Annotated in this window: 107 protein-coding genes (2 of these 107 only partly in view); 67 read left to right on the top strand and 40 right to left on the bottom strand. The window is 69.7% G+C overall.

The window, feature by feature from the left end; translation table 11 throughout:
- Positions 1-158: the beginning of an SDR family oxidoreductase gene (locus AC4FS1_RS06990; protein ID WP_491153654.1), read on the bottom strand. It extends 625 nt beyond the left edge of the window; only the first 158 of its 783 coding nucleotides appear in the window; it begins with the start codon at positions 156-158; the stop codon falls past the left edge of the window.
- A 66-nt stretch (positions 159-224) separates the two neighbouring features.
- Positions 225-971, bottom strand: coding sequence for an alpha/beta fold hydrolase (locus AC4FS1_RS06985; RefSeq protein ID WP_491153652.1), 747 nt, complete (start codon positions 969-971; stop codon positions 225-227).
- Positions 972-1,213: 242 nt separating this feature from the next.
- Between AC4FS1_RS06985 and AC4FS1_RS06980 the strand changes: the two genes are divergently transcribed.
- The 4 genes from AC4FS1_RS06980 (at position 1,214) to AC4FS1_RS06965 (ending at position 4,112) form a co-directional block, all read left to right on the top strand.
- The gene (locus AC4FS1_RS06980) at positions 1,214-2,107 is read left to right on the top strand and encodes an RNA polymerase sigma-70 factor (RefSeq protein ID WP_491153650.1); all 894 of its coding nucleotides are present in this window, start codon (positions 1,214-1,216) and stop codon (positions 2,105-2,107) included.
- A complete protein-coding gene (locus AC4FS1_RS06975; RefSeq protein WP_491153647.1) occupies positions 2,104-2,523 on the top strand; it encodes a sigma-70 family RNA polymerase sigma factor family protein in 420 nt (139 codons plus the stop codon). The genes AC4FS1_RS06980 and AC4FS1_RS06975 overlap by 4 nt, the downstream gene beginning before the upstream one ends.
- A 79-nt stretch (positions 2,524-2,602) precedes the next feature.
- Positions 2,603-3,364 carry an SDR family oxidoreductase gene (locus AC4FS1_RS06970; protein ID WP_491153645.1) on the top strand — a complete coding sequence of 254 codons (762 nt, stop codon included), beginning with the start codon at positions 2,603-2,605 and terminating at the stop codon, positions 3,362-3,364.
- Positions 3,365-3,407: 43 nt separating this feature from the next.
- Entirely contained in the window at positions 3,408-4,112 is a 705-nt protein-coding gene (locus AC4FS1_RS06965; RefSeq protein WP_491153643.1) for an SDR family NAD(P)-dependent oxidoreductase, read from the top strand.
- 317 nt (positions 4,113-4,429) lie between these two features.
- On the opposite strand, the gene AC4FS1_RS06960 is transcribed toward AC4FS1_RS06965, so the two are convergent.
- The 5 genes from AC4FS1_RS06960 to AC4FS1_RS06940 all read right to left on the bottom strand — a co-directional run bounded on the left by AC4FS1_RS06960 (position 4,430) and on the right by AC4FS1_RS06940 (position 7,774).
- Positions 4,430-5,197, bottom strand: coding sequence for an SDR family oxidoreductase (locus AC4FS1_RS06960; protein WP_491153641.1), 768 nt, complete (start codon positions 5,195-5,197; stop codon positions 4,430-4,432).
- A 101-nt stretch (positions 5,198-5,298) separates the two neighbouring features.
- The gene (locus tag AC4FS1_RS06955; protein ID WP_491153639.1) at positions 5,299-6,033 is read right to left on the bottom strand and encodes an alpha/beta fold hydrolase; all 735 of its coding nucleotides are present in this window, start codon (positions 6,031-6,033) and stop codon (positions 5,299-5,301) included.
- 168 nt (positions 6,034-6,201) lie between these two features.
- A complete protein-coding gene (locus AC4FS1_RS06950; RefSeq protein ID WP_491153637.1) occupies positions 6,202-6,396 on the bottom strand; it encodes a hypothetical protein in 195 nt (64 codons plus the stop codon).
- Between the two features lie 142 nt (positions 6,397-6,538).
- Positions 6,539-7,477: a DUF1990 family protein gene (locus AC4FS1_RS06945; protein WP_491153635.1), complete on the bottom strand. Its 939-nt coding sequence runs from the start codon at positions 7,475-7,477 to the stop codon at positions 6,539-6,541.
- A gap of 114 nt (positions 7,478-7,591) precedes the next feature.
- Positions 7,592-7,774, bottom strand: coding sequence for a hypothetical protein (locus AC4FS1_RS06940; RefSeq protein ID WP_491153634.1), 183 nt, complete (start codon positions 7,772-7,774; stop codon positions 7,592-7,594).
- A 210-nt stretch (positions 7,775-7,984) separates the two neighbouring features.
- Between AC4FS1_RS06940 and AC4FS1_RS06935 the strand changes: the two genes are divergently transcribed.
- The 4 genes from AC4FS1_RS06935 to AC4FS1_RS06920 all read left to right on the top strand — a co-directional run bounded on the left by AC4FS1_RS06935 (position 7,985) and on the right by AC4FS1_RS06920 (position 13,425).
- Positions 7,985-9,031 (top strand): YihY/virulence factor BrkB family protein, encoded by a 1,047-nt coding sequence (locus tag AC4FS1_RS06935; protein WP_491153632.1) that lies wholly within the window; start codon positions 7,985-7,987, stop codon positions 9,029-9,031.
- A gap of 101 nt (positions 9,032-9,132) precedes the next feature.
- Positions 9,133-9,303 carry a CsbD family protein gene (locus tag AC4FS1_RS06930; protein WP_484509786.1) on the top strand — a complete coding sequence of 57 codons (171 nt, stop codon included), beginning with the start codon at positions 9,133-9,135 and terminating at the stop codon, positions 9,301-9,303.
- A 136-nt stretch (positions 9,304-9,439) separates the two neighbouring features.
- The gene (locus tag AC4FS1_RS06925) at positions 9,440-12,199 is read left to right on the top strand and encodes a cation-translocating P-type ATPase (protein ID WP_491153630.1); all 2,760 of its coding nucleotides are present in this window, start codon (positions 9,440-9,442) and stop codon (positions 12,197-12,199) included.
- A 17-nt stretch (positions 12,200-12,216) separates the two neighbouring features.
- On the top strand, positions 12,217-13,425 hold the full coding sequence (locus AC4FS1_RS06920) for a Fic family protein (protein WP_491153628.1): 1,209 nt from the start codon (positions 12,217-12,219) through the stop codon (positions 13,423-13,425).
- A gap of 33 nt (positions 13,426-13,458) precedes the next feature.
- On the opposite strand, the gene AC4FS1_RS06915 is transcribed toward AC4FS1_RS06920, so the two are convergent.
- The 4 genes from AC4FS1_RS06915 to AC4FS1_RS06900 form a co-directional block, all read right to left on the bottom strand.
- Entirely contained in the window at positions 13,459-13,866 is a 408-nt protein-coding gene (locus tag AC4FS1_RS06915; protein WP_491153626.1) for an HIRAN domain-containing protein, read from the bottom strand.
- A 68-nt stretch (positions 13,867-13,934) separates the two neighbouring features.
- A complete protein-coding gene (locus tag AC4FS1_RS06910; protein WP_491153624.1) occupies positions 13,935-14,762 on the bottom strand; it encodes a universal stress protein in 828 nt (275 codons plus the stop codon).
- Between the two features lie 106 nt (positions 14,763-14,868).
- On the bottom strand, positions 14,869-16,368 hold the full coding sequence (locus AC4FS1_RS06905) for a thioester domain-containing protein (RefSeq protein ID WP_491153623.1): 1,500 nt from the start codon (positions 16,366-16,368) through the stop codon (positions 14,869-14,871).
- The gene (locus tag AC4FS1_RS06900; RefSeq protein ID WP_491153621.1) at positions 16,365-17,897 is read right to left on the bottom strand and encodes a thioester domain-containing protein; all 1,533 of its coding nucleotides are present in this window, start codon (positions 17,895-17,897) and stop codon (positions 16,365-16,367) included. The genes AC4FS1_RS06905 and AC4FS1_RS06900 overlap by 4 nt, the downstream gene beginning before the upstream one ends.
- Before the next feature lie 221 nt (positions 17,898-18,118).
- Between AC4FS1_RS06900 and AC4FS1_RS06895 the strand changes: the two genes are divergently transcribed.
- Positions 18,119-18,877: a LuxR C-terminal-related transcriptional regulator gene (locus AC4FS1_RS06895; RefSeq protein ID WP_491153620.1), complete on the top strand. Its 759-nt coding sequence runs from the start codon at positions 18,119-18,121 to the stop codon at positions 18,875-18,877.
- A 45-nt stretch (positions 18,878-18,922) separates the two neighbouring features.
- Here the strand turns inward: AC4FS1_RS06895 and AC4FS1_RS06890 are convergent, their stop codons facing one another.
- Complete coding sequence (locus tag AC4FS1_RS06890; RefSeq protein ID WP_491153618.1) at positions 18,923-19,762, bottom strand: SDR family oxidoreductase; 840 nt, start codon at positions 19,760-19,762, stop codon at positions 18,923-18,925.
- Positions 19,763-19,924: 162 nt separating this feature from the next.
- Here AC4FS1_RS06890 and AC4FS1_RS06885 point away from each other — a divergent pair, with 162 nt between their 5' ends.
- Positions 19,925-20,263: a sugar ABC transporter ATPase gene (locus tag AC4FS1_RS06885; protein WP_491153617.1), complete on the top strand. Its 339-nt coding sequence runs from the start codon at positions 19,925-19,927 to the stop codon at positions 20,261-20,263.
- 56 nt (positions 20,264-20,319) lie between these two features.
- Here the strand turns inward: AC4FS1_RS06885 and AC4FS1_RS06880 are convergent, their stop codons facing one another.
- Positions 20,320-20,496 carry a DUF2188 domain-containing protein gene (locus AC4FS1_RS06880; protein WP_491153615.1) on the bottom strand — a complete coding sequence of 59 codons (177 nt, stop codon included), beginning with the start codon at positions 20,494-20,496 and terminating at the stop codon, positions 20,320-20,322.
- 153 nt (positions 20,497-20,649) lie between these two features.
- Here AC4FS1_RS06880 and AC4FS1_RS06875 point away from each other — a divergent pair, with 153 nt between their 5' ends.
- Positions 20,650-21,732 (top strand): DNA glycosylase AlkZ-like family protein, encoded by a 1,083-nt coding sequence (locus tag AC4FS1_RS06875; protein WP_491153613.1) that lies wholly within the window; start codon positions 20,650-20,652, stop codon positions 21,730-21,732.
- On the opposite strand, the gene AC4FS1_RS06870 is transcribed toward AC4FS1_RS06875, so the two are convergent.
- The 3 genes from AC4FS1_RS06870 to AC4FS1_RS06860 form a co-directional block, all read right to left on the bottom strand.
- The gene (locus AC4FS1_RS06870) at positions 21,729-22,487 is read right to left on the bottom strand and encodes a DUF1275 family protein (RefSeq protein WP_491153611.1); all 759 of its coding nucleotides are present in this window, start codon (positions 22,485-22,487) and stop codon (positions 21,729-21,731) included. The genes AC4FS1_RS06875 and AC4FS1_RS06870 overlap by 4 nt on opposite strands.
- Positions 22,488-22,499: 12 nt before the next feature.
- On the bottom strand, positions 22,500-22,829 hold the full coding sequence (locus AC4FS1_RS06865; RefSeq protein ID WP_491153610.1) for a hypothetical protein: 330 nt from the start codon (positions 22,827-22,829) through the stop codon (positions 22,500-22,502).
- A 104-nt stretch (positions 22,830-22,933) separates the two neighbouring features.
- Positions 22,934-23,128 (bottom strand): hypothetical protein, encoded by a 195-nt coding sequence (locus AC4FS1_RS06860; RefSeq protein ID WP_491153608.1) that lies wholly within the window; start codon positions 23,126-23,128, stop codon positions 22,934-22,936.
- Between the two features lie 156 nt (positions 23,129-23,284).
- On the opposite strand from AC4FS1_RS06860, the gene AC4FS1_RS06855 reads away from it, so the two are divergent.
- Genes AC4FS1_RS06855 through AC4FS1_RS06845 form a run of 3 tightly spaced genes read left to right on the top strand, consistent with a single transcriptional unit; the run spans position 23,285 to position 24,341 of the window.
- Entirely contained in the window at positions 23,285-23,443 is a 159-nt protein-coding gene (locus AC4FS1_RS06855; RefSeq protein WP_491153606.1) for a hypothetical protein, read from the top strand.
- Between the two features lie 37 nt (positions 23,444-23,480).
- Positions 23,481-23,927, top strand: coding sequence for a helix-turn-helix transcriptional regulator (locus tag AC4FS1_RS06850; protein WP_491153605.1), 447 nt, complete (start codon positions 23,481-23,483; stop codon positions 23,925-23,927).
- Between the two features lie 3 nt (positions 23,928-23,930).
- Entirely contained in the window at positions 23,931-24,341 is a 411-nt protein-coding gene (locus tag AC4FS1_RS06845; RefSeq protein ID WP_491153604.1) for a VOC family protein, read from the top strand.
- Between the two features lie 9 nt (positions 24,342-24,350).
- Here the strand turns inward: AC4FS1_RS06845 and AC4FS1_RS06840 are convergent, their stop codons facing one another.
- A complete protein-coding gene (locus AC4FS1_RS06840) occupies positions 24,351-25,178 on the bottom strand; it encodes an SGNH/GDSL hydrolase family protein (protein WP_491153603.1) in 828 nt (275 codons plus the stop codon).
- 146 nt (positions 25,179-25,324) lie between these two features.
- Between AC4FS1_RS06840 and AC4FS1_RS06835 the strand changes: the two genes are divergently transcribed.
- The 9 genes from AC4FS1_RS06835 to prfA all read left to right on the top strand — a co-directional run bounded on the left by AC4FS1_RS06835 (position 25,325) and on the right by prfA (position 37,481).
- The gene (locus tag AC4FS1_RS06835; protein ID WP_491153601.1) at positions 25,325-26,137 is read left to right on the top strand and encodes a transglutaminase-like domain-containing protein; all 813 of its coding nucleotides are present in this window, start codon (positions 25,325-25,327) and stop codon (positions 26,135-26,137) included.
- A gap of 252 nt (positions 26,138-26,389) precedes the next feature.
- Positions 26,390-28,072 (top strand): arginine--tRNA ligase, encoded by a 1,683-nt coding sequence (locus tag AC4FS1_RS06830; protein WP_491153599.1) that lies wholly within the window; start codon positions 26,390-26,392, stop codon positions 28,070-28,072.
- A gap of 2 nt (positions 28,073-28,074) precedes the next feature.
- A complete protein-coding gene (locus AC4FS1_RS06825; RefSeq protein WP_491153598.1) occupies positions 28,075-28,881 on the top strand; it encodes an LmeA family phospholipid-binding protein in 807 nt (268 codons plus the stop codon).
- Positions 28,882-29,065: 184 nt separating this feature from the next.
- The gene (gene lysA, locus AC4FS1_RS06820) at positions 29,066-30,511 is read left to right on the top strand and encodes a diaminopimelate decarboxylase (protein ID WP_491153597.1); all 1,446 of its coding nucleotides are present in this window, start codon (positions 29,066-29,068) and stop codon (positions 30,509-30,511) included.
- Positions 30,508-31,893: a homoserine dehydrogenase gene (locus tag AC4FS1_RS06815; RefSeq protein WP_491153595.1), complete on the top strand. Its 1,386-nt coding sequence runs from the start codon at positions 30,508-30,510 to the stop codon at positions 31,891-31,893. Before lysA ends, AC4FS1_RS06815 begins: the two co-directional genes overlap by 4 nt.
- 1 nt (position 31,894) lies before the next feature.
- A complete protein-coding gene (thrC, locus tag AC4FS1_RS06810; RefSeq protein ID WP_491153593.1) occupies positions 31,895-32,980 on the top strand; it encodes a threonine synthase in 1,086 nt (361 codons plus the stop codon).
- Positions 32,977-33,888 carry a homoserine kinase gene (thrB, locus tag AC4FS1_RS06805; RefSeq protein WP_491153591.1) on the top strand — a complete coding sequence of 304 codons (912 nt, stop codon included), beginning with the start codon at positions 32,977-32,979 and terminating at the stop codon, positions 33,886-33,888. The genes thrC and thrB overlap by 4 nt, the downstream gene beginning before the upstream one ends.
- 191 nt (positions 33,889-34,079) lie before the next feature.
- Positions 34,080-36,386, top strand: coding sequence for a transcription termination factor Rho (rho, locus tag AC4FS1_RS06800; RefSeq protein ID WP_491153589.1), 2,307 nt, complete (start codon positions 34,080-34,082; stop codon positions 36,384-36,386).
- 18 nt (positions 36,387-36,404) lie between these two features.
- Positions 36,405-37,481 carry a peptide chain release factor 1 gene (gene prfA, locus AC4FS1_RS06795; RefSeq protein WP_491155668.1) on the top strand — a complete coding sequence of 359 codons (1,077 nt, stop codon included), beginning with the start codon at positions 36,405-36,407 and terminating at the stop codon, positions 37,479-37,481.
- A gap of 114 nt (positions 37,482-37,595) precedes the next feature.
- Here prfA and AC4FS1_RS06790 read toward each other — a convergent pair whose 3' ends face one another.
- From AC4FS1_RS06790 to cysK, 3 genes are all read right to left on the bottom strand, one after another.
- Positions 37,596-38,987 (bottom strand): amidase, encoded by a 1,392-nt coding sequence (locus AC4FS1_RS06790; protein ID WP_491153587.1) that lies wholly within the window; start codon positions 38,985-38,987, stop codon positions 37,596-37,598.
- A 130-nt stretch (positions 38,988-39,117) separates the two neighbouring features.
- Positions 39,118-39,687, bottom strand: a complete 570-nt coding sequence (gene epsC, locus AC4FS1_RS06785) for a serine O-acetyltransferase EpsC (RefSeq protein ID WP_491153585.1) — start codon at positions 39,685-39,687, stop codon at positions 39,118-39,120.
- Positions 39,688-40,626, bottom strand: coding sequence for a cysteine synthase A (cysK, locus tag AC4FS1_RS06780; protein WP_491153583.1), 939 nt, complete (start codon positions 40,624-40,626; stop codon positions 39,688-39,690).
- A 98-nt stretch (positions 40,627-40,724) separates the two neighbouring features.
- On the opposite strand from cysK, the gene prmC reads away from it, so the two are divergent.
- From prmC to AC4FS1_RS06685, 19 genes are all read left to right on the top strand, one after another.
- Positions 40,725-41,618 carry a peptide chain release factor N(5)-glutamine methyltransferase gene (prmC, locus tag AC4FS1_RS06775; protein WP_491153582.1) on the top strand — a complete coding sequence of 298 codons (894 nt, stop codon included), beginning with the start codon at positions 40,725-40,727 and terminating at the stop codon, positions 41,616-41,618.
- Positions 41,619-41,759: 141 nt separating this feature from the next.
- Positions 41,760-42,476: an L-threonylcarbamoyladenylate synthase gene (locus tag AC4FS1_RS06770; RefSeq protein WP_491153580.1), complete on the top strand. Its 717-nt coding sequence runs from the start codon at positions 41,760-41,762 to the stop codon at positions 42,474-42,476.
- Positions 42,473-43,630 (top strand): MraY family glycosyltransferase, encoded by a 1,158-nt coding sequence (locus AC4FS1_RS06765; RefSeq protein ID WP_491153578.1) that lies wholly within the window; start codon positions 42,473-42,475, stop codon positions 43,628-43,630. Before AC4FS1_RS06770 ends, AC4FS1_RS06765 begins: the two co-directional genes overlap by 4 nt.
- A complete protein-coding gene (locus tag AC4FS1_RS06760) occupies positions 43,627-44,097 on the top strand; it encodes a Cg1360 family ATP-synthase-associated protein (protein WP_491153576.1) in 471 nt (156 codons plus the stop codon). Before AC4FS1_RS06765 ends, AC4FS1_RS06760 begins: the two co-directional genes overlap by 4 nt.
- A 130-nt stretch (positions 44,098-44,227) precedes the next feature.
- Positions 44,228-45,040, top strand: a complete 813-nt coding sequence (atpB, locus tag AC4FS1_RS06755) for a F0F1 ATP synthase subunit A (RefSeq protein ID WP_491155666.1) — start codon at positions 44,228-44,230, stop codon at positions 45,038-45,040.
- Positions 45,041-45,086: 46 nt separating this feature from the next.
- Positions 45,087-45,335 (top strand): F0F1 ATP synthase subunit C, encoded by a 249-nt coding sequence (gene atpE / locus AC4FS1_RS06750; protein ID WP_491153574.1) that lies wholly within the window; start codon positions 45,087-45,089, stop codon positions 45,333-45,335.
- 28 nt (positions 45,336-45,363) lie between these two features.
- Positions 45,364-45,930, top strand: coding sequence for a F0F1 ATP synthase subunit B (locus AC4FS1_RS06745; protein WP_491153573.1), 567 nt, complete (start codon positions 45,364-45,366; stop codon positions 45,928-45,930).
- Complete coding sequence (locus AC4FS1_RS06740) at positions 45,930-46,721, top strand: F0F1 ATP synthase subunit delta (RefSeq protein ID WP_491153571.1); 792 nt, start codon at positions 45,930-45,932, stop codon at positions 46,719-46,721. The genes AC4FS1_RS06745 and AC4FS1_RS06740 overlap by 1 nt, the downstream gene beginning before the upstream one ends.
- A 71-nt stretch (positions 46,722-46,792) precedes the next feature.
- The gene (gene atpA / locus AC4FS1_RS06735) at positions 46,793-48,430 is read left to right on the top strand and encodes a F0F1 ATP synthase subunit alpha (protein ID WP_491153570.1); all 1,638 of its coding nucleotides are present in this window, start codon (positions 46,793-46,795) and stop codon (positions 48,428-48,430) included.
- A gap of 20 nt (positions 48,431-48,450) precedes the next feature.
- The gene (locus AC4FS1_RS06730; protein WP_491153568.1) at positions 48,451-49,347 is read left to right on the top strand and encodes a F0F1 ATP synthase subunit gamma; all 897 of its coding nucleotides are present in this window, start codon (positions 48,451-48,453) and stop codon (positions 49,345-49,347) included.
- A 23-nt stretch (positions 49,348-49,370) separates the two neighbouring features.
- Complete coding sequence (atpD, locus tag AC4FS1_RS06725; protein WP_491153567.1) at positions 49,371-50,813, top strand: F0F1 ATP synthase subunit beta; 1,443 nt, start codon at positions 49,371-49,373, stop codon at positions 50,811-50,813.
- Position 50,814: 1 nt separating this feature from the next.
- Positions 50,815-51,075, top strand: a complete 261-nt coding sequence (locus AC4FS1_RS06720) for a F0F1 ATP synthase subunit epsilon (protein ID WP_491153566.1) — start codon at positions 50,815-50,817, stop codon at positions 51,073-51,075.
- A 97-nt stretch (positions 51,076-51,172) separates the two neighbouring features.
- The gene (locus AC4FS1_RS06715) at positions 51,173-51,922 is read left to right on the top strand and encodes a YaaA family protein (RefSeq protein ID WP_491153564.1); all 750 of its coding nucleotides are present in this window, start codon (positions 51,173-51,175) and stop codon (positions 51,920-51,922) included.
- 114 nt (positions 51,923-52,036) lie between these two features.
- A complete protein-coding gene (locus tag AC4FS1_RS06710; RefSeq protein WP_491153562.1) occupies positions 52,037-52,849 on the top strand; it encodes a large exoprotein in 813 nt (270 codons plus the stop codon).
- A gap of 71 nt (positions 52,850-52,920) precedes the next feature.
- On the top strand, positions 52,921-53,898 hold the full coding sequence (locus tag AC4FS1_RS06705) for an aldo/keto reductase (RefSeq protein ID WP_491155665.1): 978 nt from the start codon (positions 52,921-52,923) through the stop codon (positions 53,896-53,898).
- A gap of 103 nt (positions 53,899-54,001) precedes the next feature.
- Positions 54,002-54,775, top strand: a complete 774-nt coding sequence (locus tag AC4FS1_RS06700) for a PP2C family protein-serine/threonine phosphatase (protein WP_491153561.1) — start codon at positions 54,002-54,004, stop codon at positions 54,773-54,775.
- Positions 54,776-54,866: 91 nt separating this feature from the next.
- Positions 54,867-57,653: an FtsK/SpoIIIE domain-containing protein gene (locus AC4FS1_RS06695; RefSeq protein ID WP_491153559.1), complete on the top strand. Its 2,787-nt coding sequence runs from the start codon at positions 54,867-54,869 to the stop codon at positions 57,651-57,653.
- 32 nt (positions 57,654-57,685) lie between these two features.
- A complete protein-coding gene (locus AC4FS1_RS06690; RefSeq protein ID WP_491153557.1) occupies positions 57,686-59,224 on the top strand; it encodes an APC family permease in 1,539 nt (512 codons plus the stop codon).
- A 9-nt stretch (positions 59,225-59,233) separates the two neighbouring features.
- The gene (locus AC4FS1_RS06685) at positions 59,234-60,454 is read left to right on the top strand and encodes a saccharopine dehydrogenase family protein (RefSeq protein WP_491153555.1); all 1,221 of its coding nucleotides are present in this window, start codon (positions 59,234-59,236) and stop codon (positions 60,452-60,454) included.
- A gap of 141 nt (positions 60,455-60,595) precedes the next feature.
- Here AC4FS1_RS06685 and AC4FS1_RS06680 read toward each other — a convergent pair whose 3' ends face one another.
- The 3 genes from AC4FS1_RS06680 to AC4FS1_RS06670 all read right to left on the bottom strand — a co-directional run bounded on the left by AC4FS1_RS06680 (position 60,596) and on the right by AC4FS1_RS06670 (position 64,174).
- Positions 60,596-61,444, bottom strand: a complete 849-nt coding sequence (locus AC4FS1_RS06680) for an endonuclease domain-containing protein (protein WP_491153553.1) — start codon at positions 61,442-61,444, stop codon at positions 60,596-60,598.
- Positions 61,445-62,039: 595 nt separating this feature from the next.
- Entirely contained in the window at positions 62,040-63,155 is a 1,116-nt protein-coding gene (gene ald / locus AC4FS1_RS06675) for an alanine dehydrogenase (RefSeq protein WP_491153552.1), read from the bottom strand.
- Positions 63,156-63,190: 35 nt separating this feature from the next.
- Positions 63,191-64,174, bottom strand: a complete 984-nt coding sequence (locus AC4FS1_RS06670; protein ID WP_491153550.1) for an asparaginase — start codon at positions 64,172-64,174, stop codon at positions 63,191-63,193.
- Positions 64,175-64,239: 65 nt separating this feature from the next.
- Between AC4FS1_RS06670 and AC4FS1_RS06665 the strand changes: the two genes are divergently transcribed.
- Positions 64,240-64,707: an OsmC family protein gene (locus tag AC4FS1_RS06665; protein ID WP_491153548.1), complete on the top strand. Its 468-nt coding sequence runs from the start codon at positions 64,240-64,242 to the stop codon at positions 64,705-64,707.
- Between the two features lie 81 nt (positions 64,708-64,788).
- On the opposite strand, the gene glpK is transcribed toward AC4FS1_RS06665, so the two are convergent.
- The 3 genes from glpK to AC4FS1_RS06650 form a co-directional block, all read right to left on the bottom strand.
- Positions 64,789-66,303, bottom strand: a complete 1,515-nt coding sequence (glpK, locus tag AC4FS1_RS06660; protein WP_491153546.1) for a glycerol kinase GlpK — start codon at positions 66,301-66,303, stop codon at positions 64,789-64,791.
- A gap of 74 nt (positions 66,304-66,377) precedes the next feature.
- A complete protein-coding gene (locus AC4FS1_RS06655; RefSeq protein ID WP_491153544.1) occupies positions 66,378-67,133 on the bottom strand; it encodes an MIP/aquaporin family protein in 756 nt (251 codons plus the stop codon).
- Between the two features lie 115 nt (positions 67,134-67,248).
- The gene (locus AC4FS1_RS06650; RefSeq protein ID WP_491153542.1) at positions 67,249-68,973 is read right to left on the bottom strand and encodes a glycerol-3-phosphate dehydrogenase/oxidase; all 1,725 of its coding nucleotides are present in this window, start codon (positions 68,971-68,973) and stop codon (positions 67,249-67,251) included.
- A gap of 110 nt (positions 68,974-69,083) precedes the next feature.
- Between AC4FS1_RS06650 and AC4FS1_RS06645 the strand changes: the two genes are divergently transcribed.
- A complete protein-coding gene (locus AC4FS1_RS06645; protein WP_491153540.1) occupies positions 69,084-70,055 on the top strand; it encodes a sugar-binding transcriptional regulator in 972 nt (323 codons plus the stop codon).
- A 6-nt stretch (positions 70,056-70,061) separates the two neighbouring features.
- Here AC4FS1_RS06645 and dhaM read toward each other — a convergent pair whose 3' ends face one another.
- The 4 genes from dhaM to AC4FS1_RS06625 form a co-directional block, all read right to left on the bottom strand.
- Positions 70,062-70,823, bottom strand: coding sequence for a dihydroxyacetone kinase phosphoryl donor subunit DhaM (dhaM, locus tag AC4FS1_RS06640; RefSeq protein ID WP_491153538.1), 762 nt, complete (start codon positions 70,821-70,823; stop codon positions 70,062-70,064).
- Positions 70,820-71,458: a dihydroxyacetone kinase subunit DhaL gene (gene dhaL, locus AC4FS1_RS06635; protein ID WP_491153536.1), complete on the bottom strand. Its 639-nt coding sequence runs from the start codon at positions 71,456-71,458 to the stop codon at positions 70,820-70,822. The genes dhaM and dhaL overlap by 4 nt, the downstream gene beginning before the upstream one ends.
- Positions 71,459-71,465: 7 nt before the next feature.
- On the bottom strand, positions 71,466-72,458 hold the full coding sequence (gene dhaK, locus AC4FS1_RS06630; protein WP_491153534.1) for a dihydroxyacetone kinase subunit DhaK: 993 nt from the start codon (positions 72,456-72,458) through the stop codon (positions 71,466-71,468).
- Positions 72,459-72,543: 85 nt separating this feature from the next.
- Positions 72,544-73,305, bottom strand: a complete 762-nt coding sequence (locus tag AC4FS1_RS06625; protein WP_491153533.1) for a lysophospholipid acyltransferase family protein — start codon at positions 73,303-73,305, stop codon at positions 72,544-72,546.
- A gap of 113 nt (positions 73,306-73,418) precedes the next feature.
- Between AC4FS1_RS06625 and AC4FS1_RS06620 the strand changes: the two genes are divergently transcribed.
- Both AC4FS1_RS06620 and dxr read left to right on the top strand, forming a co-directional pair.
- Positions 73,419-74,372, top strand: a complete 954-nt coding sequence (locus AC4FS1_RS06620) for an FKBP-type peptidyl-prolyl cis-trans isomerase (protein WP_491153531.1) — start codon at positions 73,419-73,421, stop codon at positions 74,370-74,372.
- A 29-nt stretch (positions 74,373-74,401) separates the two neighbouring features.
- Positions 74,402-75,487 carry a 1-deoxy-D-xylulose-5-phosphate reductoisomerase gene (gene dxr, locus AC4FS1_RS06615; protein ID WP_491153529.1) on the top strand — a complete coding sequence of 362 codons (1,086 nt, stop codon included), beginning with the start codon at positions 74,402-74,404 and terminating at the stop codon, positions 75,485-75,487.
- 108 nt (positions 75,488-75,595) lie between these two features.
- Here dxr and AC4FS1_RS06610 read toward each other — a convergent pair whose 3' ends face one another.
- The 3 genes from AC4FS1_RS06610 to AC4FS1_RS06600 form a co-directional block, all read right to left on the bottom strand.
- A complete protein-coding gene (locus tag AC4FS1_RS06610; RefSeq protein ID WP_491153527.1) occupies positions 75,596-77,257 on the bottom strand; it encodes a Mur ligase family protein in 1,662 nt (553 codons plus the stop codon).
- A gap of 74 nt (positions 77,258-77,331) precedes the next feature.
- Complete coding sequence (locus tag AC4FS1_RS06605) at positions 77,332-78,027, bottom strand: DUF1775 domain-containing protein (RefSeq protein ID WP_491153526.1); 696 nt, start codon at positions 78,025-78,027, stop codon at positions 77,332-77,334.
- Positions 78,028-78,126: 99 nt separating this feature from the next.
- Positions 78,127-78,732, bottom strand: a complete 606-nt coding sequence (locus AC4FS1_RS06600) for a hypothetical protein (protein ID WP_491153525.1) — start codon at positions 78,730-78,732, stop codon at positions 78,127-78,129.
- 72 nt (positions 78,733-78,804) lie between these two features.
- Between AC4FS1_RS06600 and AC4FS1_RS06595 the strand changes: the two genes are divergently transcribed.
- On the top strand, positions 78,805-80,124 hold the full coding sequence (locus AC4FS1_RS06595; RefSeq protein ID WP_491153523.1) for a M50 family metallopeptidase: 1,320 nt from the start codon (positions 78,805-78,807) through the stop codon (positions 80,122-80,124).
- A 6-nt stretch (positions 80,125-80,130) separates the two neighbouring features.
- On the opposite strand, the gene AC4FS1_RS06590 is transcribed toward AC4FS1_RS06595, so the two are convergent.
- A complete protein-coding gene (locus AC4FS1_RS06590; protein ID WP_491153521.1) occupies positions 80,131-82,050 on the bottom strand; it encodes an anthranilate synthase family protein in 1,920 nt (639 codons plus the stop codon).
- A 198-nt stretch (positions 82,051-82,248) separates the two neighbouring features.
- Here AC4FS1_RS06590 and ispG point away from each other — a divergent pair, with 198 nt between their 5' ends.
- Together ispG and AC4FS1_RS06580 are read left to right on the top strand one after the other, a co-directional pair.
- The gene (ispG, locus tag AC4FS1_RS06585) at positions 82,249-83,379 is read left to right on the top strand and encodes a flavodoxin-dependent (E)-4-hydroxy-3-methylbut-2-enyl-diphosphate synthase (protein WP_491155662.1); all 1,131 of its coding nucleotides are present in this window, start codon (positions 82,249-82,251) and stop codon (positions 83,377-83,379) included.
- 149 nt (positions 83,380-83,528) lie between these two features.
- Positions 83,529-84,713 (top strand): benzoate/H(+) symporter BenE family transporter, encoded by a 1,185-nt coding sequence (locus tag AC4FS1_RS06580; RefSeq protein WP_491153519.1) that lies wholly within the window; start codon positions 83,529-83,531, stop codon positions 84,711-84,713.
- A 122-nt stretch (positions 84,714-84,835) separates the two neighbouring features.
- Here the strand turns inward: AC4FS1_RS06580 and pcp are convergent, their stop codons facing one another.
- Positions 84,836-85,471, bottom strand: a complete 636-nt coding sequence (gene pcp / locus AC4FS1_RS06575) for a pyroglutamyl-peptidase I (RefSeq protein ID WP_491153517.1) — start codon at positions 85,469-85,471, stop codon at positions 84,836-84,838.
- Positions 85,472-85,583: 112 nt separating this feature from the next.
- On the opposite strand from pcp, the gene AC4FS1_RS06570 reads away from it, so the two are divergent.
- From AC4FS1_RS06570 to AC4FS1_RS06560, 3 genes are all read left to right on the top strand, one after another.
- Positions 85,584-85,889, top strand: coding sequence for a hypothetical protein (locus AC4FS1_RS06570; RefSeq protein ID WP_491153515.1), 306 nt, complete (start codon positions 85,584-85,586; stop codon positions 85,887-85,889).
- 59 nt (positions 85,890-85,948) lie between these two features.
- Positions 85,949-87,718, top strand: coding sequence for a proline--tRNA ligase (locus AC4FS1_RS06565; RefSeq protein WP_491153514.1), 1,770 nt, complete (start codon positions 85,949-85,951; stop codon positions 87,716-87,718).
- A 99-nt stretch (positions 87,719-87,817) separates the two neighbouring features.
- Complete coding sequence (locus tag AC4FS1_RS06560; RefSeq protein WP_491153512.1) at positions 87,818-88,639, top strand: aldo/keto reductase; 822 nt, start codon at positions 87,818-87,820, stop codon at positions 88,637-88,639.
- A 6-nt stretch (positions 88,640-88,645) separates the two neighbouring features.
- On the opposite strand, the gene AC4FS1_RS06555 is transcribed toward AC4FS1_RS06560, so the two are convergent.
- Positions 88,646-89,455 carry a DUF1206 domain-containing protein gene (locus tag AC4FS1_RS06555; protein WP_491153511.1) on the bottom strand — a complete coding sequence of 270 codons (810 nt, stop codon included), beginning with the start codon at positions 89,453-89,455 and terminating at the stop codon, positions 88,646-88,648.
- Between the two features lie 97 nt (positions 89,456-89,552).
- Between AC4FS1_RS06555 and AC4FS1_RS06550 the strand changes: the two genes are divergently transcribed.
- The 5 genes from AC4FS1_RS06550 (at position 89,553) to rbfA (ending at position 96,443) form a co-directional block, all read left to right on the top strand.
- Entirely contained in the window at positions 89,553-91,400 is a 1,848-nt protein-coding gene (locus tag AC4FS1_RS06550; protein WP_491153510.1) for an alpha/beta fold hydrolase, read from the top strand.
- A gap of 103 nt (positions 91,401-91,503) precedes the next feature.
- Complete coding sequence (gene nusA, locus AC4FS1_RS06545) at positions 91,504-92,490, top strand: transcription termination factor NusA (protein ID WP_491153508.1); 987 nt, start codon at positions 91,504-91,506, stop codon at positions 92,488-92,490.
- Between the two features lie 30 nt (positions 92,491-92,520).
- Positions 92,521-92,772, top strand: a complete 252-nt coding sequence (locus tag AC4FS1_RS06540; RefSeq protein ID WP_491153506.1) for a YlxR family protein — start codon at positions 92,521-92,523, stop codon at positions 92,770-92,772.
- 93 nt (positions 92,773-92,865) lie between these two features.
- A complete protein-coding gene (infB, locus tag AC4FS1_RS06535; RefSeq protein ID WP_491153504.1) occupies positions 92,866-95,670 on the top strand; it encodes a translation initiation factor IF-2 in 2,805 nt (934 codons plus the stop codon).
- A 224-nt stretch (positions 95,671-95,894) separates the two neighbouring features.
- Positions 95,895-96,443, top strand: coding sequence for a 30S ribosome-binding factor RbfA (rbfA, locus tag AC4FS1_RS06530; protein ID WP_491153502.1), 549 nt, complete (start codon positions 95,895-95,897; stop codon positions 96,441-96,443).
- Positions 96,444-96,467: 24 nt separating this feature from the next.
- Here rbfA and AC4FS1_RS06525 read toward each other — a convergent pair whose 3' ends face one another.
- Positions 96,468-97,334: an HhH-GPD family protein gene (locus tag AC4FS1_RS06525; protein WP_491153500.1), complete on the bottom strand. Its 867-nt coding sequence runs from the start codon at positions 97,332-97,334 to the stop codon at positions 96,468-96,470.
- Positions 97,335-97,403: 69 nt separating this feature from the next.
- Here AC4FS1_RS06525 and AC4FS1_RS06520 point away from each other — a divergent pair, with 69 nt between their 5' ends.
- From AC4FS1_RS06520 to AC4FS1_RS06500, 5 genes are read left to right on the top strand one after another with little or no spacing between them, the layout of a single operon-like run.
- Complete coding sequence (locus AC4FS1_RS06520) at positions 97,404-98,078, top strand: nucleoside/nucleotide kinase family protein (protein ID WP_491153498.1); 675 nt, start codon at positions 97,404-97,406, stop codon at positions 98,076-98,078.
- Positions 98,078-98,974 carry a tRNA pseudouridine(55) synthase TruB gene (gene truB, locus AC4FS1_RS06515; RefSeq protein WP_491153497.1) on the top strand — a complete coding sequence of 299 codons (897 nt, stop codon included), beginning with the start codon at positions 98,078-98,080 and terminating at the stop codon, positions 98,972-98,974. The genes AC4FS1_RS06520 and truB overlap by 1 nt, the downstream gene beginning before the upstream one ends.
- Positions 98,971-99,339 carry a hypothetical protein gene (locus AC4FS1_RS06510; RefSeq protein WP_491153495.1) on the top strand — a complete coding sequence of 123 codons (369 nt, stop codon included), beginning with the start codon at positions 98,971-98,973 and terminating at the stop codon, positions 99,337-99,339. The genes truB and AC4FS1_RS06510 overlap by 4 nt, the downstream gene beginning before the upstream one ends.
- Before the next feature lie 44 nt (positions 99,340-99,383).
- A complete protein-coding gene (locus AC4FS1_RS06505) occupies positions 99,384-99,821 on the top strand; it encodes a hypothetical protein (RefSeq protein ID WP_491153494.1) in 438 nt (145 codons plus the stop codon).
- A complete protein-coding gene (locus AC4FS1_RS06500; RefSeq protein ID WP_491153493.1) occupies positions 99,818-100,801 on the top strand; it encodes a bifunctional riboflavin kinase/FAD synthetase in 984 nt (327 codons plus the stop codon). Before AC4FS1_RS06505 ends, AC4FS1_RS06500 begins: the two co-directional genes overlap by 4 nt.
- On the opposite strand, the gene deoC is transcribed toward AC4FS1_RS06500, so the two are convergent.
- Positions 100,795-101,511, bottom strand: a complete 717-nt coding sequence (gene deoC, locus AC4FS1_RS06495; protein ID WP_491153491.1) for a deoxyribose-phosphate aldolase — start codon at positions 101,509-101,511, stop codon at positions 100,795-100,797. The two genes, AC4FS1_RS06500 and deoC, sit on opposite strands and share 7 nt — an antisense overlap.
- Before the next feature lie 9 nt (positions 101,512-101,520).
- A complete protein-coding gene (locus tag AC4FS1_RS06490) occupies positions 101,521-102,882 on the bottom strand; it encodes an MFS transporter (protein ID WP_491153489.1) in 1,362 nt (453 codons plus the stop codon).
- Positions 102,883-102,975: 93 nt separating this feature from the next.
- On the opposite strand from AC4FS1_RS06490, the gene AC4FS1_RS06485 reads away from it, so the two are divergent.
- The 4 genes from AC4FS1_RS06485 to AC4FS1_RS06470 all read left to right on the top strand — a co-directional run bounded on the left by AC4FS1_RS06485 (position 102,976) and on the right by AC4FS1_RS06470 (position 109,434).
- Positions 102,976-105,276 carry a heavy metal translocating P-type ATPase gene (locus AC4FS1_RS06485; RefSeq protein ID WP_491153488.1) on the top strand — a complete coding sequence of 767 codons (2,301 nt, stop codon included), beginning with the start codon at positions 102,976-102,978 and terminating at the stop codon, positions 105,274-105,276.
- A gap of 58 nt (positions 105,277-105,334) precedes the next feature.
- Positions 105,335-105,949, top strand: coding sequence for a hypothetical protein (locus tag AC4FS1_RS06480; protein WP_491153487.1), 615 nt, complete (start codon positions 105,335-105,337; stop codon positions 105,947-105,949).
- A 196-nt stretch (positions 105,950-106,145) separates the two neighbouring features.
- On the top strand, positions 106,146-108,305 hold the full coding sequence (locus tag AC4FS1_RS06475) for a DEAD/DEAH box helicase (protein ID WP_491153486.1): 2,160 nt from the start codon (positions 106,146-106,148) through the stop codon (positions 108,303-108,305).
- A 100-nt stretch (positions 108,306-108,405) separates the two neighbouring features.
- The gene (locus AC4FS1_RS06470) at positions 108,406-109,434 is read left to right on the top strand and encodes a 6-phosphofructokinase (protein WP_491153484.1); all 1,029 of its coding nucleotides are present in this window, start codon (positions 108,406-108,408) and stop codon (positions 109,432-109,434) included.
- A 510-nt stretch (positions 109,435-109,944) separates the two neighbouring features.
- On the opposite strand, the gene AC4FS1_RS06465 is transcribed toward AC4FS1_RS06470, so the two are convergent.
- The gene (locus AC4FS1_RS06465; protein ID WP_491153482.1) at positions 109,945-112,062 is read right to left on the bottom strand and encodes a S9 family peptidase; all 2,118 of its coding nucleotides are present in this window, start codon (positions 112,060-112,062) and stop codon (positions 109,945-109,947) included.
- Between the two features lie 172 nt (positions 112,063-112,234).
- Here AC4FS1_RS06465 and AC4FS1_RS06460 point away from each other — a divergent pair, with 172 nt between their 5' ends.
- Positions 112,235-112,957: the 5' portion of an inorganic phosphate transporter gene (locus AC4FS1_RS06460; RefSeq protein ID WP_491153480.1), read on the top strand. The gene runs 528 nt beyond the window's last position; only the first 723 of its 1,251 coding nucleotides appear in the window; the start codon lies at positions 112,235-112,237; its stop codon lies beyond the right edge, outside the window.

Here is a 112,957-nt window from a genome sequence, read left to right as displayed (position 1 = left end):
AGAAGGACGTCGGTGCCGGCGAGGGCCTCACCAAGCCCCGCGCCGGTGACGGAGTCGACTCCGGTCGATGGTGAGGCGATCACGACCTGGTGGCCGGTCAGCTTCGCCGCGACTCGCGACCCGATCCGCCCCGTCCCGCCTACGATGACGATCTTCATGAGCTTCTTACCTTCCTTCGGAAGATGGCGCCTCCCTTCATGCCGGCGGCGCCATCTCGGTGGGTGTCAGACGTTGGCGGTCGCAGAGTGCTCAGCGATGTACGCCCTGCCGGCTTCGGCGATGGTCGCCGCGACGGCACCGGCCTGCGATACCGACAGGGCGTGGGAGGCGCCGCTGATCTCGCGGATGCCGCGGGATGCTGCGCGCTCAGCCCCGGCGCGGTGAACAGCCACGGGGATGTTGAGATCCTGGTCGCCGAAGACGTGCCAGGACGGGATGTCCTTCCACGCCGGTCGGTCGGTGAGGAGCCCTTCGGAGAGCGCGGCCTGTGTGACGGGACGCTGGGTCGCGGCCATCAGCGCGGCGTCGGCGTCCGAGGCATCCGCGGCGAACTGGTGATGGAAGACATCGGGGCGGATCGCGAACTCGTTGCCCCCGGTGGTTACCGGATAGGCGACCAGGGCGTCGCCGAGGGTGCTCCCCGGCTCGCTGGTGGAAAGGTCGAACGCGCTTTGTCCCGTATCGGGGACGAACGCGGCGACGTAGACGAGGCCGACCACGGAGTCGTTCGCAGATGCCGCTTCGGTGATCACCATGCCCCCATACGAGTGAGCGACGAGAACGACGGGCCCGTCGACCGACGCGATGACATCGCGCACATATGCGGCGTCGCCGGAGAGACTGCGCAGCGGGTTGGCCGCCGCCACGACGGGAATGCCGTGCGCCAGCAACTCGGCGATCACGGCGTTCCAGGAGGCCGATTCGGCGAAGGCGCCGTGGACGAGGACGACGGTGGGTTTGGGTTCGGACATGAGTTCGGTTCCTTTCACTACGGGTTGTGCGGCTTCCGTCCTTCGCCCGGGAGAGCAGAAGGCTTCTTGAGAGTTACGACCGGTACCACGCCGGCGATGTGACGGCGCGTGGGTTACGTCGAGGAGATCCGTGCGTCAGGGTGGAAGCCGGGAGCTGCTCTCCGTCACATCTGAGGGCGCTGTCCGGTCATTCCTACGAGGGGCGTGCGGTGAGCCCTCGAGCCAAGAGGATGAGGTCTGACATGCGCCCTGCAGATGCGACGGGCTTCGGGACGCTGCCCACAGAGGTCTTCGGACGCGAGCGCAGACGCTTGTTCGGCATCGCCTATCGCATGCTGGGGAGCGTCGCGGACGCCGAGGACATCCTGCAGGAGGTATGGCTCCGGTGGCAGCATGCCGACCATGAGTCGGTGCGTGAACCGGCGGCCTTCCTCACGACGGTGACAACGAGGCTCTGCATCAACGAGATGCAGTCGGCCCGCTCCCGTCGGGAGACGTACATCGGCCCGTGGCTCCCCGAGCCGGTCAATACGGAGGACGACCCCTCGCTCGGCGCGGAGCGCGGGGAGGCTCTCCAGTTCGCGGTTCTGCTGCTCTTGGAGAAGCTCACCCCCACCGAGCGAGCGGCGTACGTGCTGCGCGAGGCACTTGATTACCCGTACGAGCGGATCGCCGACATCGTACGATCATCGGTTCCTGCCGCCCGCCAGCTGGTCAGCCGGGCGCGGAAGCACCTCGCCGAGGAGCGTCGTACTCCCGTGCCCCCAACCGACCATAAGCGATTGCTCGAGGCGTTCCTCGTCGCTGCGCGCGGCGGCGACGTCGCTGCGTTGGAGAACCTGTTCACGGCAGACGTCGTGAGCTACACCGACGGCAACGGTGTGAAGCTGGCTGCCCGCATCCCCGTGTCGGGAAGAACGCGGGTGGCTACATTCGTCGCGGCGTTCTCCGGACACTTCTGGACCGGCAAGACGATCGGCTGGGTGCAGATCAACGGTCAACCGGCCGCCACACTGTCCGAGGAGGGCACCGTGACGACGGTGGTCACGGTGACGGCGGCGGAGGACGGGATCGCGCAGCTCCTGTGGGTGATGAGTCCCGCGAAACTGCGGCACGTCGTTCCGGCTGGGGCATGACCCCACGACCAGCCCGGCCGTGGTCGCACCGAGTCTCCCGCACCGAGCGTTCCGCGCGGCACCTGCGAGTCGTCGTCGAGCACCTGCGCGGTGCACTCAGAGACGGTGATCGCGCGCGTCTGGAGACCGCCCTCCGCCGCCGCGTGACGCTCGTGGTTGACAGCGGAGGCCGGGTACCCGCACCCCCGGTACCCGTACGCGGGCGCTCCGAAGTGGCCGCGATCCTGCTCCAGATGCTGGGCGGAGCCCTCGGCGGCTCCTCGACGGTGGCCTCGGTGAACGGCTCGCCGGCGCTGGTCTATCGGCGAGGCGACACTGCCGTCGCCGTCGTCGTCGCTCACATGCACGGTCCCCGCATCTCCGACGTCTGGGTGGTCGCGAACCCCGACAAACTGCACCACTGGAACGGGCAGTAGCCACCGTCACACATGTGTCCTGCTCCTGGTCAGAACTATCGAGGCGCTACTGGGTGCCATCGGAACGAAAGGCAAGGACATGGCAAAGATCGTCGTCATCGGCGGCACGGGGCTCATCGGGTCCAAGGTCGTCGCGAAACTCACGGAACACGGACATGAGGCTGTCGCTGCTTCACCCAACACGGGAGTCGACAGCATCACCGGCGCGGGCGTCGCCGAAGCGCTGCAGGGGGCGCAGGTGGTCGTCGATGTTTCGAACTCGCCCTCGTTCGCGGCACAGGACGTCATGGACTTCTTCACGACGTCGACGAAGAACCTGCTGGCGGCGGAAGCGGCAGCGGGAGTCGGGCACCACGTCGCCCTGACGATCGTCGGCACCAATCGCCCGCAGAACATCCCGTACTTCCACGCGAAGACGGCGCAGGAGAAGCTCATTCGCGAATCGGGAGTCCCGTACTCGCTGGTGCACGCGACGCAATTCTTCGAGTTCCTGGGCAGCATCGCCGACATCTCGATGAAGGATGATGGCGCCGTCCACCTGCCGGGCGCTCTGATTCAGCCGATCGCCGCCGAGGATGTCGCGACCGCTGTCGCGCGCACAGCGGCGGGCGAGCCGGTCAACGGCGATATCGAGATCGCCGGCCCGGAGACCTTCACCATGGACGAATTCGTCCGTCGCGGGCTGGCTTTCCGCCACGATGCGCGCAGCGTCGTGCAGGACCCCGATGCGCAGTACTACGGCGCCCACATCGACGAGCGCACCCTCATCCCCGTCGACGGCGCGCAGATCTTCGAGACCCGGCTCGAGGACTGGCTCCCGGCCAACCCGCCCCGCGGGTGACGAGGTGAGTGCGGGGCACCCGCTCAAGGGGAAGGTGGCGTTGGTGACGGGAGCGTCATCAGGAATCGGCCGTGCCACCGCCGTGGCGCTCGCACGGCAGGGCGCCTCCGTGGCGCTGGGGGCGAGGAGGTCGGACCGGCTTTCCTCGATCGCAGCGGCCGTGGACGGGGAGATCCTGCCACTCCCGCTGGACGTGACCGACAGGGAGTCGGTGCGTAGAGCTGTCGAGGCCACGGTTCACCGATTCGGCCGACTGGACGTGCTGGTCAACAACGCAGGGCTGATGCAAAGCGGGATGATCCTGGGCGGCGACCTCGGGGAGTGGGACCGGATGGTCGCCACCAACCTCCTCGGGTCGATGTACGCAGTCCACACGGCGCTTCCCCATCTTCTCGACAGCCGCGGCGCAGTGGTTCAGGTGTCTTCCACGTCCGGCCGGATCGCGTCCCTCGGCAGCGGCGTGTACGCCGCGACGAAGTTCGGCATCTCCGCCTTCACGGAGTCGCTGCGACAGGAGGTGACCGAGCGCGGCGTCCGGGTCATCGTCGTGCAGCCGGGCTTCGTCGACACCGAATTGACCGAGCACATCACAGACCCGTCGATGCGGGCGGCAGCCGCGGAGCTGGCGGCCGGGATGCGGCGCCTCCAGCCGGACGACATCGCGAACGCGATCGTGTACGCCCTCACCCAGCCCGACCACGTGGCCGTGAACGAGATACTCGTCAGGCCCACCGATCAGACGCGTTGACCGGGTGGCGGTCAGGGTGTAGCTGACCGCATCCTCGGCGAGCAGGGTCTCCAAGCGCTGGCGGTCACCACCGCGGGCAGCCTCCAGAAAGGCGCGGAACAGGCGGCTGCGTTGTTCCCCGCCCACCCGGCGTCGCCTCGCCTCTTGAGGTGTTGTCGAGCGCGGCTGACGAGCTGTCGGGCGTTCGCCGGGCTGACCTCGAGGATCCCTGCGATCTGCTCAGGAGCGGGGGCCGCGAGGTCGGCTGGGTCGGCGGTCACGCTGCTGTTCGCGCCCCGACGGCGGAGACCACCGGGGAGGGCCGCAGCGATCTCGGATCATCCGGCGGGCACAGGACGCGCCCGCCGCTGCCACTGTTCGAATCGGGTCGGCGCGATGTGCGCGGCAGGGGAGGGGAGCAGGTCGTCGCGGGTGAGTCGGGCGCCGAAGTAGGTGGCCAGGGGATCCGCCACCACCTCCCTCTCGTCTCGGCCGATCCTCATTTCCCGCTCGGCCAGATCCCGTAGCTCGAAGATCTCCGGACCGGCGTATTCGACGATGCCGTCTCCGGGGCCTGCCTCCGCGGCCGTGACCAGCGCCGCCGCCACATCGTCCGCGGCCATGGGCTGGAAGCGAAGGTCGGCGACATGGGCGATGCCGGTGCGGGTGGCGGCATCCGTGATGCTGCGGATGAACTCGAAGAACTGCGTCGCGTGCACCAGGGTGTAGGGGCGGCCCGCTGTGACGACGAGCCTCTCCTGCTCGGCCTTCGCCTGGAAGTACGCGCCCTCAGCACGCGCGAGACGATCCGTATTGACGACCGAGAGCGTGATGTGATGGCCCACCCGGTGCGCGGCTCCGTATGTGAGCAGATTCAGCGTGGAGCCGTAGAAGAACTCCCGGGCACCCGCCTCGTCCGCGTAGGACGAGTTCGATGCGTCGATGATGGTCGCGGCGCCCTCCAGCGCCGTGTCGAGTCCCTCTCCGGTGAAGGAGTTCACACCCGTGGCGCGCGATGCGGCCACGACGTCGTGTCCTCGCGCACGCAGCTGTGCCACTGTGCGCGTGCCGATCAACCCTGTTCCTCCCACAACGACGACCTTCATGACGCACGCCCCTCCGCTCTCGGCGGCGCCGGTGGGCAGCGCTCGCCTCTCGGAAGTATTGACCGGAAGCGGGCTGGATTTGTGACAGGAGCGTCTGTCGCTCAGGCGATGGAGTCGGCAGCCGCCCGGATCGCAGCGAGGGTGGCTTCGGGCTGCGACACCATCGACACGTGGGACGCGTTCACCTCGGTGATGGTCGCGCCGGCGCGCTCGGCCATGCGGCGCTGCGTCTCGATCGGGATGGTGAGGTCGTCAGTGCCGAGCACCGCCCAGCTGGGGATCGACTTCCACGCCGGGGGGCCGGACGGGGTGACGTTCGCGACGAGCGAGGCGGGCCGCTGTGTCGCGACGATCAGCCAGCGGTCGGCTTCGGGGAGGTCTTGAGCGAACGCCGTGTGCACGGCGTCGGGCTTGAGGAACGCATCCGCGGCACCTTCGGGGGCGCCGGGGTAGCCGGCGAGATCGAGAACCGTTGTCGGGTCGGCCACGGCCAGCGCCGATCCGGAGCCCTCCAGGATGCCGACCACGGTCTCGCCCTCATCGGGGATGAAAGCGTCGACATAGACGAGCGCCCGCACATCACCCGCCTGCGCACCGGCGTTCGTGATCACCGCACCCCCGTACGAATGACCGACCAGGACCACCGGGCCGCTCGTGCGTTGCGCCAGGAAGGACGCGATGTAGGCCGCATCCGCGGTCAGCCCCCGAAGCTCGTTCGGCGGCGCCAGAACGGTGTAGCCCTCCGCCTGCAGCGGCCGGACGATGGCATTCCAACTGGATGCGTCTGCCCAGGCGCCGTGGACGAGCACGATCGTGGGCTTGGTGTTCGAAGACATTCGACTTTCCTCCATGACGTCGCCGAGCGGCGAGAGTGTGGATGGTGCGAGTCGCGTCGTGTCAATGTCCCCTGGCGCTTGGCCGTCACGATAGAGCCTCGCGCCGTCCGCCGCCAGAGCGCGGTGGACGAGCGAGGTGTTCGGTTGACCTTTCGTGCCCCGGCGGCCTCAGGCTTCCCCATCCGGGTCGGCGCTGTCGATGACGCCGATCCCCACGGCCTCGTGGTCGGGTTCAGGGTCGAGGGGCTTGTCCGCCTTCTGCTCCTCCCCGGGCTCCTTGGCGACGCTCGGTTCCTGAAGGTCGTCCGTCGAGGGCATGTCGTCGTCGTTGCGCTGTTCGTCGGCGTCGGCTGAGTTGCTCATGGCGCTCCCTTTCGTCTCCTGAAGCGTGTCATTTCGGGCTGGAGACCGGCAACGGGTTGACGAAGCCGAGGCCGGTGGCCGAGCCGGCCTCGGCACGCCGGTCTCGCCGCGCATCCGAGGCCGTGCGGCTCGCCCGCCGGCCTCACCGGATGAGCGCAGACCGGTACCGGCGACGGGCGATCAGCTGCGCGACCCGCAGCAGCGGGTAGAGCACGAACCACCCGGGCGAGCGGGAAGGGCCGGTGAGAGAGCGGATCGTCAGGGTCACCGTATCTCCGGCCCGTGCCAGGATGAACGCCTCCTCTCCGCGCACCGGATGCCCCGGAAGCGTGCGGTACGCGAATCCCACCCGATCCGGCCGCTCCACGACGTCGACCACCTCGACCGGCTCGCGGATGCGGAGACCTGCGATCCGCACCGTGATGGTAGGCCGTGCGCCCACCTGCGCGGGGGCGGAGGGGGCGACGTCGAATCCGCTCCGCGTCTTGACTCTCCATCGAAGGAGATCGGCCGATGCGCGAGACCAGAGTTCCTCACCGGCTCCGAGGGTCACCGTGCGCTGATACCTGCGGAGCCGGGATGCCGGGACCTGCCAGGGTTCCACGCCGGGGGCGGTGTCGGCTCGGTGGCGGATGTTGGCGCCGAGGGAGGCAACGAGATGTTCGTTGCGGCGGCGGATGAGCCGGCGCAAGTACGGGACGAGGACGAGCCCCTCGGCCAGCCGTCCGAAGACGGGAGAGGCGACCGTCAGCGTGTCCGTCATAACGGTGACCTCGCCGGATCGATCGAAGACGTGCTCGTGGTGGAAGGACCGGAAGGGGCCGCTCACCTGCTCATCTACGAAGCGGTTCGGTGACTCGAGCGAAGTGATGCGTGACGTCATCCGGAACCAGACGCCGAAGTGCCGCGCCCGCCACGTCACGTACTCGCCGAGCCCGATGTTCCCGCTCGTGACGCCACCCACGGCGCGCTCGCGGGATCCGCTCATCGAGTCGACATGGGCGTCGATGCTGAGGGAGGCGTCGAATAACCGCTGCTGCGCCGCATCGGTTGCGGTGTGGAGGGTGAATCGACTCGGCACCCTGGGATCCTCTCACCCGCTCCCGTCCCCCCGGCGGCCCCGTCATGTCCCGTCTCTGCAGCTTTCCAATGGCCTGATGCTGCAAAAGCGGGACATGACGGGGCCGATCGGCGCCTAGATGCTCGTGGCGCCCCCGGTGTCGGGGTCGACGACCGCATCCGCGGCGGCCTCCTCGGCGGCGGCGCCCTCTTCGGGCGACTCGGAGCCGGTCTCGGCGGCAGTGTCGTCGGCGGCGGAGGAGTCGTCCTGCTGGCCTCCGGCGTTCTGGGGGCGGTCGGGCGAGGTGGATTCGGTCATGGTGCTCCTTTCGGTTCGCCCCAGCCAACCGCACGTCGCGCGGCGTGAAGGGGGGCTTGCGGACGACTGCGCGAGCGGTCTCCCGCGTGCGGCCTGGTCCCTCCTTCTCGCTACACACCGTTCGCGCGCAGTCAACCCGCCCGACGAGTGGGCTCGCTCCGCGTAAACCGGATACGCCCGGTGCCCCCACCGGCATCCGAGAGGACCACCATGTCGGAAAACCAGAAGACAGCACCCCACCCCGAGAGCGACGCCAAGCCGGATTCTCCGAACGACCTCACGAAGCGTTCCTGGAAGTACGTCTTCGTCAAGGCGATCCGGGAGTTCTCCTCGGATCAATGTCTCGATATCGCGGCGGCGCTCACGTACTTCGGCGTGCTCGCGATCTTCCCCGGGCTGATCGCCGTGTTCTCCCTCCTGGGGGTGTTCGGGCAGGGCGACCAGACCGCCAACGCCGTGCTCGACATCGTCGAGCAGGTCGCTCCGGGAGGCACCGCCGACGCCCTGCGCGGGCCGATCGAGCAGATCGCGTCCTCGCCCGGCGCCGGCTTCGCTCTCGTCAGCGGTATCGTGCTGGCGATCTGGTCTGCCTCGGGGTACGTCGGCGCCTTCAGTCGTGCGATGAACCGGATCTACGAGATCGAGGAGGGCCGACCCTTCTGGAAGCTCAAGCCCGTTCAGCTCCTGCTGACCGTCGTCATCGTCATCCTGGTCACCCTCTCCGCCCTCATTCTGGTCGTCTCCGGGCCGATCGCCGAAGCCATCGGCGGCGCCATCGGGCTGGGGGAGGTCGCCCTGACGGTGTGGCAGATCGCGAAGTGGCCCGTCCTGCTGATCATCGTCGTCCTGACGATCGCGCTCCTCTATTACGGAACGCCCAACGCCAAGCAGCCGAAGTTCCGGTGGATCAGTATCGGGGCCATCATCGCGATCGTCGTCCTGGCCATCGCGACGGCGGGCTTCCTCTTCTACATCTCGAACTTCTCCAACTACGACCGTACGTACGGATCGCTCGCGGGCGTGATCGTGTTCCTGTTGTGGTTGTGGATCGCGAACCTCGCCATCCTGTTCGGCGCCGAGTTCGACGCGGAGCTCGAGCGGGGGCGGCAGTTGCAGTCCGGGATCGCTGCGGAGGAGGACATCCAGCTCCCGCCACGCGACACGAAGAAGAGCGACAAAGCGGCGGAGAAGGAGAAGAAGGACATCGAGGAGGGCCGCCGCATCCGCCTGCAGCACGGCGAGCATCACGACTCATAGCGCACGATCCCCCGGTTGGCGAGCCTATCTTCGGCACGTCTGCCGCGGGTAGCGTAAGAGCGCGGGGGATACACCCCCGGCCGTCAGAGAGAGGAGACCACATGGGACTCGATGACAAGATCAAGAACGCCGCCCAGGACGCCGCCGGTCACGCCAAGGAAGCCGCCGGTAAGGGTACCGACGATGAGAACTTGGAGCGTGAGGGCAAGGCCGACCAGACGAAGGCCAACCTGAAGAAGGCTGGCGAGAACGTCAAGGACGCGTTCAAGTAAGCAGAAGCCAGGAACGCCCCGACCGTCACGCGGTCGGGGCGTTCCTCTTTTTCGCCTCAGCACGGGCCGGCGAGGGGCAACGAAGTCACCGTGGACCCTACCCGCGGACTCCCCGCACGCGTAGGGTGCAGAGGCCATGGCCCTCGATGCACGTGTCCGTACTCTTGCGGACCACGCCTACGCCCAGGCTCCCCGGACGGTGCTGGAGGAGCTGGGTTCGTCCCGCGCGGGCCTGTCGACGTCAGAGGCGACGGCACGGCTGGCGGAGGGGGGACCGAACCGGCTGCCCGAGCAGCGACGCCGCCCAGCGCTGGTGCGGCTGCTCGGCCATTTCAACAACATCCTCATCTACATCCTGCTCGCCTCGGCGGTCATCAAGGTGGTCTACCGCGACTGGCTGGACTTCGGCGTCATCCTCGCCGTCGCCGTCGTCACGGCACTGATCGGGTTCCTCCAGGAGGGGCAGGCCGAGCGGGCGCTCGCCGGTATCCGCGACATGCTCTCGCTGTCTGCGCGCGTTCGCCGTGATGGGCGCTGGGCAGAGATCCCCGCGGAGGACGTGGTGCCTGGGGACATCGTCCGCGTCCGGGCGGGCGACAAGGTGCCCGCCGACATGCGCCTGGTGTCCGCGTCGCAGGTGGAGATCGACGAGTCAGCGCTCACGGGCGAGTCGGTGCCCGTAGCCAAATCGACCGAGGCGACGCTCCTCGATGCCGGGCTCGGCGATCGTGTCGGAATGGCGTACTCGGGGACGCTCGTGACGCGTGGCAGCGCGGACGGCGTCGTCACCGCGACGGGCGGTGACACGGAGATCGGACACATCCAGAGCCTGATCGCCGAGGCGCAGCCCCTCACGACGCCGCTGACCCGACAGCTCGCGGCGCTCAGCACGCAGATCGCGGTCCTCATCCTCGTCACTGCGGCGGTCATGACGGTCGTCGGATTGGTTCTGCATGACCAGTCCCCTGAGTCGCTGCTGGATTCGGCGATCACCTTCGCGGTGGCCGCGGTTCCGGAGGGCTTGCCGGCCATCGTGACCATCACCCTCGCGCTCGGCGTGCAGCAGATGGCGAAGCGGCAGGCGATCACGCGCAAGCTCACCGCCGTCGAGACGCTCGGGGCCGTGACGACCATCTGCTCGGACAAGACGGGCACGCTCACGCTCAACGAGATGACGGTGCGAGCTGCCGTCACACCGGCCGACACCTACGCCGTCGCGGGCGAGGGTTATCGTCCGGAGGGCGAGGTGCGCGGTTCGGACGGCGACGTGGTGACGCTGACGGATGCGCCTGACCTCGGTGAGCTCGTATCGGCCATGGCGCGGTGCAACGACGCGGCGGTGCGGCGTGATGGCGACGCGTGGACCGTGGTGGGCGCGCCGACCGAGGGCAGCCTGGTGGTGCTCGCCCGGAAGCTGGGCTATGACCCGGCGGGCCGTACCCGGCTCGACGAGCTGCCCTTCGACTCGGCGCTCAAGTTCATGGCTGTGCTCGATCGCGATGCCGACGGCGTGGTGCACGTGATCGCCAAGGGCGCTCCCGACCGTCTGCTCGAGCGCTGCCGCGATGAGCTCGCCCCCGATGGAACGGTGCGGCCGCTGGACGCCGGCCGATGGCACGCCGTGATCGCAGAGCTGGGCGGCGCAGGTCTGCGTACCCTGGCCGCGGCCTCGGCTCCGGCGTCCCCCTCGCACGTGCTCGGCCCCGCTACGGTCCGCGATCTCACTTTCCTCGGACTGGTCGGCATCGCCGACCCGCCACGCCCCGAGGCGATCCGCGCGATCCACGAGTGCCGGGATGCCGGCATCCGCGTCACCATGATCACCGGCGATCACGCCGTGACCGCCGCGGCGATCGGCGGAGACCTCGGTATCGCGCTCGGTGCTACGCCCTTCGTGGTGACCGGCGCGGAGGTGGACGCCATGAGCGATGCCGAACTGGCCCACATCGCCCCTGACGTCGACGTGTTCGCGCGCACCAGCCCCGAGCACAAGATCAGGGTTGTGAGGGCGCTGCAATCCCGCGACCAGGTCGTCGCGATGACCGGCGATGGCGTGAATGATGCGCCCGCCCTCGCCCGCGCCGACATCGGGATCGCCATGGGCGTCAATGGCACCGAGGCGACGAAGGACGCCGCCGATATCGTCCTGGCCGACGACAACTTCGCCACCATCGAGCGCGCGGTGTCGGAAGGCCGCCGCATCTTCGACAACATCCAGAAGTCGCTGATGTTCATCCTGCCGACGACCTTCGGGCAGGCGCTGGTCGTCCTCACCGCCGTGCTCGTCGGGTATGTCCCGCCACTGCAACCGACGCAGGTGTTGTGGGTCAACCTCGTCACGGCGGTCACGTTGTCGATCGCTCTCGCGTACGAGCCGGCTGAGCGGGGCATCATGCAGCGTCCACCCCGGGATGCCAAGGGGCCGGTGATCGATCGCATTCTGTTTCCTCGCGTGGGGTGGGCGGCCCTGCTGATCGCCGCAGCATCCACGGGGGTGTTCTTCTACGAGATGAACACCGGTTCGCCGTTCGCGGTGGCCCAGACCAGCGCGGTCACGCTCCTCGTCTTCGCCCAGGTCGCGTACCTCTTCAATTCGAGGTTCCTGCGCAGCAGCGGCTTCACGTGGCGCGTCTTGAGCGGGAACCCCGTGGTGTGGTACTCGATCGGTGTGCTGGTGGTTCTTCAGCTGCTTCTGATCTACGCGCCGTTCATGCAGTCCTGGTTCCACACGGCACCCCTCGGCCCGGAGGAGTGGCTCCGCGTGGGAGCACTGTCGGCGGCCATTTTCGTCGCGGTCGAGGTGGAGAAGGCGTTCGCCATCGCAGCGGAGCGCCGACCGCGGCGGCACGCTCCCGGGGGCGGTTCAGTCTCGGTTAGGACTGCTAAGCCGGAATAACGTGACAGAGTACGGCTATGAACTCCTTCGGTGAATTCGTTGAGGTATGGCCGGCGCACCGATCGGAGACCCTTCCGCGCGACGCGTACGAGGACCCCGCAGATGGTTCGGGCACCGCCCCCGTCGATGCCGCGATCCCTCCGACCATCGCGGCCCTGGACTACTCTCCGTCGCTGCGCACCGTCGGAACCTGCGAGGCTGCGCTCATCGCGGTCGCGCAGGCAGACACCGGAGCTGCAGGCGCGCCGGCGGCCGTGCTGCGATTCATGATCCGATGCGAGTCGATCGCCTCTTCACGCATCGACGGCATCGGGGTGAGCCCCACTGAGTACGCGAAGGCGGAGGCGGGGCTCGGCGACGACGAGAACGCGACGCGGGCGGTTCGAGCCGGCGAGGCGCTGGACGCCCTCCTCCGGAGCATCGACGCCCACGGGGTTTTCACCGTCGACGGCATCCGGTCTGCCCATGCGGTGCTTCTCGCAGGCGCTGCGGAGGGCGCCTTCGTCGCCGGCCAGGTGCGTGACACGCAGACCTGGATCGGCTCTGCCGGGGCTCCGCGAGACGCGGCGTACATGCCACCCACTGCGGCCCGGGTACCGGCGCTGCTGGCGGATCTGGTGGCGTATCTCAACCGCGACGACGTCCCGGTGATCGTGCAGGCTGCGATCGGGCACGCGCAGTTCCTCTCGATCCGTCCGTTCGTGCGCGGTAACGGCCGCATCGGTCGCGCACTCCTCGGCGCCTCCTTACGGCGGAGGGGAGTGAGCAGCCATGCGCTCGTACCGGTGACCTGCGGCCTGCTTGCGCGGCCGGCGGAGTACCTCGAATCGCTCGTGGCGTACCGAGACGGCGACCCCTCGCCGATCATCGTCCTGGTCGCGAACTGCGCGCGCGTCGCCGCGACCGAATCGCGTGTGGGTGCCGTCCGCGTGAAGGAACTCCCCGAGACGTGGGGCGCCGCGGCGAAGCCGAGACGCGGGTCTGCCGCTGCCGCGCTCATCCCCGCGTTCGCGGAGCACCCGGCAATGGGCGCTGCGGAGGTCGAACAGTTCTCCGGGGCAGGGCGCGCGCAGGCCTACCAGGCGGTGGAGCGGCTCGAGGCGGCCGGCGTGATCCGCGAGGTCACCGCGCGCAAGCGCGGCCGAGTGTGGGTGGCAACCGATGTGCTGACCGAGCTGGACGACCTCGACCGCCGTATTCAAGAGCGCATGCGCGCCGGCCGGTGACAGGAGACCGTCTGGCAACAGAGGCGTGAGGGCTCAATCCCGCGGGTAGGAATGAACGAAGTCCCGGAGGGCATCTTCGTCGGGGAGATCGACCCATAACCGGATGCTGTCCGTGTCCGCGCCGACCCCGTTCACCAGGGCAGCACCACCGATGCGGTCCAGCAACGGCGCCATCCGCTCGGCTCGCACGGTCGAGACATAGCCGATTCCACGGCCCTCCGCATACACCGCGATGGCGGCGGAGTGGCGTCGATTGCCGGGCTCCCGCCGCAGGACGTACAGACGATCACCGGCGATGCCCCGCTCCGGATCGTGAACGCGGTACGGGGTGCCCTTGACCCGCACTCGGGTCGACTCGAGTGCGCGCAGGTCGGGAAGCGTCCCGTGGTCGAGCGCAGGCATCGACAGCAGGTGTCGGACGCGTTCCCACCAGACAGGCATGTATCGACGGTATCGGCCGGCGCCTGTGAGACCACCCGGCCTGCCGTCCGCAGGCACCGCGCGGCGTGTCAGCGGACGACTGCGGTGGCCGTGGACAGGGTCAGGAGCACATCGTGGCTGGTCGACCCGAGCAGGAAGCGCGCGACGGCTCCCCGCCCACGAGACCCCACGACTGCCAGGCGGGCGTCGGCTGCCACGCGATTGATGAGCATCGCGGGATCGCTGGCTTCGACGATTCGTCGCACCTCGAGGTCGGGGTAGTCCTGGGCAAGACCGGCGAGGGAGAGCCCCATCGCCTCCTCTGTCAGCCGCCGCGCGTTCTCGCGATAGTCGTCGGGGTAGGTGATCACGCCGAGTGTCGCGGTGATGGGCGTCCACGCGCTGACCGCGATCAGCGGCTCGCCCAGCCGATCCGCCTCGGTGGCGGCGAATCGGATCGCGGCCTCCGACAGTTCGGAGCCGTCGACTCCGACGACCACGCCGGTGCGGCCGGCAAGGTCGAACTGGGGTACCACGACGACAGGGCACGATGCAGCGGCGGCGACCCGCACGCCATGGGGGCCACGAGTGATCCCTGATCGGGGGCCGCGGAAGTCGCTGCCGATCACGAGGAGGTCGGCAGTCTCGGACGCGGTCAGGAGTTCTTCCACCGGCTTGCCACGCGTGACGCGCACTTCCGCGGCGCCGAGCCGTTCGGCTTCACGCTCCAGTTGCGCCCGGGTCGTCTCGACGGCGTGTTCCAGGACGTCACCCTCGCCGACCACGCCGAGCGCGCCGCCGACGACCGACATCAGCACCAGCCGATCGCCGCGATCGGACGCGCGCTGGGCAGCCCACTCCGCCGCCGCGCGCGCCGCTGGGGAGTCGGTCATCCCGACCAGGATCGTTCCGTTCATGCGTATGCCTCCGCTGCCAGCGTATCGGCGTGACATCCACACCCCGTGCAGCGCGGGGCGCCGGGACGGTGCTCAGCCGCTCCGTCGCGCGTCACCGAGTCCCGTGTCACCGCGGCGGGGCCGCCGCGGAGGGCCTGCGTCGCGTCAGGCTGGCGAGGACCAGCAGCGAGCCGACCACCAGGCCGCCGGCGCCGGCCCAGAGGAGAGGCGCGGGAGTGTCCGCTCCCGTGGCCGGGAGCACCCCGGGCACCTCTGCGCGGCGCGTCACCGTGTTGGTGATCGTCGCCGTTGCCCCCGTCTCGGTGATGAAGACCTCCTGAGGCGCGTCGGTCGTCACCTCCACCATGGACGTCGCACCGGTCGCGGGCTCAGCGATGACGCAGGTTGCGCCGACGGCGATGCCCGGGAAGGTGAAGACCTGGGTCGTGGACGCGCCCTGGGGGATGTCCGCTACCCGTGCCACGCCGTCACCGCAATCGACGGTCAGCTGACTTGCCCCTTGTTGGCCCACTCCGGCGCCCGTGAAGGCCTTGTTGACGGTCAGACTGGCCGCCGCGAAGAACTCCGCAGGCGCTTGGGCGGTGGCCTCCAAAGTGGCCGTCTCGGCAAGGACGAGTTTTTGCAACTCATCGACGCCCGGTGCCAGACCGTCATAGAGGTACACCCGCCCGCGCTGGACGGTCACGACCGCTCGAGCGCTCAGCAGCGTCTCGTCTACCGCGTCGGTTCCGCTGCCCACCCACACCTGGGCCCCCGAGGTGGTCGGGTAGGGGTTGGGGAGAGGAGCGGTGGCCGCCGCGTCACCGTACATCGTGTACCCGTCGGGTACTGAGAGGGTCACGCTGGGGGCGTCCGTTGCCACGGTGAACGGGCCGGCCGCCGACCCCACCGGCGCGGCGGCAGCGGGCGGAGTGATGGACACCGCCGGGGGAGGCGGCTCGGTCACAGGGCCGTTGAGCTGCGCGGCCGCGATGATTTCTGCCGTCGCTGCCCGCATCGGCAAGCCTGCGTTCAGGATGAAGCCGTCCGTGAAGTACCAGATGGCCGATTGCACGGCGGCGGCCTGTTCGCCTTCGGACAGACCCGCCGGTTCGCCGGGGACCGCGGGGTAGAAGTTGTTCAGAATGTAGGCGACGTACCCGAGGTTCTGGACGTTCGATTCGTCCCACGTTGCGTTCTCGTAACCGCCGCCGATCAGGGTCCCGACGCGGACGTCGATGCAGTACATCTCCGCGGTCAGTGCCGGATTAGTCACGCTCGCGGTGTTGATCAGCCCGGTGAGGCCGCCGCCCTGGGTGTATTCCGCGGGGGGTGCAGCGGGGTAGGGCGCCGTCGGATCCTGCGGCGTCGGAGTGGCCGGATACCCTCCCGTCAACCTCGCTCCGGTTCCGACGCCGGTCACCTCGATATCGGTGTTCGGTCCGTCCGGCGATTCGATGATGGGAGACTCCTCGGTGAGCCTCGCTTGGGCAGACCCCCCGACCGGGAGGAAGAAGACGAAGGTGAGAGCGGCCATCCCGGCCATCGCGGCCGTCGCCCAGAGGACGGACGCGGGGAGACGTCTGCCGGGGTTCCGGGATCGAAGACGGGGGCGCGAGTAGGTCACGGGGAGGCCTTTCGTCGGTGTGGGGGCGCGGCTACGACCAAGGCGGTCGCCCCGGGTTGGCGGAGGAGCGTCAGACGCGCGGCCACCAGGAGGGCGCCCCCCAGCAGCCCCGCGAGGCCGCCCCACAAGAGCGGGAACGGAGTTTCCGTGCCCGTCGCCGGGAGAACTCCGGGCACATCCCCACGCCGTGTCACGGTGTTGGTGATCGTCGCCGTCGCGCCCGTGTCGGTGATCACGACCTGCTGAGGCGCGTCGCTGGTCACATCCACCGCGGTGGTCGCACCCGTCGTCGGTTCGGTGATGACGCACGTGGCCCCCACCCGAATACCCGGGAACGGGAACGACTGAGTCGTGGACGCGCCGGCTGGGATGGTCGTCGAACGCGGAACCCCGTCGCCGCAGTCGACGACCAGCTCCATCGCTCCCTGCTGGCCGACGGCGTCACCGGCGAAGACCTTGGTGATCGTGAGGCCGGCCACGGCGAAGAACTCGGCGGTCGCCTGCGCCGTCGCCGTCGTCTCCAGCTGGGCCGTCTCGGCGAGGATGAGAGGCTGGGACTCCGGGAGGCCCGGTGCCAGGCCGTCGTAGAGGTAGACCCGGCCACGCGGCACGGCGACCGATGCGGTCGCGGTCAGGACCGTCGTATCGGCCGCGCCGGAGTCGCTGCCGACCCACACCTGTGCGCCCGAGGTGGTGGTGTACGGGTTGGGGAGAGGGGTGCCCCCGACCGCACTGCCGTACATGGCGTATCCGGCGGGGACAGCGAGGGTCACCGCCGCGGCGTCGGCGGTGACGGTGAACGGTCCGGCGAGGGAGCCCACCCCCACGGAGCTCGAGGCCGGAGTGATGGCGAGCGGGAGCTCAGGCTCCGGGGCCGGGGAGTTCCCCTGCGCGTCGGCGATGATCTCGGCCGTGGCGGCACGGACGCTGTCGGCAGGGTCGAGCACGAAGCCGTCGGTGAAGTACCAGATCGCCGCCTGTACCGCGGCGGCGCGCTGGTTCGGCGTGCCCAGCGTGGCCGGGGCGCCGGGGACGGCCGGGTAGTAGTTGTTCAGGATGTAGGCCACCTGCCCGAGGTTCGCTACCTCCGACTCGCTCCAGGAGCCGGACTCGTACCCGACACCGACGTACGCGGGGGTGCGAGCGCTGATGCAGAACACCTGCCCCCTTTGGCTCAGATCCGAGACGCGGGCCACGTTGAGCACGCCGGCGAACCCGCTCCGCACGGTATACCCCGCGGGGGGTGCGGCAGGGTAGTCCGCTTGCGGATCCGGCACGACGGCGGTGGCCGGATATCCGCCGCTGATCCTCTGGCCCGCGCCGGTCGACGCCAGCTCGATCGCGGTGTCCGGCCCGTCCGGCGACTCGATGACCGGCGCCCCGTCCTCGATCCACGCGTTCGCCGCTCCTCCGGCGGGGAAGATCGCCAAGGCGAGAACACCCACCGCGGTGATCGCGGAGAGCCAGGCGGTTGTGGCTGTGGTGCGTTGACGGGGCCGACGGGACCGAAGGCGGCGCTGTCCGGTCACGGGGCGACCTTTCGTCGGTGACGAGGGGCGACGGAGGCGATTCCGCGTCGTTCGCATCCAGGGAGATTGATGACGCATCCTCAGTGAATCGCGGGCGGTACGGCGGTAGAAGGGTCGAAGGTCCTGAGGACTTAAGGCACGAAACGACGTGCCGCACCTGCCCCTAGACGGGCGCCGGATGTGCGCTTACTCTGTGCCCACCTGGACGGGAGGGTGCCCCCATGTTCGGAGACGAAGAGGTCGCACGGACGGCCGAAGATGTGTGCTCATCGAGCCCCGAAACACCGACGGTGAGGATCTTCGTCGTTTACGCGCGAGAGCTCATGAGGCGCGGTTTGCGACAGCTCGTCGAGAGCACGCCCGGCCTCGTGCTGGTCGGAGAGGCCCCGCTCCAAAGCGGAAGCAGCCGGCGGATCGCCCAGACCCGCACCGACGTGGTGATCATCGACGCGTGTCCGCCCGATGACGACGTGGTGGATCTCGCGCGCGGGATCCGCCTGAAGAATCGGCGTATCCGGTGCGTGCTCATCGGCTGCACCGACCGGGAGGAGACACGCCGCGCCGCGGCCGCCAGCGGTGCTGACGGTTTCCTGACGGACGACGTGCGAGCGCGCGTACTGCTCGAGGTCATCCGCAGGGTGGCACGCGGTCAGCGCATGACGACGAGACCGACGGGCGATGTGCAGCCCCCGTTGACACCCGCGGCCGTCTCGGCACAGGATCCACACCTGACCACCCGCGAAAAACAGGTGCTGGGCCTGATCGCGACCGGGCTGACGAACAGGGAGATCGGTGGGCGGCTCGGCCTGGCGGAGAAGACGGTGAAGAACTACGTTTCCGCGCTGATGGCGAAGCTGCACGTGGAACACCGCACTCAGGCAGCGATCTACCAGATGAGACAGAACGCGAACGAGAGTCCGCGTGAAACTCAGCCGGTGGGGAACGGTGACCTGGTGCGTCGACCCGGCGCGTCGTTCTGAAAAGGTCGGCGGCGGGACCTCGACCTGTACCGCCGCCGACCGGCCTCAGAGGATCGGCTTGCCGCCGGTCACAGCGATGCGGGCACCGGAGACATAGCTCGCCTCATCCGACGCCAGCAGCACGTACACCGGCGCGAGCTCGGCCGGCTGTGCGGCGCGACCCAGGGGTGTCTGCTCCCCGAAGCTGGCGACGGTATCGGGCGGCATCGTGGCGGGGATCAGTGGCGTCCACACCGGCCCGGGCGCGACGCTGTTGGCACGGATGCCGCGGTCGCCGAGCATCTGGGCGAGGGAGGCGACCATGCTCGCGATCGCGGCCTTGGTCGCGGCGTAGGGCAGCAGGTTCGGCGAGGGTTGATCGGACTGGATCGAGGACGACCCGATGATGGATGCCCCGGCCTTGAGGTGTGGCAACGACGCTTTCACCAGGTGGAAGAAGGCGCTGACGTTGGTCGCCCAGGTGTAGTCCCACTCTTCGTCGGAGACCTCCTCGAGGCTCGGGTGATCCATCTGGAATGCGGCGTTACTGACGAGAATGTCGAGGCCGCCCAGCTCTTCGATCGTCTTCGCGACCAGCGATCGGCAATGCGCGGGGTCGGAGATGTCGCCAGGGAGGAGGAGTGCCCTGCGGCCGGCGTCCTCGATGAATCTCTTCGCCTCCTCGGCGTCCTCATGCTCGTTGAGATAGCTGATCGCGACGTCCGCGCCCTCCCGGGCATAAGCCAGTGCGACGGCCTTGCCGATGCCGCTGTCGCCACCGGTGATGAGCGCGACCTTGCCCTCGAGCCGGCCGGAACCGCGGTAGCTGTCCTCGCCGTAGTCGGGCTTCGGGTCCATCTTCTGGTCGGATCCGGGTACCGGCTGCTGCTGCGCGGGCTGGTTCATGCGCGACCTCCTGAAAATGATCGGAACGTGTGTTCCTGTCGACTCGACCGCATCCGCCGGATTTCTTCAGCGGGGTTGACAGGGCGCACGGCCCCGCTCCTTGTCAAGGCCCCCCTCCGCCAGGCTGCGACCTCGTTCGATGGAATCAACGAGAGGAGCACCATGAGCGACAGCAGTTCAGATTCGTTCGCAGAAACCGAGGACGTGGGCATCCAGCCGCTGCAGGACGGCGACGCATCGTTGGAGGCCGATCCGGATGCCGACCCCGCTCAGGCGGAGTGGGACCGGACGATTGCTCTCGACGAAGGCGTCGCGCCGGAGGACCTCGATCCGGCGACAGCGACGGGCGACGACCCGGCGCAGATTCCCGGCCCGGACGACCAGATCCCGGCCGAGGACCTCGCCGCCGGGTGGCAGCGGCCGGAGACCCAGGGCCAAGACCCCGAGATCGCCGAGCTCGGCGAAGACGGCAACGGCGACCTGTCGCCCATAGACTACTGACCCGCAGCGCCGGGTGGCGCCTCTTCAAGGGTCGCTGCCCGGCGTGCTCCTCGGGCCTACTGCTCGTCCGAGTCCAGGACCTGGTGGTGCAGACCGAGCTCGTCGGCGACCGCCCGGCCGATGTCGACGGCCTCCTCACGGGAGCCGAAACTCTCGGACAGCTCCGGGTGGCCCGGCACGACGTTTTCCCACTGACCACGGTTGGGTCGGGTGACAACAGCTTCATCGGTCACGGTGATCTCCTTCCCGCACGCGGGTGATTCCGCCACGTAGTTCTGACGATATGTCCCGGACCGCGGTGACGCGACCATCAGCGTCCGCATGTGTTCCGCGCCGGGACGTTGTGGCGTGGTGGTGTGTCCGTCCGTACCGCTAGCGTCGGTCCCGTGACGCATCGCCTCACTCTCGACCAGGCGCGCCGCATCGCCGTGCGAGCGCAGCTGCTGGACGCGGAACGTCCGGGCGATGTCGTGGAAGTGGCGGAGCAGCTGGACTACATCAAGATCGATCCGACCGCCACGATCGCTCCGTGCGAGCACACCATGCTCTGGTCGCGCATCGGCTGGTCGTACGAGCCCGGGCAACTCCAGAAGGCGGTGGAAGTCGATCGGGTCCTGTTCGAATTCGACGGTACCTTCCGGCCGATGAGCGCATTGCCCCTGCTGCTCCCGGCGATGAGGCGGTGGCCGCAGCGGGAGAGCAGCAAGCAGTGGCTCGAAGCGAACGCACGGTTCCGCGACGAGGTGATGTCACGGCTTCGTGCAGAGGGCCCGCTGCTTGCCAGCGAGATTCCTGACACTGCGGAGGTGAGGCGTGCCCCCGACGGGTGGTCAGGGTCGAACCAGGTGCCCCACATGCTGGAATTCCTGATGCGACAGGGCATCGTCGCCGTTCACAGCAGAAAGGGGCGCCAGCGCCGGTGGGACCTTGCCGAGCGGGTCTACCCGCAGGACCTCCCGGAGTATGGCGAGGAGGAGGCCGAGCACCTACGCCACCAGCGTCGGCTCCAGGCGGTGGGTCTGTCGAAGTGGAAGTCGACCTGGACGCCGGTGGGCGACGCCGGTGAGCCCGCCGTCATCGAAGGGCTGTCGTCGAGGTGGCGCGTCGACCCGGAGGCTCTTGCCGCGCTGGACGAGGAGGACCCTGGCGGGCGCGTCGCCTTCCTGAATCCCTACGACGGGATGCTCTTCGACCGCCCGCGACTTCGTGACATCTTCGAGTTCGAGTACGTCCTCGAGCAGTTCAAGCCGAAGGCGCAGCGCACCTACGGCTACTTCGCGCATCCGATCCTCCTCGGCGATCGCTTCGTCGGGATGCTGGATGCCGAGGTCGACCGCACGCAGGAGGTGTTCCGCATCAACGCTCTGCACGAATTCCTCCCCTTCGAACCGGAGGAGGAGGAGATGGTGCGGGCTGAAATCGCCGACCTGGGGGAGTGGCTCGGGCTTCCTGTGGTTGACGGGCCTTAGGCGGTCGGGGCCGGAAACCGGCGAGGTCCGGACGGCCCGACCGGGGGAGATCCGCCCTCGTCACGGATGTGGCTTCCGTGGCGGAGCATGAGGGCGGCCAGCCCGGCTGCCACCCACGCCACCACCGGGCCGAGGTCTTCCGCGAACACGAACACGGCTGTGGCGCAGACGGCACCAATCGGGAGCGCCAGGATGGAGAGCATCCGCACTCGCTGGCCCTCGTCCTTGTGCTCAGCGAGATGCTGCATCGTGGCCGTGATCGTGCCGGTGACGTAGGTCGTGGTGAGACCGTCGATGTCGGAGAGCTTCTTCGCCGCGACCGTTTGCAGCGCCAGTGCGGCCGCCGACAGCGCGATCACCGTGCACCGCTCGACCGTTCCGCTCCCAGAGGCCACCGCCCAGATGATCACCACCATCGTCTGCAACGCCAATGAAGGAAGGATGAGGCGGCGAAGGGCGGCGGGCGCCGTTGCGCCTGCGCTGGTCGGCGCGGAGGTGAGCCGGAAGGCCCCGTACGCCACGCCGCCGAAGGAGACGATCGCCACGGTTGCCGCGAGGAGAGTGAGGCCGAACTCCGGGCGGCTGAACATGCCGATCAGGATCAGGTTCCCGGTCATATTCGCCGTGAAGATCCCGCCGACAGCCAAGAATGCGAAGGCATCGGCTGCTCCCGCTGAGAAGGAGAGCAGGATGAGAGCTCCGTGGATGAGTCGTACAACCCGCGAGTCGACCGAGGAGTTGGGCTCGCGGGGCATGTCAGTGACTCATCAGAGGTAGGGCGCGAGGACTCCTGCGGTCAGCGCCAGCGTCCCCGCGACGCCACCGGCCACGGCGGCAGCGGTCTGTCGGATGCGGCGGAGCCGGGCGCGGCGTCGCTCGTTGGTGGGCGACGCGGTGGTGGAGAGCGAACTCCGCGCGGCGCGGAGATCCGGGAAGCGGCCGATCGGGGTGGAGAACTCATCGAACGCGACATGCGAGCCGTCCGACGTGGCCTCGACGAAGCCCGCGAACTCCCCCCCGCGCGACGCGATGTGGAATCCGGGCTCGACCTCACGCCAGTCGACAGGGGCCAGCGAAACGGCCGTGAGGTTGGGCATCGGAATTCCTCTCCACACGTGGTCGAGGATGGTCGTTCGACACACGGAATACTAGGCAGCCTAGCATTCAGGGATGTGAGGTACACGCGACCCGCCGGGCGGATTCAGGCGGATGGGGCCCCGGGATCGAGGGCGCGCAGCATGTCCTCCTCCACCGCGTTGTCGGCCTGGAGATTGTCTTCGGTCAGCTCGTCACCCCCGGTCGGAGCGTCCTCGTCGCCGGAGCCCGTGTCGTTCTCCTGGCCCACGGACTCGTCGTCGCCGGGCACCGCCGGCGGCAGAGGGGTGTTATCAGACATGAGCGCCTCCTTGTCGCCAGCCAAGCTACGCCGCGCCGCCCACCCGCCGTGCGGGCTTGATGTGGTGCGGCCTCAGGTGTACGCCCGGACAACCCTGTCGGTGTGATGCGGTGTCAACCCCTGGAACGCCCGCGGGCGACTGAGCATTGTGGATGCATGGCCGGACTCGCAGTCATCCTTCTCATCGTCGGCATCGTTCTGCTTCTCCTGGGCATTTTCGTGGAGGCGGTGAAGTTCCTGCTCTGGGTGGGCGCCGTGATCCTGATCCTCGCGGTCATCGCGTGGCTGATGCGCTACATCCGTCGCCAGACCTGACCTCGCCCTCGGACGAGGCCTCTGGCACGATCGGGATATGGCCGGTGTGCTGCCCCCCGATCGCGCGCGTGACCTCGCGCTGCTCCGCCGGGTGCGGGACCGCATCGACCGGGAGTATGCCCAGCCGCTCAACGTGGAGGGGCTCGCGCGCGGCGTGCACATGTCCGCCGGGCACCTTAGTCGTGCTTTTCGCGCCGCGTTCGGTGAGTCGCCGTACGCCTACCTCATGACGCGGCGCATCGAACGCGCCATGGCCTTGCTGCGGCGTGGCGATCTGAGCGTCACCGAGGCGTGCTTCGCCGTGGGGTTCTCCTCGCTCGGTACCTTCAGCACACGGTTCAGCGAGCTGGTGGGCATGCCCCCGAGCGCCTACCGGGACCGGGCCGCTCGCGCCACCCTCGGGATGCCGGCGTGTACCGCCAAGCAGGTGACCCGACCGGTCAGGAATCGAGAAGCGGTGAGTGCCGACTCGCGCCTACCGTGAGGCATGGACATCACGATTCACACCTCTTTCCTCCCGCACACCGATCCCGATGCATCGCTCGCCTTCTATCGCGACGTGCTCGGCTTCGAGATCCGCAATGACGTCGGATATGAGGGGATGCGGTGGATCACCGTCGGTCCCGCAGGCCAGCCCGACACCGGCATCGTGCTTCATCCGCCGACCGCCACGCCGGGCCTCACCGACGACGAGCAGCGGATGCTGCTCGAACTCATCGCCAAGGGCAGCTACTTCGGTGTCAACCTCGCGACGCCCGACGTGGACGCGGCGTTCGCAGCGATCGAGGCGACGGGCGCCGAGGTCGTCCAGGAGCCGACGGATCAGCCCTACGGCGTGCGTGATTGCGCGTTCCGCGACCCGGCGGGGAACATGATCCGGATGCAGCAGGCCGGCTGAGCGCGGCCGTCAGCGGTCGCCGGGCTCCAGCACGCCGCCCGAGGTCGACCCCGCCGGGCCATCGGCTACGACCTCGCTCGGCGCTGACAGACGGGCGAGGGCATCCGCGACCCGCTCTGCCAGATATGCGTGCCCGCCGGTCGACGGGTGGTCGCGCCCGATGTCGCTGGTGTCGATGACCGTGAGGTAGTTCACACTCGTGATCCACTCGTCGGCGATCGGCGAGATGTACCACCACCCGCGCTCGCCGGCGAGCGAGGCAAGATCGGCGTCGATGCGCGCTGTCGCCGGCTCCACCGGCAGCACCTGCGGTGCCGGGCCGAGGATCACGATCGCCGCGTCGGGGTAGATGCCCGAGAGCGTGTCCCACGCCGCCGAGACGGCCTCGCGATATCCCTCGGCGGGCAGCCGGCGATCGTTGATCGAGCCCTCGACGAGAACCAGGTCGGGATCGAGCGCGGGGTCGAGCGCGGCGATGCGTTCGCCGAACGACCCGCCGTCCCACCCGGGTTTGAGGTAGCCGCTTCCCCGCACGCCGTCCACGACGACATCCCAGCCCATCGCGCTGCCCAGTACGTAGGCGTACCCGAGCGTGGGGTCGGTCGCGGCGGAACCGTACGTCCACGAATCGCCGAAGATCAGCACCCGCGGCTCATCGGGGAGCGAGAGCGCGGCGGGAGTGAGTACCGGCGCCGACACACCGCTGGCAGCCACGACCATGTTCGGCTGCACCCAGGGTCGCCAGCCTGCCAACGCGCACACCGCCGCGACCGCGACCGCGAGCGCGATGAGCGGCCATCGAGGGCGACGCAGCCGTGGCTGCTCGGGCGGGGTCACGGGCAGAGCCTAGGGCACCGCGCGCCCTGTGCGGGCGTCTGGGGCAGAACCCGTTTCCGGCCGGTGTCGACTCGGCCTCTCGACGCGGTTTCCGGACGGCTGACGCGCCCGATTCGGGGGATCCGGATGCGTGCGAGGATTGCTCGGTGCAGCGCCTCGTGACCGCAGAACTCGACCTCGTCCTGAGCTCTCCGGTCGACCTCATCTTCCAGATCACCGCCGCTCGCGGCGCCGCGGTGGAGAGCGAAGATCTGACCTTCGAGCGCGGGGACCACCGGTATAGCGCGGCGGAGATCGTGGATGCCTCGGGGAGCCGCCTGCACCGCTTCACGGGGGAGGCCGGTGTCCTCCAGGTCCGGTACACCGCGGTCGTGACGGGCCCCGCCGTGACCCGACCATCCAGTGATCTTGAGACGATCACCTACCTGCGTCCGAGCCGGTACTGCCAGTCCGACGAGGTGTTCGCGCAGGCGCGGAGGGAGTTCCGCGGCATGCACGGGTTCGAGCTGGCGGCGGCGGTGTCCTCGTTCGTCGCCTCGGCGGTGACGTACACGCCAGGGCTCAGCCTCGGTACCGACAGTGCCGTGACCACGCTGAGAACGGGTCAGGGGGTCTGCCGCGACTACGCGCACCTCGTCATCGCCTTGCTTCGCGCTCTGGACGTGCCGGCCCGCTACACCGCCTGCTACGCCCCCGGCTTGGAGCCGATGGACTTCCACGCCGTTGCCGAGGCCTACCTCGAGGGGGAGTGGTATGTGATCGACGCCACCCGGCTGGCCGACCGGCGATCGCTCGTGCGGATCGCGACGGGCAGGGATGCCGCGGACTGCGCCTTCCTCAGTTATCACGGCGGCAACGTGGGGCTGGAGCGGATGCTCATCGATGCACGGATCCCGGCCGGGACGACGCCCGCGCCTCCCGCCCTCGACGATCACTCCACCTTCATCCAGATGGCGTGACCGCCGTGCCTGCCGGGTGACCGGCCGGGCTGGGGGATTCTTGCGATTGTCTTGCGCTGGCCTTGCGCTTTCGTTGCGGGTCGCCTGACAGCCTTTGGTCATCGGTCTTCACCGACCGAGGGGGGAACAGGGCGGTCCGCTGTCGGGGGACCGGCGGACCGCTCACCTCCCCGCCCGGCTCTGCGCACCGGCACCGCGACGCACACGTTCGTCGGAATGGGACCGCTGGTGCGAACGTAGGATGAGAAGGCTATGGATCCCGAAGCCCTCTCCGCCGCCTTGCTCGCCGTCGTGACGCCGATCGCGGAGGCTCGACGACAGGGCTCGTCCGAGGGTCTGAGCGCCGCCGACCTTCCGCTGGAACGCCCGAAGAACCGCGACCACGGCGACTGGTCCTCCAACGCCGCCCTGAAGCTCGCCAAGGCGGTGGGGGCCAACCCGCGGGAGCTGGCCGCCGAGATCGCCGACGGGCTCGCCGTCGTCGACGGCATCGCGAGCGTCGAGGTCGCCGGTCCCGGGTTCATCAACATCCGCCTGGATGCCGCGGCCGCCGGCGCCCTCGCGAAAATCATCGTCGACGCGGGTGCCGCGTTCGGCACGAACGACTCGCAGCGCGGTAACACGATCAACCTCGAGTTCGTCTCCGCCAACCCGACCGGCCCCCTGCACATCGGGCACACCCGGTGGGCGGCGCTCGGCGACGCCATCGCTCGCCTCCTGTTGGCCAGCGGTGCCACTCTCGCGCGGGAGTTCTACATCAACGACGCCGGGGCGCAGATGGAGCGGTTCGGCCGCTCGGTGCTCGCCGCGGTACGGGGGGAGCCGACCCCTGAAGGCGGCTACGCAGGCGAGTACATCCAGGCGCTCGCCGAGCGGGTGCGTGAAGCGCCCTTCGACGGCGAGCCGGGCGGCGTGCTCGGGGCGGCCTACGATGACCAGCTGGCCTTCACGACAGAACTCGCCTACGCCCTGCAGCTCGGCGAGATCCAAGCCTCGCTCGCGGCTTTCAACGTGCACTTCGACGTCTGGTTCTCCGAGCGCACACTGCACGCCGTGCCGCCCAGCGGCGGGCCGAGCCTCGTCGACGAGGCCGTGGACCGCCTGCGCGAACAGGGGCACGTGTTCGACGAAGATGGCGCCGTGTGGGTGCGGACGACCGACTTCGGCGACGACAAAGACCGCGTCATCCGCCGCGCCAACGGCGTGTACACCTATTTCGCCGCCGACGCCGCGTACTACCTCAATAAGGGTGACCGCGGCTTCGCGCACAAGATCTACCTCCTCGGGGCCGACCATCACGGCTACGTGCACCGTCTCAAGGCGCTCGCCGGCGCGGCCGGGGACGACCCGGACAGGGACATCGAGGTGCTCATCGGCCAGCTCGTGTCGATCAACGGTGCGCGCCTGTCCAAGCGCGCCGGAAACATCATCGAGCTGGACGATCTGCGGACCTGGCTGGGAACGGATGCGCTGCGCTATTCGCTCGCTCGGTTCCCTGCCGATTCGCCACTGACCCTTGATCCCGAGATCTTGCAGAAGCGCACGAATGACAACCCGGTCTTCTACGTGCAGTACGCACACGCCCGGACGCATAACGTGGCGCGCAACGCTGAGGCCTCCGGGGTGGACCGGTCCGAGTTCGCACCGGAACTGCTGTCCCACGAGACCGAGTCGGCGCTTCTGGGCGCGTTGCAGGAGTTCCCGCGTACGGTCGCTTTCGCCGCTCAGGTCCGCGAGCCGCATCGGGTGGCGCGCTACCTCGAAGAGCTCGCCGGTCTGTACCACCGGTGGTACGACAACTGCCGCGTCATCCCTCTGGGCGACGAGCCGGTCCAACCTCTGCATCGCACGCGCCGCTGGCTCAACGACGCCACGGGGCAGGTCCTGCGTAACGGCCTGGACCTCCTGGGCGTCGGCGCACCCGAGCGGATGTAGCGATGACCGACCGCGCCACCGTGCCGTTCGGCTTTGCCGAGACCGAGCCCGCTCCGCGGTCGCGGCGGAGGTGGCCATGGGTCGTGACGCTGCTCATCGTGCTCGCGCTCATCCTCGGTGCCGCGGTGGGCGCGGAGGCGCTGGCCCGCGGTGCGGTGAAAGCGGGCGTGCGTCAACTTATCCTGACGCAGCTCGAACTCCCCGCCGACCAGCCGGTCGACGTCGAGGTGCCGGGCCTCGTGCTGCCCCAGCTCCTGTCCGGCCGCCTGAACGAGATCTCCGTCGCGTCGCCGGACGTCGCCTTCGGCCCCGTCAGCGGGGACGTCCGGGTGAACCTCACCGATGTGCCCGTGAGTGCGGACGCGGCGGCGGGTCCGGGTTCGGCCACCGTGCGCCTGGATGAGGCCCAGCTGCAGGCGTTGCTCGGCACGATCGATGGCTTTCCGGCCGACTCCGTCGGCATCGCCGCTCCGAACGTCACCATCACGACGGAGTTGTCGGTGTTCGGAGCATCCGTCCCTCTGGGCGTCGCCCTCCAGCCGGGTGCGGCCGGCGGGAACCTCACCCTCGCTCCTGCGGCCTTCCAGCTCGGCAGCGCCGACGTGACCGCCGAGGCCCTGCGCTCGCAGTTCGGCGGCCTCGCCGACACGGTGCTGCGCGAGTGGAGCGTGTGCATCGCGGAGCATCTGCCGGCCGCCCTCACCCTGACGTCCGCCGCGGCCGAAGGCGACTCGGTCGTGGCGACGTTCGACATCGACGGCGCGGTCGTCATCGACCCGGATCTGCGCCAGCCCGGTGCCTGCCCCTGATCGAGTTGCCGGAATCGGCGGCTGTTCCGGCCCGGATAGCCGCTGATTCACGCGAGTGAGCGGGTCCGGTGCGGCGCGGGCGGCCCGCTAGACTGCAATCACCGCCTGGCGTGAGCCTCTCCGCCCGGCGGACGCTGCCTCCCGCGGCCGCTCGCACTGCCGCATCCACCCGATTGGTCTGCCCGTGTCCGCCTCGCTCTCCACCCCCCTGGTGCCCGAGTGGCTCCGCGTGCCGGCCGACGCCAACTCCATCGCCCCCGCCATCTGGCCCGCCTCCGCGCACCGCGACGACGCCGGTGCGCTGCACATCGGCGGGGTCTCTGCCCGGCAGCTGGCCGCGGAGTACGGCACGCCGTTGTACGTGCTCGACGAGGCCGACGTGCGCGCCCACGCGCGGCGTGCGCTCGACGCGTTCCGCAGTGCCGCTGCCCGGCACGGCGGCGACGCCCGGGTGTACTACGCCGGTAAGGCGCTGCTGACCGCCGATGTCGTCCGCTGGGTCGCCGAAGAGGGTCTGCGCGTGGATGTCTGCAGCCCCGGGGAACTCGAGATCGCCCTCGCCGCAGGAATCGACCCCGCGTTGCTGGGGTTCCACGGGAACAACAAGTCCTCCGCCGCTCTGGAGCGAGCGGTCGAGGTGGGCGTGGGCACCGTGATCGTCGACAGCGACATCGAGATCGAGCGCCTCTCGGCCGTCGCCGAGCGCCGCGGTGCGGTCCAGCCGGTGCTCGTCCGCGTGCGCACCGGCGTGCATGCCGAGACCCACGCGTTCCTCGCCACCGCCCACGAAGACCAGAAGTTCGGCTTCTCCGTGGACGACGTGCCGACCGCGGTCGCGCGCATCCGCGAACTCTCCGGACTGGAGTTCCTCGGCCTCCACGCCCACATCGGGTCTCAGATCTTCGACGCCGACGGATTCCGCGCCTCGGCGGCCCGGCTCGTAGACCTGCACAACGATCTCCTCGAGGGCGGCGACATCCCTCTGCTCAACCTCGGCGGTGGATTCGGAATCGCCTACACCTCGGCCGATGACCCGCGCCCGCTCGAAGACATCGCGGCAGGCATCGTGGATGCGGTTGCCGACGAATGCGCCGTCCGCGGCATCCCGCTCCCCGAGCTCGCCTTCGAGCCGGGACGCGCGATCGTCGGGCAGGCGGGCATCACGCTCTACGAGGTCGGCACGGTCAAGCCGGTTCAGGTGACCGAAGACGTCACGCGCCTGTATGTCAGCGTCGACGGCGGCATGAGCGACAACGTCCGGACCGCCCTCTATGGGGCGCAGTATTCCGCGCGTCTGGCCGCTCGCACGAGCGACGCGGATCCCGCGCTCGTGCGCGTCGTCGGACACCATTGCGAATCCGGCGACATCGTGGTGGATGCCGAGTACCTCCCCGGTGACGTCACTCCGGGCGATCTACTCGCCGTCCCCGCCACCGGTGCCTACTGCTTCTCGCTCGCGAGCACCTACAACTACACGCCACGCCCACCGGTCGTCGCCGTCCGCGACGGCTCAGCGCGCGTCCTCGTGCGGCGGGAGACCGTCGCCGACCTCCTGGCCCGCGACCTGGGCGTGGGGCACAACGAAGGGAAGAGCATGCCTGTACTGAGCGAGCGGAGCGAGACGAAGTGACCGACTACCGCCGTCTGCGCGTCGCTCTCCTAGGCGCCGGCGCCGTGGGATCGCAGGTCGCCGCGCTGCTTCTCAAGCACAGCGACGAGCTCGCCGACCGCGCCGGAGCCACCCTCGAGCTCGTGGGGATCGCCGTCCGCGACCTCGACGCCGCCCGTGACACCGACCTGCCTCGTGAACTCTTCACGACCGACCCCGAGCCGCTGCTCGTCGGATCCGACATCGTGATCGAGCTCATCGGTGGCATCGAGCCCGCGCGTACGCTCCTCCTGCAGGCGATCAACGCCGGGGCCGACATCGTGACGGCCAACAAGGCGCTCCTGGCCACGCACGGCCCCGAGATCTTCGAGGCCGCCGACCAGGTGGGTGCCCAGGTCTATTACGAAGCCGCCGCCGCGGGCGCGATCCCCATCATCCGGCCCCTGCGCGACTCGCTCGCCGGCGACCGCGTGCAGCGGATCATGGGCATCGTCAACGGCACCACGAACTACATTCTCGACCGGATGGATGCGGAAGGCGCCGAGTTCTCCGACGTGCTGGCGCAGGCGCAGGCCCTCGGTTACGCCGAGTCGGATCCGACCGCCGACGTCGAGGGTTACGACGCGGCCCAGAAGGCGGCGATTCTGGCGAGCTTGGCGTTCCACACCACGGTGCCGCTGGAGAAGGTGCACCGCGAGGGCATCACCTCGATCGACAAGGGCATGATCGAGGCCGCGCGGCACGCCGGCTACGTCATCAAGCTCCTGGCCGTCTGCGAGCGGGTCAGCGACGACGACGGTGCCGAGTCGATCTCGGTACGCGTGTACCCGGCCCTCGTCGACCGCGCCCACCCCCTGGCCAGCGTGCACGGTGCGCACAACGCCGTCTTCGTCCAGGCCGAGGCCGCGGGGAACCTGATGTTCTACGGCGCCGGCGCCGGCGGCGTGCAGACCGCCTCCGCCGTGCTCGGCGACGTCGTCTCCGCTGCTCGCCGGCACATCGCCGGCGGCGTGGGCGTCGTCGAGTCCACGCGCGCGAATCTCCCGATCGTGTCGATCGGGCACGTCATCACGCGCTACCAGATCACGCTCGAGGTCGATGACCGACCCGGCGTGCTGGCAACCATCGCCGGCATCCTCAGCGACGGACGCGTCTCGATCGCAACCGTCGAGCAGACCGTGATCGCCCCTTCTCCCGGCTCCGCTACCGACCCCTCGGGCTCAGCGGCCGACCACACCGCCGGGTCAGCCGCCGGAGGGGTGGCCGGCGCCATCCCGATGGCACGGCTGGTCATCGGGACCCACGAAGCACGCGAACAAGACCTCAGCGAGACCGTGACGCGCCTAGCGGAAAGCGGCGTCGTCGAACGCGTCGTCTCTGTTCTGCGCGTGGAAGGAGACTGACATGGCACACGTCTGGCGCGGAGTGCTCCGCGAATACGCCGACCGGCTGGGCGTCACCGACGCATCCACCGTGGTGACCCTGGGTGAGGGCGGCACGCCGCTCCTGCCTGCTCCCGCACTCTCGCGCCGCACGGGCACGGACGTGTGGGTGAAGTACGAGGGCATGAATCCCACCGGCTCCTTCAAGGACCGCGGGATGACCGTGGCCCTCTCCCGCGCGGTCGAGCACGGCGCGAAGGCCGTCATCTGCGCCTCGACGGGAAACACCTCGGCATCGGCCGCGGCCTACGCGGCGCACGCCGGCATCACCGCCGCCGTCCTCGTGCCGGAGGGAAAGATCGCCATGGGCAAGCTCAGCCAAGCCGTCGCGCACAACGGTCGCCTCATCCAGGTGCGCGGCAACTTCGACGACTGCCTCGAGATCGCCCGCGAACTCGCGGACAACTACCCGGTCCACCTGGTCAACTCCGTCAATCCCGACCGCATCGAAGGTCAGAAGACCGCGGCCTACGAGATCGTCGAGGTACTCGGCGACGCCCCGGATTTCCACTTCATCCCCGTCGGCAATGCCGGCAACTACACCGCCTACTCGCGCGGGTACCGGGAAGAGGCGGAGCGGGGCGTGTCCACGCGCGTGCCCCGCATGTTCGGGTTCCAGGCCGCGGGCAGCGCCCCCCTTGTGCGGGGCGAGGTCGTCCGCAACCCCGAGACCGTGGCCAGCGCCATCCGGATCGGCAACCCGGCGTCGTGGGAGCTGGCCATCGAGGCCCGTGAAGCCACCGACGGGTACTTCGGCGCCATCGACGACGACCGGATCCTCGCCGCACAGAAGCTCCTCGCCGGCGAAGTGGGCATCTTCGTCGAACCGGCATCCGCGATCAGCGTCGCCGGCCTCCTCGATCGCGTGGAGGCGGGCATCATCCCGGCCGGATCGCGCGTCGTGCTCACGGTCACGGGCCACGGACTGAAAGATCCGCAGTGGGCGCTGCGCAACGCCGACGGCTCCACCGTGGAGCCGACGGTCGTGGATGCCGCCACCAGTGAGGTCGCGTCGGTCCTCGACCTCGTTCCCGCGGCACAGGCATGACCGAAGGGCGTCGCGTGCTCGTGCGCGTGCCGGCCACCAGCGCGAACCTCGGTCCCGGATTCGACACGCTCGGGCTCGCCCTGAGCGTCTACGACGAGCTCGTCGTCACCGAGGTCGGTGGCGACACGCTCGAGATAGAGGTGTCGGGGGAGGGTGCCGCATCCGTGCCCCGCGACCGGTCCAACCTGGTCGTGCGGGCCATGGCCCATGCGTACGCTTCCGTCGGGCGCGAGCTTCCCGGGCTGCGCCTGGAGGCGGTCAACGTCATCCCCCATGGGCGCGGCATGGGCTCTTCGGGAGCTGCCGTTGTGACCGGGCTGCTGGCGGCGAAGGGCCTCCTCGAGGGCGAGGTGGAGTTCAGCTCCGAGACGCTCCTGCGCCTGGCCACCGAGCTCGAGGGACACCCCGACAACGTCGCGCCCGCTCTGTTCGGGGGGCTCACGATCGCCTGGATGGACGAGACCGGGCCGCAGCACAAGCAATTGATCGTGCACCGCGGGGTCGCACCTCTCGTGCTCGTCCCGGAGTTCACGATGTCGACGAAGGTGGCGCGCAGTCTGCAGCCGCTGCAGGTGCCCCGCGAGGATGCGGTCTTCAACGTGTCGCGCTCGGCCCTGCTGATCGCCGCGCTCACCCAGAGCCCCGAGCTGCTGATGGCCGCCACCGAAGACAAGCTTCACCAGAGCTACCGGGCGCAGGCGATGCCCGAGACCGATCGTCTTGTCCGCGCTCTCCGCGCCGAACGGTATGCCGCGGTCGTCTCCGGTGCCGGACCCAGCGTGCTCGTGCTCGCGGACGGACCGGGCCGCCGCCTCGAAGCGGCCGAATTGGCAGCATCCCTCGTCGACACCCCGTGGGAGGCGCGCATGCTCGCCGTCGACGTCAAGGGTGGTACAGTGAGGGAGTAGCGGGGGGTTCCACGTACCACGTGAATCTGGCCCCCGTCGCAATTCTGCGAAAACCACCGCACGCACCCGCAACCGCCTCGGCCGCTCCGGCCGGCGAATCGCGGAGCGGAACCCTGAGCTTGTCGAAGGGTCGATGCCTGTCCTCTCCGGTGTCGTGTGCGGTCAATCATCCGTTTCACAAGGGAGTACTCGTGGAGTCCATCTCCGAGATCCAGGGTGTCGACGCGTCTTCGGACGACGCGACGAACACCGAAGACACCGCCTCCGCCGTCGTTGAGACGCCGGATGAGGCCACCGCTGAGCAGGCGCAGCCTGAGACCGAGGCGTCCGCGCCCGTCGACGCCGCCGCGGCCACCGCCGAGGATGCCCCGGTCGAGGAGGTCCCCGTCGAGGAAGTCCCCGTCGAGGCTGCAGCGCCGGCCGAGGATGCCGCCGCCGTCGTGGCGCCGCCGGCCGAGGATGCACCTGTCGAGGCCGCCGCGCCTGTTTCCGAGGCCGCTGCGCCTGTCGAGGCCGCTGCGCCGGCCGAGCAGGCGCCCGCCGCGGTTGAGGCACCCGCCGTTGAGGCACCCGCCGAGGAGGCGCCCGCCGCGGCTGAGAAGCCCGCGCGCACCCCGCGCAAGCGCGCACCGCGCCGCGCCAAGAGCAGCGACGTGCCCGCCGAGGCGCCGGCTACCGACACCGCGCCCGTTGAGGCTGCGCCCGACGGCGACGCCGCATCCGCGTCGAATGCCGCCCCCACCGACGTTGCAGCCGTCGACGCCGCCCCCGCCGGGGCCGCGCCCGACGCGGTGTCGCCGGATGCTGCTGGCGAGACCCCTGCCGCCGACGAGCCCGCGGCGGAATCCGCCGCGGACGCCCCTGCGAGCGAGGCGCCGACCGACGCCCCCGCCGTGGGCACCGAATCCGCGAGCGAGACCGAGACGTCTGTGGAGTCGGCTCCGGCCGAGTCCGAGCAGGGCGAAGACGGCGCATCCTCGGGTCGTAGCCGCAACCGCAACCGGAACCGCAACCGCAACCGCAACGGCGGTTCGAACGGCGACCAGCCCGATAAGCAGCAGGAGCGCCAGCCCGAGCGGCAGCAGCAGTCGGAGCGCCAGCAGCAGCCGGAACGCCAGCAGCAGCCGGAGCGCCAGCAGCAGTCCGAACGGCAGCAGCAGTCCGAGCGGCAGCAGCAGTCCGAACGGCAGCAGCAGTCCGAACGGCAGCCGGTGGCCGAAGCCGACGGCGAGCAGCAGGGCACCGGCCGCAACCGCCAGCGCAACAAGCGCCGCGGGCAGACCCCCACCGACGAGTTCGACACCGACATCAACGAGGACGACGTCCTCATCCCGATCGCCGGCATCCTCGACGTGCTCGACAACTACGCGTTCGTCCGCACCACCGGTTACCTCCCGGGCCCCAGCGACGTCTACGTCTCGCTGGGCCAGGTCAAGAAGTACAACCTGCGCAAGGGCGATGCCGTCGTGGGTGCCATCAAGCAGCCCCGTGAGGGCGAGCAGCCCGGCCGTCAGAAGTACAACGCGCTGGTCAAGGTCGACGCGGTCAACGGCCTCTCTGTCGAAGACGCCGCGACCCGGCCCGAATTCAGCGACCTCACCCCGCTGTACCCGCAGGAGCGCCTCCGCCTGGAGACCGCCCCGGAGAAGCTGACCCAGCGGATCATCGACCTCGTGGCACCGATCGGCAAGGGCCAGCGCGGCCTGATCGTCGCGCCCCCCAAGGCGGGCAAGACGATCGTCCTGCAGCAGATCGCCAACGCGATCGCCCAGAACAACCCTGAGGTGCACCTCATGGTCGTCCTCGTGGACGAGCGCCCCGAAGAGGTCACCGACATGCAGCGCACCGTGCGCGGCGAGGTCGTCGCCTCGACGTTCGACCGACCGGCGGAAGACCACACCACCGTCGCCGAGCTCGCGATCGAGCGCGCCAAGCGCCTGGTCGAGCTCGGCCGCGACGTCGTCGTGCTGCTCGATTCGATCACCCGTCTCGGTCGCGCATACAACATCACGGCGCCGACGTCGGGTCGTGTGCTGACCGGCGGTGTCGACGCGTCCGCGCTGTATCCGCCCAAGCGTTTCTTCGGCGCCGCCCGCAACATCGAGAACGGCGGATCGCTCACGATCCTCGCCACCGCTCTGGTGGAGACCGGCTCCAAGATGGACGACGTGATCTTCGAGGAGTTCAAGGGCACCGGCAACAGCGAACTGCGCCTGAGCCGTCAGCTGGCCGACAAGCGGATCTTCCCCGCCGTGGATGTCAACGCATCCAGCACCCGTCGCGAGGAGATGCTCCTCTCGCCCGACGAGGTCAAGATCACGTGGAAGCTTCGCCGCGCCCTGGCCGGTCTCGACCCGCAGCAGGCGCTGGAGGTCGTGCTGGGCAAGCTCAAGGAGACGCAGTCCAACGTCGAGTTCCTCGTGCAGATGCAGAAGTCGATCCCCGCACCGGCGCACGGCGCCGGCGGAGCGCACGGGCACGACAACAGCATCCGCTGAGCCGTGTCCGACTCGGGAATGTTCGAGTCGGTCCGCGGACTGCTCGAAGAGCACAAGGCGGTCGAGCTCGAACTGAACGACCCTGCGGTCCATGCGGATGCGGGGCGCGCCAAGCGGGTCAACCGCCGGTACGCCGAACTCAACCGCATCGTGCACGCGTACGAGGCGTGGACGCAGGCGATCGACGACCTCACCGCCGCGCGGGAACTCGCGAAGGAAGACGAGGCGTTCGCCGAGGAGGTGCCGTCTCTCGAAGAGCAGGTCACCGCGACGCAGGAACGCTTGCGGCGTCTGCTGATCCCGCGTGACCCCGACGACGCCCGCGACGTGATCATGGAGATCAAGTCGGGCGAAGGGGGCGCCGAGAGTGCGCTGTTCGCCGCCGATCTGCTGCGGATGTACCTGCAGTACGCCGCATCCCGGGGCTGGAAGACCGAGATGCTGGAGCGCAACGAGTCCGACCTCGGCGGCTACAAAGACGTCCAGGTCGCGATCAAGGGCTCGTCCAACGACCCTGCGCAGGGCGTCTGGGCCCACCTCAAGTACGAGGGTGGAGTCCACCGTGTCCAGCGGGTGCCGGCGACCGAGTCGCAGGGCCGCATCCACACCTCCACGACCGGCGTGCTCGTCTTCCCCGAGGTGGATGAGCCCGAAGAGGTGCAGATCGATCCGAACGACCTCAAGATCGACGTGTTCCGCTCGTCCGGACCTGGCGGGCAGTCGGTGAACACGACCGACTCGGCCGTGCGCATCACCCACCTTCCGACCGGGATCGTCGTGTCGATGCAGAACGAGAAGTCGCAGCTGCAGAACCGCGAGGCCGGGATGCGCGTGCTGCGTGCCCGGCTCCTCGCGAAGCAGCAGGAGGAACGGGATGCGGCGGCCTCGGATGCGCGCAAGTCGCAGATCCGCGGCATGGACCGATCCGAGCGCATCCGCACCTACAACTTCCCGGAGAACCGCATCGCGGATCACCGCACCGGCTACAAGGCGTACAACCTCGACCAGGTGCTCGACGGCGCCCTGGGCCCGCTCATCGAGTCGGCGATCGCCGCCGACGAGGAAGCGCGACTCTCCGCCCTCTCCGACTCCTGACCCTCCGGGCCTCCGGCCTCCGGACCTCGGGCCTCCGGACCGCGAGACTGCATCTGCGCCACGAAACCGCCGGCGACGGCCGCAGTCTCGTGGCGGGGGTGCAGTCTCGCGGTGTCAGGGGAGCCAGGCGGGAGGATGCGGGAGGGCGCCGCGCCAGCGCTCCAGTTGGGCGGCCGCGGCCAGGAGCATCCGCTCGCCCCCCGGGCGTCCGATGAGCTGCACGCTCACGGGGTGCCCGGACTCGTCCCGCGTCACCGGCAGCACGATCGCGGGGAGGCCCGCGACGTTGACGAAGCTGCTGTAGGGCGCGTACTGCACCTGTTGGGTGAAGCTTCGCTCGGCGTCGTTCGCGTCGTGCCACCCCAACAGACGCGGGGGGAGCGCGAGGGCGGGGGTGAGCACGATGTCGAACGGGGCGAACGCCGCGATCGTTGCCCGCTCGAACACGCGAGCGTCGGCGAGCGCGCCGAGCAGCCGTGGCGCCTGGAGCGCACGTCCCTCGCGGACGAGCCACGCCGTGATCGGCTCGACGAGGTCGAGCTCGGTCTCGGTCAGCGGGATGCGCGCGGCGCTCGCGCGCCACAGGACCCGGAAGAGCGGTCCGTAGCCCTGCGGCTGCCACGCCGCATCCCGCAGCTCGTGGCCCATGTCCGCGAGGGCGGCAGCGGTCACGTCGAACGCCTGCCGTGCCGAGGGGTGCAGCGTGATGTCGACGTCGTCATCCCACGGTGAGACGGTCGTGATGCCGATGCGCAAGCGCGGTGGATCGCCCCCGGTGGCGGGGAGGAACGGTGCGGCGTCGGTCGCGCCGGTGGCGAACGGGTAGGGCGCCAGGCCGCACAGCGCATCGAGGAGGAAGGCCGCATCCGCCACGGTGCGGGCGATGGGCCCGGTCACCGCGAGCCCGTCGGGGGAGTCCAGCCCCGATCCGATGGGCAGCCGCCCGCGCGACGGCTTCAGCCCCACGACTCCCACGGTGGCCGCGGGGATGCGGATCGACCCACCGCCGTCCGAGCCCGGTGCGACGGGGAGGAGCCCTGCCGCCACGGCGACGGCCGCGCCGCCGCTCGACCCGCCTGCACCGAAGCGGTGGTCCCAGGGGTCGACGGCCGGGGGAGCAGTGCGGGGCTCGGTGTACCCGGTCATCCCGAACTCCGACGTGCTGGTCTTCCCGAGACTCACGGCGCCGGCGGCGTCCAGTGCCACGGCGAGGGCGTCGGATGCGGTGGGCACGAAGTCGGCGCGTGCCCGCGATCCGTATCGCGTCGGGACGCCCGCCCGGGCGACGAGATCCTTGTCGGCGAGCGGCAGGCCCCACAGCGGCCCTGCCTCGAGGCCACGAGCACGCCGCAGCGCGGCATCCGCGGTCACCTCGGCGAACGCGCCCAGGTCGGCGTGCGCGGCGATCCGTTCGAGGTAGTACGCCGCGACGTCGGACGGCGTGAGTTCGCCGCGGCGCAGCATCCCGGTCAGCTCGATCGCCGACAGCTCGTGCAGTGCGCTCACCCTCCCGAGCCTACGCACGCGCGCGGCCGCGCCGAGCCGTACTCAGGACATCCGCCCCCGTCAGGGCCGTTCCGCCGTCGGCCGGCCTGATTCGGGCGATTCATCCTGAGTTACGGCGGCGGGGCGGCGGTCAGATCGAGTACTCGGGCGCGGTCAGTACCGCGCGGGTGTCTTCGCCGGCCCGGCGAGGGCGCGGCTTGGCGGGCACCCCCACGAGCACCGAGTCGGCCGGAGCATCCCGCGTCACGACCGCGTTGGCCCCGATGACCGCACCGTCACCGATGGTCACGGGGCCGAGGATCTTCGCCCCCGCACCCACGGCGACGCCGTGGCCGAGGGTGGGATGCCGCTTCCCGCCCTCGCGCTGGCGCCCGCCGAGCGTGACGCCGTGGTACATCAGCACGTCGTCGCCGATCTCGGCCGTTTCGCCGATGACGACGCCCATGCCGTGGTCGATGAAGAAGCGACGCCCGATGATCGCTCCCGGGTGGATCTCCACGCCGGTCAGCAACCGCGTCACCTGCGAGACGAACCGCGCGGCGAAGCGGAAGCCGCGCCGCCACAGCCGGTGGTGCAGGCGATACGCCCACACCGCGTGCAGCCCCGAGTACAGCAGCAGCAGCTCCAGGGAGCCTCGGGCGGCGGGGTCGCGGAGTTTGGCCGCGGCGATGTCTTCGCGCAGGCGTGCGACGACGCCCACTCAGTCCTCGCGCAGGTGTTCGTACAGCGCGGTGGAGAGGTACCGCTCGCCGAACGACGGGATGATGACGACGATGTTCTTGCCCGCGGCCTCCGGTCGCTTCGCGATCTCCAGCGCTGCCCAGATGGCGGCGCCGCTGGACATCCCCACGAGGATGCCGTCCTTCGTAGCCGTGTCGCGGGCGAGGCGGATCGCGTCGTCGAATTCGACGTCGATGACCTCGTCGATCACGTCGCGGTCGAGGATGGCCGGGACGAAGTTCGGACCGATTCCCTGGATCTTGTGCGGACCCGGGTGGCCTTTGGTGAGGATGGGGGAGTCGGCGGGCTCGACCGCGACGACCTTCACGCCGGGCACGCGCTCCTTGAGCACCTGGCCGACGCCGGTGATGGTGCCCCCGGTGCCGATGCCGGCGACGAAGTAGTCGACCTTGCCTTCGGTGTCGCGCAGGATCTCCTCGGCGGTGGTCTTGCGGTGGACCTCGGGGTTCGCCTCGTTCTCGAACTGCCGCGCCCAGATCGCGCCCGGAGTCTCGTCGACGATGCGCTTGGCCTCCTCCACCGCGAACGACATGCCCTTCGTCGGGTCGGTGAGGTGCACTTCGGCGCCGAACGCCTTGAGCAGCAGGCGGCGCTCCTTCGACATGGATGCGGGCATCGTGAGAACGACGCGGTATCCCCGCGCCGCACCGACCATCGCCAGGGCGATACCGGTGTTGCCGCTCGTGGACTCCACGATCGTGCCGCCCGGCTGCAGGTCGCCGGAGGCTTCCGCAGCATCCACGATGGCGATGCCCAGGCGGTCCTTGACGCTGCCTGCCGGGTTGTAGAACTCCAGCTTCGCGAGGATGTTCGCCTCCACCCCCTCGGCGACGCGGTTCAGCCGCACGAGCGGGGTGTCGCCGAACGCGGAGGTGATGTCGGGGTGGATGCCGGGCATGGCGGGCCTTTCGCCGTCGAACGGGTGTGGCTTCCAGACTACCGGCGACGTCCCGGGCGCACCCCCCTGTGACGGGGGCCCGTAGGGTGGGAGAGCCCATGCCCGAGCCCATCCCCGCCGCCGCTGCCGCCGACGTGCCCCTGTCCGGGCTCGTCCGCGCCGCGACCGAGCGACTCGCGGCAGCCGGTGTTCCCGACCCCGCGGTCGACGCGGAACTGCTCGCCGCCTCTGTGCTGGGGACGTCGCGGGGAGCGGCTCAGGCCGCCGCCATCCGCGGTGATGCTGTGGATGCTGCCACCACCGCGGCCTACGAGGGCCTGGTCGAACGCCGCTGCGCGCGCGTGCCGCTGCAGCACCTCACCGGTCGCGCCCCGTTCCGCCACCTCGAGCTCGCGGTCGGCCCGGGGGTGTTCGTCCCGCGGCCGGAGACCGAGGTGGTCGCACAGCTGGCGATCGATGCGCTCCGGGCTGCGGCGACACCGGCGCCGGTGGCGGTCGACCTGGGCACGGGGAGCGGCGCGATCGCTCTCGCGATGGCCACCGAGGTGCCTCACGCGCGCGTCTACGCCGCAGAGAAGTCCGCCGACGCCTACGCCTGGGCGGAGGAGAACGTGCGGCGCAGCGGTGCCGACAACCTGTCACTGGCGCTCGTCGATCTCGAGCAGGCATTCCCCGACCTCGACGGCACGGTGTCGGTCGTCGTCTCCAACCCGCCGTACGTTCCGGATGATGCGATCCCGCGCGACCCGGAGGTGCGCCTCTACGACCCGCCCGTCGCGCTGTACGGCGGCGCCGACGGCCTCGACGTCGTGCGCGTTCTCAGCCACGTGGGACTCCGGCTCGCGCACCCGGGCGGGATGATCGTGCTCGAGCACGGCGAGTGGCAGGGCGCCGCGATCCGCGACATCCTCACCGCCGACGGATGGCGTGCGGCAGCGACGCATCCCGACCTGACGATGCGCGACCGCGCCACCACCGCCCTCCGCCCCTGATTCCCCCCACCGGATCTCCGCGACTGCCGCGGAGGGTGGAGGGCGGTAACAGCCGTCGGCGGCCTGCGCCGCCGGAGTGGCGCGCGGACCGATCGCGTCGAACCTGATCTCAGTGAGGCCGCACGTAGACTGGGCGGCGATATGTCACCTGTTTACGACTGCCGTGACGAAGCGCAGCTGCTTTCCGGCATGCGCCACGCACGCCAGGCGCTGAGCCGCGGCGAACTCGTCGTGCTGCCCACCGACACCGTGTACGGCGTCGCCGCCGACGCCTTCAACGCCCGCGCGGTAGCGGCGCTCTTGGCTGCCAAGGGCCGCGGACGCCAGCAGCCCCCGCCCGTCCTCGTGGCCGGCGTCACTACTCTCCGTGCGCTCGTCGCCGACGTGCCCGAGCCGGTCGAGCGGCTGGTCCAGGAGTTCTGGCCGGGCGGTCTGACGATCGTGCTCCCGTCGCAGCCGTCGCTGTCGTGGGACCTCGGCGAGACCCGGGGCACGGTGGCCGTACGGATGCCGGCCCACCACATCGCGCTCGAACTGCTCGAGGAGACCGGGCCGCTGGCCGTCTCCAGCGCGAACCGCACGGGCCTCACCGCGGCCGTCACGATCGACGAAGCCCGCGACATGCTCGGCGACTCCGTCTCGGTGTACCTCGACGCCGGGCCCAGCACCTTCGGCATCGCCTCCACGATCGTGGATGCCACGCGCCTCGTCGGCAGCGAAGAACCGACCGTCCGCATCCTGCGTGAAGGGGCGGTGCCTCTCGATCAACTGCGCGCGGTACTCGGCGACCTGCTCGAGCGCCACTCGTCGGAGGAGCCGGCCGAGCCCCGCTCCGCGTCCGAGGACGGCGCCGCGTGAAGCAGTACCTCATCCTGGTGCTCTTCACCGCTGTGGTCACCTTCGTCCTGACGTGGGCGGTGCTGCGCCTGAGTCTGAGGTACAAGCTCTACCCGGGCATCCGCGAGCGCGACGTGCACAAGACCCCGACCCCGCGCCTGGGCGGGGTGGCGATGTTCTTCGGCGTGGCAGCGGCTTTCCTGTTCTCCAGCCAGCAGACGTTCTTCTCGATCATCTGGGCGAACCCCGGTCCGGTGCTCGCGGTGCTCGCCGCCACCTTCGTGATCGTTCTGATCGGTGTCGCCGACGACCTGTGGGATCTGGACTGGATGATCAAGCTCGGCGCGCAGTTCCTCGCGGCCGGCATCATCGCGTGGTTCGGGCAACTGCAGATCTACTCGCTGCCCATCGGTGGGCTCACCGTGGGCTCCAGCTGGATGAGCTTCACGCTCACGGTCTTCGCGATCGTCATCGTGATGAACGCCGTCAACTTCATCGACGGCCTGGACGGGCTGGTCGCCGGTGTGTGCCTCATCGCCAACGGCGTGTTCTTCGCTTACTCCTACCTGTTGCTGCGCGACACGGGCGCGAGCACGTACTTCAACATCGCGTCGTTCCTCGCCGCGGTCCTCATCGGCGCGTGCATCGGGTTCCTCCCGTTCAACTGGAACCCCGCGAAGATCTTCATGGGCGACTCCGGTGCGCTCATGCTGGGCCTCCTCATGGCCACCTCGGCTGTCGCGATCACCGGCGTCATCGATCCCGCGGTGCTCGATCCGGAACAACTCGGTCGTTCGCAGTTGCTCGGTGCCTTCATCCCGATCCTCCTGCCCATCGTTGTCGTCCTGCTGCCGCTGCTGGATTTCGGACTCGCGGTTCTGCGGCGGGTGCGCGCGGGGAAGTCGCCGTTCTCGCCCGACCGCAAGCATCTGCATCACCGGATGCTCGACATGGGCCACAGTGACCGCGGCGCCGTGCTGATCTTCTACTCATGGACGGCCGTGGTGAGTTTCTCTTTCCTTCTGATGTACCTCGGTACGCAGCAGGAGTGGCCCGGTGACTATCTCATCGGCGTCGCGTTCGGCGTGGTCGGCGTTGCGGCGTGCCTGGTCTTGACCCTTCTTCCCTCGCGCCGTCCGGCGCGCCCCGCCCCCCTTGAGGAGCCCGCATCATGAGCCCCAGTCCCGTCTCCAGCACTCCCGTGCTGCGTACAGCCCTCACGTGGGGCGGCATCGTCGCGGGTGTGCTTGCGGTGGCCGGAGCCGTCGTCGGGTTCGCCGTCGGTGGGGGAGAGGGCGTCGCCAGCGCCCTGGTCGGTGTCCTCGTCGGAGCGTTCTTCTCCGCGGTGACGGCCGCGAGCATCCTGATCGCCAACCGCTGGTTCGGCGATCCGCTCTACGTGCCGATCTTCTTCGCGATCGTGCTGGGCGGGTGGATCGTCAAGCTCGTGCTGTTCATCGTCGCGCTGCTCGTCCTGCGCGGCCAGCCCTGGGTCGACCCGGTGATCTTCTTCGTCGCGCTGGTGGCGAGCGTCCTGGGCTCGCTGATCGTGGATGTCATCGTCCTGGCGCGCATGCGGATTCCGCACGCGAGCGACGTGTCGCTGCCCGTTGACCCCGATGAGGGGGACCGTCGAGCCTGAGCGGCTTCGGGCGGCCCGGTAGTTTGATAGAGTTACTATCGCGCCCGCCCACTCCCCGAGTGCGCTCTGGGCGCTCTCACAGACCATCGTCGCAACGGTCCACACCGATGCCCCAAAGCTGGAGCCAGCGCTGTTCACTCAAGCTGCGACCCTGATCGCGAACGTTGCGTCCGCTGACGCGGAGTTCCATCCGCCGTCGATCAACGAGTTCTTCCCCGACGCGCTCCTGTTCGAGGGCACGATCTTCGCCATCACGCGGATCAACCTCATCCAGTTCCTGGCCACCGCGGTGCTCGTTCTTCTGTTCGTCGTCGGCACACGACGCATGAAGCTCGTTCCCGGCCGCTTCCAGAGCATCGTCGAGATGGGCCTGGACTTCGTCCGCGTCAACATCGCGCACGACCTGCTCGGCCGCAAGGACGGCGACCGGTTCCTGCCGATCCTCACCACGATCTTCTTCATGGTGCTGTTCATGAACCTCACGGGGGTCATCCCGTTCCTGAACATCGCCGGCACCAGCGTCATCGCCGTACCGCTGCTGCTCGCAGCCGTCGCCTACGTGACCTTCATCTACGCCGGCGTCCGCAAGAGCCCGGGGAAGTTCTTCAAGAACTCCCTCATGCCCTCGGGCGTGCCGTGGCCGCTGTACATCATCATCATCCCGCTCGAGTTCCTCTCGACCTTCATCATCCGGCCGGTCACGCTCACGCTGCGACTGCTGATGAACATGATCGTCGGGCACCTCATGCTGGTGCTGTTCTTCGCCGCCACCCAGTTCTTCATCGTGGGTCTCGGTGGCTGGTGGTCGGCTCTGGGCGCGGGAACCCTCGCGTTCGGACTCGCCTTCACTCTCTTCGAACTCCTGGTGGCCTTCCTCCAGGCGTACGTCTTCGCCATCCTCACCGCGGTCTACATCCAGCTCGCGGTCGCGGAAGAGCACTGAGCGGCCCGGCGCACGCCGAGCCACCCAACCGAAAGGAAAACACCCCGTGGACGCAACTACGGTTCTCGCCGCTGTAAACGTCGATGTCTCCGGTTCCATCGCGACCGTCGGCTACGGCCTCGCCGCCATTGGCCCGGCCATCGGCGTGGGCATCGTCGTCGGCAAGACGATCGAGGGCGTTGCTCGCCAGCCCGAGCTCGCCGGCCGCCTGCAGGTCCTGATGTTCATCGGTATCGCCTTCACCGAGGCCCTCGCGTTCATCGGTATCGCGACCGGCTTCATCTTCGGCTTCTGATCCCGCACCCACGACGTAAGGAGACGAGATGCTGAACGCTCTTGTCGCATTCGCCGCGGAGCACTCGGAAGAGGCGGCACCCAGTCCGCTGATCCCGGCCTGGTACGACATCATCTGGTCGGCGGTGTGCTTCGTCGTCATCCTCTTCGTATTCTGGCGCGTCGTGCTCCCGCGGATGCAGAAGCTGTTGGACGAGCGCGGTGCCGCCATCGAAGGAAACATCGCCAAGGCCGACGAGGCCCAGCGCCAGGCCGAGGCCGCGCTGGAGCAGTACACCATCCAGCTCGCCGAGGCGCGCAAGGAGGCCGGTGAGATCCGCGAAGCCGCCCGTGAGGACGGCAAGAGGATCGTCGCCGAGGCTCGGGATGCTGCATCCGCCGAGGCTGCGCGCATCACCGCGACCGCCCACACGCAGATCGAGGCCGAGCGCCAGGCGGCGCTCGTGTCGCTGCGCGGGGAGGTCGGCTCGCTCGCACTCGACCTGGCCGGCAACGTGATCGGCGAGACCCTTTCCGACGACCAGAAGGCACAGGCGGTCGTTGACCGCTTCCTCGCCGAGCTGGAGGCGTCGGAGAACGCTAAGGCGGCTCAGTAATGGGTAGCGCGACCACTCAGGCGCTCGAGGCGACGACCGCAGCGCTCGGCGCGGCAACGGACGTCGACCTCGAGGTCGCCGGCGAGCTGTTCGCCGCGGCACGTGCCGTCGGTGGCTCCTTGCATCTGAGCGGCGCGCTCGCGGATGCCTCGGCCGCTCCGGCGTCCCGGGCAAAGGTCATCACCGACATCTTCGGCGGGACGTTCCGTCCGACGACGGTTTCGCTCCTCCGCTCTCTTGTCGACCGGCGCTGGTCGCGGGCATCCGATCTCGTCGACGGGATCGAAGAGCTCGCCGTCCGCGCGGCCGCCATCGGCGCCACCGGGAACGAGGTCGAGGCCGAGCTGTTCTCGTTCTCGCGCACCATCGCCCAGAACCCGGAGCTCGAGCTCGCGCTCGGGAGCCGCCTGGGTGACCCCGCCGCGAAAGGCGATCTCATCACCTCACTGCTCGGAGGGCGCGCGAGCGCGGCGACGACGCTCATCGTCTCCTCCCTGGTGCAGCAGCCGCGCGACCGCCGCGTGCGCTCGTTGCTGAATCGCGCCATGTGGCTCGTTTCCGACCAGCGCGGACGCACTGTGGCGACCGTGGTCTCGGCGACACCGCTGAGCGACGCGCAGCGCACCCGCCTGGCGACGGCGCTCTCGGCCCGTTACGGTGCCGAGGTGTCCCTCAACGTCGTGATCGATCCGGCGGTGGTCGGCGGCCTGCGTGTGCAGATCGCCGATGACGTGATCGACGCGAGCATTTCCACCCGCCTGGCCGGCCTCCGCCAGCGCCTCGCGGGATAATCTAGAAGGCTTGCCGTCCGCGAGGACCGCACATCTGGGGGCGTGAACGCCCCACAACATGAAGGAAGACAATGGCAGATATCACGATCAGCCCCGACGTCATCCGTGACGCGCTGAAGGACTTCGTCGCGGCCTACGAGCCCACCGGCGCTGCCGCGACCGAGGTCGGCACCGTGGTCGACGCCGCTGACGGCATCGCCCACGTCGAGGGTCTGCCCGGCGTCATGGCCAACGAACTCGTCCGCTTCGCCGACGGCACCCAGGGTCTCGCCCTGAACCTCGACGAGCACGAGATCGGCGTCGTCGTCCTGGGCGAGTTCTCCGGCATCGAGGCAGGACAGGAAGTCACCCGCACCGGCGAGGTCCTCTCCGTGGCCGTCGGCGACGGCTTCCTCGGCCGCGTCGTCGACCCGCTCGGCAATCCCATCGACGGCCTCGGCGAGGTCGCGACCGAGGGTCGCCGCGCACTCGAACTGCAGGCGCCCGGCGTCATGTCCCGCAAGAGCGTGCACGAGCCGATGCAGACCGGCATCAAGGCCATCGACGCGATGATCCCGGTCGGTCGCGGTCAGCGCCAGCTCATCATCGGCGACCGCCAGACCGGTAAGACGGCCATCGCGATCGACACGATCATCAACCAGAAGGACAACTGGGCGTCGGGCGACGTCAACAAGCAGGTCCGCTGCATCTACGTCGCCATCGGTCAGAAGGGTTCGACGATCGCTGCCGTGAAGGGCGCGCTCGAGGACGCCGGAGCGATGGAGTACACCACCATCGTCGCCGCCCCCGCCTCCGACCCCGCGGGCTTCAAGTACCTCGCCCCGTACACCGGCTCGGCCATCGGCCAGCACTGGATGTACGGCGGCAAGCACGTCCTCATCATCTTCGATGACCTGTCCAAGCAGGCCGAGGCCTACCGCGCCGTGTCGCTGCTGCTTCGCCGCCCGCCGGGTCGCGAGGCCTACCCGGGTGACGTCTTCTACCTGCACTCCCGTCTGCTGGAGCGTTGCGCGAAGCTCTCCGATGAGCTCGGCGCGGGGTCGATGACGGGTCTCCCGATCATCGAGACGAAGGCCAACGACGTGTCGGCCTACATCCCGACCAACGTGATCTCGATCACCGACGGTCAGATCTTCCTGCAGTCCGACCTGTTCAACGCCAACCAGCGTCCGGCTGTCGACGTCGGCATCTCGGTGTCGCGCGTCGGTGGCGATGCGCAGGTCAAGTCGATCAAGAAGGTCTCCGGCACGCTCAAGCTCGAGCTCGCCCAGTACCGCTCGCTTCAGGCCTTCGCGATGTTCGCGAGCGACCTGGATGCCGCTTCCCGCCGCCAGCTGTCGCGCGGTGCTCGCCTGACCGAGCTCCTCAAGCAGCCGCAGTACTCGCCGTACCCGGTGGAGGAGCAGGTCGTGTCCATCTGGGCCGGCACCAACGGCAAGCTCGACTCGATCGAGGTGTCGGACGTGCTGCGTTTCGAGCGCGAGCTCCTGGACTATCTCCGCCGCAACACCACGATCCTCGAAACCCTCCGCGACACCAACGTCCTCGACGACGACACCGCCGCCGAGTTGGAGAAGCAGGTCGACCAGTTCATCCTCGAGTTCCAGTCCGGCGACGGTCAGGGCATCGGCACGCCGGGCAGTGAGTCCGTCGAGGCCGCCGAGGTGGATGACGTCAACCAGGAGAAGATCGTCAAGGGCCGCCGCTAAGCGCGGCGCGAGGACACGACATGGGCGCACAACTGCGGGTCTACAAGCAGAAGATCAACTCTGCTCAGACCACCAAGAAGATCACGAAGGCGATGGAGCTCATCGCGGCTTCGCGCATCCAGAAGGCGATGGCGCGGGTGCGCGCGTCGTCGCCCTTCGCACGGGCGGTGACGCGAGCCGTCTCGGCGGTCGCGACGCACTCGAACATCGACCACCCGCTGACGACGGAGCGCGCGAACATCCAGCGCTCCGCCGTGGTGATCTTCGCCTCCGACCGAGGCCTGGCCGGCGCGTTCAACTCGCAGATCCTCCGTGAGGGGATGGAGCTGGCGTCACTGCTCCGCTCGCAGGGCAAGGACGTGGCGTTCTATCTCGTCGGGCGGAAGGCCGTCGGGTACTTCCAGTTCCGTCGCCTCGCCACCGCGGCCGAGTGGACCGGTGACACCGACACGCCCCAGTTCCGCACCGCGGAAGAGATCGCGGCGACCCTCATCGACGCGTACAACCGCGGCGGATCCGAGGGCGGCGTGGATGAGATCCACCTCGTGTACAACCGCTTCGTCAGCATGATGACCCAGAGTCCGGAGACGGTGCGCCTGCTCCCGCTCGAGGTCGTGGAGGCCGAAGAGTCCGCCGGTGCCCAGGTGTATCCGCTGTACGAATTCGAGCCCGACGCCGAGACGGTGCTGGACGCGCTGCTGCCCGTCTACCTCCAGAGTCGTATCTTCAATGCTCTTCTGCAGTCGTCGGCGGCCAAGCACGCCGCGACGCAGAAGGCGATGAAGTCGGCCAGCGATAACGCCGACAAGCTCATCACCGACTACACCCGCCTGCGCAACAACGCGCGCCAGGCGGAGATCACGCAGCAGATCGCCGAGATCGTCGGCGGCGCCGACGCTCTCGCGTCGGGCAAATAGACCGAAACGAAAGAGAAGAAGCCATGAGCCTCACCGCCGAGAAGACTGCGGTCGTCGGGCGCGTTGCGCGCGTGACCGGCCCGGTCGTCGACATCGAGTTCCCCCACGATTCGATCCCCGACATCTACAACGCTTTGAAGACGACGATCACGATCGGCGACGAGGCGACCGAGATCACCCTCGAGGTCGCGCAGCACCTCGGCGACGACCTCGTCCGCGCCATCGCCCTGAAGCCGACGGACGGCATCGTCCGCGGCCAGGAAGTGCGCGACACCGGTGCGCAGATCACCGTCCCCGTGGGCGACGTCACCAAGGGTCGCGTGTTCAACGTGACCGGAGACATCCTCAACGCCGCGCCCGGCGAGAAGATCGAGATCACCGAGCGCTGGCCCATCCACCGCAAGGCCCCCAACTTCGACCAGCTGGAGTCCAAGACCCAGATGTTCGAGACCGGCATCAAGGTCATCGACCTGCTGACGCCCTACGTGCTCGGCGGAAAGATCGGCCTGTTCGGCGGTGCCGGTGTCGGCAAGACCGTCCTCATCCAGGAGATGATCCAGCGCGTCGCGCAGGATCACGGTGGTGTGTCGGTGTTCGCCGGTGTGGGCGAGCGCACCCGTGAGGGCAACGACCTCATCTCCGAGATGGAGGAGGCGGGCGTCTTCGACAAGACGGCGTTGGTGTTCGGCCAGATGGACGAACCGCCGGGGACGCGCCTTCGCGTGGCACTGTCGGCACTGACGATGGCGGAGTACTTCCGCGACGTGCAGAACCAGGACGTGCTGTTGTTCATCGACAACATCTTCCGCTTCACGCAGGCCGGCTCCGAGGTCTCCACGCTTCTGGGCCGCATGCCCTCCGCCGTGGGTTACCAGCCGAACCTCGCCGACGAGATGGGTGTGCTCCAGGAGCGCATCACCTCGACGCGTGGCCACTCGATCACGTCGCTCCAGGCCATCTATGTTCCGGCCGACGACTACACCGACCCGGCTCCGGCGACCACGTTCGCTCACCTCGATGCCACGACCGAGCTCTCGCGTGAAATCGCGTCGAAGGGTCTCTACCCGGCCGTGGACCCGCTGAGCTCCACCAGCCGCATCCTCGACCCGCGCTACATCGGTGAGGACCACTACCGCGTGGCCACCTCGGTGAAGCAGATCCTGCAGAAGAACAAGGAACTGCAGGAGATCATCGCGATCCTCGGTGTCGACGAGCTCAGCGAAGAGGACAAGATCGTCGTGTCGCGTGCACGCCGCATCCAGCAGTTCCTCTCGCAGAACACGTACATGGCCAAGAAGTTCACCGGTGTCGAGGGTTCGACCGTCCCGATCAAGGAGACGATCGAGTCGTTCGACGCGATCGTCAAGGGCGACTTCGACCACGTCGCCGAGCAGGCGTTCTTCAACGTCGGCGGTATCTCCGACGTCGAGGCGCGCTGGGCGCAGATCCAGAAGGAGAACGGCTGACATGCCGCTCCAGGTGCACCTCGTCTCGGCGGACGCCGAGGTGTGGACGGGCGAGGCCACCCTCGTGGTCGCCAAGACCGTCGAGGGCGAGATCGGCTTCATGGCAGGTCACGAGCCGGTTCTCGCCATCCTCGCCGAGGGCCAGGTGCGCGTGACGCGCGCCGACGGCTCCAAGGTGATCGCCAACGCCCAGGACGGGTTCCTCTCGATGGAGGGCGACGACCTGACGATCGTCGCCGGTAACGCCGCACTCGTCTCCTAAGGTCAAACGCCGAGAAACCACATTCCGGACGAGACGCACCGCTACGCGCGGTGTCTCGTCCGGGATGTGGTTTCTCGCATGAGTGGGGGAGGAGCGGATGCTGATTCTGCTGCCACCGTCGGAGACGAAGCGCTCGGGCGGCCAGGGGCCGAGCCTCGATCTCGACCGGCTCGCGCTTCCCGTGTTGCGCCCGCAGCGCGAGCAGGTCGTGGATGCGCTCACCGCGCTGTCGGCGGATGAGGAGAAGGCAGCGCGCGTTCTCAAGCTCAGCGCTCGACAGCGCCCCGAGATCGCCGTCAACGCGGCGCTGCGCACCGCGCCTACGCTGCCGGCGGTGGATCGCTACACCGGCGTGCTCTTCGACGCCCTCGACGCCGCAACGCTGGATGCTGCATCCCGCCGGTGGCTCGGCGGTCACGTGTTCATCCACTCGGCACCCTTCGGCCCGGTGGGCGCCCTCGACCGCATTCCCCCGTACCGGCTCGCAGCCGGGACGACGCTGCCGGGCCTTCCGCCGCTGCGTCGGGTGTGGGCCGATGCGGTCAGTGCGGCGCTGGCCGATTCCGCCCCCGGATTCGTGCTGGACCTCCGCTCCGAGGCGTATGCCGCCCTGGGTCCCGTTCCGGCCGGGGTCGACACGGCGTACGTGCGTATCGTGACGGACTCGGGCGGGGGAGCGGTCAGGGCGCTCAACCACTTCAACAAGCACGCGAAGGGCGAGCTCGTCCGGATGCTCGCCACGCACCGCCCCCGCGTCGCGTCGGCGCCCGCGTTCTGCCTCTGGGCAGAGTCGACGGGGATGCGGGCGCGAGCGGGCAGACCGGGGGAGATCGACCTCTTCGTGTGAGGCAATCCGCCGCGCGTCGCCGTGGCACCGCTCAGGAAACGCCCAGGATCGCTAGCATGTGTGCGGCGGGGGCTTCCTCGCCGCGCGCACGCGCGCACATTCGGAAGGCATCTCATGGACCCTGGTTACGACCCGTCCGGCGGGGCGGCGCTCTTTGCGGCTCTCGCCATCTTCGGCCTGCTGTTCTTCTTCATCTTCGCCGTCTTCTACGTCATCGCGTCGTTCTTCCTCATGCGGATCTTCGACAAGGCCGGTGTGCAGGGGAAGTGGCGCGCGTGGGTGCCCGTCTACAGCACGATGGTCATGGGCAAGCTCGGCGACGTCTCACCCTGGGTCGTCCTCGGGGCACTCATCGCCAGCGCCGTGCTGGGGCAGATCCCCGCGATCGGCTTCATCTTCGGCCTCGTGTCCGTCGCGGTTGCCGTGATGTACGGGTGGCGTATGGGTCAGAAGCTCGGCAAGGAGTGGTATTACCTGCTGCTGTGGCTCATCCCGGGCCTGGGTACGCTCATCTGGCTCGGCATCCTGGCGTTCGACAGCTCGCGATGGAATGACCGGATCGCTCCCGCGCCGTGGGCCAACACGTTCCTCGCCGACAAGACGGTCTGGGCGGGCATTCCGCAGCAGGCGTCGGCTGGGGGCCTCACTCCTCCCGCCGCTCCCGGCTACCCCGCTCCCGGCTACCCCGCTCCCGGCGGTTACCCGCCGCCGCCTGCCGGCTACACCCCGCCGCCGGCCGGTTACCCGGCCCCCGGCGCCACGACGCCACCGCCGCCTGCCGGCTTCCCGCCCCCCGCGGCGCCCTCCTCGCCGCCGCCGACCGCCGCGACCCCGCCGCGCGATCCGTCGGCCCCGCAGCCGCCGACGGAACCCCCGGTCTCGCCGACCGAGCCGCCTGCGCCACCAGCGGAGCCGCCGCGCCCCTGAGACCCGCACCGCACAGGACCCCCCGCCCGCCGGCGGGGGGTCCTTCGCGTGGGGGATAGCGTGGAACCATGATGAACTCGGTTCCGCTTCGCCGCGTCGGTGAGTCCGGCCTGCTCGTTTCCGCGGTCGGCCTCGGCGGCAATAACTTCGGCCGCGCCGGAACCCGCACGGAGACCCTCGACGGGACACGCGCGGTGCTCGACGCGGCCATCGAGGTCGGGGTGACGTTCATCGACACCGCCGATGTGTACGGCAAGGAGTTCGGCCTCTCCGAAACGCTGCTGGGCGAGGCGCTGCGCGGCCGGCGGGACGACGTCGTCCTGGCGTCCAAGTTCGGCCACGCACAGCTCGCGCCGGCCATCGGCGGCGGTAGCAAGGGCTCACGCACGGCGGTCCGCCGTTCGGTGGAGGCGACGCTGCGGCGCCTCGGTACCGACTGGATCGATCTCTACCAGCTCCACACCCCCGACCCGGCGACGCCCATCGAGGAGACGTTGGACGCGCTGGGCGACCTCGTGCGCGAGGGCAAGGTCCGTTATCTCGGGCACTCGAACTTCGCCGGGTGGGCAATCGCCGAGGCTGCGGCTGCGGCCGATCGCAGCATCCGCTTCGTGTCGGCGCAGAACCAGTACAGCCTGCTTGCCCGAGCCGCCGAACGTGAGGTGCTCCCGGCGGCGCGACACTTCGGCCTGGGATTCTTCCCGTATTTTCCGCTGCACAACGGCCTGCTCACCGGCAAATTCACGCGCGAGGGCGGCCCGGAAGACAGCCGCATCCTGCGCCAGCGCCCGCACCTGTGGTCGGAGGCGCCGTGGGACCGGCTCGACGCGTACCGCGCCTTCGCCGAAGAGCGTGGCATCACAATGCTCGAGGCGACCTTCGGGTGGCTGCTGGCTCAGCAGCCCGTGTCGAGCGTCATCGCCGGAGTGACGAGCCCCGAACAGGTGCGGGCGAATGCCGCCGCGGCCACCGCGTGGACACCCAGCGCAGACGACGTGGCAGCCATCGACGCCATCCTGCCGCTTCCCAAAGACCCCGCGGCCGGATGAGTCGTCTTCGGGGGATGCCACGGCGGGCGGGAACCGGTCCATTAGGATGTGAGGACGCCGCACGGGTCCAGCGCGGCGACCGTATTCGACCGGAGGATGTGGCGTGCCCCAGGTGACCACCAGCACCCGCTCCGTCCACCTGCAGGACGGGACGATCGAGCTGTCGTGGGCTGAGGTCACCGACACGGGCCGTCGGCGCGAGGCGAACCAGGACGCCGTGCTCACCAGCTACCCCCTGTTCGTCGTCGCCGATGGAATGGGCGGCCATGTGGGCGGCGAGATCGCCAGCGCCAGCACCGTCGACCGCCTCCGCGGCATGGTCGACGACGGCAGCGTCACCCCCAAAGCCATCGAGAAGGCGCTCGTTCGGGCGGTGAAAGACATCCTGTCCCACCCGGAGACCACCGACGAGGGCACGGGGACGACCCTGACGGGGGTGTTCCTGGACACCTCGCAGCATCCACCGCACTGGGTCACTCTCAACATCGGCGATTCCCGCGTGTACCTCTTCCGCGACGGCGACCTGGTGCAGATCACGACCGACCACTCGGTCGTGCAGGAGCTGGTGGCCGCGGGACGGCTGAGCCCTGAAGAGGCCGAGAACCACCCCTACGGCAACGTCATCACGCGCGCGGTCGGCCCGACGGAGAGCGTCAAGCCCGACTACGTACGGCTGGACGTGCTGGACGGCGACCGGTTCGTGATCTGTTCCGACGGGCTGACCAAGGAACTCACCGACTACGGGATCCGCCACTTCCTGGACGAGAACCCCGATCCGGCGGATGCGGTGGAGGCCATGCTCGACGCGGCGCTGGAGAACGGCGGCCGCGACAACGTGACGATCGTCGTGCTCGACGTCCACCGCAGAGCCGACTGACTCTTCCTCCCCAACCCGCCTCGCGCAGGCGGTTTCCCCGCACGCGATCCCCCGCCGCCCCGGCGGACCGTGAACGCGGTGCACTGGGGGGATGAGCGCCGCCGGTTTCCCCCCTTCCGTCGCTGCGCGGCGCGGCGACGGAACAGCCCTGTCTCTCCCGCCCCGACAGACACCGCACGCACGTCCCGCCGTCCCGTGGCTCGCCTCGGCGGTTCCCGTCGTGGGAGCGCTCGGGTTCTGGGCCTTCACCGGTTCGGTCTTCGCACTGTGGTTCGCACTCCTCGGTCCGCTGATCGCAGGGGCGGGCATCGTGGACGGGATGCGGAGCACCCGTCGCGACCGCCGTGTCGGCGAGCGGGAGGCCGCAGAAGCGCTGTCCCGCACCCGAGAGCACGTCGACGAGCGTCACGCGATCGAACGGCGGCTGCGGGACGCACGTCACCCCGACGTCGCCGGCTACCTCGCCCGGCCCGAGCAGATCTGGCGGACCGGAACCGAGCGGGCGGGGTTCGTCGTCGCCGGGCGCGGCGTCGTCCCGAGCGACACCCGGCTGAGTGTTTCGGGGTCGCACCCCGACGACCTCCGCCTCGCGCAGTCGGCGCGCGTGTTGGAGAACGCCCCCGTCCCCGTCCCCCTGGGCGGGGGGTGCGCCGTTGTGGGGCCCGACACGCTCGCGCGGGCGGTCATGCGTTCCCTGTTGCTGCAGGTCGCGATGGCGCACCCACCGGGCGAGTTCGAGATCGCCACGCGTGACGACCGGGAAGGCTGGGTGCACGCGCTGCCCCACGCCTCGGCGGCGGCCGCGCGCAGGGTCGTCTGGGCGCGGCCCGGGGCGCCGCTTCCCGAAGCGGATATCGTCCTGCTGTGCACGGCTCCGGGCGATCCGCTGCCCCCGCGCTGCGACGTCGTCGTGACCCTGACCGGTCCGGGAACCGCACGCGTGGAGGTCGGTGTGGACGCTCACGATGTCGAGGTCGAAGCGATCGGGGCGGTGCAGGCGGCGCACATCGCGGGCGAGCTCGCCGCCCGCTCGGTCGCCGGCGGTGGCGCCGCGCACGACGATGCGGCGCCTCTTCCGCTGTCCGCTGTGAGAGCGGCCGGGAGGGAACGCGCGCGCATGGGGCTTCCCGTCGCGATCGGCATGTCGGGCGGCGAACCGTATGTGGTCGACATCGTCGGCGATGGTCCGCATGCGGTGGTGACCGGGATGACCGGTGCGGGGAAGAGCGAGCTGCTTGTCACGTGGGTCACGGCGCTCTCCGCGCGGTATTCCACGGCCGACGTCACGTTCCTCCTTGCCGACTTCAAGGGGGGAACGGCCTTCGAGCCGCTCGCCGCGCTCCCGCACGTCACGGGCGTCATCACCGACCTCGATGCCCGCAGTGCCGGCCGGGCCATCGACAGCCTGCGCGCGGAGATCCGTCACCGCGAGGCCCTCCTGGCTCACGCGGGCGCTCGGGATGTCGCGGCCGTCGATCTTCCGCGCCTCGTGGTGATCGTCGACGAGTTCGCGGCGCTTCGCACCGCCCACCCCGACCTCGAGCCGCTCTTCGCCGATCTCGCCGCGCGCGGCCGGGCCCTCGGCATCCACCTGATCCTCGGTACCCAGCGCGCGGGCGGTGTCGTCCGGGATGCGCTCCTGGCCAACTGCGGGCTGCGGATCAGCCTGCGGGTCGCCGACCCGTACGACAGCACCACCATCGTCGGAACCCCCGACGCGGCCGCCCTGTCGGGCGGACCCGAAGCACGAGGCATCGCCCTGATCCGCCGCGCGGCCGACACCCGCGCGGCCCGCGTGCGGATCGCGCTCTCGGCGCCGGCAGATCTGGCCGTGGCCGGGATGGGTGCCGGTCCGCAACCCCGCGCCAGCTGGCTCCCCGAGCTGCCGACGACCGTGCGCCTCGACGACATCCGGGCGCCTGCTCCGGGCATCGTCCTCGGCATGCGCGATGACCCTGCGCAGCAACGGCAGGACGCGGCTCTGCTCAGCCGATCGGAGAGGGGGCTCCTCGTCGTGGGCGGGCCGGGATCGGGCAAGACCACGGCCCTCCGCACGATCGCCGCGCAGGTGCCCACCCGGCTCTGGGTCGGCACCGACCCGGAACAGGCCTGGGACGCCCTATCGACCGCGGCGGTGCATCCACCGGCCGGCGGCACAGCCGTGTTCCTGGACGACCTCGACGCGCTGGCCGCTCGACTGCCCGACGAGTACGGCCGCGCGGCGGCAGAGGCCGTGGAGCGCCTCATCCGCGATGCCGGGTCCCTCGGCATCCAGGTGTTCGCGGGGGCGCAGCGACTGACCGGCCTCGCGGGCCGCGTCGCGGATCTCTTCCCTGCGCGCCTCATCCTTGCCACGCCGACGCGGGCGGAGCACGTCGCGGCCGGGGGAGAGGCGTCGGACTTCACCCCCGCAGCCCCTCCCGGCCGCGGAGTGATGGGTCGGAAGGTCGTGCAGGTCGCCCTCGCGCCGGATGCTCCGCAGCCGACACCGCCGGCTGTCGTGGAGCTGTGGCATCCGCCGATCGGCGTGTCCGGGTTCATCACCCGTCGCGGCTCCGCTCCGGCGCTCGAGCGCTGGGAGCGCAGCGGGGTGCGACTCCGGGGGGTGGAAGCCCCGGGCGACCCGGCGGAGCCCGAGCCGGGCGGGCGTGTCGTGCTCGTCGGAGACCCGGAGCAGTGGATGGCCCGCCCGCGCCTGCTGGAGCGGATGCGGTCGAGCTCGGCCCTCGTCATCGACGCGGGGTGCGGGCGCGACCTCCGCGTTCTCACCGGCGACCGTGACCTCCCGCCCTACGCCCAGCCGCACGGAGGCCGGGCATGGGAGTATGCGGGAGGACCGCCCCGTCGCGTCGCGGTGACACCGTCGGCGATTGCTTGACCGTGAACCGCACGGAGCCCTACCTTCAGCAGATGGCCACCACGGAACTGAACCGCCCGGACGGCAAGGGACTGGCTGCGGGGTCACTGGGGCTGTGGGGATCGGTCGTCATCGGCCTGGCCTCCACGGCGCCGGTGTACTCGCTCGTCGCGACGCTGGGATTCGTCGTGCTCGCCGTCGGAGCGCAGGCGCCGATCGCGTTCGTCCTGGCGTTCCTCCCGATGCTGTTCATCGCGTTCGCCTACCGTGAGTTGAACAATGCCGTGCCCGACTGTGGCACCACGTTCACCTGGGCGACCAAGGCGTTCGGTCCGTGGGTGGGTTGGATGGGTGGCTGGGGCGTCGCGGTGGCGGGGATGGTCGTTCTCGCCAACCTCGCGCAGATCGCCGGCATCTATTTCTGGTCGCTGATCGGCGACGGGTCGCTCTCCGAGAACGTGCCGCTGGTCACCGCGACCGGCGTCGTCTTCATCGCGGCGATGACCTGGGTGAGCTGGCGCGGGGTCGAGATCGGCGAACGCATCCAGAACGTGCTGCTGGGGATTCAGTACCTCGTCCTGGCGGCCTTCGTCGTCGTCGCACTGTGGAAGTTCTTCGATGGATCAGCGCCCGACCCCACGCCTTTCGACATCGCCTGGTTCAACCCGTTCGGGTTCACGGAATGGAGCGGTTTCACCGAGGCGGTTCTGCTCGCGGTGTTCATCTACTGGGGATGGGACACGTGCCTCGCCCTCAACGAGGAGACCAAGGATCCCCAGCGCATCCCGGGCCGCGCGGCGGTGCTGACCACGGTCATCCTGCTCGTGACGTACGTGGGCGTGACCGTGGCGGCGATGATGTACGCCGGACTCGGCGAAACCGGCACCGGCCTCGGAAACGAAGCGAACGCCGACGACGTGTTCCTCGCGCTCCGGGAGGGACTCTTCGGCCCGCTCGGTTGGGTGCTCATCGTCGTGGTGCTGATCTCGGCGGTGTCATCCACGCAGACAACGATCCTCCCCACGGCCCGCGGCACCCTCGCGATGGCCGCGTACAAGGCTCTGCCGAAGCGGTTCGCGAACGTGCATCCGCGGTACCGGACGCCGTCTTTCTCGACGCTGGTCATGGGCGTGGTCGCGATCCTCTATTACATCGGGATGACCCTCATCAGCGACAACATCCTGCAGGACTCGATCCTGTCGCTGGGCCTCGCGATCGCGTTCTACTACGCCATCACCGGCTACGCCTGCGTGTGGTATTTCCGGCGGGACCTCTTCAGCTCGGCACGCAACCTCGTCTACCGCGGCATCCTGCCCCTGGCAGGTGCCCTGATGCTGACCTACGCATTCGTCCAGTCGGCCATCGACATGTACGACGTCGACTACGGGTATACGGTGCTTCTCGGCGTCGGCGGAACCTTCGTGGTCGGCATCGGCGCGCTCGCCGTAGGCGTGCTGCTGATGTTCCTGTGGTTCCTCTTCCCGAGGTCGAAGCCCTTCTTCCGTGGGGAGAGCCTCAACCGGGATACGCCGGTCCTCGTGCCCGAGGAGCCGTCGGATTATCTGCGGTCGGTCGACGGCGGGCTGGTCTGAGGAGCACGCATGCGCATTCTCATCCTCGGCGCCGGCGGCGTCGGGTCGGCCGCCGCCCGGATCGCCGTGCGGCGCTCCTTCTATGACGCGCTCGTCATCGCCGACTACGACCCGGCCCGCCCCGAGACGCTGATCGCCGAGCTGGGCGACCCACGTCTGAGCGCAGCCCAGGTGGATGCATCCCGTCCCGAGTCGGTGGCCGATCTCATCCGCGAGCACGACATCACGCACGTCCTGAACGCGGTCGATCCGCGGTTCGTCGTGCCGATCTTCGACGGCTGCTATGCCGCCGGTGCCACCTACCTCGACATGGCGATGAGCCTGTCCACGCGGCATCCCGAGCATCCGCACGAGCTGACCGGCGTCAAGCTCGGCGATGAGCAGTTCGCGCGCGCGGACGCGTGGGAGAGCAAGGGACTGCTGGCGCTCGTCGGCATCGGGGTGGAACCGGGGCTCTCGGACGTGTTCGCACGGTATGCCGAGGACGAGCTGTTCTCCGACATCGACGAACTCGGCGTCCGAGACGGGGCGAATCTCGTCGTGGCCGGCTACGACTTCGCGCCCTCGTTCTCGATCTGGACGACGATCGAGGAGTGCCTCAATCCGCCGGTCATCTATGAACGCGACCGCGGCTGGTACACGACGGAGCCGTTCAGCGAGCCCGAGATGTTCGACTTCCCCGACGGCATCGGGCTGGTCGAGTGCGTCAACGTCGAGCACGAAGAGGTGCTACTCATGCCGCGATGGACGAAAGCGAAGCGGGTCACCTTCAAGTACGGCTTGGGCGACGAGTTCATCAAGGTATTGAAGGTCCTGCACAAGCTCGGGCTGGATCGCACCGAGAGCGTGAAGGTGAAGGGGGTGGAGGTGTCGCCGCGCGACGTCGTCGCGGCGGTCCTGCCCGACCCCGCCACGATCGGCGACAGGATGAGCGGCAAGACGTGCGCGGGAGTGTGGGTCACCGGGACCGGCAAGGACGGTGCCCCGCGGTCCACGTACCTCTACCACGTCGCCGACAACGAGCACACGATGGCGGAGTACAACTCGCAGGCCGTGGTGTGGCAAACAGCCATCAATCCGGTGATCGCCCTCGAGCTGCTCGCATCCGGTGCCTGGGCGGGCGCCGGCGTTCTCGGTCCGGAGGCGTTCCCCGCCCGTCCGTTCCTCGACCTTCTCGCCGCTCCCGCGCCGGGGGGCTACGGCTCCCCGTGGGGCATCCAGGAGAAGTAGCCGCCCACCCGTGCCCCCCGCGCCGTGCCGCTCCCGCGGGATGCGTTCGCGGGATCAGGAGTTTTCGCGGGTACAGGCCGTTCTTGGCGGCATCCGCCTGTCTCCGCGAAAACTCCTGATCCGGTGCACGCCGCGGCAGGGTCAGGACACGCGTCGCCGATGCAGACCCTGCGCCATCGCGGTCAGTACGGTGTCCCGGACGTCGTCCCCTGCGAAGAGCACCTGCTGATGGTCGAAGCGCAGCACCGTGTAGCCGCGCAGCACAAGTCGCGCGTCGGCGGCGATGTCTCGGCGGCGGTCGGCGGCCTGGTGGTACGCGAAACCATCGATCTGCACGATGAGCGACTCGCCGATGAGGCCATCGACCGGATGACCGTCGATCCAGATCTGCTGCGCCACCCGCACGCCGCACCCCCGCATGATCCAGGCGAAGCGGGTCTCCAACCCGGAATCCGACAGGGATGACGCCAGATCCGCCAATTCGGATGCCGCTGAAGAGCGCCACTGCACGCGGGGTAGCTGGTCCGCGCCGACCACGCCTCTGCGGATGGCGGACTCCCAGAGCATCGCTGCATCCGCGACAGGAAGGCACCGCGCGGCGTGGAAGAGCATGTTGAGCGGGTGGTCGTCGACAGAGTTGCGAACGACGGGCGCGGGACCCGTCGACCAGTGCACCGTCAGGCCCTCCGTGTCGAGCCGGGATGCGGTGCCGGGTACGGCGATGTGAACCGTCTCCTCGGACGGGACCCACAGGCCCCGAAGCGCGGCACCGGAGACGCACGTCACCCGCCCACCGAGCCGTGCGGCAGAAGCGCGGCGCGGATCGCATGCTGGCGACACCAGCCAGGAACGCCGTACGCGCAAGACTTCGCCGGCGTCGACGGCGTCCGCAATCCGACGCGTTGTGAAGCCGGCGGCGCGAGCGGCCGAGGTGTGGGCGACCCCGTGTTGCAGCGTCAGCCAGTCGAAGAGGGCAACCGTTGTGGACATGCAGAGCAGGATGCCTGGCACGGGGCTGTGTGGGGGACTGTTGTCGTTCCGCCGTGGACAAAGCCGCAAACGTGCGGCCTGTGCAGGAGCACTGATGCGTCCCCGCCGGCGCGTATCCGCCCGCGTTCGACACGTCCACCCGCGGGAGGGCCCCCGCGTTGTGGAATCAGGAGATGTGGCGGAGACAGGCGGATCTGACGGCGATTGTCCTGTGTCCGCGAAAACGCCGGCGTTCGACGCGAGAACGCCGGCGCAGGATCTGCGCGGGCCCGCGCCGCTTTGGAGGCGAGGGCGCCTCGGTACGAGGACGGCCCGCGTTGCGGAATCAGGAGATACGGCGGAGACAGGCCGATATGACGGTGATCGTCCTGTGTCCGCGAAAACGCCTGCTCTCGACACGAAGGTGCGCCGCGCGCCGGTGCTGCGCCCGGGGGGAGGTGGGAAGGTGCGCCGCGCGCCGGTGCTGCGCCCGGGGGGCGTGCGAAGGTGCGGCGCGCACGTGCGGCGCACGCGCGGGGCGAGGGCGGTCCGACACGTGCGCCGCGCGCCGCCCGCCGGCGACCCCGCGGGCTCGGCACGAAGCCGCCCCCGCCGGTCAGGCGAGGGCGTCGGCGAGGGATGCTGCGGGCAGGCCGTGCGCCGTGGCGACACCGGCGTTGAGCAGCGCGCCGCCGGCGGTGTTGAGGCCGCCCGCGAGAGACGGGTCGGAGCGGAGGGCTTCCTTCCATCCCCGCCCGGCGATCTGCCGCACATAGGGGAGCGTGACGTTGGTCAGCGCCGACGTCGAGGTGTTCGGAACAGCCCCGGGCATGTTCGCGACGCAGTAGAACACCGACCCGTGCACCGTGAAGGTGGGGTCGGCGTGGGTGGTCGGACGGGTGTCGGCGAAGCATCCACCCTGATCGACCGCGATGTCCACCAGCACGCTCCCCGGCCGCATCCGCGAGACCGTCTCGTTCGACACGAGCTTGGGCGCCCGGGCCCCGGGAATGAGCACCGAGCCGATCACGAGGTCGGAGTCGATCACGGCGCGTTCGAGATCCAGGGGGTGGGATGCGGCGGTGCGGATGCGGCCCTGGAAATGATCGTCGAGGTACCTCAAGCGCTGGACATTGGTGTCGAAGACGGTGACCTGCGCGCCGAGGCCCATCGCGATGACGGTGGCGTTGGCGCCGGCGACACCGCCACCGATCACCGTCACCTGCGCCGGCCGCGTGCCCGGTACACCCGACATCAGCAACCCCAGCCCTCCCTGGGAACGCAGCAGCGTGTGGGCGCCCACGGTGGGGGCGAGGCGTCCGGCGACCTCGCTCATGGGCGCGAGGAGGGGCAGCCCGCCCCCGGGGAGCTGGACGGTCTCGTAGGCGATGGCCGTGACCCGGTCGGTCAGGAGACGTTCGGTCAAGGCCCGGTCGGCGGCAAGGTGCAGGTAGGTGAACAGCACGAGGTCGTCGCGGAAGTACCCGTACTCGCTCGCAATCGGCTCCTTCACCTTCAGCAGCAGCTCGGCGCGCGCCCACACCTCGGCGGCGCTCTCCAGAAGCACGGCGCCGGCGTCCTGGTAGTCGGCATCCGACATCGACGACCCGAGTCCCGCGCCCCGCTGCACGAATACCTCGTGACCGGCGGCGACCAGGTCGTGCACTCCGGACGGGGTAAGGGCCACTCGATACTCGTGGTCCTTCACTTCGGTGGGAACGCTGATTCTCATGGAACCGACCTTTCCGCACGCCGGGTGGGCGTGCCCTAGAAGGCGGGGCGGATCGCCCCGACATCCTTCCCGCCGCCGGAGATCGACAGCGGAAGTCTCGACATCGCCTCGGCGACATCCGGAGCCGGGAGAGCCCCGGCGCGTTCGAGCAGTCGCAGAGCGACGGCGGAGGCAGCCCGTCCGCTGCCGTCCAGGATCTTCAGGGCGACGGTCGTGCCATCCGGCGCCACCATGACCATGACGCCCTCGGCGCCGCCCTTGGCGAACACTCCCAGGCGCTCGGTGACGATCGTGTCGGGTCGCCCCGGACCGTCGATCGTCCACGGGTTCTCGCGGACCGCACCCACGAGGGCACCCGCGTTGCGATGCAGCGCGAAGGGCGAGCGTTCGGACGACGTGCCCACGCGCTGAAGGGCGTGGGCGAATCCGGCCAGGGTCATCGCGTACACCGGCGCCCCGCATCCGTCGATCGCCGTCGCGGCCGGCTTCTCGCCGGTGAGCCGCTCGACCAGTTCGCGAATGTGGATCTGCATGGGGTGGGCGGGGTCGAGGTAACCGGCGGTGTCCCATCCGTTGGTCGCACACGTGAGCAGCATGGCCGCGTGCTTGCCTGAGCAGTTCATCCGGATGCGCGCGGGCTCAGCGTGATCGCGGACCATTTCGTCCCTGGCCGCGGTGTCCGTCGGCCAGGCGGGCGGGCACCCCAGTGCGTCTTCGCCGAGCCTCGCCGCACCGAGGATCTCGCGGACGACCGAGACGTGCCGGTCGGTGCCGGTGTGGCTGGCTGTGGCGAGCCCGAGCATCGTCCCCTCGAGGGGAGCGCCCGCGGTGAGGCATGCGAGAGCCTGCAAGGGTTTCATGCTCGAGCGCGGCAGGATCGTCGCCGAAACGTCTCCCAGCCTTTCGGCGACCGTGCCGTCCGGTGCCAGGACGATCGCGATGCCGGAGTGGCGGGACTCGACGAATCCGTTTCGCTCGACGATGGCCAGGTCGACGGATGCGGCGGATGTCAACGGCACGCCCCCACACTATCGTCGTGTACCCCGCCGCCCGGGAGGCGACGCTCGGATGGAAGACTGGACGGATGACGGCAACGCACTCCTATCGGGTCCATGCCACCTGGACGGGCGACCGCGGGACCGGAACCACCGGTTACCGCGACTACGACCGCTCGGTGACGATCCGAGTCGAGGGCAAACCCGACATGCTGATGTCGGCCGACGTGCCCTTCCGCGGCGACGCCGCCCGGTGGAATCCCGAAGACCTCCTCGTCTCGGCGCTCGCCGAATGCCACCTGCTGTCGTACCTCTACGCGTGCGTGCAGGCCGGCGTCGTGGTGGTGGGCTACGAAGACGAGGCTGTCGGCACGATGGTGGTGGACGGCAACACGGGCGCGTTCAGCGAGGTCGTGCTGCATCCTCGCGTCACGGTCGCCGAGGCGTCGATGGTGGACGCGGCGGCCACCGCTCATGAGAACGCCCACGACTGGTGTTTCATCGCCAACTCGGTGAACTTCCCCGTGCGCTACGAGCCCACGATCCTCGTCGCCTGACCCTTCCCGCACGCCGAAGCCGCGAGAATCCAGTCTCGACGGGCGAGCGGATTCTCGCGGCCTCAGCGGACGCGCGGAGGGTCAGCGCACGTCGTCGTCGACCCAGTCCATCGACTTGGTCACGGCCTTCTTCCATAGCCGCAGCTGGCGATCACGCTCGTCGGGATCCATGTCCGGCTCCCAGCGCTTGTCCTCTTGCCAGTTGGCTCGCAGGTCATCGAGGTTGTCCCAGAAACCCACGGCCAGGCCGGCCGCATACGCAGCGCCGAGCGCGGTGGTTTCGGCGACGACCGGCCGGATCACCGGCACGCCCAGGATGTCGGCCTGGAACTGCATGAGCGCATCGTTGGCCGTCATCCCGCCGTCGACCTTGAGCTCGGCGAGGTTGACGCCGGAGTCGGCGTTGACCGCATCCAGCACCTCGCGGGTCTGGAATGCGGTGGCCTCGAGAGCGGCGCGGGCGATGTGGTTCTTGTTGACGTAGCGTGTCATGCCCACGATGGCGCCGCGCGCGTCCGGCCGCCAATACGGCGCGAACAGGCCTGAGAAGGCGGGAACGAAGTAGACCCCACCGTTGTCGTCCACGGCTTCGGCGAGCTTTTCCACTTCCGGCGCGGAGCTGATGATGCCGAGCTGGTCGCGCAGCCACTGGATGAGAGAACCCGTGACGGCGATCGACCCTTCCAGTGCATAGTGGGCCGGCCCGTCGCCGAGCTTGTATCCGAGGGTGGTGAGGAGGCCGTTCTTCGAGTGGACGATCTCCTCGCCCGTCTGGAAGATCAGGAAGTTGCCCGTCCCATAGGTGTTCTTGCTCTCGCCCGGGTCGTACGCGGCTTGACCGAAGGTCGCCGCCTGCTGGTCGCCGAGGATGCCGGCCACCGGTGTCTCGCGCAGCAGCGACGAAGACTCGGCCTTGCCGTACACCTCGGAGGAGGAGCGGATCTCCGGCATCATCGAGCGCGGTACGCCGAAGACCTCGAGGATGTCGTCGCGCCACTGGAGCGTCTCGAGATCCATGAAGAGGGTACGGCTGGCGTTGGTGACATCGGTGGCGTGCACACCGTCCTCGGGGCCACCCGTGAGATTCCAGAGCACCCAGGAGTCGGTGGTCCCGAAGATGAGGTCGCCGGCTTCGGCTTTCTCCCGTGCCCCATCGACGTTCTCGAGGATCCATACGATCTTGGTACCGGAGAAGTAGGTCGCCAGCGGCAGCCCCACGATGTCTTTGAAGCGTTCGACACCGCCGTCCACGGCGAGGCGGTCGACGATCGGCTGCGTGCGCGTGTCCTGCCAGACGATGGCGTTGTATACCGGCTTGCCGGTGTTCTTGTCCCAGACCACCGCGGTCTCGCGCTGGTTGGTGATGCCGATCGCGGCGATGTCGTGGCGGGTGACGTCGGCGCGGCTGAGGGCCAGGCCGATCACCTCCTGCACGTTGCGCCAGATTTCGAGAGGGTCGTGCTCGACCCAGCCGGCCTTCGGGAAGATCTGCTCGTGCTCCTTCTGTCCGACGGAGATGACGGTTCCCTTGCGGTCGAAGATCATCGCGCGGGATGAGGTCGTGCCCTGGTCGATGGCGAGAACGTAGTCGGCCATGTGTGACTTCCTTGTCTATGAGGGGTGGAGAGGGGAGGGGCAGTGGACGCCGCCGGGCGGCGGCGTCCACGGGATCAGCCGAGGTTCAGGAGGAGCGGCGCCAGAAGGGCGGCGAGTGCCGCACCGATGAAGGGGCCGACGATGGGAACCCAGGAGTACGCCCAGTCGCTGGAGCCCTTGCCCTTGATGGGCAGGACGGCGTGGGCGATGCGCGGGCCGAGGTCACGCGCGGGGTTGATCGCGTACCCCGTGGGGCCACCGAGGGATGCTCCGATTGCGACCACGAGCAGCGCCACGGGGACGGCCGACAACGGGCCGAGGGCACCGGGCGTCCCGATCTCGACGTCTCCGTAGTCGGCGAACGCGAAGATCACGAACATCAGGACGAAGGTGCCGATGATCTCCGTGACGAGGTTCCAGCCGTAGGAGCGCATCGCCGGTCCCGTAGAGAAGACCGCGAGCTTGAGCGCCGGGTCGGGCTCCTCGTCGAAGTGCGTCTTGTAGGCGAGCCATGCCAGCACCGCGCCGAGGAACGCGCCGATCAACTGAGCGGCGACGGCGACGAGGAACATGACGAAATCGATCGTGCCCGCGATCAGGAGAGCGAGGGAGACGGCCGGATTGATCATCGCCCCCGAGTAGGCCGAGACGAGCACACCCGCGAACACCGCGAGCCCCCAGCCCCAGTTGATCAGGAGCCAGCCGCCACCGTTGCCTTTCGTCCGGGCGAGGACGACATTCGCCACCACCCCGGCGCCGAGAAGCAGAAGCATCGCGGTGCCGATCAGTTCGGACAGGAAATACAGACCTAGATTGACTTCTTCTTGCATGTCGACAGTGACCTTTCAGTGAAGTTCCCTCTTGCCTATCCATGCACCCTCGCGGGGCCTTGGACGTGAGGCTAGCGGTCCGGGTGGCCGGTCGTCAGGGGGGCCGGCGCATAGCTCACATCTGCGCGGTGTCGACCTCCTCGAACTCGACGCGGTGCGCGGTGCGCAGTATCTCCACCGTGCGCGCGACCTCGTGATCGCACCTCTCCGCATCCCACCCGAGCACGTCGGCGACGGCATCGGTGACTTCGCGGAGGGTCTGGGGGGTCATGCCGCCGACGAAGGCGAGCGAGGTCCGCCGGAGCAGGAGGTCGATGAGGTGGACCACACGCTCGGTGGCGGCGAGGTGGGCGAGTTCTTCGCGGTAGTACCCCGGGACATGCTCGAGAGGAGTCGCGTCGACGGGGATGGCGGCCAGCACTTCGGTCGCCCGGGTGCCGTAGCGGGTCAGCATCCGGCCGGCGATCTCTTCCGAGTGACCGGCGGCGTGATCGTGGACCCAGCGGCGGCGGTCGGCGTCGGTGCGCGGGTACCCCTTGCCGCCACCGATGGCGAGCCCGACGGTGCTCACGCGATGCGGGCGGCCGAGAGTCTCCATGGCGCGCGTGCTGAGGTGCTCGGCGAGGGCACGGAACGTCGTCCACTTCCCTCCGACGAGGCTCAGGAGGGGCGTCCCCTGGTTCGTGTCGTCCACGATGCGATAGTCGCGCGAGACGAACCCGGGGGCGGTGTCGTCGTGACGGGGGAGGGGGCGGATGCCGGAGAAGGTGTAGACGATCTGCGACCGGTCGACGACGATGTCGGGGAACACCTGACTGACGAGGTCGAAGAAGTAGTCGATCTCCTCGTCGGTGGTGACGACGGGCTGGGCCGGATCGGCGTCGATGTCGGTGGTTCCGACGAGAACGCGACCCTTCAGCGGGTAGATCAGCACGATGCGTCCGTCGGAGTGCTCGAAGAAGATCTCGCGACCCTTGGTCGCGGCGAGCAGCTCGGGGTGGTCGAGCACGATGTGCGAGCCCTTGGTGCCACCCATGAAGCGGGTGGGCATGCCCATGGTGTCGTTGGTGAGGTCGGTCCACGGTCCGCTGGCGTTCACGACCACCTTGGCGCGGAGGGAGAACTCCTCGCCGGAGACCTCGTCGCGGAGCTGCACGGCGCCGTCCGACATCCCGACGGCTCCGACGTAGTTGACCGCGGATGCGCGGGGGCCGCCTGCTTCGAGACCGTCGTGCAGCACGTCCAGCGCAAGGCGCTCCGGGTCCCACATCGATGCGTCGTAGTAGGTCGCGGTGTACTTGACGTCGGGGTTCATGTCGGGGAACTCCGCGAGCGACTTCTTCCGCCCGAGGAAGCGGTGGCGCGGTACGCTCCCCCCGCCGCGCGAGAAGGTGTCGTAGATCATCAGGCCGGTCTTGATCAGAAGCGCCCCGCGCTCGCGCGGCTTGCCGCGACCGTGCGTCACGAGAAGACGAATTGGCGCGGAGAGGATGCCGGACAGCGTCTTGAAGATCGGGATCGTGGTCTCCAGCGGCCGCACGTAGTGCGGAGCGGTGCGCAACAGCGCGTTCCGCTCGGTGACAGCCTCTTTGACGAGCCGGAATTCGCCGTTCTCGAGGTACCGGATGCCTCCGTGGACCATGTGGCTCGACGCCGAGGACGCGCCCGACACGAAGTCCCCGCGCTCGACGAGCGCGACGTCCACGCCCTGCAGGGCGAGGTCGCGGAACGTGGCGATGCCGTTGATTCCTCCACCCACGATCAGGATGTCGACCTCCCGGCGCTCGCGGAGCGCTTGGACGTCACGGCGGGAGGGGAGAATCGGCGTCGACGGAGTCACGGATCCGACCTTTCATGGGGTGCGTCCACCCACTCTGTCGCGGCTGTGAACGGAGTTGCAAGCTATCTGCACAAACGTGCAGAGTGGGCTTACGGACGACAGGAGAACTCATGGCCCGAGCAGCTTCACGGGTGCAGGATGCACTGCGCGCGGCGCAGTTGTACTACCTGCAAGACCTGACGATGGAGGCCATTGCCCGGGAGATGCACGTCTCCCGCTCGTCCGTTTCGCGGCTGCTCTCCTCGGCGCGCGAGAGCGGCCTGGTGACCATCTCGATCCACTCGCCCCAGGATGCGCGAGACCAACTGGAGAACCGCCTCGCGCGGCGGTTCGGCATCACAGCGCACGTCGTTCCCACCCCGGATCGCATCAGCGAGGCCGAGCGCCTGGAGCGGACCGCGCTGTCGGCGGCGCGGATCCTCACCGAGCGCGTGGACTCGTCGATGACGGTGGGGATCGCCTGGGGTTCGACGTTGTCGGCTGTCGCGCGGCACCTTCCCGCCAAACGTACGCACGACTCCCACGTCGTGCAGATGAACGGCGCAGCCAACGTGCGCACGTCCGGCATCCCGTACGCGGGGGAGATCCTCACGAGGTTCGGCAGCGCGTGGTCGGGGTCGGTGCACCAATTCCCGGTCCCGGCGCTGTTCGATGACCCGCTCACCAAGAGCGCGATGTGGCGCGAACGCTCCGTGCGAGCGGTGCTGGAGATCCAGGAGCGGGCGAGCGTGTTCGTGTTCGGTCTGGGTTCACCGCACGCTGACGTCCCGTCGCACGTGTACTCCGGCGATTACTTCGACGAGGCCGATCGCCGGTCTATCGAGAGGAACGGCGTGGTGGGGGACTGCGCCACGGTTTTCTACCGCGTCGACGGCACGTCGGAGGGCATCGACCTCAATGAGAGGTCGAGCGGCCCCGACCTCGATGCCGTCCGCCGCATCCCGACGCGGTTCTGCGTCGTGTCGAGCCTTTCCAAGCTCGACAGCCTGCGCGGAGCTCTCGCCGCGGAGATCATCACCGAGTTGGTGGTGGAGGAGTCGCTCGCGAGGCAGCTGCTGGAGGTGAGCGGAGCGGCGCGGTAGCGACGGTCACAGTTCGCCGAAGCCGTCCTCCACCATCGCGCGCAATTCGTCCGTGGCCGCCTGAGCCTGCGGCCCGGATGCGGTCACGCGGATACGGGTCCCAGGCCGCACGCCGAGGGACATGAGGGCGAGGAGACTGTCGCCTGCAGCGGGGGCGGAGCCGGTGTCGAGGTCGGTGACCTGCACCTTCGCGTCGAAGCGCCCGGCGGCGCGGACGAACGCCGCGGCAGGCCGGGCGTGCAGTCCCGACGGATTGCGCACGACCGCCTCGAAGGACGCCTCGCCGCCCGCGGCCCCCGCAGATCCCGCGGTGGTGGTCGCCGGCGCATCATCCCCGACCGCTGTCTTGCTCACCGCAGCATCCGCGTCGTCGCCCAGTTGCGCGCGCTTGGCCGCCATGGCCCCGCCGATCTCGGTGACCACCGCATCCAGCGACGCCCCTGCGGCCGCCGATACGACCGCGGCGACCAGCCCCTCGACGAAGGGGGCCGGGCTCAGCATCACGCGTGTGTCGCTCTGCACGAAATCCCGGGCCATTTCGGCGCTGAGGATCGCCGAGCCGAGGTCCATGACGACCAGGACTCCGTCGTCGGATGCGGCTCGGTCGATCGCCGCGGCGATGTCGACCGCATCCGTGCCGAACCCGCCGTCGGCAGTGCCGGCGGCGACCTCGATCCGCGGGGGAGCGCCCCCTCCCATCTGCAGCGCGAGATCGACCGCCGCAGCTGCCAGGGGGGCGCTGTGGGAGACCACGACGATCCCGATCACGCGGCCGGTCCCAGCGCGTCGCGGAGCGCCTCCAGGAGCAGTGTCGCGGAGGCCGCTCCGGGGTCCATGTGTCCGGCGCTGCGCTCGCCGAGGTAACTCGCGCGACCCTTCCGTGCCACGAGCGGGATGGTGTCGTCACGCCCCTTTTCCGCCGCCGCCACAGCGGCGTCTGCGGCCGCGAGGGCGTCGGCACCGGTGGCGACCGCCGCATCCCATGCGTCCGCGGCAGGGAGGAGGGCATCGATCATGGTCTTGTCGCCGAGCTCGGCTTTGCCGCGCGCGACGACCCCCTCGATGCCGGCGCGGAGGGCAGCGCCCAGGGCTGCGGCGTCGAGCGAGTCGGCGGCACCTGCTGCCGCGCCCAGGCGCAGGAAGAACGTGCCGTACAGCGGGCCGCTCGCCCCGCCCACGGTGGACACGAGCGTCATACCGACGGTCTTCCCCAGGTCGGCGGCTGTCGTCGGCGGGTCGGAGTCGAGCCTGGCGACGACCGCGTGAAGGCCGCGAGCCATGTTCGAGCCGTGATCGGCGTCGCCGATCTCCGAGTCCAGCGCGGTCAGTTCGGCCTCGTGCTCGGTGATGAGCGTATCGAAGCGGGTGATCCAGGAAGTGAGGTCTGCGGAGGTGACGGCCATCCGCGCCTCACGCTCCCCAGCGAAGACCGGGCGTCACCACGGGCGCGTCCCACAACCGGACCAACTCGTCGTCGGCTTTCACGACGGTCAGCGAGCACCCGGCCATGTCGAGGCTCGTGATGTAGTCGCCCACGAGCGAGCGCTGCACCTCGACGCCTGCGTCAGCCAGCAGCGCCGCGACTTCGCCGTACATGAGGTACAGCTCGATCAGGGGCGTGCCGCCGAGGCCGGAGAGCAGAACGATCGCGGGGCCGGCGGCGTCGAAGTCGGTCAGGATGGGATCGACCAGCATCCGGGCGATCTCGGAGGCGGATGCCAGCGGCACGCGTTCGCGGCCGGGCTCGCCGTGGATTCCCACACCCACCTCCATCTGGTCATCGGGGAGGTCGAAGGTGGGCTTCCCCGCGGCCGGGACCGTGCAGCTGGTCAGGGCGACACCCATCGACCGCCCGTTCGTGCTGACCTTCTCGGCGAGGGTGACCACGGTGTCGAGGTCGGCCCCCTCCTCCGCGGCGGCGCCGACGATCTTCTCCAGGACGACCGTGGTCCCGGTGCCGCGGCGGCCTGCTGTCCAGGTGGAGTTCTGCACCGCGACATCGTCGGCGACGACCACGGACTCGACGCGGATGTCTTCGGCCGCGGCCAGCTCGGCGGCCATCTCGAAGTTCAGTACGTCGCCGGTGTAGTTCTTCACGATGAGCAGGACGCCGGCGCCGGCATCGACGTTCTTGGTGGCTTCCAGCACCTGGTCGGGTGTCGGCGACGTGAAGACCTCGCCGGCGACCGCGGCATCCAGCATCCCCGTTCCGACGAACCCCCCATGCATCGGCTCGTGCCCTGACCCGCCTCCGGAGACGAGGGCCACTTTGCCGGCGCGGGGCGGGTCGCCGCGGTAGATGACGCGGTTCTCGGCGTCCACCCGCAGCTCTGGATGCGCGGCTTGCAGCCCGCGCAGGGATTGGACGAGGACATCGGCGGGTGCGTTGATGAACTTCTTCATGGGCCCTCCCAGACGCGACGGTGCGGTCAGGGAGAATCTCCACCCGACCGCCTGCTCTGTCAAGGGCGCCGGGTCGGGTGCGGCTTCAGCGCCGCTCGTGCGGAAGCACCTGCCGGATGCGTTCGATCGGGCTGGCGGCGGGAACTTCGTTGTAGACCCCGGCCAGCTCCTGGCCCGAGAGGGCGTGGATCGCTGCCATGATCTCGTCGGTCGCCGCTCGCCGGGCGCGACCGGACGCCGCCGGCCCATGCGCGCTCAGGTCGAGGGGAGCTCCGAATCGCACCGTGATGCGCGTCCGGAGAGTCGGGAATCGCGCCCCCACCGGCATCGCGACGTCCGTGCCGGAGAGTCCGACCGGCACGACCGGGGCGCCCGTCTGCAGAGCGAGGAAGGCGACGCCGGTCCGCCCCTTGTACAGGCGGCCGTCGAGCGATCGGGTGCCCTCCGGATACAGTGCGACGGCACCGCCGTCCTCCAGGATGCGGCGCTGCTGGTCGAGGGCGTCGAGGGCAGCCTGACCGGCGCCGCGTTCGACGGGGATCGCGCCTAGCGCCGAGAAGAATTGGCGCGAAGCCCACCCGTCGAAGTAGCTCGACTTCGCCAGGAACCGTACCGGCCGAGGAGCGGCCACGGGGATGGCGATCGAGTCGATGAACGAGAGATGGTTGCTCGCGAAGATCACCGGCCCCGTCCGCGGCACCAGCTCGCGACCCTCGATGTGCGGGCGGTACACCGCGCGCGCCAGGGGAGCGACCACGATCCGTCCGAAAGCGTAGGCCGCTCCGGTGCCTGCGAGCGGCTCGGGATCGGCGCTCTCGGCGGGGATGGCCGCCTGCTCGGATGTCACCCGTCGAGGCTACTCCGCATTGCATTCTTGGATCGGCATGCCCGGCTCCCAGGCGCCTCGTAGGCGGGATACGCCAGGATGGAACGGTCCCCCAAATCTCGAGAGGTTCGCCCGTGCGCTTCCGACCGCTTGCCACCCTGTCCCTCGTCGCTGCCGCGGCCGTCGTTCTCGCGGGCTGCTCGGGCGGATCCACGCCTGAGGAAAGCCCGACCGGCACGCCCGGTGACCTGTGCGCGGCGGCAGCGCCCTCCGGTACGTCGTCCGACGCGATCGACGTATCGGGCGAAGTGGGCACCCCCGCAACCGCGACGTTCGACCTGCCGCTGGAGATCACGGAGCTCGAGCGCACCGTCGTGTCCGAGGGTGACGGCGATGACGTCGCCGCAGGGGATTACGTCGCCTATGGCCTCACGGCCTTCGACCCCGAATCCGGCGGACAGCTCGGCACCCTCGGCTACACCGAGGGCGAGCTTCTGCCGCAGCAGATCTCGCCCGACAGCGTGCTCGGGAAGTTCTTCGGCTGCGCCCCCGTCGGCACACGCGTGGCGACCGTTCTCCCCTCCAGCGACGGCACCTCCGCGCCGGTGGCCTACGTCGTCGACCTCACCGGCATCATGCCCTTGAAGGCGACGGGTGAGGACCAGGCCCCGGTCGAGGGGCTCCCCACGGTCGAGCTCGACGAGGACGGCGCGCCGACGATCACGATCCCCGACACTGAGGCACCTACGGAAGCGCGGGTGGAGACCCTCAAGCTCGGCGACGGCATCGAGGTGCTTCCCGGCGACAGCGTCATCCTGCAGTACCGCGGCGTGAAGTGGTCGGACAGCGAGGAGTTCGATGCGAGCTGGTCCCGCGGCGAGCCCGAGACCTTCCCGTCGACGGCCGGTGTCATCGAAGCGTTCCGTCAGGCGTTGGAGGGTCACACCGTCGGGTCGCAGATGCTCGTGGTTGCCCCGCCCGCCGCAGCCTACGGCGCCACCGAGGGCCACGAACTGCAGAACGAGACCCTGGTGTTCGTCGTCGACATCCTCGCGACGCAGCATCCCGCCGCCGCCACCGCCCAGTGACGCGCCGCCCGCCTCGGTAGGCTGACCGGATGCGGCGCGTCCTCATCCTCGGCTCGACCGGGTCGATCGGAACCCAGGCCCTCGAAGTGGTCCAGGCGCATCCCGACCGCTTCCAGGTCGTCGGGTTGGCCGTCGGCCGCGACCGCGACGGGATGCGTGCCCAAGCCGATCTCTTCGGAGTCGAGCACACGGCCGTCGGCGCGGCGGAAGCGGAACAGCTGGTCCGCGACGTCCATGCCGACGTGGTGCTCAACGCGATCACGGGCTCGGTCGGCCTGGGGCCGACCCTCGCCGCGCTGGAGACCGGCCGCACGCTGGCGCTGGCCAACAAGGAGTCGCTCATCGTCGGCGGCGACCTCGTCACGGCGCTCGCCGCGCCGGGGCAGATCATCCCGGTCGACTCCGAGCACTCCGCCATCGCGCAGGCACTCCGGGCCGGGGAGCGCGGGGAGGTGCGTCGGCTCGTGCTCACGGCATCCGGTGGACCCTTCCGCGGACGGACGCGCGCGGAACTCTCGGGCGTCACCCCGGCTGAGGCGCTCGCCCATCCCACGTGGGACATGGGGCGGGTGGTCACGACCAACTCGGCGACGCTGGTGAACAAGGGCCTCGAGGTGATCGAGGCGCACCTGCTCTTCGACGTGCCGTACGACCAGATCGACGTCGTGGTGCATCCGCAGTCGATCGTGCACTCCATGGTCGAATTCGTCGATGGCTCGACGATCGCGCAGGCCTCACCCCCCGACATGCGCTTGCCGATCTCGCTGGGACTGGACTGGCCGCACCGGGTGGCGGGCGTGGGACAGCCGCTGGACTGGACGGTCGCGTCGTCGTGGACCTTCGAGCCGCTGGATGAGGACGCGTTCCCCGCCGTGGCGCTCGCCAAGCAGGTCGGGATGCTGGGTGCCACCTACCCCGCGGTCTTCAACGCCGCGAACGAACAGGCCGTTGACGCGTTCCACGAGCGGCGGCTGCCGTTCCTCGGCATCCTCGACACGGTCCGGGAGGTCGTCGAGGCGCACGAGGCGCCGGGGGAGCTCACCCGCGAGTCTCTCGCCGACGCCGAGTCGTGGGCGCGGGCCGCCGCCGACCGGGCGATCGCTGCCGCCTCCTGACGCCGAGAAACGACGATCCGGACGAAAAACGACGCGCGGCGTCGTGTCTCGCCCGGATCGTCGTTTCTCGCGGGATGGGATGGGACGGGACGGCGCGGGCGGGGCTGGTCAGGGCGCGGGGTAGGGGCGCTCGGGGTCGGAGGATGGCGTCGAATCGGAGGGGTACGGCACGGGCCACGCGGGCTCGGGAACGGGCCAGCCGGCCGAACGCAGAGCGCGACGGGCGAGCTCGCGAGCCGAGTACGGCGTACGCCGCCCGCGGATGTCGCGGTAGTCCTGGTGACCCGGGCCTGCCCAGAGGATGGCATCGCCCTCGCCCACCAGCGCCACAGCCTCGACGATCGCGCGTTCGGGCGGCGAGAACTCGTGGATCTCGGCATCGGGGCGGGCGCGACGGGCACCCTCCCGGAGGGTCGCGCGGATGGAATCCGGGTCCTCGAACCGCGGATGGTGGTCGGTGATGACGAGGATGTCGCTGCCTTCGACGGCCGTCCGCCCCATGTCGTGGCGCTTCGTGGCATCCCGGTCGCCGTCGGCGCCGAAGAGCATGACGACTCTCCCCGGTGTGACCCGGCGCACGGCAGCGAGGGTCTTCTCGAACGCGTCGGGGGAGTGGCCGAAGTCGACGTACACCGCCGGCCCGCGCTCGCCCGAGACCCGCTGCGTGCGGCCGGGAAGGTAGGCGTCGATCCGCCCGCCGTCGAGCGCGGCCACGAGGGCCTCCCACGCGTACCCCGCCTCCAGCAGCATGACGATCGCAAGCCCGGCGTTGGAGGCCATGTGCCGGCCGATCACGGGAACGACGGTGGTGAGGCGACGGTCGCCGGGGCCGGAGAGCGTGAACTCGGTGCCGTCCTGGCGCTCCTCGCGGATCTCGACGATCCAGTCCGCGCTCGAGGCCGCGTCGGGGTCGTCGGCGATCACCGGGGTGGCGACGGTGACGACCGGTATCGCTGCTCGCGCCACGACCTCGGCGCCGGGCGCGGAGTCGAGTGAGACGACGCCGCGGCGTGCGCGGTCGGGCTGGAACAGGGGGAGCTTCGCCTCGAAGTACTCCCGCATGTCGGCGTAATCGTCGAGGTGGTCGTGGGAGAGGTTCGTGAACGCCGCCACATCGAACACCAGCCCGTCCACACGGTGGCGGCTCAGCGCCTGCGCGCTCACCTCGACCGCGACCGCCTCGACACCGCGCTCGCGCATCAGTGCCAGCAGCGCGTGGAATTCGGATGCCTCGGGCGTGGTCAGGCGCGAAACGATGACCTCGCCGGCGATGTGACGCTCGGCGGTGGAGGACAGCCCCGTGACCACGCCCAGCTGACCGAGAATCCCCTCGAGCAGATGCGACACGCTCGTCTTGCCGTTCGTGCCCGTCGTTCCCAGCATCAGCGGCAGATCGTCGTCCTGCCCGGTGCCGTACACCCAGGCCGACAACTCGCCCAGCAGTGCTCGCGGGTGCTCGACCACGATGATCGGCACCCCCGCGTCGGCGGCGATGCGCGCCCCGTCCTCGTCCGTGATAACCGCCACAGCGCCCGCCGCCACTGCCTGGGGGACGAAGTCCGCACCGTGCCGGTTGACCCCGCGGAGGGCCACGAAGGCTTCGCCCGGGCGCAGGTCGGCGGTGGCGAGCGTGATGCCGGACAGCGTCACCCCGTCGTCGGCGCCCTCGACGCGCACGCCGAAGCGGCGCGCGAGTTCGCTGAGGCTCCGGCGGGGCGGACGCTCGGGTCGGAGCACGGGCGGGAGGGAGGATGCGGCGTCGGAAGGCATGGCCGAACCATCCTCTCACCCGGCGCTGATCGACCGGGGGATGTGCCGCGACCGGTGCGGCCGCGGCACATCACTCACGCGCGGCGCCGGTTCAGCGCGACGACCGCGACCACGAGGGCGGTCGCGCCCAGAGCGATGCCGCCCGCGCCCAGCCACAGCGCCATCGTGGGCGGAGCCGCGGTCGCAGCGTCCGCCGCATCCGGGTGGACATCGGCCGAAGCGGAGGCCGCGCCGTCGCGTCCGTGGCCATCCTCCTCGGCGACCGCGCAGACGGCGACGGTCGGGGCGGGCGCCCCCGGCTCTTCCTCGCCTTCGACGGTCTCCTCGGTCCAGGCGGTCGAACCGGTCGTGCACTCCTGAGTCACGGGGAATGCGACGACCGAGTCGGCCAGGTCGGTCGAGAACCGCGCATCGAGGCTCACCTCGCCTTTGATGCCGGATTCGATCGGCTCGACCGCCGTGTACACGACGCGCGTGACGGTGCCGTTGTCGGCCAGTGTGCGCTCGATGGACCATCCGGCCGAGGCGACCGGGACGACGTTGGTGACACCCTCGGGAATGTCCACGGCCAGCGCCGTGGTGGGGAAGTCCTCGCAGCCGTGGCTGAACGAGAACGTCAGCGTCGTCGAGCTCTCCGCGGGCGACGATTCCGGCGTCACGTGGATGTGGGCGGAGGCTGCCAGCGGCGCTCCGACGGCGAGGGCGACGCCGGCAAGCGCGCCCACGAGAACGCGGGTGCGACGGCGCGCAGGCAAAAGGGTGGTGGACATGACTCTCTCTTCACAGTGGGGGTGGATCGCCGGGCGCGCTCATCGGCAGGCGCGCGCGACAACGCGCACCTGCGGGGCGGCGTCGAGCTGCCCAGGCGCCTAGGCGGGAAGGATGGAAGCGAGCGGATGCGGGGGCGGCCCGCGGCGCGATACCGAGCCGGCGCGATAACGCCGCCGCACCACGAACGCGGCGTCGAAGCTTCCGCGCACGAGGCGCGGAACGGGAATGTCCGGAAGGGTGGTGGAGCGGCGCGGGAGGATGCGGGGGAGCCAGTGCACGACGGCGCGCAGGACGTGTTCGCCCCGGGCGACCGCGAGGATCGTGACCATCGCCGCCGCGAGGTGCGCGGCGGTCATCACCGCCCCGCCGCCTGCGGAAACGACCGTGGTCGCCGATTCCCCCAGCACCGGCGCACGGCCGTGGACGTGCGTTGCCGCTGCATCCCACGTGCCCGGATCGCCCGTCACCGTGAAGGCGGCATGGAAGAGCAGCTGGCTTCCGCCGACCGCGAGAGCGGTGCGCCACAGTGCCGGCCGAGCCCCGGCCAGCGCCGTTGCTCCGGGAGCAGCCAGCGCCGCGATGACCGCGCAGAACAGGGGGCTCGGCGCGCCGCCCCCGGCGAGGGTGTGGGATGCCGCAGCCGCCAGGGTCGCGAGCAGCGCGAAGGTGCCCCCGCGTAGCGCCCGGGCCGACCGCGTGTTCACCGTCCCAGGCTAGAGGAACGCCCACGCAGCCCCACGGCCAACTCAAAGGCGCGCGGGGGTACCGTGATCGGCGTGACGGTTCTCCTGTTCGTGCTGGGTGTCGTGCTGCTCGTCGTCGGGCTCGCCGTGTCGATCGCGTTGCACGAGATCGGCCACCTCGTTCCGGCGAAGCGCTTCGGCGTCCGGGTCGGCCAGTACATGATCGGGTTCGGCCCGACGCTATGGTCACGACGGTTCGGTGAGACCGAATACGGCGTGAAGGCCATTCCGTTGGGGGGCTACATCTCGATGGCCGGGATGTATCCGCCTTCGCCGCGCGAACGCGAGGCTGCTCTGAGCGGGGAACGGTCGGGACGCGCCGGCGGCGGGTTCTTCGCGACCATGGTCCAGGATGCTCGCGCCGCGAACGACGAGACCCTTGCCGGGGACGACGATTCCCGGGTGTTCTACCGTCTCCCGGTCTGGAAGCGCGTCGTGATCATGCTCGGCGGGCCGTTCATGAACCTCGTGCTGGCGATCATCCTCTTCGCCATCCTGTTCAGCGGTATCGGACTGTCCACCGCGACGACCACGATCGCCTCCGTCAGCGAGTGCGTGATCCCCGCCGACGCCGACCGCACCGAGTGCGCGACGTCGGATCCGTCGGCACCGGCCGCGGAGGCGGGCATCCGGCCCGGCGACGTGCTCGTGTCGATCGACGGAACGGATGTCGCCACGTTCGCCGAGGCATCCGCCCTCATCCAGGAGGCGCCCGGCCGGCCCCTCCGCGTGGTGCTCGAGCGCGACGGCGAAGAACGGTCGTTGACCGTCACGCCGGTCGCCACAACCCGCGAGGTCGTCGGTGAGGACGGACAGGCGGTCATGCGGGAGGTCGGGTTCGTCGGCGTGGGACCCCAGGTCACGCGCGTCCCGCAACCGCTGTGGGCAGGTCCTCAGGCGGCGTTCGAGAACGTCGGAGCCGTCGCCGGGATCATGACCCAGCTGCCCGTGCGCGTGTGGGACACCGCCGTCGATCTCTTCACGGGTCAGGAGCGCGACCCGAACGGTCCGCTGAGCGTCGTGGGCGCCGGCCGGCTGGCGGGGGAGGTCGCTGCGACGGATGCGCCGGTCCTCGACCGCGTCGCGAGCCTCATCGGTCTTCTCGCATCGCTGAACATCGCGCTGTTCGTCTTCAACCTCATCCCGCTCCTGCCGCTGGACGGCGGGCACGTCGTCGTTGCGCTGTGGGACGGCCTCAAGCGCGCGTGGGCGAAGATCTTCCGTCGTCCCCCGCCGCGCCCCGTGGATGCGACCAAGCTCGTGCCGGTGACGTTCGTGGTGGTCGTGCTGCTGATCGGGATGGGCGGCATCCTCATCCTCGCCGACCTGTTCAACCCCGTCTCCCTCTTCTGACCGCGGTCAGGAGAGCGCGTGGGAGAGGAGGCGCTCGAGCGTCCGCATGCCGTCGCGGGAGAGGATCGACTCGAGGTGCCCCTGGACCGAGGCGAAGCCCGGGCCGCGCAGCGCGTAGACGTCGCCGGTCGAAGGATCGGCCGCGAGCTCGGCCTCGCCCGCGCGCGTGGTCCCGGCGGGTACGCGCGCGGTGAAGGTGTTGTAGAAACCGATGGATGCGGGCTCCCCGAACACGTCCACGCTCAACTGCAGACCCTGGTGGGGGCGGTCCAGCGGCGCCAGGTCGATCCCCATCGAGTCCGCGAGGATCTGGTGACTCAGGCACACGGCCAGGAGCGGCTGCCCCGACGCGCGCCGCCGCGCGACGACGTCGCGCATGCGCTGCATCCGCGGGCTGTCCGCGTCGCGGGGGTCACCCGGGCCGGGGCCCGACACCACCACTCCGGCAGCGGCGAGCTGGTCGTCGGTGACGTCCGACCACGGCGCGATCGTGACGTCGAAGCCGAGGTGGCGGAGCTGATGGGCGAGCATCGTGGTGAACCGGTCTTCCGCGTCGACCACGAGCGCGTCACGCCCGGCGAAAGGGCCTGCGGGTGCGGTGTCCTGCGGCTGCATCCAGAACGCTGCGAGACGGGCGTTGCGCGAGGCGAGGAGCTCGGCGATCGCCGGGTCATCGGCCAGCGCCGGGCGGCCGCCGGCCGGAGCATCCGGGTCGGGCGCGGGAACGTCGCGGGGGATCGCTCCGATCGCCCCGAGCACGCCGGCGGCCTTGCCATGGGTCTCGCTGACCTCGCCGTAGGGGTCGGAGTGGCGCACCAGGGTCGCCCCCACCGGGACGCGCAGGCGGCCGTCGACGAGGTAGGCCGTGCGGATGAGGATGGGCGCGTCGAGTTCGTGTGTCGCCGCGGGCTGCGAATCGGGCCCTGAGTCCGTCGCCGGGTCAGCGGGGGTGAACAGCGCCGCGACGCCGGAGTAGTAGCCGCGCGGTGTCGTCTCGTGCCGCGCGATGACCGTGCAGGCGTTCTGCATCGGCGACCCGGTCACCGTCGGGGCGAACATCGTCTCGCGAAGGATGTCGCGCGGGTCGAGCTTGCTGCGTCCGCGCAGCATGTACTCGGTGTGGGTGAGGCGCGACATCTCCTTGAGGTGCGGCCCGGTGATGCGGCCGCCATCCGAGCACACCGCCGACATCATCTTCAGCTCCTCGTCGACGACCATGAAGAGCTCTTCGGTCTCCTTGGTCGACTCGAGGAAGGTCGTGAGGGTCTCGGCCGTGGCACCCCCCGCGGGATGGCGGAAGGTTCCCGAGATCGGGTTCATGGTGACGACCCCGTCCCGGGCGCTCACGTGCGCCTCGGGACTCGCACCTACGGCGATGTGACCGTCGGTGACGATCGCGAACGTCCAGTACGCCCCGCGTTCGTGCTCCAGCAGCGCGCGGAACCAGGTCAGCGCCGCCACCCGGGGATCGGTGTCCACGGTGGCGGTGAAGTCGCGCCGGATGACGAAGTTCGCGCCCTCGCCGCGACCGATCTCCTCCGCGATCACGCGGCGGACGATCCCCGCGTACTCCTCATCGCCGATGTCGAATCCCGCGTCACCCAGCCGGACGGATGCGGTGGGCAACGCAGCGACGACCCCGTCGCGGGCGAGCGTGTCGTGGCGGTCGACCACCAGGCACCGCAGGGGAGCGCCGTCGTCGTGGCTGACGAACCCGCGCTCGCGCACCTGGCGGAAGGGCACCAGGGCCAGCACCTCGCGGCGCCGGCCCGCCGCATCCACCAGTGGGATGTCGGCGAGGAGGGGGACGTCGATGACGTCGCCGGTGAGCAGCTCGACGGTGGAGGCGTCGCGAGCGAGCAGGGCGAAGGGCGCGGTGCCGGTCGCCAGCTCGCGGATGATCTGCGGAATGTCGGGTCGGGTCATCGTCGATCTTTCGTCGGAGGGCGGCCGTCCAACGAAAAAGACCGCCCCGAGGGAGCGGTCTGTTGCGCGAACACACCGCCTAGACGGTGAGCCACCAGGTGCGGTTCGCGGACATGCGCCGAACCTACCACACGGCTCACCGAGCCCCCTCGCAGGCGAGCGGCGTAGGCTGAGGGAGTGCCAGCAGTGAACCTCGGAATGCCGCGGATTCCCGCGGTCCTCGCGCCACGGCGCAAGAGCCGCCAGATCCGGGTCGGCAAGGTCCTGGTGGGCGGAGACGCCCCCGTCAGCGTTCAGTCGATGACCACCACGCCGACGACCAACATCAACGCGACCCTCCAGCAGATCGCAGAGCTCACCGCATCCGGGTGCGAGATCGTGCGCGTCGCCGTGCCGTCGGCCGACGACGCCGAGGTGCTGCCGATCATCGCGAAGAAGAGCCAGATCCCGGTGATCGCCGACATCCACTTCCAGCCCAAGTACGTCTTCCAGGCCATCGACGCGGGTTGTGCGGCCGTGCGGGTGAACCCCGGAAACATCCGGCAGTTCGACGACAAGGTGGGCGAGATCGCCGCCGCGGCGAAGGCGGCCGGCGTATCGCTCCGCATCGGCGTGAACGCCGGATCGCTCGACCGGCGGCTGCTGGAGAAGTACGGCAAGGCCACGCCCGAGGCGCTCATGGAGAGCGCCGTGTGGGAGGCGTCGCTGTTCGAGGAGCACGACTTCCACGACTTCAAGATCTCGGTCAAGCACAACGACCCCGTGATCATGGTGCAGGCGTACCGTCTCCTCGCCGAGCGGGGCGACTGGCCCCTGCACCTCGGTGTCACCGAGGCGGGACCCGCCTTCCAGGGGACCATCAAGAGCGCGACCGCGTTCGGCATCCTCCTGTCCGAGGGCATCGGCGACACCATCCGCGTGTCGCTGTCTGCCCCGCCGGCCGAAGAGGTGAAGGTCGGACACCAGATCCTGCAGTCCCTGAACCTCCGCGAACGCAAGCTCGAGATCGTGTCGTGCCCCTCGTGCGGGCGCGCACAGGTGGACGTCTACACCCTCGCCGACAACGTGACCGAGGGGCTGAAGGACATGACCGTGCCGCTGCGCGTCGCCGTCATGGGCTGCGTCGTGAACGGACCGGGAGAGGCCCGCGAGGCCGACCTCGGCGTCGCATCCGGCAACGGCAAGGGGCAGATCTTCGTGAAGGGACAGGTCATCAAGACCGTTCCGGAGTCGGAGATCGTCGCCACGCTGATCGAAGAGGCTCGTCGCATCGCCGACGACATGGGTCCCGACGCGCAGATCGGCACCGCGCAGGTCGTCACCGCCTGACGCGACCAGGGTCTGCCGCGGGCGGGGTCTGTCGCGGGCGTCTGCCACCGGCCGCGGGAATGTGGCGTCGGGCGAGCGTCCGGAGCTGCCACGGGGTCGCGGGTGGCATCCGGTCGGGTGCCGGCGCATCCACTACCGTCGGGAGTCTGATGACCGACTCCCCGACGGTAGGTGCGCCGCTTTCCCGGCCGATCATCGCGGGCGTCGTGACCGCTCTCGTGGGAACGACGAGCACCTTCGCGGTCGTTCTCACCGGCCTGGATGCGGTGGGCGCGACACCCGCACAGGCCGCCAGCGGACTGTTGGTGTTGTGCGTCACCATGGGTATCGCGTCGATCGTGCTCGCGGGGCGGTACCGCATGCCGATCACCGTGGCGTGGTCGACGCCCGGCGCGGCGGTGTTGGCGGCCACCGGCGCCGTCGACGGCGGGTGGCCGGCGGCGGTCGGCGCATTCCTCGTCTGTGCCGGGCTCATTCTTCTGACGGCGCTGTGGCCCCGGCTCGGCCGCCTCATCGCGATGATTCCGCCGTCCATCGCGCAGGCCATGCTGGCCGGCGTGCTGCTGCCCCTCTGCCTCGCGCCGGTCGGTGGGCTGGTCGCGAATCCGTGGGCGGTGGCCCCGGTGCTCCTCACCTGGCTCGTGTGCGTGCGCTTTCTGCCGCGCTGGGCCGTGCCGCTGTCCTTCGTCGCTGCAGCCGTGGTCGTCGGCATCCACGTCGCGGTGAGCGGGAACGGGGTGCCGGCGACAGAGTTGCTGCCTCGCATCGAACTGACCGCTCCGATGTTCACGTGGGGGGCAGTGGTGGGGCTCGCGCTCCCGCTGTTCCTCGTGACCATGGCGTCGCAGAACGTCCCGGGCGTCGCGATCATGCGCAGCTACGGCTACGCGGTGCCGTGGCGCGGTTCGATGCTGGTCACCGGCGTGGGCACGGCGCTCGCAGCGCCCGCCGGCGGCCACGCGATCAACCTCGCCGCGATCAGTGCCGCGCTCGCCGCCGCTCCCGACGCCGATCCCGACCCGAAGCGCCGGTGGGTCGCGGGCGTGTCGACGGGCGTGACCGCGATCGTCCTGGGCGGCCTGTCGGCCGCACTGGTGGCACTCGTGGTCGTCGCGCCGGAGGCGGTGATTCCGGCCGTTGCCGGGGTAGCCCTCCTCGCGGCGTTCGGTTCGGCGGTGCAGCAGGCCATCGACGATCCGGGGGAGCGGCTGCCCGCCGTGATCACATTCCTCGTCGCGGCGTCCGGGGTCGCCATCGCGGGCATCAGTGCCGCGTTCTGGGCCCTCGCCGCGGGCCTCGTCGTCCGCACCGTCCTGCACGCCGGTCGCCGCTGACGCGGTTCGCGGCCGTGCGGGTTTGCTGATCTGGCGCGCCGTACTCAGGCCAATCGTGCTCGACAGTGCGCTGAGGGGGGTCGGCGCGGCGTATCGCCTGAGTCGGGATGGGGGCGCCGCGCTCAGGAGAGCGTGCCGCCGCGAAGGGCGAAGTCGTCGCGCACGTCCAGAGCGGTGCGCACGGCGAGCTCGAGCGCGCGGACGAGGTCGCCCAGCGGCAGCGACGGTGCTCCGGCCGGAGCCGCACCGTCGGCCCACGGTACGTGAACGAAGCCCGCCCGGGTGCCGGTGCCCGCGGTGGCGTGCAGCACGGCGTACATCACGGCGTTGCACACGAAGGTGCCCGCGCTGTAGGAGACGGATGCGGGGATCCCGGCGTCCGCGATCGCGCCGGCCATCGCTTTCACGGGGAGCGTCGCGAAATACGCGGCCGGCCCGTCGGCGACGACTGGCTGGTCCAGTGGCTGCGCGCCGGCGTTGTCGGGGATGCGGGCGTCGGCAAGGTTCACCGCTACCCGCTCGGGCGTCACAGCGCTTCGCCCGCCCGCCAGACCTGTCGCGATCACGACGTCGGGGGAGTGCTCCTCGAGAAGCTCCCGCATCCGGGACGTCGCACCGGCGAACGTCACGGGCAAGACGTCGGTGATGAGGACCTCCGGCCCGGTCCACCGATCAGCAACGATCCGCACCGCTTCGCCGGAGGGGTTTGATGGGTCGCCGCCGAATGGCGCGAAACCGGTCAGCAGGATGGTCGTCATCGTTCCAGGGTAAGCGGACCACCTCTCCTCCCCAGGAGGCGATTTCAGCGATCGTTCCCCACATGGGACGCGAACCCCACGTGCGGCCCGGGGGGTGCCTACCGTCGGGCAGATGAAACTCTCCCAAAGCATCGTCTGCACCCATGTCCTTACTGGAGCGCGTCCGATCCTCAGGGTCTGGCGCGACGAACGCGACACGATCCTCGCGTGCGGGCGCGGCGACCATGCGCCGGGCAGCATCGACGACTGGGCGCCGGCGCACACCTTTCACTTCACCGCGAACGACCCCGCCCTGGGTGTGGTGCACCAGCTCACGCGGGGGGAGGAGGCCGAACGCGCGCGCGTCGGTGCTCCCTGGCGTCGGCGCCTGACGCCTGACGCGGAGCGCGGACGCGGGGCGCCCTGCGGTGAGGGATGAGGCGAACCCGACTCATTCCGATGGGAGGCCCGCCGCCCCCGCACCTAGACTGAATCCTCGTGGTCACCCGTCTGTCGCACTTCTTCCTCCGCACGCTCCGTGAAGACCCCGCCGATGCCGAAGTCACGAGCCATCGCCTCCTCGTGCGTGCCGGCTACATCCGCCGCAGCGCGCCGGGCATCTTCGCGTGGCTCCCGCTGGGCCTGAGGGTCAAGGCCAAGATCGAGGCGATCATCCGCGAGGAGATGGCCGCCGTCGGCGCCTACGAGGTGCACTTCCCGGCGCTCCTGCCCCGCGAACCGTACGAGGCGTCGGGTCGGTGGGAGTCGTACGGCGACGGTATCTTCCGGCTGCAGGACCGTAAGGGCGCGGACTACCTGCTGGCGCCGACCCACGAGGAGATGTTCACGCTCCTGGTGAAGGACCTGTACTCGTCCTACAAAGACCTGCCGCTGACGCTGTACCAGATCCAGGACAAGTACCGCGACGAGGCGCGCCCCCGCGCGGGACTCCTGCGCGGACGCGAGTTCACGATGAAGGACGCGTACTCGTTCGACTACACCGACGAGGGCCAGGATGCGTCGTATCAGGCCCAGCGCGACGCCTACGAGCGGATCTTCCAGCGGCTCGGCCTCGAGTACGTCATCGTCAACGCCGACAACGGCCTGATGGGAGGCGCGCGCAGCGAGGAGTTCCTGCATCCCACCGCCGTCGGGGAAGACACGTTCGTCCGTTCGGCCGGCGGCTATGCCGCCAACGTCGAGGCGTTCACGACCCTCGTGCCCGAGCCGATCCCGTTCGACGGGCTGCCCGAACCGGTGATCTTCGACTCGCCGAACACGCCCACCATCCAGACGCTCGTCGCCCACTCCAACGCGGTCCTCGATCCTCCGGCCGCCGGCGGGGAGTGGACCGCCGCGCACACCCTGAAGAACGTCGTCCTGGCGCTGAAGCACCTGGACGGCACGCGCGAACTCGTCGTCGTGGGCCTGCCGGGCGATCGCGACGTCGATGACAAGCGCGTCGAGGTGGCCTTCGCGCCCGCTGACGTCGAGCAGGCCACCGAGGCCGACTTCGAGCGGAACCCCTTCCTTGTGAAGGGCTACATCGGCCCGTGGTCGCCCACGGGGCCGGTGCTGGGCGAGGAATCCGCCACCGGCATCCGCTACCTGCTCGACCCGCGCGTCGTCGACGGCACGAGTTGGATCACCGGCGCGAACATCGACCAGAAGCACGTGCACTCCCTCGTGGCCGGGCGCGATTTCACCGCGGACGGATTCATCGAGGTCGCCACCGTCCGCGCCGGCGATCCCGCCCCCGACGGCTCCGGGCCGGTGGAACTGGCGCGCGGCATGGAGATCGGCCACGTCTTCCAGCTGGGCCGGTTCTTCGCCGAGACGCTCGGGCTGAAGGTCCTGGACGAGAACGGCAAGCTCGTCACCGTCACGATGGGCTCCTACGGCATCGGCGTGACCCGCATCCTCGCGATCATCGCCGAGCTCAACAACGACGAGAAGGGCCTCATCTGGCCCGCGTCCGTTGCACCGTTCGACGTGCACGTCGTGGCCACGGGCCGGGATGCGGCGGCCTTCGAGCTCGCCGAGAGCCTCAGCGCCGACCTCGAGGCCGCGGGGCTGGACGTGCTCTTCGACGACCGGCCGAAGGTATCGCCCGGAGTCAAGTTCGGGGACGCCGAGCTGGTCGGCGTTCCGCGCATCGTCATCGTCGGCCGCGGTGCCGCCGCGGGCGAGGTGGAGCTGTGGGACCGGCGCACCGGCGAGCGCGAGGTCATCCCCGCCGCCGACGCTGTCACCCGCCTCTCCGCCTAACCCCCCAACCCGCCGACCGGTACGGACGGTTTTCGTCGCTCTGGCCGCCGCCCCAGCGACGAAAGTCATCCGTAACCATGGGGGAGGTAGCCTGAGCGCGTGGACGGTGGGCCCTGGGTCAGGTTGGCGGACGGGGGACGCATCCCGCAACTGGGCATCGGAACGTACAAGGTGCCCCCGGACGCGACGGCCGCGCTGGTCGACGGAGCACTCCGGTACGGCTACCGGCACGTCGACACCGCGACGCTGTACGGCAACGAGGCGGAGGTCGGTGAGGGGATCCGCCGCAGCGGCGTCCCGCGCGATGACGTCTTCCTCACCACGAAAGTGTGGAACGACGACCAGGGCTATGAGCGCACGCTCCGCGCCTTCGACACGAGCACGCAGCGGCTGGGCTTCGACACGGTCGACCTCTACCTGATCCACTGGCCGATCCCGAGCCTCGACCGCTATGTCGACACCTGGCGTGCCCTCGTGCGCCTCGCCGCGGAGGGCCGGGCACGCTCGATCGGTGTGAGCAACTTCTCGCCCGCGCACATCCAGCGGCTCATCGACGAGACAGGCGTCACGCCGGTGGTCAACCAGATCGAACTGCACCCCCGGTTCCCCCAGACGGAGGTGCAGGCGTGGGACGACGCCCACGACATCGTCACCGAAGCATGGGCGCCGCTCGCCCGCGGCGGTCTGCTCGACGAACCCGTTCTCGCGCGCATCGGCGCGCGGTACGGAAAGACCCCCGCGCAGGTCGTCATCCGCTGGCACCTGGATCGGGGACTGGTGCTGTTTCCGAAGTCCACGTCCCTCGAGCGGATCCGCGAGAACGCCGAGGTGTTCGACTTCTCCCTCGACGCCGACGATCGCGCGGCCATCGCGGGGCTGGAGACCGGCCTGCGCACCGGTCGAGACCCCGACCTGGACTGACCGGCGTCAGACCGACAGTCGCGCGTACCGCGCTCGGAAGACGCTGAACACCCCGTAGGAGACGAAGCCGATGCCGACCGCGCCCCCGAGGACCGGTCCCGCCGGCAGGCGCAACAGAGCCTGCACCGCCCCGTGCAGGCCCCCGGCAGTATCCGGGCGCACCTCCACGGCGGCGATGACGAGCAACACGCCCACGATCGCGAGGGCGATGCCCTTGGCGACGAATCCCACGACGCCGAGGCCGGCGAGCGCGTGCCCCCACCCGCTGCGGGGGAATTCGACCTTGGTGCGGAAGGACCGGCGCACCCCCATAACGAGGAAGGCGACCCCGGCGATGCCGACCCCCAGCCCCGCCGCGCCCAGAAGAATGGGGCCTCCCGCCACGGCGAGGACCCCCCGGCTGGCCTCCTCCGCGGCGCTCTCGGCGCTCGGGCGCGCGCCGAGAGCGACGGATGCAGCGACCACGCCCAGCGCGGCGAAGACCAGCGCCTGCCCGAGCTCGGACACCAGAATGCCGACGCGCTGCGTCCGCTTCGGGCGTCGCGCACCGATCCCCGCGACGGCATGCCAGGCCGCCAGGGCCACCAAGCCGATCGCCAGCGCCCACAGGAGCGCGAAGCCCCACGGCGCCGACGCGATGGAGCGGAACGCGCCCGTCTGGTCGGCCTCGCCGGAGCCGCCGAAAGCGGCGAGCAGGACGATGACCCCGATCACCCCGTGCATGATCCCGTTGGCCGCATAGCCGGAGCGGGCAAGCGTGCGCAGCACGGAATTGCGCTCGGCGCGGCGCGCGGCCGACCGCACGTCGATGCTCATTGGGCGACCCTACCGGGGCCGGCGGAACGCTCCGCGCACTCCCGCCTCGCCCAGATGCCGCCACGTCGGGTCGCTTCCCCCCGCTTACTATGTCCGGATGCCATCCCGCCGACGACTCTCGTCGCGCTGGAGCGCTCTGCCCGACCTCGTCGGGCGCGCTCCCGCGCGCGTGCTGCTGGTCGTGGGGATCCTCATCGTCATCCTCGGCGGACTCATCGTCACCCGGCCGCTCACCTCCCTGCTGCTCCTCGGGCTGTACGTCTCGCTCAGCGCCATCGGCACCGGACTCGTGGAGCTCGTCTCCCGGCACCGGTCGCCGCGCTGGTGGACGCGGCTGTTCGCCGTGGCGTGGATCGCCGGCGGCGTGCTGGTCCTCGTCTGGCTCGGGCGGAGCCTGGATCTGCTGCCATCGGTGCTGGCGACCTTCCTCATCGTCGGGGGTCTGGCCTCGGTGGGCGATGCCGTGGCCGGCGGGCGCGCCAGTCAGCGTGTCCTTGCCGCCGCATCCGGTGCCACACAGATCGCCTTCGGCGTCCTCTCGCTGACCTGGCCCGACGTCACCGTCCTTCTCGTCGCTCTCGTCTTCGGGGTGCGCACGGTCGCCTTCGGCGTGACCCTCATCGTCCGCGGGGTGCGCGGGATGCGCGACGCCGGACGCACGCGTCGCGGACTGCCGCGCGTTCCCCTGTCACCCGACCTCCGTCGCGCCCGTCGCCGGACGGCCTGGACCGCGGCCGGCCGGTACGCCCTGGCGTTGCTCCTGGTCGCCTCCGCGACCGGGGGCTGGTGGCTGGATGACTGGCTGGCGGAGGGCGCGCCGGTGGTGGACGCCTTCTACGACCCGCCCGACCGGCTTCCTCCCGGCCACGGTCGGCTCATCCGGTGGGACGACTACCTCGGACGCGCTCCGCAGGGCGGCGAAGTGAGCCGCATCCTCTACACGACGCGGGATGCGGTCAGCCGGCCCGCCGTCGCCAGCGGGCTCGTGATCGTTCCGAACGACCCACCGCCGGGGCCGCGACCGGTGATCGTGTGGAACCACGGCACCACCGGGGTCGCGCAGGGGTGCGCGCCGAGCCTGCGGGATGCCTCGGCAACGCGCTGGTCGATCCCTGCGCTCGAGGAGGCCCTCGCCGCCGGCTGGGTCGTCGTCGCTTCGGACTACTCCGGGCAGGGCGCGCCTGGGACGTTCCCGTACCTCATCGGCAAGGGGGAGGGGCGCTCCTCGCTCGACGCGGTCCTGGCCGCGGCGGAGCTGCCGGGGGTCACGCTCTCACCCGACACGGTCGTCTGGGGCCACTCCCAGGGTGGGCACGCGGCGCTGTGGACGGCGCAACTGGCACCGGAGTACACCCCCGGTGTGACCGTGCTCGGCACAGCCGCCATCGCGCCCGTCGCCGACCCGCTCGCCCTGGCCGACGAGCTGCTGACCTCTGACGCGAATGCGATGCTGTCGGTTTTGACCTCATGGGTGCTCGTCCCCTACGCGGGGACCTACGCGGACGTGCACCTCGAGGACTACGTGGCCGCCGGAGCACGAACGATCGTGCGGGAGATGACACAGCGCTGTCCGACCGAACCGGGCGTGGTCGTGTCGGTGCTCGCTGCGCTCGGGGTCTCGGAGGATCGGCCGCTCTACACCGCCGATCTCACCGGCGGCGCGCTGGGACGCCGGCTGGCGGAGAACGCCGCGACGGGTCCGACGGGCTCGCCGATCCTGGTCGCGTGGGGCCAAGAGGACGAGGTGGTTCCGCCCGCCCTCCAAGACCGGTACATCCAGGGCCTCTGCGAACAGGGGCAGCAGGTGCGCTGGCGGGCCTACTACGGGTACGACCACCTCCGTCCGATCCTCCCGGGATCCCGGTTCCTCCCGGTGCTGTTCGGGTGGACGGAGGGCCTTCTCGACCGCTCACCGCAGCTGCTGGATGACTGCGGGCGCCGCTGATTTCAGGGGTCTCGCAGACGCGACGCAGGTGCATCCGGTAACGTTCTGTGGTTGCCGGTGCGTTCTCGTGCCGGGTGAGAGCTGAATAACGGAGGGCCCCACGGTGGACATCGATCTTGGACTACTGAAGACGATCGAGCGTGAAAAGGAGATCCCCTTCGACGAACTTGTGAGCATCATCGAGCAGGCGATCCTCACCGCATACGGAAAGCACACCACGGCCACCGGAGCCGTCCCCGAAGGCGCTCGCGCGGTACTCGACCGCAAGTCCGGCCACGTGGCCATCTTCACCCCGCTCCTCGACGACGAGGGTGCGGTCATCGGCGAGGAAGAGCAGACGCCCGAAGACTTCGGACGGATCGCAGCCTTCGCCGCCAAGCAGGTCATCAGCCAGCGCCTCCGCGACATCGCCGACGACGCCGTGCTCGGTGAGTTCCGCGGCAAGGAGGGCGACATCGTCGCGGGCGTCGTGCAGCAGGGGCCGAACCCCCGCATGGTGCACGTCGACCTCGGCTCGGTCGAAGCCATCCTCCCGCCGGAAGAGCAGGCACCGGGGGAGTCCTATCCGCACGGATCCCGCCTCCGCGTCTACGTGACCTCGGTCTCGCGCGGTACCAAGGGCCCGTCCATCACCGTGTCACGAACCCACCCGGGCCTCGTGCGGAAGCTGTTCGCCCTGGAGGTTCCCGAGATCGCGTCGGGCCTGGTGGAGATCGTCTCCCTGGCCCGCGAGGCCGGCCACCGCACGAAGCTCGCGGTCAAGGCGAACGATCCCACGATCAACGCCAAGGGTGCGTGCATCGGCGAATTGGGGCGCCGCGTGCGCGCCGTGACCGAAGAGCTCGGCGGGGAGAAGATCGACATCGTCGACTACGACCCCGAACTCGCACGCTTCGTGGCCAACGCGCTGTCACCGGCGAAGGTGACGTCCAGCTTCATCCTGGATGCGACGACCAAGGCCGTGCGCGCGCTCGTCCCCGACTACCAGCTGTCGCTGGCGATCGGCAAGGAAGGCCAGAACGCTCGGCTCGCAGCCAAGCTCACCGGCGCGAAGATCGACATTCAGCCCGATTCGATCCTCGAGGACTGACGGATCGAGCGCACAGGCCCGAGGTGTAGAATGGATGCGGTACGAACGTGCGTCGGATGTCGCACGCGCGCACCCCGTGCCACGCTCCTTCGGGTCGTGGCCGTTGATTCGGTCCTCGTTCGCGACGACCGGGCGACGATGCCGGGGCGTGGCGCGTGGGTACACGAGACGGACGCGTGCGTGGATCACGCCCTACGGCGCCGCGCCTTCGTCCGCGCATTACGTGTGTCGGGTCCTCTCGACACGCAGACCTTCGAAATGACCCTCCAGCGAAACGGCTGAACGGCTATGGACACAAAGTGAACGGCTCGAAATGAGTCCCGTCCGCAAGTAACGGTCTGCCCTGTCCGGGGTAGGCCCCCAGACAGGAGAATTGTGGCAAAACCACGCGTACACGAGATCGCTTCCGAACTCGGCGTCGACAGCAAGGTCGCTCTCGCGAAGCTCAAGGAGCTCGGCGAGTTCGTCAAGAGCCCCTCGTCCACCATCGAGCCGCCGGTGGCTCGCAAGCTCCGGGCCGCGCTCTCGGCTGATGGTGCCGCTCCGGCCCCGACAGCCGCATCCGCCGGCCCCGCGCGTTCCTCGGCCAAGCCCGGACCTTCCCGTCCGGCGGCTCCCGCGCGCCCGGCGGCCCCGGCCGCCAGCGCCCCGGCAGCCCCTGCCGAAGCCGCTCCGGCTCCGGCGGCACCCGCGGCGCCCGCTCCGTCAGCGCCGGCTCCGGCAGCGCCCGCTGCGGCAGCGCCCGCTCCGGCACCGTCGGCCCCCGAGGCGTCCGCGCCTTCGGACGCCGCTCCGGCAGCTCCCTCCGGCGCGCCTCGGCCCGGCCCCGCCGCCCCGCAGGCACCGCGTCCGGGTGGTGCACCGCGTCCGGGTAACAACCCGTTCTCGTCGCAGCAGGGCATGGGCCAGCGTCCCGCCGGTCCGCGTCCGGGCAACAACCCGTTCTCCTCTCAGCAGGGCATGGGCCAGCGCCCGTCGCCCGGCAACATCCCCCGTCCGCAGGCTCCGCGTCCCGGTGCCCCGCGTCCGGGTGCTCCGCGCCCCGGCGGCGCAGGTCGCCCCGGTGGTGGCGGTCGTCCGGGTGGTGCGCCCTTCCAGCAGCGTCCCGGCGGTCCCGGTCGTCCCGGTGGCGGCGGTGGCTTCGGCGCTCCGCGTCCGGGTGCTCCGGCCGGCGGTGGTTTCGCCGGCCGTCCCGGTGGCGGCGGTGGCCGCGGCCGTGGCCCCGGCGGTGGCACCGCGGGTGCCTTCGGTAAGGGTGGCGGCAAGTCCAAGCAGCGCAAGTCGCGTAGGGCGAAGCGGCAAGAGTTCGAGATGCGGTCGGCGCCCGTCGTCGGCGGCGTCAATGTCACCAAGGGCAACGGAGAGATCATCCGGATGCGCCGTGGGGCGTCCATCTCGGACTTCGCCGACAAGATCGAGGCCCTGACCGGCTACACGGTCCAGCCCGGCACGCTCGTGACGATCCTGTTCAACCTGGGTGAGATGGCCACGGCCACCGAATCGCTGGATGAGGCGACGTTCGAGGTGCTCGGCGGCGAGCTGGGTTACAACATCCAGATGGTCTCGCCCGAGGACGAGGACAAGGAGCTCCTGGAGGGCTTCGGTCTCGACCTGGAGGCAGAGCTCGAGGCCGAGAGTGAAGACGACCTCGAGATCCGCCCGCCCGTCGTGACCGTCATGGGTCACGTCGACCACGGTAAGACGCGACTGCTGGACGCCATCCGCCAGACCAACGTGGTCGCGGGCGAAGCCGGCGGCATCACGCAGCACATCGGTGCGTACCAGGTCTGGACCGAGCACGAGGGCATCGAGCGCGCCATCACCTTCATCGACACACCGGGTCACGAGGCGTTCACCGCCATGCGTGCCCGTGGTGCGCAGGTGACCGACCTCGCGATCCTGGTGGTCGCCGCCGACGACGGCATCATGCCGCAGACGGTGGAGGCCCTCAACCACGCTCAGGCGGCGAACGTGCCGATCGTGGTCGCGGTGAACAAGATCGACAAGGATGACGCGAACCCCGCGAAGGTGCGCCAGCAGCTGACCGAATACGGTCTCGTGGCCGAGGAGTATGGCGGCGACGTCATGTTCGTCGACGTGTCCGCGCGCAACAACATCGGTATCCAGGATCTTCTGGATGCGGTGCTGCTGACCGCTGACGCCGGGCTCGACCTCACGGCGAACCCGAACAAGGCCGCACGCGGTGTCGCGATCGAAGCGAAGCTCGACAAGGGACGCGGATCGGTCGCCACGGTGCTCATCCAGTCCGGAACGCTCCGCGTCGGTGACGCGATCGTCGCGGGCACGGCCTACGGCCGGGTTCGTGCCATGGCGGACGAGAACGGCGAAGCCGTTCTGGAAGCGTGGCCGTCGCGTCCCGTGCAGGTGCAGGGTCTGAACTCCGTGCCCCGCGCCGGTGACACGTTCATCGTGACCGAGGAAGACCGCCTGGCCCGTCAGATCGCCGAGAAGCGTGAAGCGGCCGAGCGCAACGCCCAGCTGGCCAAGGCTCGCAAGCGCATCTCGCTCGAGGACTTCACCCGGGCTCTCGAAGAGGGCAAGGTCGAGTCGCTCAACCTCATCATCAAGGGTGACGTGTCCGGTGCCGTCGAGGCGCTGGAGGAGTCGCTCCTCAAGATCGAGGTCGACAACAGCGTGCAACTGCGGATCATCCACCGCGGTGTCGGCGCCATCACGGAGTCGGACATCAACCTCGCGACGATCGACAACGCGATCGTCATCGGGTTCAACGTCCGCCCCGACACGAAGGCGCGTGAGCGTTCTGCCCGCGAGGGTGTGGATGTCCGGTTCTACTCCGTCATCTACAACGCGATCGACGATGTCGAGCAGTCGCTCAAGGGTCTGCTCAAGCCGGAGTTCGAAGAGGTCCAGTCGGGTGTCGCCGAGATCCGCGAGGTGTTCCGCTCCTCGAAGTTCGGCAACATCGCCGGTGTCATCGTCCGCTCCGGAACGATCACGCGCAACGCGAAGGCGCGCGTCATCCGCGACGGCGTCGTGCTCGCCGATGGCCTGGCCATCGAGTCGCTGCGCCGGTTCAAGGACGACGTCACCGAGGTGCGTACGGACTTCGAGGCCGGTATCGGACTCGGTAGGTTCAACGACATCCAGATCGGTGACGAGATCGAGACGACCGAAATGATCGAGAAGCCGCGAGGCTGATTCCAGAGAGGCCCCGGGCTGCGGCTCGGGGCCTCTTCGGTTTCCGACCGGGCCGGGGTTCGGCCACTGCTCCGGGGGTTGAGGATTCGGATGTCCCGCCTCCGCGAGAGAGGGGCCCCTACCCCGATCGCTCCGGCGGAACATCCGAATCCTCGCCGGGGCAGGAATGACCCATAGCGAACGTGGTAGGAAACACCATCACGGTGTGAGAGGGAGTAGAAGACATGGCATCCGAACGACAGGCACGAGTGGCCGACCGCATCCGCGTGGTGCTCGCTGAGCGGCTCGAGAAGGGGCTGCGCGACCCGCGCCTCGGTTTCGTCACCATCACCGACGTCAAGGTGACCGGCGATCTGCAGCACGCTTCGGTGTTCTACACCGTCATGGGCGACGAGGCGCTCCGCGCCGACACGGCAGCCGCGCTGAAGTCGGCGACGGGGATGCTGCGCTCCGAGGTGGGGAAGCATCTCAACACCCGGCTGACGCCATCGCTCGAGTTCTTCCTCGATGCGATCCCCGAGAACGCCGACCACATCGCGGCGCTGCTGCGGGAGGCCCGCGAACGCGATGAGGCCGTCGCGGCCCTCGCCGCCGCGGGGAATTACGCCGGTGACGCCGACCCCTACGTCAAGCCGAAGGACTTCGACCAGGTGGCGGAGGAGGCCGACGACGAGGATGACGCGGACGACGCGGAAGCGGACGACGCCGACGCCGATGCCGCGGAAGCGGATGACGCCGACTCGGTGGACGCGGACGACCTTTCCCGGTCCTGACCCGCTGACCGAGGCCGCCCGGCTTCACCGGGGGAGGCGCAGCAGTTCCTCCCCGGCTTCGGCCAGACCGTCCGCGATCAGCGAGTCGATGGCCCGGTCGCGCTGCTGCGCGTCGGGCCACTCCACCAGCACTTCGTCCAGGCGAAGGGGCGAGGGCGCAGCATCCCGCAGCGACTTGAGCACCGCGCCGCGCGCGTGGCGGTCGCTGCCCTCGTAGCGCGCCTGCCGCCGGCGCCGGTCTGCCGAGGGCGGGTAACCCGCCGCCCGCCACGCGCAGGCGTACGCGATCGGGCACGCATCACAGCGGGGCGACCGTGCCGTGCAGATCGTGGCACCCAACTCCATCACCGCGGCGTTGACGACCGTGGATGCGGTGACATCGTCCGGGAGGACGGCGGTCATCTCCTCCAGGTCGCGCCGCGAGGGCGGACCGGGCTGGGCGCGACCGGCCACCGCGCGGGCGAGCACACGACGGGTGTTCGTGTCGACCACGGGGTGCCGATCGCCATACGCGAAGACGGCCACCGCGCGTGCGGTGTAATCCCCGATGCCCGTCAAGGACAGGAGCGTTTCCACCTCGCGCGGCACGATGCCGTCATGTCGGTCGCGGATCTGCACGGCCGCGCGGTGCAGCCACAGCGCGCGGCGGGGATAGCCGAGGTTCGCCCATTGCCGTACGGCCTCGGACGGCGGGTCGGCCGCCAGTGCCGTCGGCGTCGGCCACCGCGACAGCCATGCCTCCAGATGGGGGATGACGCGAGCCACCGGTGTCTGCTGCAGCATGAACTCGCTGACGAGCGTGCCCCACGCGCCGAACCCGGGCCGGCGCCACGGCAGGTCGCGCGCGTTCGTGCGGTACCAGGCCTGGAGAGGCGCCGCGAGGTCGGGCATACCGTCCAGCCTACGAGCGCCAGGGCGTCGCCGTGCCGAGGGGGGAGGCGAGGCCCGTACCCTGGAAGGGTGCGGCTCCCCACCACTCCCGCGGTCTCCCTCCTTCGCGAACTGCGCGACGAGGTGCGCCTGCACTATCGCGCCGGTCGCGTGATCGTCGCCGTGGATGGCGTCGACGGTGCCGGCAAGACGGTCTTCGCCGACGGTCTCGCCGACGTGTTCGCGGAGGAGGGGGGAGCGGTGTTCCGCGCGTCGATCGACGGGTTCCACCGTCCGCGCGCAGAACGGTATGCGCGAGGTCGCACGTCGCCGGAAGGCTTCTACCGTGACTCCTTCGACTACGCGACCTTCCGCCGCGTGCTCATCGACCCGTTCCGCACGGGCGGAAGTACCGGGTTCCAACTGTCGGCGTTCGACGCCGCCCGCGACGTGCCGGTTCCATCGGAATGGGTGACGGCTCCGCGCGACGCCGTCCTCGTCGTCGATGGGGTGTTCCTGCACCGGCCGGAGTTGCGGGGCCTGTGGGACTGGTCGGTGTGGCTGGAGGTGCCCTTCCGCGTGTCCTACGCCCGCATGGCGGTGCGGGACGGCAGCGACCCGGATCCGGACGCCCCCGCCAACGTCCGGTACCGGTCCGGTCAGGCTCTCTATCTCCGCGAAGCCGACCCGCGGAAGGCGGCGTCGGCGATCGTGGAGAACTCCGACCTGGCTTCTCCCGTGCGCATCTTCGGGGACTTCTGCTGATGGTGGCAAGCGGCATCCTGCTCGTGGACAAACCGGCGGGCATCACCAGCCACGATGTGGTCGCCCGCGCCCGGCGGGCGCTCGGCACCCGGAAGATCGGTCACGCCGGGACGCTGGATCCGATGGCGACGGGACTGCTCGTGTTGGGTGTCGAGGGTGCGACACGCCTTCTCACCTTCCTCGTCGGAGCGGACAAGACCTACACCGCGACCATCAGGCTGGGGGAGAGCACCGACACGGATGACGCCGACGGCACCGTGTCCGAACGTGCCGATGCCGCAGCGCTCGACGTCGTGGACGACGCATCCATCGCCCGCGGCGTGGCCGATCTCACCGGGGCGATCTCCCAGATCCCCAGCCGTGTGTCGGCGATCAAGGTGCAGGGCCGACGCGCGTACGACCTCGCCCGCGCCGGCGTGGAGGTGGCACTGGCCGCGCGTGAGGTGACCGTCAGCCGCTTCGATGTGCTCGCGACGCGCCGATCGGCCGGACACATCGACGTCGACGTCGTCGTGGACTGCTCCAGCGGCACGTACATCCGCGCTCTCGCCCGCGACCTCGGCGCCGCGCTCGGGGTGGGCGGCCACCTCACCGCCCTGCGGCGCGAACGCGTGGGCCCCTTCCCCGTGACGGACGCCACGGACATCGACGCTCTGGAGCCCGAGCGGATGCTGTCTCCTGCTGCAGCGGCGACGACCGTGCTCGGCGCCGTGGCGGTATCGGCGGATGAGGCGCGCGACCTGCGCCATGGCAAGCGTCTCGCCGGGGCCGCGCACCGCTTGGGGGGCGTCCGGGGGGCGGCGATCGATCCTCACGGCGCGCTCGTCGGCATCGTCGAAGCCCGCGGGCAAGACCTGAAGAGCGCCATGAACATGCCGGAGGAGCAGCGCCCATGATCCTCTGGTTCACGATCGTGCAGCTGGTCGTGGCAGGCGTGGCGGGCACGGTCGCCATCATCGCCGGTCTCGCGGGGCGCCGCCCGGGGGATGTCACCGTCGGCGGTCTCGCGCTCATCGAACTACTGCTGATCGCCCAGATCGTCACCGCGATCATCGCGCCGTGGGCGGGCAACCCGCCGACCGGGAGCGCGCTGGAATTCTGGGTGTACCTCGTGTCCGCGGCGCTCCTTCCTCCCGTGGGCGTCGCGTGGGCGCTTGTCGAACGCAGCCGCTGGAGCACGGTCATCATGGGAGTCGCCGCGCTGGCGGTCGCGGTCATGGTGTGGCGGATGCACGTGATCTGGACGGTGCAGATCGCGTGAGACGGGGCGGACCGCGTCACAGCGCGGCCTAGGATTGACAGGTCATGGCAACTCGCACTCCTGGCCGGATGACCGGCATCGGCCGCGTCCTGGTGATCGTCTATCTCGTCATGGCCCTCGCCGCGACCGGTCGTTCCTTCGTGCAGATCGTTCAGCGGTTCGAGGAGGCGCCACTGGCGTACACGCTGTCGGCGGTCAGCGCGGTGGTGTACATCGTCGCCACGCTCGCGCTCGTGTTCGCCGGCCGCCGCACCTGGTACGCGGTGGCCTGGGTGGCGATCGGCTTCGAACTCGCGGGCGTCCTCATCGTCGGGACCCTCAGCCTTATGCTGCCCGAGCTGTTCCAGCATCCGACCGTGTGGTCCCTCTACGGCTACGGCTACCTCTTCGTGCCGCTCGTGCTGCCGTTCCTCGGCCTGTGGTGGCTCGCGGCCCATCGCGTTACCGCTCCCGCCCGCGCGACGGCGACGGTGGCGTCGTGATCGTCTTCCACGACCCCGCCGATGTCCCCTCCGACTTCGGCCCGTCGGTCGTGGCCATCGGCAAGTTCGACGGCGTGCACGCCGGGCACCGTGCGGTCATCGACCGGGCGCGCGTGGATGCTGCCACCGGCGGCGCGCGCCTCGTCGCGGTGACCTTCGACCGGAACCCGCTCAGCGTGCTCCGGCCGGAGGTCCGCCCCGCCGACCTCATCGGGGTGCACCAGAAGCTGGACCTGCTCGAGCGTGCAGGAGTGGATGCCACCCTGCTGCTGACCTTCGACGAGACGCTCGCCGCGCTGACGGCCGAGGAATTCGTGCGCCACGTGCTCGTCGAGGCGCTCGACGTACGCACGGTCCTCGTCGGCCAGGACTTCCGTTTCGGTCGCGGTGGGTCGGGAAACCCGGACCTTCTGCGATCCATGGGCCGGGAGTACGGGTTCGTCGTCGACGTCGTGGACGACGTCCGGGCCATCGACGACGACCGGCGCGTCTCGTCGACCTGGATTCGCGAGCTTCTCGCCGAGGGAGACGTGGAGCGTGCGGCGAAGCTCCTCGGGCGGGCGCCGTCCGTGTGGGGCGAAGTCGTCCACGGTCTGAAGCGCGGGCGCGAGCTGGGGTTCCCGACGGCGAACCTGTCGCCCGACCTGGAAGGGTTCGTCCCTGCGGACGGGGTCTATGCCGGCTGGCTCATCGATGAGGGGTCGTCGGACGGGCTGCGCCCGGGCACACGCTATGCCGCGGCGATCAGCATCGGGGTGAACCCCACCTTCGGCGATGTGCCGGTGCGGCAGGTGGAGGCGTACGTGCTGGACGAAACCGATCTCGATCTCTACGGCCACCGGGTGGAGGTCCGCTTTGCCGCCCGTATCCGGGGAATGGTCGCGTTCGCCGGCATCCCCGCACTCATGGAGCAGATGGCCGACGACGTGGACCGCGTCCGCGCAGTTCTCATCGAGTCGCAGGAGCGCAGCGGTCAGTAGGACGAATCGTCCCGCGCGCCGGACGCCGCTTGCCCGCTCTGAATGGCACGCAACTCGCCCAGGATGGTGGCGCTCGCGCTCGTACCGAGGCGGGTGGCCCCGGCGTCGAGCATGGCGAGCGCGGTGTCCAGGCTCCGGACACCCCCGGACGCCTTCACTTCGACCTCCGGGCCGACGCTCGCCCGCATGAGGCGCACGTCCTCGACCGTGGCCCCGCCGCCGCCGAAGCCCGTCGAGGTCTTCACGAATGCCGCACCGGCGGCCTCCGCGAGGCGGCTGCCGCGGGCGATCTGTTCGTCGTCGAGGTACGCGGTCTCCAAGATCACCTTCGTGATGAGCCCGCCCGCCGCATCCGCCACGGCGTGGATGTCGTCGCGGACCGCGTCATCGAAACCCGAGCGGAGGAACCCGATGTTCACGACCATGTCGACTTCGCTCGCACCGTCGGCGAGCGCCTGGGCGACTTCCGCCACCTTGGCGGCCGTCGATGTCGTGCCGTGCGGAAAGCCGATGACCGTCCCCACAGCCACGCCCGTGCCATCCAGACGCCGCACCGCGTAGGCGATATCGGACGGTCGGACGCAGACGCTGAACACGCCCCACTCTGCGGCGATGTCGAGCTCGCTGTCCACCTGCGCGCGCGTCAGCTCGGGCTTGAGGATGGCGTGGTCGATCGTCGCGGCGAGCTCGCGTTCGGTGATGCGGGGCATGGTTCCAGCCTACGCGCGGGCGCTCCCGCGGATGCCGAGGAACGAGACCACGCCACCGATGGCCAGGAGCGCCGCGGTGACGACCGCCGCGCGGTGAAAGCCGTCGAGGTCCAGGGAACCGCCGAGGATCGTGGCCAGCAGGGCGATGACCACGAGCCCCGCGACCCGCGCCACGGCGTTGTTCACGGCGGAGGCGATTCCGGAGCGGCTCTCGTCGATGGCGCCGAGGATGGCCGCTGTCAGCGGCGAGACGGTCAGGGTGAGGCCGGCACCGAAGACCAGCACGCTCGGCAGCACCTGCCACCAGTAGGAGAAGTCCTCCGACACCGTGAGCAGGAGCAGAGCGCCGACTGCCATGAGCAGCGGGCCCGCGGTCATGAAGAGACGGGGGCCCCGGCGCCCTGCCAGCGCCCCCACGCGCGCGCTGAATCCGATCATCAGGAGCGTGACCGGGAGGGTGGCCAAGCCCGCCAGGGTTGCGGGCAGCCCGGCCCCCTGCTGGAGGTACACCCCGAGCACGAAGCCGTTCAACGACAACGCGGCGTAGACGAAGGCGGTCGCGACGTTGCCGGTCCAGAAGTTCCGCACCCGGAAGAGGTCGAGGGGCATCATCGGCTGACGGGCGAACCGCTGCCGCACGAGGAAGCCGGCGAACGACGCCAGACCGATCGCCATCGTTCCCCAGATCGCGGGGGAGCCCCATCCGAGGGTCGGTTGCTCGATGAGGGCGAACACGCTCGCGCCGAGCCCGATGGTGCACAGCACCGCGCCGAGCACGTCGACGGTCGCACCGGCGCGTCGGGAGTCCCGGTGACCCAGCCGTACGACCAGCAAGAGCGTGACCGCGAGCGGCACGACGTTGATGAGGAACGCCAGCCGCCACGACAGCAGGTCGACGAAGAGCCCGCCCAGCACCGGCCCGGCGATCATCGCTCCGGTGGTCGCGGCCGTCCAGATACCGATGGCGCGTGCCTGCGCCGCATCCCGGAAGTTGGCGGTGATGAGAGCCAGCGAACTGGGCACCAGGAGAGCGCCGGCAACGCCCTGCAGAGCGCGTGCACCGATGAGGAACTCGGGGCTCGGAGCAGCGGCGATCGCGATGGAGGTCACCCCGAACCCGACCAGGCCGATGTTGAGGACGAGGAGGCGACCGAGCACGTCACTGAGCGAGCCGGCAACGAGGATCAGCGCGCCGAGGGTGATGAGGTATGCGTCGACCACCCATTGCTGAGTCGTGAGCCCCCCGCCGAGCTCCTCCTGGATGGCCGGAAGCGCCACGGTCACGACCGTGCCGTCGAGGAAGGAGACGAACGAACCGAGAATCGCGATCCACAGCACCATCCGCTGATCCCGGGTCATCGACGCCGTCATGGCACCACACTAGGACCGGGTGTGGACAACGACGAGGCGCAGTAATTCAAAATACCCCCCAGGGGTATATTGGTTGCACGCCAGGAGGCAGACATGACCACGCACACCGAGCCCACCGCATCCGAGGGGTTCCGCCACGAGGCCACGCTCGACATCGAAGGGATGACGTGCGCGAGTTGCGTCGCGCGCGTCGAAAAGCGCCTTCGCGCCGTGGAGGGTGTGGACGCGAGCGTCAACCTCGCCACGGAGTCCGCGCGTGTGAGCTTTCCGGACAGCGTGGATTCCGACCGCCTCGTGCGTGCGGTGCGGGAGGCCGGTTACGACGCGCGGGTACGCCGCACGGCCGGCCACGGCCATGACGCGAACCACGGCACTGCCGGGCACGGCCATGACGCGAACCATGACACCGCCGGGCACGACCATGACGTCGAGGATCGCCCCGGCGCGGCTCCGCTGCGCACGCGCCTTCTCGTGTCCGCGGCGTTGGCCGTTCCCGTCGTCGCGCTCGGCATGGTGCCCGCGTGGCAGTTCCCCGGCTGGCAATGGGTGTCGCTTCTGCTGACCGCGCCGGTGGTGCTGTGGGGTGGCTGGCCGTTCCACCGCGCGACGATCGCCAACGCGCGTCATGGGGCGGCGACCATGGACACCCTCATCACGCTCGGAACGATGGCCGCATTCCTGTGGAGCGTCTGGGCTCTGCTGTTCGGGTCGGCCGGCCGCATCGGCGTTTCGCACGAGGTCATGCTCTTCGGGCCGGTGCACGACGCCACCGCTCTGGTGTACTTCGAAGTCGCGGCCGCGGTGACGGTGTTCCTCCTCCTCGGCCGGTTCATCGAGCAGCGCTCGAAGCGGCGTGCGGGCGCCGCCCTCCGTGCTCTGCTCGATCTCGGCGCGACCGACGTGGAACTCGAGGACGGCACGACCGTGCCCGTCGAAGACCTTCGCGTGGGCGACGCGTTCGTCGTCCGCCCGGGCGGAACGGTCGCCGCCGACGGCGTCGTGCTCGGCGGCGTGGCAGCCGTGGACGAGGGCATGCTCACGGGCGAGTCCGTCCCGTCGGAGGCGGCGCTGGGCCAGACGGTGACCGGTGGCACGATTGCCGTCGACGGTCGCCTCGTCATCCGGGCGACCTCCGTGGGAGAAGACACCCGGCTCGCGCACATCGCGCGGCTGGTCGAACACGCGCAGACCTGCAAGAGCCGTGTGCAGCGGCTGGCCGACCGGATCTCGGCCGTTTTCGTTCCGATCGTGATCGGCCTGGCGATCCTCACCCTGCTGGCGTGGATGGTGACGGGCGGGTCGGTCGCGGCCGGCTTCACCGCCGCGGTCGCCGTGCTCATCATCGCGTGTCCCTGCGCCCTGGGGTTGGCTACCCCCATCGCGATCCTCGTCGGGACGGGACGCGGCGCCCAGTTGGGCGTGCTCATCACCGGTCCTGAGGTGCTGGAATCCGCCCAGCGCATCGACACGATCGTCCTGGACAAGACCGGAACGCTCACCACCGGTCGGATGACCCTGATCGATGTCGTCGCCGAGCCGGGGGACGAGGCGGAGGCGCGGCGGGTGGCGGCTGCGCTCGAGAGCCACTCGGAGCATCCCGTGGCCCGAGCCATCGCCGGCGCATCGGCCGCTGGTGGTGTCGTCGAGGGCTTTCGCGCGTGGGCCGGCGCCGGCGTCACCGGCATGGTCGAGGGGCGCGAGGCGTTCGCCGGCCGCATCGGGTTCGCGCGCGAGCTCGGCGCCGACGTTGCGCCCGCGCTCGACGCCGCCGTCTCGGCAGCGGAGGAACGCGGCACCGTCGTCGTGACCGGCTGGGCTGACGAACGCGGGATGCTGCGTGCCCGCGCCGTCTTCGTCGTGGCCGATGCCGTGCGCCCGGAGAGCGGCGAGACGGTCGCCGGATTGCGCGCAGCCGGACTGGACGTGCAACTGCTCACCGGGGACAACGCACGCGTCGCGGCCGCCGTGGCCCGCGAACTCGGCATCTCGACGGTGTCGGCCGGAGCGACACCGGAGGGAAAGGTGGCCGCGATCGAGCGGCTGCGGGCGGAGGGGCGCACCGTTGCGATGGTCGGGGACGGCGTCAACGACGCGGCGGCTCTGGCGACAGCCGATCTCGGGATCGCCATGGGCGGCGGCACTGACGCGGCCATGCACGCCAGCGACATCACGCTGGTACGGAGCGATCCCCGCGGCATCCTCACCGCCGTGCGGGTGAGCCGCCGGACGATGGGCGTCATCCGAGGGAACCTCTTCTGGGCGTTCGCGTACAACGTCGCAGCGCTCCCGCTGGCCGCGCTGGGGCTGCTGAACCCGATGATCGCCGGAGCCGCGATGGCTTTCTCCAGCCTCTTCGTGGTGCTGAACAGTCTGCGGCTGCGACGCGCCCGCTGAGCGACCGGGCCGCGGCCCGGCGCCGCGTTAGGGTCGAGGCTGATCCCGGAGGTGCGCCATGTTCTCTACCCGCTTCGCCCTGCCCACGGCCGTCGCGGTGGCGGCGCTCGCGCTCGGCCTGAGCGGCTGCGCACCGGAGCCGCGCGTCGAGCCGACCCCGGAGGGCTCCGCCGCATCCCCGTCGCCGTCGAGCACGGCGTCGCCGTCGGCGGACCCGACACCCACGGCCGCGCTGCCCGCGGACTGCGGTGAGATCTACTCCGCCGATATGCGTGCCCTGCTGGAGAGCGAAGTGCCGCCGCTGAACGACCCGGGCATCTCGATGCTCTCCACCCAGAACGCCACTCTGCTGGAGCTCCTCGATACGGTGCCCACCCTGCGGTGCACGTGGGGAGCGCCCAGCGAGGTAGGCCTGGCCACCAACATCTCCGTCGTGGACGCGGGGCAGGCCGCTACGGTCGCCGACGCGCTCGTGGCCGCCGGATTCGGCTGCGACGACGCGGACGGGGCGACGGTCTGCCGCATCGAACAGCGGGGGGTGACCCTCGAGGACACCGAGTACGTGCGGGGGGAGACGCACGCGCTGCGCGGCGACCTGTGGGTTGCGACGGGATGGCTGAACATCTCGCCCGAGGGGTATACGGAAGACATTCTGGCGACGCTGGGCGGCTGATCTCCTCCGCGAAGCGCTACACTGGCTATCGGAATTCTCCTTCCCCACGACGCAGCTCGCCTCAGCGAACGCCTGCGACAGGGTGAGGGAACCGCCCCGAGGGAGTCACGGCTCGCGCCGCCCCGCGGGATCGCAGACCTACCGGACTCCTCGTCGTCGATGACGGCGAGGGCCGGATGACACGCTCAGGAGGAGCATGCCGACCACGGCGACCGCCGCTTCCGGCTCTGGCCAGAGGCGCAGGAAGTCCTCGTCCGCGCGCCGCGACGACGAGGCCCCACTCATCCCGATCCTCGCCCGCAAGGTGCGAGAGGTCGAGGCGAAGGCGCAGCGCGGCAAGCTCGGCCCGACCAACCGGGTGAAGTTCCAGGTGATCGCCTTCCTCGTGCGCGAAGAGCGCGCGCGGGTGAAAGCCGACACCGAGCTTCCGGACGCGGCGCGTGCGGAGCTGCTCAAACGGCTCGACGGCGTCGCGACGATCCTCGCCAAGACCGCCGCGCGAGACACCTCCCTCATCCAGCTGCTCGAAGTCGACCAGGCCGCGTCGCCGGTCGCACGGCGGATGCGTCGCGACTGGCTGCTCGAGTCCGGCGCCGAACTTCCGCCGGACGAGCTCATCATCACCGATGTCGCCCCCGCCACCGCGCAGGTCGTACCGGCGGCACTGGCAGAGCGACAGGTCATCCCGCCCGCCGTCGAAGCGCGCAAGATGGCCAACCCCTTCCTCGCCCCCGACCTCGGCGCGCGTCCGGCCCAGGCCACGCCGCGGCGCCGGCTGGACGGCTGGGAGCTGATGGGACCGCTGTACAAGGCGTTCGAGACCGGCGCCGGCGGGGCCGCCGCATCCATGGATCTTCCCGACGTCCCCGAGTACGACCGGCTCTCGCCTCGGGGCCTGGAGGTCATGCCCCACCAGTCACGGTTCCTCGAAGCCGTGCGCGAGGGGCACCGGACGTTCCTGCTCGCCGACGAACCGGGCCTGGGTAAGACGGCCGAGTCGGTGCTGGCCGCATCCGTCGCCGACGCCTACCCGCTCCTGGCGGTCGTCCCCAACGTCGTCAAGATGAACTGGGCGCGCGAGGTGCACCGGTGGACGCCGCAGCGCCGCGCGACCGTGATCTCCGGCGATGGTGAAGACATGGACGCGTTCGCCGACGTGTTCATCGTGAATTACGAGATCCTCGACCGGCACCTCGCGTGGCTCAGCTCGATCGGCCTGAAGGGCATGGTCGTCGACGAGGCGCACTTCATCAAGAACCTCTCCTCGCAGCGCTCGCAGAACGTGCTGGCCCTGGCCGCCCGCATCCGCGAGCAGGTGCGTGACCCGCTGCTGCTGGCGCTCACCGGAACCCCGCTGATCAACGACGTCGAAGACTTCGATGCCATCTGGCGCTACCTCGGCTGGACGAACGGCGAGAAGCCCGGTCCGGAGCTGATGGAGAAGCTCGACACGTCCGGTCTGACGCCGGCCGACAAGGCCTTCTACCCGGAGGCCCGCAACGCCGTCATCTCGATGGGGATCGTGCGCCGCAAGAAGAAGGACGTCGCCGCCGACCTGCCCGACAAGCTCGTCGCCGACCTCCCCGTGGAGCTCGACGGCGAAGAGGGCCGTTCGATCCGTCGGGCCGAGCGCGAACTCGCCGACCGCCTCGCGGCGAAGTACCGCCGCATCCTCGACGCGCGCGGTGCCCGTGGGCTCGCCCCCGGCGAGATCGACGACGACATCGTGCGCCTGGTGGCGCAGAACGAGCTGGACGAGTCCAAGGCGGCGGGGTCCGGCTCGGAGAACGTGTTCACCATGGTCCGCCGCATCGGCAAGGCCAAGGCCCACCTCGCGGCCGACTACACCGTGCAGCTGCAACGGTCGGTCGGAAAGGTGGTGTTCTTCGCCAAGCACATCGACGTGATGGATGCTGCGGAGGCGCACTTCGCCGCATCCGGGGTGCGCACCGTGTCCCTCCGCGGCGATCAGACCACCACGGCGCGCCAGGCCGCCATCGATGCGTTCAACAACGACCCGGGCGTCGGGATCGCGGTGTGTTCGCTGACCGCCGCGGGTGTCGGGGTGAACATGCAGGCCGCGTCGAACGTCGTGCTCGCCGAGCTGAGCTGGACCGCGGCCGAGCAGACCCAGGCGATCGACCGCGTGCACCGCATCGGCCAGGACGAGCCGGTCACGGCGTGGCGGATCATCGCCGCTCATACGATCGACACCAAGATCGCCGAGCTCATCGACTCCAAGCAAGGGCTCGCACTGCGCGCGCTGGACGGCGTGGCAACGGACCCGACCTCGAGCGACTCTGTGCAGCTGAGCGCGCTGTCGCACCTGCTGCGGCAGGCGCTCGGGGGCGACTGACGCGTCATCCGCGCCCTGTGGCCGCCCGACGGGAGGCCGCGCTAGGGTCGGGGTGGCAGCGTCGCCGGATTCTTCACCCCACACAGCGAGGACCACAGCTATGAAGATCGGCATCCTGACGAGCGGCGGGGACTGCCCCGGCCTGAACGCGGTCATCCGCGGCGTCGTACTCAAGGGCACGACGACCTACGACATGGAATTCGTCGGTATCCGCGATGGATGGCGCGGCGTCGTGGACGCGGACTTCTTCCCCCTCACCCGGCACGAGGTGAAGGGCCTGTCGAAGGTGGGCGGCACCATCCTCGGGACGAGCCGCACGAACCCCTACGAGGGTCCGCGCGGGGGAGCGGAGAACATCGCCAAGACGCTCTACGGCCACCGCATCGACGGCATCGTCGCGATCGGCGGCGAGGGCACTCTGGCGGCGGCCGATCGGCTGGCGAAAGACGGCATCAACGTGCTCGGGGTCCCGAAGACGATCGACAACGACCTGCGTGCCACGGACTACTCCTTCGGCTTCGATACGGCCGTGAACATCGCCACCGATGCGATGGACCGCCTGCGTACCACGGGCGATTCGCACCAGCGCTGCATGGTCGCGGAGGTCATGGGTCGCCACGTGGGGTGGATCGCGCTGCACGCCGGCATCGCCGCGGGAGCCCATGTGATCTGCATCCCGGAAGTTCCGATGTCGATCGATGAGATCTGCGCGCAGGTCTCCCGCGCTCACGATCGCGGCCGGGCGCCCTTGGTGGTCGTGTCGGAGGGCTTCACCCTCACGGGGATGGAAGAGGCCTACAGCGACAAGGGGCTCGACGCGTTCAACCGCCCGCGCTTGGGCGGCATCAGCGAGATCCTCGCTCCGGAGATCGAGCGGATCACCGGCATCGAGACCCGCTCGACGGTGCTCGGCCACATCCAGCGCGGGGGTTCGCCGTCGGCGTTCGACCGTGTGCTGGCCACGCGCCTCGGGCTGCACACCGCCGATGCGCTCATGGAGGGGGCGTGGGGCCAGATGGTCGCCATGCAGGGGACCGACATCGTCCGCGTGCCCTTCGCGGACGCCCTCGGAGAGCTCAACTCCGTGCCGTACTACCGCTACGAAGAGGCCGCCGCGCTCTTCGGCTGACCCGCCCGCGCGTCCGCGGGTGCGTGAACGGCCCGCGCTCTTCGGCTCACCCCGCGCCCGAATCAGGAGATGCGGCGTACACAGGACGTTTCCGGCCGGATCGTCCTGTCTCCGCCGCATCACCTGATCTGGATGCGGCGCACACCTGATCTGGATGCGGCGCATCACCTGACCCGCCCGCGTCCGCGGGTGCGTGAACGGCCCGCGCTCTTCGGCTCCCCGCGCCGAGTTCAGGAGATGCGGCGTACACAGGACGTTTCCGGCCGGATCGTCCTGTCTCCGCCGCAACACCTGATCTGGATGCAGTGGCGCATCACCTGATCTGGATGCGCCGCATCGCCCGACCCGGCCGCGCGGCCGCGGGTGCGTGAACGGGCCGCGCTCTTCGGCTCCCCGCGCCCGAATCAGGAGATGCGGCGTACACAGGACGTTTCCGGCCTGATCGTCCTGTCTCCGCCGCATCACCTGATCTGGATGCGCCGCATCACGTGATCCGGGGCGCCCCGCGGGTCAGGCGTCGGCGACGCCGAGCACGTCCAGAAGCCAGGCGAGCTCGAAGGCACGCTCGCGCCACGAGTTGTAGCGGCCGCTGACACCGCCGTGGCCTGCGACCATCTCGCACTTCAGCAGCGCGTCGGCGCCCACCTCGCGGAGGCGCGCGACCCACTTGGCCGGCTCGACATACAGCACGCGTGTGTCGTTGAGAGACGTCACGGCCAGGATGCGGGGGTACCGCACCCCCTCGCGGACGTTCTCGTACGGCGAATACGACTTCATGTACGCATACACGTCGGGGTCATGAAGCGGGTCGCCCCATTCATCCCACTCGATCACCGTGAGCGGCAGCGAGGGATCGAGGATCGTCGTGAGCGCATCGACGAAGGGCACGTCGGCGAGCACTCCGGCGAAGAGCTCGGGTGCGAGATTCGCCACCGCGCCCATCAGCAGGCCTCCGGCGCTGCCGCCCTCCGCGACGATGCGGTCCGGCGTCGTGTATCCCGCGTCGATCAGATGCCGTGCGCAGTCCACGAAGTCGGTGAAGGTGTTGCGCTTGGCCTGCAGCTTGCCGTCCTCGTACCACTGGCGGCCCATCTCGCCGCCACCGCGCACGTGGGCGACGGCGAAAACGACGCCGCGGTCCAGCTCAGACAGTCGCGCGACGGAGAACCCCGGCTCGATCGAATGTTCGTAAGACCCGTACCCGTAGAGGTGCACCGGCCGGGGCGCGGCTCCCGCTTCGCCGAACGAACGCTTCCAGACGACCGAGATCGGCACCTGCGTGCCATCCTGCGCCGTCGCCCAGACCCGCTCCTGCGCGTAGTCCGACGGCTCGTAGCCGCCGAGCACCGGCTGACGCTTGCGCAGCAACAGCGCGCCCGTCGCGATGTCGTAGTCGTAGACGGTGCCGGGCGTGACGAACGATCCGTACCCGAGGCGAAGCAGGGGAGGGGCCCACTCCGGATTGCCGGCGGTGCCCACGCTGTAGAGCGGCTCGCCGAACTCCAGTTCGTCCGTCGACCCGTCGGCGTAGTTCAGCAGCGCGATGCGGGCCAGCCCCTCACGACGGTAGGCGGCCACGCCCCAGTCCCGGAACGTGTCGAGGTCCAGCAGCCGGCGCCCCGGCTCGTGGGCGAGCACGACGTGGCGGTCGCCCTGCGGGTCGGATGCGGGGACCCGCACGAGCTCGAAGTCGAGGGCGCCGTCGTTGTGCAGGATGTACAGCACGTCTTCGCCGTCGACCACGGCATGGGATGCGGAGTACTCCACCCCTTCGCGCCGAGGCCAGATGACGCGCGGCTCGGCGCGCAGGTCGGCGGCATCCACCAGCCATTCCTCGCTGGTGATGGACGACCCGACCTCGATCACGAGGTACCGGTCGCTGCGCGTGAAACCGGCGCCGACCCAGTACCGCTCGTCGGGCTCCGTGAAGAGCGTCACGTCGTCGGACACCGGGGTGCCGATCTCGTGCACCCACACGGTGTCGGGGCGCCACGCGTCATCCACTGTCGTGTACACGATGAACCGCCCGTCCGGCGAGAAGCTCGCTCCGGCGAAGGTCCCGGGAATCTCGTCCGGCAGGTTCGCGCCGGTGACGAGGTCGCGGACCCGCACCGTGTAACGCTCGTCCCCGGCGACATCGACGCCGTACAGCATGCGGTTCCCGTCCGTGGATACCTCGAAGCTGCCCAGCGAGAAGAACTCGTGACCCTCGGACTCGATGTTCCCGTCGAGGAGCACCTGCTCGCCGGGGACCTCGGCGTCGGGCGAGAGCTCGGGCGGGGTCCAGTCATCCTCCGACCGGATCGGGGCACGGCACTGGATGCCGTACTGGCTGCCCTCCAGGGTGCGTCCGTAGTACCACCACTGCCCACGGCGGGCGGGCACCGACAGATCCGTCTCCTGGGTCCGCCCCTTGATCTCGGAGAAGATCCGGTCCCGGAGCCCTTCGAGGTGCGCCGTGCGGGACTGCGTGAAGGCGTTCTCCGCCTCCAGATGCGCGATCACGGACGGGTCGTCCTTGGCCCGCAGCCATTCGTACGGATCGTCGAACGTGTCGCCGTGGTGCGTGCGAGCGACGGGCTTGCGGGCGGCTTGCGGCGCGAGAGGGGATGCTGCGGTGTCAGTCACGTTCCCACGGTAGTGGAGCACGGATCGCGAGGGCGCTGGGCCAAGTTGACCAGGGCTGGCGAGGGTGTCAGGATTCTTCGGTGCCCGGTTAACGGGGTGCAACAAGACGGTGAACTGTTCGTTCGTCACACGGCCGCGACGTCGGCCCCCTATCCCCTCAAGGAAGCGAACGGTGGAGACCGCAACTCTCGTCATCGTGCTGGTGATTCTGCTGGCACTGTTCTTCGATTTCACGAACGGGTTCCACGACACGGCGAACGCGATGGCCACGCCCATCGCCACCGGCGCCCTGAAGCCCAAGGTGGCGGTGCTCCTGGCTGCCGTGCTGAACCTCGTCGGCGCGTTCCTGTCCACCGAAGTGGCCAAGACCATCTCGGGCGGGATCATCCGCGAAGACGAGATCTCCGCATCGATCTTCCCGGCCATCATCTTCGCGGGGTTGATCGGCGCCATCACGTGGAACATGCTCACGTGGCTGCTGGGGTTGCCCTCGAGTTCGTCCCACGCGCTGTTCGGGGGACTCATCGGCGCCACGCTCGTGGGCGTGGGAGCAACCGCGATCGACTTCGGTGTCGTGCTGTCGAAGGTGATCCTGCCTGCCCTGGTCGCGCCGCTCACGGCCGGGATCATCGCCTTCACCGTCACGAAGATCGCTTACGCCGTCACCCGCCGGTACGACAACAGGCCGGACGGACGCGACGGATTCCGTTGGGGGCAGATCTTCACGTCCAGCCTCGTCGCCCTCGCACACGGCACCAACGACGCGCAGAAGACGATGGGCGTCATCACCCTCGCGCTCATCACGGTGGGGTGGCAATCGTCCGCCCACCACGAGCCGCAGCTGTGGGTGATCATCGCGTGCGCGGTCACGATCGCACTGGGCACCTACATGGGC

The organism is Microbacterium sp. Z12_35 (genome assembly GCF_058310475.1).
This window is presented reverse-complemented; position numbering and strand designations above follow the sequence as displayed.

Excerpts from the sequence above, each read along its gene's own strand:
- AC4FS1_RS06980 (WP_491153650.1), top strand. The coding sequence starts at position 1,214 with ATGCGCCCTGCAGATGCGACGGGCTTCGGGACGCTGCCCACAGAGGTC.
- AC4FS1_RS06865 (WP_491153610.1), bottom strand. The coding sequence starts at position 22,829 with ATGCCCAACCTCACGGCCGTTTCGCTGGCCCCTGTCGACTGGCGTGAG.
- AC4FS1_RS06960 (WP_491153641.1), bottom strand. The coding sequence starts at position 5,197 with ATGAAGGTCGTCGTTGTGGGAGGAACAGGGTTGATCGGCACGCGCACA.
- AC4FS1_RS06590 (WP_491153521.1), bottom strand. The coding sequence starts at position 82,050 with ATGACCCGACCCGACATTCCGCAGATCATCCGCGAGCTGGCGACCGGC.
- AC4FS1_RS06475 (WP_491153486.1), top strand. The coding sequence starts at position 106,146 with ATGCCGACCACGGCGACCGCCGCTTCCGGCTCTGGCCAGAGGCGCAGG.
- AC4FS1_RS06860 (WP_491153608.1), bottom strand. The coding sequence starts at position 23,128 with ATGTCTGATAACACCCCTCTGCCGCCGGCGGTGCCCGGCGACGACGAG.
- AC4FS1_RS06485 (WP_491153488.1), top strand. The coding sequence starts at position 102,976 with ATGACCACGCACACCGAGCCCACCGCATCCGAGGGGTTCCGCCACGAG.
- glpK (WP_491153546.1), bottom strand. The coding sequence starts at position 66,303 with ATGGCCGACTACGTTCTCGCCATCGACCAGGGCACGACCTCATCCCGC.
- AC4FS1_RS06540 (WP_491153506.1), top strand. The coding sequence starts at position 92,521 with ATGGATGCGGTACGAACGTGCGTCGGATGTCGCACGCGCGCACCCCGT.
- AC4FS1_RS06915 (WP_491153626.1), bottom strand. The coding sequence starts at position 13,866 with ATGCCTGTCTGGTGGGAACGCGTCCGACACCTGCTGTCGATGCCTGCG.
- AC4FS1_RS06970 (WP_491153645.1), top strand. The coding sequence starts at position 2,603 with ATGGCAAAGATCGTCGTCATCGGCGGCACGGGGCTCATCGGGTCCAAG.
- AC4FS1_RS06830 (WP_491153599.1), top strand. The coding sequence starts at position 26,390 with ATGGATCCCGAAGCCCTCTCCGCCGCCTTGCTCGCCGTCGTGACGCCG.
- AC4FS1_RS06695 (WP_491153559.1), top strand. The coding sequence starts at position 54,867 with ATGAGCGCCGCCGGTTTCCCCCCTTCCGTCGCTGCGCGGCGCGGCGAC.
- AC4FS1_RS06885 (WP_491153617.1), top strand. The coding sequence starts at position 19,925 with ATGAGCGACAGCAGTTCAGATTCGTTCGCAGAAACCGAGGACGTGGGC.
- cysK (WP_491153583.1), bottom strand. The coding sequence starts at position 40,626 with ATGCCCGGCATCCACCCCGACATCACCTCCGCGTTCGGCGACACCCCG.
- AC4FS1_RS06710 (WP_491153562.1), top strand. The coding sequence starts at position 52,037 with ATGGACCCTGGTTACGACCCGTCCGGCGGGGCGGCGCTCTTTGCGGCT.
- AC4FS1_RS06850 (WP_491153605.1), top strand. The coding sequence starts at position 23,481 with ATGGCCGGTGTGCTGCCCCCCGATCGCGCGCGTGACCTCGCGCTGCTC.
- AC4FS1_RS06740 (WP_491153571.1), top strand. The coding sequence starts at position 45,930 with ATGGGTAGCGCGACCACTCAGGCGCTCGAGGCGACGACCGCAGCGCTC.
- AC4FS1_RS06730 (WP_491153568.1), top strand. The coding sequence starts at position 48,451 with ATGGGCGCACAACTGCGGGTCTACAAGCAGAAGATCAACTCTGCTCAG.
- dhaK (WP_491153534.1), bottom strand. The coding sequence starts at position 72,458 with ATGAAGAAGTTCATCAACGCACCCGCCGATGTCCTCGTCCAATCCCTG.
- AC4FS1_RS06985 (WP_491153652.1), bottom strand. The coding sequence starts at position 971 with ATGTCCGAACCCAAACCCACCGTCGTCCTCGTCCACGGCGCCTTCGCC.
- prfA (WP_491155668.1), top strand. The coding sequence starts at position 36,405 with ATGTTCGAGTCGGTCCGCGGACTGCTCGAAGAGCACAAGGCGGTCGAG.
- AC4FS1_RS06920 (WP_491153628.1), top strand. The coding sequence starts at position 12,217 with ATGAACTCCTTCGGTGAATTCGTTGAGGTATGGCCGGCGCACCGATCG.
- AC4FS1_RS06825 (WP_491153598.1), top strand. The coding sequence starts at position 28,075 with ATGACCGACCGCGCCACCGTGCCGTTCGGCTTTGCCGAGACCGAGCCC.
- AC4FS1_RS06745 (WP_491153573.1), top strand. The coding sequence starts at position 45,364 with ATGCTGAACGCTCTTGTCGCATTCGCCGCGGAGCACTCGGAAGAGGCG.
- AC4FS1_RS06685 (WP_491153555.1), top strand. The coding sequence starts at position 59,234 with ATGCGCATTCTCATCCTCGGCGCCGGCGGCGTCGGGTCGGCCGCCGCC.
- atpD (WP_491153567.1), top strand. The coding sequence starts at position 49,371 with ATGAGCCTCACCGCCGAGAAGACTGCGGTCGTCGGGCGCGTTGCGCGC.
- AC4FS1_RS06975 (WP_491153647.1), top strand. The coding sequence starts at position 2,104 with ATGACCCCACGACCAGCCCGGCCGTGGTCGCACCGAGTCTCCCGCACC.
- AC4FS1_RS06715 (WP_491153564.1), top strand. The coding sequence starts at position 51,173 with ATGCTGATTCTGCTGCCACCGTCGGAGACGAAGCGCTCGGGCGGCCAG.
- AC4FS1_RS06550 (WP_491153510.1), top strand. The coding sequence starts at position 89,553 with ATGCCATCCCGCCGACGACTCTCGTCGCGCTGGAGCGCTCTGCCCGAC.
- AC4FS1_RS06845 (WP_491153604.1), top strand. The coding sequence starts at position 23,931 with ATGGACATCACGATTCACACCTCTTTCCTCCCGCACACCGATCCCGAT.
- AC4FS1_RS06955 (WP_491153639.1), bottom strand. The coding sequence starts at position 6,033 with ATGTCTTCGAACACCAAGCCCACGATCGTGCTCGTCCACGGCGCCTGG.
- rbfA (WP_491153502.1), top strand. The coding sequence starts at position 95,895 with ATGGCATCCGAACGACAGGCACGAGTGGCCGACCGCATCCGCGTGGTG.
- AC4FS1_RS06665 (WP_491153548.1), top strand. The coding sequence starts at position 64,240 with ATGACGGCAACGCACTCCTATCGGGTCCATGCCACCTGGACGGGCGAC.
- pcp (WP_491153517.1), bottom strand. The coding sequence starts at position 85,471 with ATGACGACCATCCTGCTGACCGGTTTCGCGCCATTCGGCGGCGACCCA.
- AC4FS1_RS06645 (WP_491153540.1), top strand. The coding sequence starts at position 69,084 with ATGGCCCGAGCAGCTTCACGGGTGCAGGATGCACTGCGCGCGGCGCAG.
- AC4FS1_RS06720 (WP_491153566.1), top strand. The coding sequence starts at position 50,815 with ATGCCGCTCCAGGTGCACCTCGTCTCGGCGGACGCCGAGGTGTGGACG.
- AC4FS1_RS06525 (WP_491153500.1), bottom strand. The coding sequence starts at position 97,334 with ATGCCCGACCTCGCGGCGCCTCTCCAGGCCTGGTACCGCACGAACGCG.
- AC4FS1_RS06580 (WP_491153519.1), top strand. The coding sequence starts at position 83,529 with ATGACCGACTCCCCGACGGTAGGTGCGCCGCTTTCCCGGCCGATCATC.
- AC4FS1_RS06680 (WP_491153553.1), bottom strand. The coding sequence starts at position 61,444 with ATGTCCACAACGGTTGCCCTCTTCGACTGGCTGACGCTGCAACACGGG.
- AC4FS1_RS06940 (WP_491153634.1), bottom strand. The coding sequence starts at position 7,774 with ATGACCGAATCCACCTCGCCCGACCGCCCCCAGAACGCCGGAGGCCAG.
- dhaL (WP_491153536.1), bottom strand. The coding sequence starts at position 71,458 with ATGGCCGTCACCTCCGCAGACCTCACTTCCTGGATCACCCGCTTCGAT.
- AC4FS1_RS06890 (WP_491153618.1), bottom strand. The coding sequence starts at position 19,762 with ATGAACCAGCCCGCGCAGCAGCAGCCGGTACCCGGATCCGACCAGAAG.
- AC4FS1_RS06555 (WP_491153511.1), bottom strand. The coding sequence starts at position 89,455 with ATGAGCATCGACGTGCGGTCGGCCGCGCGCCGCGCCGAGCGCAATTCC.
- AC4FS1_RS06770 (WP_491153580.1), top strand. The coding sequence starts at position 41,760 with ATGTCACCTGTTTACGACTGCCGTGACGAAGCGCAGCTGCTTTCCGGC.
- AC4FS1_RS06510 (WP_491153495.1), top strand. The coding sequence starts at position 98,971 with ATGATCCTCTGGTTCACGATCGTGCAGCTGGTCGTGGCAGGCGTGGCG.
- AC4FS1_RS06610 (WP_491153527.1), bottom strand. The coding sequence starts at position 77,257 with ATGCCTTCCGACGCCGCATCCTCCCTCCCGCCCGTGCTCCGACCCGAG.
- dxr (WP_491153529.1), top strand. The coding sequence starts at position 74,402 with ATGCGGCGCGTCCTCATCCTCGGCTCGACCGGGTCGATCGGAACCCAG.
- AC4FS1_RS06655 (WP_491153544.1), bottom strand. The coding sequence starts at position 67,133 with ATGCAAGAAGAAGTCAATCTAGGTCTGTATTTCCTGTCCGAACTGATC.
- AC4FS1_RS06925 (WP_491153630.1), top strand. The coding sequence starts at position 9,440 with ATGGCCCTCGATGCACGTGTCCGTACTCTTGCGGACCACGCCTACGCC.
- ald (WP_491153552.1), bottom strand. The coding sequence starts at position 63,155 with ATGAGAATCAGCGTTCCCACCGAAGTGAAGGACCACGAGTATCGAGTG.
- AC4FS1_RS06470 (WP_491153484.1), top strand. The coding sequence starts at position 108,406 with ATGAAGATCGGCATCCTGACGAGCGGCGGGGACTGCCCCGGCCTGAAC.
- AC4FS1_RS06480 (WP_491153487.1), top strand. The coding sequence starts at position 105,335 with ATGTTCTCTACCCGCTTCGCCCTGCCCACGGCCGTCGCGGTGGCGGCG.
- AC4FS1_RS06570 (WP_491153515.1), top strand. The coding sequence starts at position 85,584 with ATGAAACTCTCCCAAAGCATCGTCTGCACCCATGTCCTTACTGGAGCG.
- AC4FS1_RS06690 (WP_491153557.1), top strand. The coding sequence starts at position 57,686 with ATGGCCACCACGGAACTGAACCGCCCGGACGGCAAGGGACTGGCTGCG.
- AC4FS1_RS06935 (WP_491153632.1), top strand. The coding sequence starts at position 7,985 with ATGTCGGAAAACCAGAAGACAGCACCCCACCCCGAGAGCGACGCCAAG.
- AC4FS1_RS06505 (WP_491153494.1), top strand. The coding sequence starts at position 99,384 with ATGGCAACTCGCACTCCTGGCCGGATGACCGGCATCGGCCGCGTCCTG.
- deoC (WP_491153491.1), bottom strand. The coding sequence starts at position 101,511 with ATGCCCCGCATCACCGAACGCGAGCTCGCCGCGACGATCGACCACGCC.
- AC4FS1_RS06605 (WP_491153526.1), bottom strand. The coding sequence starts at position 78,027 with ATGTCCACCACCCTTTTGCCTGCGCGCCGTCGCACCCGCGTTCTCGTG.
- prmC (WP_491153582.1), top strand. The coding sequence starts at position 40,725 with ATGCCCGAGCCCATCCCCGCCGCCGCTGCCGCCGACGTGCCCCTGTCC.
- AC4FS1_RS06895 (WP_491153620.1), top strand. The coding sequence starts at position 18,119 with ATGTTCGGAGACGAAGAGGTCGCACGGACGGCCGAAGATGTGTGCTCA.
- AC4FS1_RS06910 (WP_491153624.1), bottom strand. The coding sequence starts at position 14,762 with ATGAACGGAACGATCCTGGTCGGGATGACCGACTCCCCAGCGGCGCGC.
- truB (WP_491153497.1), top strand. The coding sequence starts at position 98,078 with ATGGTGGCAAGCGGCATCCTGCTCGTGGACAAACCGGCGGGCATCACC.
- AC4FS1_RS06490 (WP_491153489.1), bottom strand. The coding sequence starts at position 102,882 with ATGACGGCGTCGATGACCCGGGATCAGCGGATGGTGCTGTGGATCGCG.
- AC4FS1_RS06950 (WP_491153637.1), bottom strand. The coding sequence starts at position 6,396 with ATGAGCAACTCAGCCGACGCCGACGAACAGCGCAACGACGACGACATG.
- AC4FS1_RS06930 (WP_484509786.1), top strand. The coding sequence starts at position 9,133 with ATGGGACTCGATGACAAGATCAAGAACGCCGCCCAGGACGCCGCCGGT.
- AC4FS1_RS06760 (WP_491153576.1), top strand. The coding sequence starts at position 43,627 with ATGAGCCCCAGTCCCGTCTCCAGCACTCCCGTGCTGCGTACAGCCCTC.
- thrC (WP_491153593.1), top strand. The coding sequence starts at position 31,895 with ATGGCACACGTCTGGCGCGGAGTGCTCCGCGAATACGCCGACCGGCTG.
- AC4FS1_RS06855 (WP_491153606.1), top strand. The coding sequence starts at position 23,285 with ATGGCCGGACTCGCAGTCATCCTTCTCATCGTCGGCATCGTTCTGCTT.
- AC4FS1_RS06705 (WP_491155665.1), top strand. The coding sequence starts at position 52,921 with ATGAACTCGGTTCCGCTTCGCCGCGTCGGTGAGTCCGGCCTGCTCGTT.
- atpA (WP_491153570.1), top strand. The coding sequence starts at position 46,793 with ATGGCAGATATCACGATCAGCCCCGACGTCATCCGTGACGCGCTGAAG.
- AC4FS1_RS06870 (WP_491153611.1), bottom strand. The coding sequence starts at position 22,487 with ATGCCCCGCGAGCCCAACTCCTCGGTCGACTCGCGGGTTGTACGACTC.
- thrB (WP_491153591.1), top strand. The coding sequence starts at position 32,977 with ATGACCGAAGGGCGTCGCGTGCTCGTGCGCGTGCCGGCCACCAGCGCG.
- ispG (WP_491155662.1), top strand. The coding sequence starts at position 82,249 with ATGCCGCGGATTCCCGCGGTCCTCGCGCCACGGCGCAAGAGCCGCCAG.